This is a genomic window from Pseudomonas sp. KBN12P06040, from assembly GCF_037574965.1.
Classification (GTDB): Bacteria; Pseudomonadota; Gammaproteobacteria; order Pseudomonadales; family Pseudomonadaceae; genus Pseudomonas; species Pseudomonas aeruginosa.
Genome location: NZ_JBBELS010000001.1, coordinates 4321805 through 4433441 on the forward strand (window position 1 = coordinate 4321805; position 111637 = coordinate 4433441).

110 protein-coding genes and 2 pseudogenes (2 of these 112 cut by a window edge) are annotated in these 111637 nt (G+C 66.5%); 41 read left to right on the forward strand and 71 right to left on the reverse strand.

All coding sequences use genetic code 11. The annotated features are described in order from the left end of the window. Nucleotides 1-968 carry the start of a pyocin-S3 gene (pys3, locus tag VQ067_RS20245; RefSeq protein WP_033990326.1) on the reverse strand. Its footprint begins 1333 nt before the window's first position, so only the first 968 of its 2301 coding nucleotides appear in the window; it begins with the start codon at nucleotides 966-968; its stop codon lies off the left edge, out of view. Between the two features lie 494 nt (nucleotides 969-1462). Here pys3 and VQ067_RS20250 point away from each other — a divergent pair, with 494 nt between their 5' ends. The 5 genes from VQ067_RS20250 to VQ067_RS20270 all read left to right on the forward strand — a co-directional run bounded on the left by VQ067_RS20250 (nucleotide 1463) and on the right by VQ067_RS20270 (nucleotide 7890). After that, nucleotides 1463-1831 carry a DUF2195 family protein gene (locus tag VQ067_RS20250; protein ID WP_033990252.1) on the forward strand — a complete coding sequence of 123 codons (369 nt, stop codon included), beginning with the start codon at nucleotides 1463-1465 and terminating at the stop codon, nucleotides 1829-1831. Between the two features lie 27 nt (nucleotides 1832-1858). Further along, nucleotides 1859-2638, forward strand: a complete 780-nt coding sequence (locus VQ067_RS20255) for an ATP-grasp domain-containing protein (RefSeq protein WP_003082336.1) — start codon at nucleotides 1859-1861, stop codon at nucleotides 2636-2638. A gap of 311 nt (nucleotides 2639-2949) precedes the next feature. Beyond that, a complete protein-coding gene (toxA, locus tag VQ067_RS20260) occupies nucleotides 2950-4857 on the forward strand; it encodes an exotoxin A (protein ID WP_033990254.1) in 1908 nt (635 codons plus the stop codon). A 259-nt stretch (nucleotides 4858-5116) separates the two neighbouring features. After that, a complete protein-coding gene (locus VQ067_RS20265; protein ID WP_031756349.1) occupies nucleotides 5117-6607 on the forward strand; it encodes an APC family permease in 1491 nt (496 codons plus the stop codon). 101 nt (nucleotides 6608-6708) lie between these two features. Further along, nucleotides 6709-7890, forward strand: coding sequence for an iron-containing alcohol dehydrogenase (locus VQ067_RS20270; protein ID WP_003086539.1), 1182 nt, complete (start codon nucleotides 6709-6711; stop codon nucleotides 7888-7890). A gap of 4 nt (nucleotides 7891-7894) precedes the next feature. Here VQ067_RS20270 and VQ067_RS20275 read toward each other — a convergent pair whose 3' ends face one another. Next, nucleotides 7895-8797 (reverse strand): LysR family transcriptional regulator, encoded by a 903-nt coding sequence (locus tag VQ067_RS20275; RefSeq protein ID WP_003140555.1) that lies wholly within the window; start codon nucleotides 8795-8797, stop codon nucleotides 7895-7897. Between the two features lie 493 nt (nucleotides 8798-9290). Between VQ067_RS20275 and VQ067_RS20280 the strand changes: the two genes are divergently transcribed. From VQ067_RS20280 to VQ067_RS20300, 5 genes are all read left to right on the forward strand, one after another. Next, on the forward strand, nucleotides 9291-10625 hold the full coding sequence (locus tag VQ067_RS20280) for an MFS transporter (protein WP_003109088.1): 1335 nt from the start codon (nucleotides 9291-9293) through the stop codon (nucleotides 10623-10625). Nucleotides 10626-10692: 67 nt separating this feature from the next. Next, complete coding sequence (locus VQ067_RS20285; RefSeq protein WP_003101837.1) at nucleotides 10693-11346, forward strand: HAD family hydrolase; 654 nt, start codon at nucleotides 10693-10695, stop codon at nucleotides 11344-11346. 81 nt (nucleotides 11347-11427) lie between these two features. Then, nucleotides 11428-12144 (forward strand): UTRA domain-containing protein, encoded by a 717-nt coding sequence (locus tag VQ067_RS20290; RefSeq protein WP_003086532.1) that lies wholly within the window; start codon nucleotides 11428-11430, stop codon nucleotides 12142-12144. Between the two features lie 165 nt (nucleotides 12145-12309). Further along, on the forward strand, nucleotides 12310-13212 hold the full coding sequence (locus VQ067_RS20295) for a LysR family transcriptional regulator (RefSeq protein WP_003109090.1): 903 nt from the start codon (nucleotides 12310-12312) through the stop codon (nucleotides 13210-13212). A gap of 136 nt (nucleotides 13213-13348) precedes the next feature. Beyond that, the gene (locus VQ067_RS20300; RefSeq protein WP_003086528.1) at nucleotides 13349-14185 is read left to right on the forward strand and encodes a bifunctional allantoicase/(S)-ureidoglycine aminohydrolase; all 837 of its coding nucleotides are present in this window, start codon (nucleotides 13349-13351) and stop codon (nucleotides 14183-14185) included. Between the two features lie 97 nt (nucleotides 14186-14282). On the opposite strand, the gene VQ067_RS20305 is transcribed toward VQ067_RS20300, so the two are convergent. Together VQ067_RS20305 and VQ067_RS20310 are read right to left on the reverse strand one after the other, a co-directional pair. Continuing rightward, nucleotides 14283-15131, reverse strand: a complete 849-nt coding sequence (locus tag VQ067_RS20305) for a CAP domain-containing protein (RefSeq protein ID WP_003082304.1) — start codon at nucleotides 15129-15131, stop codon at nucleotides 14283-14285. A 90-nt stretch (nucleotides 15132-15221) separates the two neighbouring features. After that, nucleotides 15222-16097 carry a LysR family transcriptional regulator gene (locus VQ067_RS20310; RefSeq protein ID WP_015503332.1) on the reverse strand — a complete coding sequence of 292 codons (876 nt, stop codon included), beginning with the start codon at nucleotides 16095-16097 and terminating at the stop codon, nucleotides 15222-15224. A gap of 145 nt (nucleotides 16098-16242) precedes the next feature. On the opposite strand from VQ067_RS20310, the gene VQ067_RS20315 reads away from it, so the two are divergent. Beyond that, nucleotides 16243-17229 carry an NAD(P)H-quinone oxidoreductase gene (locus VQ067_RS20315; RefSeq protein WP_340080961.1) on the forward strand — a complete coding sequence of 329 codons (987 nt, stop codon included), beginning with the start codon at nucleotides 16243-16245 and terminating at the stop codon, nucleotides 17227-17229. Nucleotides 17230-17235: 6 nt separating this feature from the next. Here the strand turns inward: VQ067_RS20315 and VQ067_RS20320 are convergent, their stop codons facing one another. Beyond that, on the reverse strand, nucleotides 17236-17967 hold the full coding sequence (locus VQ067_RS20320) for a PA1136 family autoinducer-binding transcriptional regulator (RefSeq protein WP_031636432.1): 732 nt from the start codon (nucleotides 17965-17967) through the stop codon (nucleotides 17236-17238). A 171-nt stretch (nucleotides 17968-18138) separates the two neighbouring features. On the opposite strand from VQ067_RS20320, the gene hchA reads away from it, so the two are divergent. The 3 genes from hchA to VQ067_RS20335 all read left to right on the forward strand — a co-directional run bounded on the left by hchA (nucleotide 18139) and on the right by VQ067_RS20335 (nucleotide 20100). Next, the gene (gene hchA / locus VQ067_RS20325; RefSeq protein WP_031636434.1) at nucleotides 18139-19014 is read left to right on the forward strand and encodes a glyoxalase III HchA; all 876 of its coding nucleotides are present in this window, start codon (nucleotides 18139-18141) and stop codon (nucleotides 19012-19014) included. Nucleotides 19015-19269: 255 nt separating this feature from the next. Then, nucleotides 19270-19683, forward strand: coding sequence for a thiol-disulfide oxidoreductase DCC family protein (locus VQ067_RS20330; protein WP_003109099.1), 414 nt, complete (start codon nucleotides 19270-19272; stop codon nucleotides 19681-19683). 66 nt (nucleotides 19684-19749) lie between these two features. Further along, entirely contained in the window at nucleotides 19750-20100 is a 351-nt protein-coding gene (locus VQ067_RS20335; RefSeq protein WP_003109100.1) for a DUF7079 family protein, read from the forward strand. Between the two features lie 9 nt (nucleotides 20101-20109). Here the strand turns inward: VQ067_RS20335 and VQ067_RS20340 are convergent, their stop codons facing one another. Continuing rightward, nucleotides 20110-20799, reverse strand: a complete 690-nt coding sequence (locus VQ067_RS20340; RefSeq protein WP_003140562.1) for a hypothetical protein — start codon at nucleotides 20797-20799, stop codon at nucleotides 20110-20112. Nucleotides 20800-21111: 312 nt separating this feature from the next. Between VQ067_RS20340 and VQ067_RS20345 the strand changes: the two genes are divergently transcribed. Both VQ067_RS20345 and VQ067_RS20350 read left to right on the forward strand, forming a co-directional pair. Continuing rightward, nucleotides 21112-22380, forward strand: coding sequence for an MFS transporter (locus VQ067_RS20345; RefSeq protein WP_003133883.1), 1269 nt, complete (start codon nucleotides 21112-21114; stop codon nucleotides 22378-22380). Continuing rightward, entirely contained in the window at nucleotides 22368-23345 is a 978-nt protein-coding gene (locus VQ067_RS20350) for a rhamnosyltransferase (protein ID WP_003082283.1), read from the forward strand. Before VQ067_RS20345 ends, VQ067_RS20350 begins: the two co-directional genes overlap by 13 nt. On the opposite strand, the gene VQ067_RS20355 is transcribed toward VQ067_RS20350, so the two are convergent. Continuing rightward, nucleotides 23342-23749 (reverse strand): FosA family fosfomycin resistance glutathione transferase, encoded by a 408-nt coding sequence (locus tag VQ067_RS20355; protein ID WP_003082280.1) that lies wholly within the window; start codon nucleotides 23747-23749, stop codon nucleotides 23342-23344. The two genes, VQ067_RS20350 and VQ067_RS20355, sit on opposite strands and share 4 nt — an antisense overlap. A 34-nt stretch (nucleotides 23750-23783) precedes the next feature. Then, on the reverse strand, nucleotides 23784-24695 hold the full coding sequence (locus tag VQ067_RS20360) for a LysR family transcriptional regulator (protein ID WP_003086503.1): 912 nt from the start codon (nucleotides 24693-24695) through the stop codon (nucleotides 23784-23786). Nucleotides 24696-24829: 134 nt separating this feature from the next. Between VQ067_RS20360 and VQ067_RS20365 the strand changes: the two genes are divergently transcribed. Both VQ067_RS20365 and VQ067_RS20370 read left to right on the forward strand, forming a co-directional pair. Beyond that, nucleotides 24830-25819: an aldo/keto reductase gene (locus tag VQ067_RS20365; RefSeq protein WP_023107005.1), complete on the forward strand. Its 990-nt coding sequence runs from the start codon at nucleotides 24830-24832 to the stop codon at nucleotides 25817-25819. 94 nt (nucleotides 25820-25913) lie between these two features. After that, entirely contained in the window at nucleotides 25914-26501 is a 588-nt protein-coding gene (locus VQ067_RS20370; RefSeq protein WP_003082271.1) for a DUF4234 domain-containing protein, read from the forward strand. Between the two features lie 6 nt (nucleotides 26502-26507). Here the strand turns inward: VQ067_RS20370 and VQ067_RS20375 are convergent. Next, a pseudogene (locus VQ067_RS20375) lies at nucleotides 26508-27260 on the reverse strand (SIR2 family NAD-dependent protein deacylase). 13 nt (nucleotides 27261-27273) lie between these two features. Next, nucleotides 27274-28770: a dGTPase gene (dgt, locus tag VQ067_RS20380; protein WP_003109104.1), complete on the reverse strand. Its 1497-nt coding sequence runs from the start codon at nucleotides 28768-28770 to the stop codon at nucleotides 27274-27276. A 230-nt stretch (nucleotides 28771-29000) separates the two neighbouring features. Between dgt and VQ067_RS20385 the strand changes: the two genes are divergently transcribed. Continuing rightward, nucleotides 29001-29321: a DUF2025 family protein gene (locus VQ067_RS20385; RefSeq protein WP_033990257.1), complete on the forward strand. Its 321-nt coding sequence runs from the start codon at nucleotides 29001-29003 to the stop codon at nucleotides 29319-29321. 132 nt (nucleotides 29322-29453) lie between these two features. Further along, a complete protein-coding gene (locus tag VQ067_RS20390) occupies nucleotides 29454-29585 on the forward strand; it encodes a hypothetical protein (RefSeq protein WP_003086493.1) in 132 nt (43 codons plus the stop codon). A 33-nt stretch (nucleotides 29586-29618) separates the two neighbouring features. Here VQ067_RS20390 and def read toward each other — a convergent pair whose 3' ends face one another. Then, on the reverse strand, nucleotides 29619-30158 hold the full coding sequence (gene def / locus VQ067_RS20395) for a peptide deformylase (RefSeq protein ID WP_003086490.1): 540 nt from the start codon (nucleotides 30156-30158) through the stop codon (nucleotides 29619-29621). Nucleotides 30159-30367: 209 nt separating this feature from the next. On the opposite strand from def, the gene yfiR reads away from it, so the two are divergent. The 5 genes from yfiR (at nucleotide 30368) to VQ067_RS20420 (ending at nucleotide 34035) form a co-directional block, all read left to right on the forward strand. Then, nucleotides 30368-30940 carry a diguanylate cyclase inhibitor YfiR gene (gene yfiR, locus VQ067_RS20400; RefSeq protein ID WP_003082257.1) on the forward strand — a complete coding sequence of 191 codons (573 nt, stop codon included), beginning with the start codon at nucleotides 30368-30370 and terminating at the stop codon, nucleotides 30938-30940. Beyond that, nucleotides 30940-32247: a diguanylate cyclase TpbB gene (gene tpbB / locus VQ067_RS20405; protein WP_003116327.1), complete on the forward strand. Its 1308-nt coding sequence runs from the start codon at nucleotides 30940-30942 to the stop codon at nucleotides 32245-32247. Before yfiR ends, tpbB begins: the two co-directional genes overlap by 1 nt. Continuing rightward, on the forward strand, nucleotides 32219-32725 hold the full coding sequence (locus tag VQ067_RS20410) for an OmpA family protein (RefSeq protein ID WP_003133895.1): 507 nt from the start codon (nucleotides 32219-32221) through the stop codon (nucleotides 32723-32725). The genes tpbB and VQ067_RS20410 overlap by 29 nt, the downstream gene beginning before the upstream one ends. A gap of 274 nt (nucleotides 32726-32999) precedes the next feature. Then, nucleotides 33000-33554, forward strand: coding sequence for a magnesium transporter (locus VQ067_RS20415; RefSeq protein WP_003086483.1), 555 nt, complete (start codon nucleotides 33000-33002; stop codon nucleotides 33552-33554). A 106-nt stretch (nucleotides 33555-33660) separates the two neighbouring features. Continuing rightward, nucleotides 33661-34035: a hypothetical protein gene (locus VQ067_RS20420; protein ID WP_003082252.1), complete on the forward strand. Its 375-nt coding sequence runs from the start codon at nucleotides 33661-33663 to the stop codon at nucleotides 34033-34035. A gap of 9 nt (nucleotides 34036-34044) precedes the next feature. Here VQ067_RS20420 and VQ067_RS20425 read toward each other — a convergent pair whose 3' ends face one another. After that, entirely contained in the window at nucleotides 34045-34884 is an 840-nt protein-coding gene (locus VQ067_RS20425) for a CvfB family protein (protein WP_003082250.1), read from the reverse strand. A 254-nt stretch (nucleotides 34885-35138) separates the two neighbouring features. Between VQ067_RS20425 and VQ067_RS20430 the strand changes: the two genes are divergently transcribed. Further along, nucleotides 35139-37463: an LTA synthase family protein gene (locus VQ067_RS20430; protein WP_033990262.1), complete on the forward strand. Its 2325-nt coding sequence runs from the start codon at nucleotides 35139-35141 to the stop codon at nucleotides 37461-37463. Between the two features lie 103 nt (nucleotides 37464-37566). After that, nucleotides 37567-37902: a lysozyme inhibitor LprI family protein gene (locus tag VQ067_RS20435; protein ID WP_009315452.1), complete on the forward strand. Its 336-nt coding sequence runs from the start codon at nucleotides 37567-37569 to the stop codon at nucleotides 37900-37902. 2 nt (nucleotides 37903-37904) lie between these two features. Here VQ067_RS20435 and hcuC read toward each other — a convergent pair whose 3' ends face one another. Further along, nucleotides 37905-39671 carry a hydrophobic compound transporter HcuC gene (hcuC, locus tag VQ067_RS20440; RefSeq protein WP_003086478.1) on the reverse strand — a complete coding sequence of 589 codons (1767 nt, stop codon included), beginning with the start codon at nucleotides 39669-39671 and terminating at the stop codon, nucleotides 37905-37907. A gap of 470 nt (nucleotides 39672-40141) precedes the next feature. Here hcuC and VQ067_RS20445 point away from each other — a divergent pair, with 470 nt between their 5' ends. Next, the gene (locus tag VQ067_RS20445) at nucleotides 40142-40333 is read left to right on the forward strand and encodes a hypothetical protein (protein WP_003109112.1); all 192 of its coding nucleotides are present in this window, start codon (nucleotides 40142-40144) and stop codon (nucleotides 40331-40333) included. A gap of 100 nt (nucleotides 40334-40433) precedes the next feature. Beyond that, complete coding sequence (locus VQ067_RS20450) at nucleotides 40434-40655, forward strand: VF530 family protein (protein WP_003082243.1); 222 nt, start codon at nucleotides 40434-40436, stop codon at nucleotides 40653-40655. A 3-nt stretch (nucleotides 40656-40658) separates the two neighbouring features. Here the strand turns inward: VQ067_RS20450 and hcuB are convergent, their stop codons facing one another. Both hcuB and hcuA read right to left on the reverse strand, forming a co-directional pair. Then, entirely contained in the window at nucleotides 40659-41807 is a 1149-nt protein-coding gene (hcuB, locus tag VQ067_RS20455; protein WP_033990263.1) for a hydrophobic compound transporter HcuB, read from the reverse strand. A 92-nt stretch (nucleotides 41808-41899) separates the two neighbouring features. Further along, complete coding sequence (hcuA, locus tag VQ067_RS20460; protein WP_003082239.1) at nucleotides 41900-42523, reverse strand: hydrophobic compound transporter HcuA; 624 nt, start codon at nucleotides 42521-42523, stop codon at nucleotides 41900-41902. 112 nt (nucleotides 42524-42635) lie between these two features. Here hcuA and VQ067_RS20465 point away from each other — a divergent pair, with 112 nt between their 5' ends. Then, complete coding sequence (locus tag VQ067_RS20465) at nucleotides 42636-43346, forward strand: rRNA pseudouridine synthase (protein WP_003086466.1); 711 nt, start codon at nucleotides 42636-42638, stop codon at nucleotides 43344-43346. A 4-nt stretch (nucleotides 43347-43350) separates the two neighbouring features. Here the strand turns inward: VQ067_RS20465 and VQ067_RS20470 are convergent, their stop codons facing one another. Then, a complete protein-coding gene (locus VQ067_RS20470; protein WP_033990330.1) occupies nucleotides 43351-44130 on the reverse strand; it encodes an AraC family transcriptional regulator in 780 nt (259 codons plus the stop codon). 89 nt (nucleotides 44131-44219) lie between these two features. Here VQ067_RS20470 and VQ067_RS20475 point away from each other — a divergent pair, with 89 nt between their 5' ends. The 3 genes from VQ067_RS20475 to VQ067_RS20485 all read left to right on the forward strand — a co-directional run bounded on the left by VQ067_RS20475 (nucleotide 44220) and on the right by VQ067_RS20485 (nucleotide 47602). Next, nucleotides 44220-45377, forward strand: coding sequence for a multidrug effflux MFS transporter (locus VQ067_RS20475; RefSeq protein ID WP_003116322.1), 1158 nt, complete (start codon nucleotides 44220-44222; stop codon nucleotides 45375-45377). 116 nt (nucleotides 45378-45493) lie between these two features. Continuing rightward, complete coding sequence (gene roeA, locus VQ067_RS20480; protein ID WP_003116321.1) at nucleotides 45494-46690, forward strand: diguanylate cyclase RoeA; 1197 nt, start codon at nucleotides 45494-45496, stop codon at nucleotides 46688-46690. Nucleotides 46691-46888: 198 nt separating this feature from the next. After that, a complete protein-coding gene (locus VQ067_RS20485) occupies nucleotides 46889-47602 on the forward strand; it encodes a TorF family putative porin (protein WP_003086461.1) in 714 nt (237 codons plus the stop codon). 4 nt (nucleotides 47603-47606) lie between these two features. Here the strand turns inward: VQ067_RS20485 and fliJ are convergent, their stop codons facing one another. From fliJ to VQ067_RS20670, 37 genes and pseudogenes are all read right to left on the reverse strand, one after another. Then, a complete protein-coding gene (gene fliJ, locus VQ067_RS20490; RefSeq protein WP_003086459.1) occupies nucleotides 47607-48050 on the reverse strand; it encodes a flagellar export protein FliJ in 444 nt (147 codons plus the stop codon). Nucleotides 48051-48063: 13 nt separating this feature from the next. After that, the gene (gene fliI, locus VQ067_RS20495) at nucleotides 48064-49419 is read right to left on the reverse strand and encodes a flagellar protein export ATPase FliI (RefSeq protein ID WP_003086458.1); all 1356 of its coding nucleotides are present in this window, start codon (nucleotides 49417-49419) and stop codon (nucleotides 48064-48066) included. Further along, nucleotides 49409-50215 carry a flagellar assembly protein FliH gene (fliH, locus tag VQ067_RS20500; RefSeq protein ID WP_003449045.1) on the reverse strand — a complete coding sequence of 269 codons (807 nt, stop codon included), beginning with the start codon at nucleotides 50213-50215 and terminating at the stop codon, nucleotides 49409-49411. The genes fliI and fliH overlap by 11 nt, the downstream gene beginning before the upstream one ends. A 1-nt stretch (nucleotide 50216) precedes the next feature. Continuing rightward, the gene (fliG, locus tag VQ067_RS20505) at nucleotides 50217-51233 is read right to left on the reverse strand and encodes a flagellar motor switch protein FliG (RefSeq protein WP_003082212.1); all 1017 of its coding nucleotides are present in this window, start codon (nucleotides 51231-51233) and stop codon (nucleotides 50217-50219) included. Nucleotides 51234-51238: 5 nt separating this feature from the next. After that, complete coding sequence (gene fliF, locus VQ067_RS20510) at nucleotides 51239-53035, reverse strand: flagellar basal-body MS-ring/collar protein FliF (protein WP_003109118.1); 1797 nt, start codon at nucleotides 53033-53035, stop codon at nucleotides 51239-51241. Between the two features lie 22 nt (nucleotides 53036-53057). Further along, the gene (gene fliE / locus VQ067_RS20515; protein ID WP_003086454.1) at nucleotides 53058-53387 is read right to left on the reverse strand and encodes a flagellar hook-basal body complex protein FliE; all 330 of its coding nucleotides are present in this window, start codon (nucleotides 53385-53387) and stop codon (nucleotides 53058-53060) included. A gap of 246 nt (nucleotides 53388-53633) precedes the next feature. Next, entirely contained in the window at nucleotides 53634-55055 is a 1422-nt protein-coding gene (gene fleR, locus VQ067_RS20520; protein ID WP_003082202.1) for a sigma-54-dependent response regulator transcription factor FleR, read from the reverse strand. Between the two features lie 4 nt (nucleotides 55056-55059). After that, nucleotides 55060-56268, reverse strand: a complete 1209-nt coding sequence (gene fleS, locus VQ067_RS20525; RefSeq protein WP_015503342.1) for a sensor histidine kinase FleS — start codon at nucleotides 56266-56268, stop codon at nucleotides 55060-55062. Nucleotides 56269-56380: 112 nt separating this feature from the next. Continuing rightward, nucleotides 56381-57853, reverse strand: a complete 1473-nt coding sequence (gene fleQ / locus VQ067_RS20530) for a transcriptional regulator FleQ (RefSeq protein ID WP_003086448.1) — start codon at nucleotides 57851-57853, stop codon at nucleotides 56381-56383. A gap of 281 nt (nucleotides 57854-58134) precedes the next feature. Next, a complete protein-coding gene (locus VQ067_RS20535) occupies nucleotides 58135-58428 on the reverse strand; it encodes a flagellar protein FliT (protein ID WP_003086445.1) in 294 nt (97 codons plus the stop codon). A gap of 25 nt (nucleotides 58429-58453) precedes the next feature. After that, complete coding sequence (gene fliS, locus VQ067_RS20540; protein ID WP_003158217.1) at nucleotides 58454-58834, reverse strand: flagellar export chaperone FliS; 381 nt, start codon at nucleotides 58832-58834, stop codon at nucleotides 58454-58456. A 58-nt stretch (nucleotides 58835-58892) separates the two neighbouring features. Beyond that, nucleotides 58893-59291: a flagellar export chaperone FliS gene (gene fliS, locus VQ067_RS20545; RefSeq protein ID WP_003086441.1), complete on the reverse strand. Its 399-nt coding sequence runs from the start codon at nucleotides 59289-59291 to the stop codon at nucleotides 58893-58895. Beyond that, nucleotides 59291-60727, reverse strand: coding sequence for a flagellar filament capping protein FliD (fliD, locus tag VQ067_RS20550; RefSeq protein WP_003086438.1), 1437 nt, complete (start codon nucleotides 60725-60727; stop codon nucleotides 59291-59293). The genes fliS (VQ067_RS20545) and fliD overlap by 1 nt, the downstream gene beginning before the upstream one ends. A gap of 77 nt (nucleotides 60728-60804) precedes the next feature. Further along, the gene (locus tag VQ067_RS20555; protein ID WP_003086436.1) at nucleotides 60805-61191 is read right to left on the reverse strand and encodes a flagellar protein FlaG; all 387 of its coding nucleotides are present in this window, start codon (nucleotides 61189-61191) and stop codon (nucleotides 60805-60807) included. Nucleotides 61192-61270: 79 nt separating this feature from the next. Continuing rightward, the gene (locus VQ067_RS20560) at nucleotides 61271-62434 is read right to left on the reverse strand and encodes a flagellin (protein WP_003086434.1); all 1164 of its coding nucleotides are present in this window, start codon (nucleotides 62432-62434) and stop codon (nucleotides 61271-61273) included. A 226-nt stretch (nucleotides 62435-62660) separates the two neighbouring features. Continuing rightward, on the reverse strand, nucleotides 62661-66167 hold the full coding sequence (locus VQ067_RS20565) for a glycosyltransferase (protein ID WP_031686390.1): 3507 nt from the start codon (nucleotides 66165-66167) through the stop codon (nucleotides 62661-62663). Between the two features lie 120 nt (nucleotides 66168-66287). Next, nucleotides 66288-67454 carry an FkbM family methyltransferase gene (locus VQ067_RS20570; RefSeq protein ID WP_015503346.1) on the reverse strand — a complete coding sequence of 389 codons (1167 nt, stop codon included), beginning with the start codon at nucleotides 67452-67454 and terminating at the stop codon, nucleotides 66288-66290. Beyond that, nucleotides 67451-68065 (reverse strand): acetyltransferase, encoded by a 615-nt coding sequence (locus VQ067_RS20575; protein ID WP_003086429.1) that lies wholly within the window; start codon nucleotides 68063-68065, stop codon nucleotides 67451-67453. The genes VQ067_RS20570 and VQ067_RS20575 overlap by 4 nt, the downstream gene beginning before the upstream one ends. Continuing rightward, nucleotides 68062-69192, reverse strand: coding sequence for an aromatic ring-hydroxylating oxygenase subunit alpha (locus tag VQ067_RS20580; protein WP_003158206.1), 1131 nt, complete (start codon nucleotides 69190-69192; stop codon nucleotides 68062-68064). Before VQ067_RS20580 ends, VQ067_RS20575 begins: the two co-directional genes overlap by 4 nt. Before the next feature lie 17 nt (nucleotides 69193-69209). Beyond that, complete coding sequence (locus VQ067_RS20585; protein ID WP_033990266.1) at nucleotides 69210-69842, reverse strand: acetyltransferase; 633 nt, start codon at nucleotides 69840-69842, stop codon at nucleotides 69210-69212. 10 nt (nucleotides 69843-69852) lie between these two features. Continuing rightward, nucleotides 69853-70620 carry an SDR family NAD(P)-dependent oxidoreductase gene (locus tag VQ067_RS20590; protein ID WP_003086422.1) on the reverse strand — a complete coding sequence of 256 codons (768 nt, stop codon included), beginning with the start codon at nucleotides 70618-70620 and terminating at the stop codon, nucleotides 69853-69855. Between the two features lie 25 nt (nucleotides 70621-70645). Continuing rightward, nucleotides 70646-71686 carry a ketoacyl-ACP synthase III gene (locus tag VQ067_RS20595; RefSeq protein ID WP_003086420.1) on the reverse strand — a complete coding sequence of 347 codons (1041 nt, stop codon included), beginning with the start codon at nucleotides 71684-71686 and terminating at the stop codon, nucleotides 70646-70648. 2 nt (nucleotides 71687-71688) lie between these two features. Next, the gene (locus tag VQ067_RS20600; RefSeq protein WP_003086419.1) at nucleotides 71689-71913 is read right to left on the reverse strand and encodes an acyl carrier protein; all 225 of its coding nucleotides are present in this window, start codon (nucleotides 71911-71913) and stop codon (nucleotides 71689-71691) included. Nucleotides 71914-71967: 54 nt separating this feature from the next. Continuing rightward, nucleotides 71968-73103 (reverse strand): annotated as a pseudogene (locus VQ067_RS20605) (DegT/DnrJ/EryC1/StrS family aminotransferase). A gap of 288 nt (nucleotides 73104-73391) precedes the next feature. Beyond that, nucleotides 73392-74693 carry a flagellar hook-associated protein FlgL gene (flgL, locus tag VQ067_RS20610; protein WP_003086414.1) on the reverse strand — a complete coding sequence of 434 codons (1302 nt, stop codon included), beginning with the start codon at nucleotides 74691-74693 and terminating at the stop codon, nucleotides 73392-73394. A 38-nt stretch (nucleotides 74694-74731) separates the two neighbouring features. Continuing rightward, the gene (gene flgK, locus VQ067_RS20615; protein ID WP_003086411.1) at nucleotides 74732-76780 is read right to left on the reverse strand and encodes a flagellar hook-associated protein FlgK; all 2049 of its coding nucleotides are present in this window, start codon (nucleotides 76778-76780) and stop codon (nucleotides 74732-74734) included. 18 nt (nucleotides 76781-76798) lie between these two features. Next, nucleotides 76799-78001: a flagellar assembly peptidoglycan hydrolase FlgJ gene (gene flgJ / locus VQ067_RS20620; protein WP_340080888.1), complete on the reverse strand. Its 1203-nt coding sequence runs from the start codon at nucleotides 77999-78001 to the stop codon at nucleotides 76799-76801. A gap of 10 nt (nucleotides 78002-78011) precedes the next feature. Next, a complete protein-coding gene (locus VQ067_RS20625) occupies nucleotides 78012-79121 on the reverse strand; it encodes a flagellar basal body P-ring protein FlgI (RefSeq protein ID WP_003082169.1) in 1110 nt (369 codons plus the stop codon). Nucleotides 79122-79132: 11 nt separating this feature from the next. Continuing rightward, nucleotides 79133-79828: a flagellar basal body L-ring protein FlgH gene (flgH, locus tag VQ067_RS20630; protein WP_003082166.1), complete on the reverse strand. Its 696-nt coding sequence runs from the start codon at nucleotides 79826-79828 to the stop codon at nucleotides 79133-79135. 45 nt (nucleotides 79829-79873) lie between these two features. Next, nucleotides 79874-80659 carry a flagellar basal-body rod protein FlgG gene (gene flgG, locus VQ067_RS20635; RefSeq protein ID WP_003082164.1) on the reverse strand — a complete coding sequence of 262 codons (786 nt, stop codon included), beginning with the start codon at nucleotides 80657-80659 and terminating at the stop codon, nucleotides 79874-79876. 46 nt (nucleotides 80660-80705) lie between these two features. Further along, nucleotides 80706-81455 carry a flagellar basal-body rod protein FlgF gene (flgF, locus tag VQ067_RS20640; RefSeq protein WP_003082159.1) on the reverse strand — a complete coding sequence of 250 codons (750 nt, stop codon included), beginning with the start codon at nucleotides 81453-81455 and terminating at the stop codon, nucleotides 80706-80708. A 217-nt stretch (nucleotides 81456-81672) separates the two neighbouring features. Next, nucleotides 81673-83061, reverse strand: coding sequence for a flagellar hook protein FlgE (gene flgE, locus VQ067_RS20645; RefSeq protein WP_003086405.1), 1389 nt, complete (start codon nucleotides 83059-83061; stop codon nucleotides 81673-81675). A 27-nt stretch (nucleotides 83062-83088) separates the two neighbouring features. Next, on the reverse strand, nucleotides 83089-83802 hold the full coding sequence (gene flgD / locus VQ067_RS20650; protein ID WP_003082153.1) for a flagellar hook assembly protein FlgD: 714 nt from the start codon (nucleotides 83800-83802) through the stop codon (nucleotides 83089-83091). 12 nt (nucleotides 83803-83814) lie between these two features. Further along, entirely contained in the window at nucleotides 83815-84255 is a 441-nt protein-coding gene (gene flgC, locus VQ067_RS20655; protein WP_003082150.1) for a flagellar basal body rod protein FlgC, read from the reverse strand. 5 nt (nucleotides 84256-84260) lie between these two features. Then, nucleotides 84261-84668: a flagellar basal body rod protein FlgB gene (gene flgB / locus VQ067_RS20660; protein WP_003082144.1), complete on the reverse strand. Its 408-nt coding sequence runs from the start codon at nucleotides 84666-84668 to the stop codon at nucleotides 84261-84263. A 252-nt stretch (nucleotides 84669-84920) separates the two neighbouring features. Then, a complete protein-coding gene (locus tag VQ067_RS20665; protein WP_003082140.1) occupies nucleotides 84921-85283 on the reverse strand; it encodes a DUF5064 family protein in 363 nt (120 codons plus the stop codon). Between the two features lie 66 nt (nucleotides 85284-85349). Continuing rightward, on the reverse strand, nucleotides 85350-85667 hold the full coding sequence (locus VQ067_RS20670; protein ID WP_003086400.1) for a DUF2288 domain-containing protein: 318 nt from the start codon (nucleotides 85665-85667) through the stop codon (nucleotides 85350-85352). A 298-nt stretch (nucleotides 85668-85965) separates the two neighbouring features. Between VQ067_RS20670 and VQ067_RS20675 the strand changes: the two genes are divergently transcribed. The 5 genes from VQ067_RS20675 (at nucleotide 85966) to VQ067_RS20695 (ending at nucleotide 90988) form a co-directional block, all read left to right on the forward strand. Continuing rightward, nucleotides 85966-87087: a branched-chain amino acid ABC transporter substrate-binding protein gene (locus VQ067_RS20675; RefSeq protein WP_003086396.1), complete on the forward strand. Its 1122-nt coding sequence runs from the start codon at nucleotides 85966-85968 to the stop codon at nucleotides 87085-87087. A gap of 259 nt (nucleotides 87088-87346) precedes the next feature. Further along, nucleotides 87347-88270, forward strand: coding sequence for a high-affinity branched-chain amino acid ABC transporter permease LivH (gene livH, locus VQ067_RS20680; protein WP_003086391.1), 924 nt, complete (start codon nucleotides 87347-87349; stop codon nucleotides 88268-88270). Continuing rightward, nucleotides 88267-89520, forward strand: a complete 1254-nt coding sequence (locus tag VQ067_RS20685) for a high-affinity branched-chain amino acid ABC transporter permease LivM (protein WP_003082131.1) — start codon at nucleotides 88267-88269, stop codon at nucleotides 89518-89520. Before livH ends, VQ067_RS20685 begins: the two co-directional genes overlap by 4 nt. Beyond that, nucleotides 89517-90284 (forward strand): high-affinity branched-chain amino acid ABC transporter ATP-binding protein LivG, encoded by a 768-nt coding sequence (livG, locus tag VQ067_RS20690; RefSeq protein WP_003082125.1) that lies wholly within the window; start codon nucleotides 89517-89519, stop codon nucleotides 90282-90284. Before VQ067_RS20685 ends, livG begins: the two co-directional genes overlap by 4 nt. A gap of 2 nt (nucleotides 90285-90286) precedes the next feature. Next, complete coding sequence (locus VQ067_RS20695; protein WP_003086389.1) at nucleotides 90287-90988, forward strand: ABC transporter ATP-binding protein; 702 nt, start codon at nucleotides 90287-90289, stop codon at nucleotides 90986-90988. 76 nt (nucleotides 90989-91064) lie between these two features. Here the strand turns inward: VQ067_RS20695 and VQ067_RS20700 are convergent, their stop codons facing one another. The 3 genes from VQ067_RS20700 to VQ067_RS20710 form a co-directional block, all read right to left on the reverse strand. Beyond that, nucleotides 91065-93359 (reverse strand): hypothetical protein, encoded by a 2295-nt coding sequence (locus VQ067_RS20700; protein ID WP_003082116.1) that lies wholly within the window; start codon nucleotides 93357-93359, stop codon nucleotides 91065-91067. A gap of 36 nt (nucleotides 93360-93395) precedes the next feature. Beyond that, the gene (locus VQ067_RS20705; RefSeq protein ID WP_074241287.1) at nucleotides 93396-95306 is read right to left on the reverse strand and encodes an ATP-binding protein; all 1911 of its coding nucleotides are present in this window, start codon (nucleotides 95304-95306) and stop codon (nucleotides 93396-93398) included. 98 nt (nucleotides 95307-95404) lie between these two features. Further along, nucleotides 95405-96319 (reverse strand): LysR family transcriptional regulator, encoded by a 915-nt coding sequence (locus tag VQ067_RS20710; protein WP_003116312.1) that lies wholly within the window; start codon nucleotides 96317-96319, stop codon nucleotides 95405-95407. 105 nt (nucleotides 96320-96424) lie between these two features. On the opposite strand from VQ067_RS20710, the gene VQ067_RS20715 reads away from it, so the two are divergent. Then, a complete protein-coding gene (locus VQ067_RS20715; RefSeq protein WP_003108693.1) occupies nucleotides 96425-97024 on the forward strand; it encodes a short chain dehydrogenase in 600 nt (199 codons plus the stop codon). A gap of 10 nt (nucleotides 97025-97034) precedes the next feature. Here the strand turns inward: VQ067_RS20715 and VQ067_RS20720 are convergent, their stop codons facing one another. Continuing rightward, a complete protein-coding gene (locus VQ067_RS20720; RefSeq protein ID WP_003086382.1) occupies nucleotides 97035-97433 on the reverse strand; it encodes a DUF488 domain-containing protein in 399 nt (132 codons plus the stop codon). Between the two features lie 94 nt (nucleotides 97434-97527). Here VQ067_RS20720 and VQ067_RS20725 point away from each other — a divergent pair, with 94 nt between their 5' ends. Beyond that, nucleotides 97528-98193 carry a COG3650 family protein gene (locus tag VQ067_RS20725; RefSeq protein ID WP_003082099.1) on the forward strand — a complete coding sequence of 222 codons (666 nt, stop codon included), beginning with the start codon at nucleotides 97528-97530 and terminating at the stop codon, nucleotides 98191-98193. A gap of 28 nt (nucleotides 98194-98221) precedes the next feature. Here the strand turns inward: VQ067_RS20725 and VQ067_RS20730 are convergent, their stop codons facing one another. From VQ067_RS20730 to VQ067_RS20780, 11 genes are all read right to left on the reverse strand, one after another. Further along, nucleotides 98222-98473, reverse strand: coding sequence for a hypothetical protein (locus tag VQ067_RS20730; protein ID WP_003082096.1), 252 nt, complete (start codon nucleotides 98471-98473; stop codon nucleotides 98222-98224). After that, nucleotides 98470-98991 carry a GNAT family N-acetyltransferase gene (locus VQ067_RS20735; protein ID WP_003086379.1) on the reverse strand — a complete coding sequence of 174 codons (522 nt, stop codon included), beginning with the start codon at nucleotides 98989-98991 and terminating at the stop codon, nucleotides 98470-98472. The genes VQ067_RS20730 and VQ067_RS20735 overlap by 4 nt, the downstream gene beginning before the upstream one ends. A gap of 10 nt (nucleotides 98992-99001) precedes the next feature. Further along, nucleotides 99002-100099, reverse strand: coding sequence for a PLP-dependent cysteine synthase family protein (locus VQ067_RS20740; protein WP_003086377.1), 1098 nt, complete (start codon nucleotides 100097-100099; stop codon nucleotides 99002-99004). A gap of 10 nt (nucleotides 100100-100109) precedes the next feature. Next, nucleotides 100110-101015, reverse strand: coding sequence for a DMT family transporter (locus tag VQ067_RS20745; protein WP_033990279.1), 906 nt, complete (start codon nucleotides 101013-101015; stop codon nucleotides 100110-100112). Between the two features lie 113 nt (nucleotides 101016-101128). Further along, nucleotides 101129-101476, reverse strand: a complete 348-nt coding sequence (locus VQ067_RS20750) for a Na+/H+ antiporter subunit G (protein WP_003086373.1) — start codon at nucleotides 101474-101476, stop codon at nucleotides 101129-101131. After that, nucleotides 101473-101742 carry a K+/H+ antiporter subunit F gene (locus VQ067_RS20755; protein WP_003082079.1) on the reverse strand — a complete coding sequence of 90 codons (270 nt, stop codon included), beginning with the start codon at nucleotides 101740-101742 and terminating at the stop codon, nucleotides 101473-101475. Before VQ067_RS20755 ends, VQ067_RS20750 begins: the two co-directional genes overlap by 4 nt. Next, nucleotides 101727-102251, reverse strand: coding sequence for a Na+/H+ antiporter subunit E (locus tag VQ067_RS20760; RefSeq protein ID WP_003134007.1), 525 nt, complete (start codon nucleotides 102249-102251; stop codon nucleotides 101727-101729). Before VQ067_RS20760 ends, VQ067_RS20755 begins: the two co-directional genes overlap by 16 nt. Beyond that, on the reverse strand, nucleotides 102248-103747 hold the full coding sequence (locus VQ067_RS20765; RefSeq protein WP_033990281.1) for a monovalent cation/H+ antiporter subunit D: 1500 nt from the start codon (nucleotides 103745-103747) through the stop codon (nucleotides 102248-102250). Before VQ067_RS20765 ends, VQ067_RS20760 begins: the two co-directional genes overlap by 4 nt. After that, complete coding sequence (locus VQ067_RS20770) at nucleotides 103744-104082, reverse strand: Na+/H+ antiporter subunit C (RefSeq protein ID WP_003082068.1); 339 nt, start codon at nucleotides 104080-104082, stop codon at nucleotides 103744-103746. The genes VQ067_RS20765 and VQ067_RS20770 overlap by 4 nt, the downstream gene beginning before the upstream one ends. Next, the gene (locus VQ067_RS20775; protein WP_033990283.1) at nucleotides 104082-106883 is read right to left on the reverse strand and encodes a monovalent cation/H+ antiporter subunit A; all 2802 of its coding nucleotides are present in this window, start codon (nucleotides 106881-106883) and stop codon (nucleotides 104082-104084) included. Before VQ067_RS20775 ends, VQ067_RS20770 begins: the two co-directional genes overlap by 1 nt. Nucleotides 106884-107211: 328 nt before the next feature. Beyond that, a complete protein-coding gene (locus VQ067_RS20780) occupies nucleotides 107212-107676 on the reverse strand; it encodes an outer membrane lipoprotein (RefSeq protein ID WP_003082056.1) in 465 nt (154 codons plus the stop codon). A 187-nt stretch (nucleotides 107677-107863) separates the two neighbouring features. Between VQ067_RS20780 and VQ067_RS20785 the strand changes: the two genes are divergently transcribed. Next, on the forward strand, nucleotides 107864-108106 hold the full coding sequence (locus VQ067_RS20785; RefSeq protein WP_003082053.1) for a hypothetical protein: 243 nt from the start codon (nucleotides 107864-107866) through the stop codon (nucleotides 108104-108106). On the opposite strand, the gene VQ067_RS20790 is transcribed toward VQ067_RS20785, so the two are convergent. The 3 genes from VQ067_RS20790 to VQ067_RS20800 all read right to left on the reverse strand — a co-directional run. Then, a complete protein-coding gene (locus VQ067_RS20790) occupies nucleotides 108085-109230 on the reverse strand; it encodes a glycerate kinase (RefSeq protein WP_033990285.1) in 1146 nt (381 codons plus the stop codon). The genes VQ067_RS20785 and VQ067_RS20790 overlap by 22 nt on opposite strands. Before the next feature lie 41 nt (nucleotides 109231-109271). Then, on the reverse strand, nucleotides 109272-110630 hold the full coding sequence (locus tag VQ067_RS20795; RefSeq protein ID WP_003116305.1) for a GntP family permease: 1359 nt from the start codon (nucleotides 110628-110630) through the stop codon (nucleotides 109272-109274). Nucleotides 110631-110789: 159 nt separating this feature from the next. Continuing rightward, a protein-coding gene (locus VQ067_RS20800) for a CdaR family transcriptional regulator (protein WP_003108676.1) crosses the window boundary here: on the reverse strand, nucleotides 110790-111637 show its 3' portion. Its footprint extends 265 nt past the window's final position; only the last 848 of its 1113 coding nucleotides appear in the window; its start codon lies beyond the right edge, outside the window; it ends in the stop codon at nucleotides 110790-110792.

Sequence of the window (111637 nt, forward strand, 5' to 3'; positions counted from 1 at the left end):
GGGCTGGCCTTGACCTGGGCGGTTAGCCTGTTGACCTCGGTTTCGACCTCGGCGGCCGCATTGGCAGCAAACTGAGCCAGCGCTTGTTTTCGTGCTGTCGAAAACGCCGTGGCTTCGTTGACGATCTGCTTGACTTTGGTGTTGAAAGCCGTGACCTGGGCTTCTCCACTGGCCTGTGCTGCCAAGGCAATCTGATTCCGAAATGCCGCGCTGATCAGGTTCTGGCTGGACGAAATCTGGCTGTTGGCTTGTTGCTGGGCTTGCGCTGTCTTGACCTGCACCGCCTGGGTTGCCGAGGCGACTGCACCACTGACCTGGGTGGAAACCTGAGACAGACTAGCATCCACTGCTTTCACACGTTGCTGGACCTTGGTGGCGGTCGGAGTGGTGATCGCGTTGAAGTCGGCACCGAGCTGTTGAGTGACCTGCTGGGCTTCCAGGCGTGCCGCTTCTTCCGCTTTGCGTTTGGCGTCCGCTTCTGCCTGACGCTGGGCTTCTGCCTCCGCCCGGCGGCGGTCGGTTTCAGCATTGAGCTTGTTCAAGCGCTCTTGAAGACTATTGATCTGATCATTCAGGATGATTGTGTTGTAGCTTGCTTGCAGCTTATCCAGACTAGCCGAGTTCTGAACCACATCCAATTCGTTATCTAGTTCAGGGCGCTTTCGATTTAGCAGCCCGGTGACAACTACGGTTGATCTTTCCAGCCACTGCTCAGGTGTGAAGCTGGCAGGTAGTGCCGGATACTTGGCAGCTTCCGTATCCAACTCTGCCTGAACGTCGGCTTCCAGACTCTCTTTCCTCTTTTTGAAGTCAGCCTCCATGGCCAGAGTAAAACCACGGAAAGGGTTACCGAACGGATAGTTGCTTAGTATGTCCTGCCTGTCTCGTGATACGTCTATGCTAACTCCGCCAGGTTTCCCGGGGCGACTTGAGTATCTAACAATCAGTGGCGGTGGTGCATCAGCCATAGTTTTTACCTCGATTTGAGCTTGAGAAAATATACAGAGGTATTCTTGCTGGAATATGTGCCCACTGGAATCCAACTTCTAAAATCAACGCCAATGCACCTGGCACACACGCCAATCAACTACAATCCCTCCACACGACCATGAGCGTCATCGATTTCCTTCAATAGAGCTGACTCATTTGCGCATGTGTCCATCAAACGGTCATTTCCTGAACGCACACCTCATCTACCCCTGCCAGTCACGGAAGCCGCATACCTTCAGTTCATTAACGAAGTCCCACTTTCAAAATTCATCCATGCCGCCCCTTCGCGAGCTTCCGGACAAAGCCACGCTGATTGCGAGCCCAGCGTTTTTGATTGCAAGCCGCTGCACTTGGTCAGGCCGTTTCCGCAGCGCATGAAGTCCTGGCCGATCTACCGGCAGGGCCAGCCATCGTTCGACGAATAAAGCCACCTCAGCCATGATGCCCTTTCCATCCCCAGCGGAACCCCGACATGGACGCCAAAGCCCTGCTCCTCGGCAGCCTCTGCCTGGCCGCCCCATTCGCCGACGCGGCGACGCTCGACAATGCCCTCTCCGCCTGCCTCGCCGCCCGGCTCGGTGCACCGCACACGGCGGAGGGCCAGTTGCACCTGCCAATCATCCTTGAGGCCCGGCGCTCCACCGGCGAATGCGGCTGTACCTCAGCGCTGGTGCGATATCGGCTGCTGGCCATGCATGCCAATGCGAAGGCACAGGTCCTTCAGGAAGGTCTGCTCGACGGTCGCTACGAAGGCACCCGTACCCTAACGCTGGCAGCGGATGCGCAACTGGCGGCCGACAGCACGCTCGTGGTACGTCTTGGTTGCGCCGTCGCCGAATGACCATCCACCGACCCAGCGAGGTTCGCGATGCACCTGCTTTACCCCTCCGCCCCCGATCGCAGCAACGCGGTCGATGAACTCTTCGCCGAGGAATATGACGCGGCCCGTTCGGCAGGCTTGGCCTGTTCGCTGTTCTGCGACGAGGAACTGGAAAGTGGACGCTTCCGCGCCCGCCCGGAGTTTCCGGCAAACACCCAGGTGCTGTATCGCGGCTGGATGCTCACACCGGAAAACTACGCTCGCCTGCACGGCGCGATCCTCGTCGCTGGCGGACGGCCCCTGACCAGTCCACAGCAATATCGGCACTGCCATTACTTGCCAGAGTGGTATCCGCTCTGTGAGGACCTCACGCCGGCGACCCTGTTCCTGTCCAGGAACGCCGACTTCGAGGCAGTGTTGGCGCAAAGCCCGTGGCGCGCCTGGTTCGTCAAGGACCATGTGAAATCCCTGACCACCCAGCGCGGCTCGAAGGCCACCAATGCTGCGGAAGTGCGGGAAGTCCTCGATTCGATCGAGCGTTATCGAGGCACCATCGAAGGCGGTGTATGCCTTCGGGAGTTCGAGGCGCTGCGTGCGGAAACCGAGGAACGCTACTTCGTTCTTCACGGCCGCGCTCACGGGCGTCTCGATACCGTCCCGCCGCTAGTGGAACAGGTGGCACAACGTATCGATTGCCCGTTCTTTTCCGTCGACGTGGTCGAGTCGACCAGTGGCGAGTTGCGCCTGATGGAACTCGGCGATGGCCAGGTCTCCGACCGCAAGCAATGGCCCGCCGCACGCTTCGCGGCGATGCTGGCACAGGCATAGTCGGAACCGCTGCAATCCCAACCCGACCAAGCTCCCCTTGATCGATCCCGAGGGGGGCTCGTCACTCGCCCAGTGCCTCGACCACTTACTCTCATCCGAAGCCCAGGAACGGTTGTCCGTCCCCTCGCCCATGGATATTTCTTCCACTCTGCAATCCAGTTCATAAATCCCATAAAAGCCCTCTTCCGCTCCCCGCCAGCCTCCCCGCATCCCGCACCCTAGACGCCCCGCCGCTCTCCGCCGGCTCGCCCGACAAGAAAAACCAACCGCTCGATCAGCCTCATCCTTCACCCATCACAGGAGCCATCGCGATGCACCTGATACCCCATTGGATCCCCCTGGTCGCCAGCCTCGGCCTGCTCGCCGGCGGCTCGTTCGCGTCCGCCGCCGAGGAAGCCTTCGACCTCTGGAACGAATGCGCCAAGGCCTGCGTGCTCGACCTCAAGGACGGCGTGCGTTCCAGCCGCATGAGCGTCGACCCGGCCATCGCCGACACCAACGGCCAGGGCGTGCTGCACTACTCCATGGTCCTGGAGGGCGGCAACGACGCGCTCAAGCTGGCCATCGACAACGCCCTCAGCATCACCAGCGACGGCCTGACCATCCGCCTCGAAGGCGGCGTCGAGCCGAACAAGCCGGTGCGCTACAGCTACACGCGCCAGGCGCGCGGCAGTTGGTCGCTGAACTGGCTGGTACCGATCGGCCACGAGAAGCCCTCGAACATCAAGGTGTTCATCCACGAACTGAACGCCGGTAACCAGCTCAGCCACATGTCGCCGATCTACACCATCGAGATGGGCGACGAGTTGCTGGCGAAGCTGGCGCGCGATGCCACCTTCTTCGTCAGGGCGCACGAGAGCAACGAGATGCAGCCGACGCTCGCCATCAGCCATGCCGGGGTCAGCGTGGTCATGGCCCAGACCCAGCCGCGCCGGGAAAAGCGCTGGAGCGAATGGGCCAGCGGCAAGGTGTTGTGCCTGCTCGACCCGCTGGACGGGGTCTACAACTACCTCGCCCAGCAACGCTGCAACCTCGACGATACCTGGGAAGGCAAGATCTACCGGGTGCTCGCCGGCAACCCGGCGAAGCATGACCTGGACATCAAGCCCACGGTCATCAGTCATCGCCTGCACTTCCCCGAGGGCGGCAGCCTGGCCGCGCTGACCGCGCACCAGGCTTGCCACCTGCCGCTGGAGACTTTCACCCGTCATCGCCAGCCGCGCGGCTGGGAACAACTGGAGCAGTGCGGCTATCCGGTGCAGCGGCTGGTCGCCCTCTACCTGGCGGCGCGGCTGTCGTGGAACCAGGTCGACCAGGTGATCCGCAACGCCCTGGCCAGCCCCGGCAGCGGCGGCGACCTGGGCGAAGCGATCCGCGAGCAGCCGGAGCAGGCCCGTCTGGCCCTGACCCTGGCCGCCGCCGAGAGCGAGCGCTTCGTCCGGCAGGGCACCGGCAACGACGAGGCCAGCGCCGACGTGGTGAGCCTGACCTGCCCGGTCGCCGCCGGTGAATGCGCGGGCCCGGCGGACAGCGGCGACGCCCTGCTGGAGCGCAACTATCCCACTGGCGCGGAGTTCCTCGGCGACGGCGGCGACGTCAGCTTCAGCACCCGCGGCACGCAGAACTGGACGGTGGAGCGGCTGCTCCAGGCGCACCGCCAACTGGAGGAGCGCGGCTATGTGTTCGTCGGCTACCACGGCACCTTCCTCGAAGCGGCGCAAAGCATCGTCTTCGGCGGGGTGCGCGCGCGCAGCCAGGACCTCGACGCGATCTGGCGCGGTTTCTATATCGCCGGCGATCCGGCGCTGGCCTACGGCTACGCCCAGGACCAGGAACCCGACGCACGCGGCCGGATCCGCAACGGTGCCCTGCTGCGGGTCTATGTGCCGCGCTCGAGCCTGCCGGGCTTCTACCGCACCAGCCTGACCCTGGCCGCGCCGGAGGCGGCGGGCGAGGTCGAACGGCTGATCGGCCATCCGCTGCCGCTGCGCCTGGACGCCATCACCGGCCCCGAGGAGGAAGGCGGGCGCCTGGAGACCATTCTCGGCTGGCCGCTGGCCGAGCGCACCGTGGTGATTCCCTCGGCGATCCCCACCGACCCGCGCAACGTCGGCGGCGACCTCGACCCGTCCAGCATCCCCGACCAGGAACAGGCGATCAGCGCCCTGCCGGACTACGCCAGCCAGCCCGGCAAACCGCCGCGCGAGGACCTGAAGTAACTGCCGCGACCGGCCGGCTCCCTTCGCAGGAGCCGGCCTTCTCGGGGCCTGGCCATACATCAGGTTTTCCTGATGCCAGCCCAATCGAATATGAATTCATCCTGATAGGTAATCCGCCTAACCTGCGTCTGCCACGCTTTCGCTCGTCCCGGAAGCGGCCATAACAATTCCAATAGCCGACGAGGACTCTCCATGCTCACCCATCGCATCGGTGGCATCCGCCTTTCCCCTTCCCCGCAGCGCTCGCCCGGAGACCGCCATGACTGATCTCCGCGATGCCTCCCGCGACGAACGCCTGCTGGCGGCCCACGGCTATCGCCAGGAACTGGAGCGCGGGCTGAGCCTGTGGTCGTCCTTTTCCGTCGGCTTCGCCACCATCTCGCCGGTGGTGGGCATCTACTCGGTGATGTCCCTCGGCGCCATGAGCATGGGCCCCTCCTGGGTCTGGGTGGTGCCGCTGTGCCTGCTGCTGCAGTTCGGCGTGGCGCTGGTCTACGCCGAGCTGTCCTCGCAGTTTCCGCTGGCCGGCGGCTGCTACCAGTGGGTGCGGCGCCTGGTGGGCGACCGCCTGGCCTGGTTCACCGGCTTCCTCTACCTGGCTTCGGCGCTGGCCTCGCTGACTACCGTGGCCTACCTCGGTGGCTTCTGGCTCGGCCTGCTGGCGACCGGCGCGCCGCCGTCGGCCAACGGCCAGGTGCTCTGCGGCGCGCTGCTGCTGGCGCTGGGACTGGCGGTGAACCTGCTGGGGATCAACCCGTTGAAGTACTTCGTCAATGCCGGGATCGTCGCCGAGGCCATCGCCTCCATCGGTATCGGCGTGCTGTTGCTGCTGTTCTTCCGCAACCATCCGCTCGATCTGCTGTTCAGCGGCCCGGGCGGCACAGGCGATGCGGACGGTTCCTACCTGGACGGCGTGCTGACCGCGCTGGCGGTGGGCGGCTGGGCCTTCCTCGGCTTCGACGCCTGCTCGCAGATTTCCGAGGAAACCACCGATGCCCGCGTCTCCACTCCCCGGGCGATCCTGCGCTCGATGCTGGTGGTGGGACTCACCGTGATGCTCACCGCCTTCGCCGTGACCCTGTCCTACCAGGACATCGGCGCGGTGGTCAGCGGCCAGGTGGTCGACCCGGTCACCCCGGCGGTGGTGGACGCCTTCGGCGCCTGGGCCGAGCGGCCCTTCGTCGCAGTGGTGCTGATCGCCTTCGTCGCCTGCGTGGTGTCGGTGCAGACCTACATCGGCCGGGCGATCTTCGGCATGGCGCGCGACGCCATCCTGCCCGGCTCCGCCCTGCTGCGCCGGGTCGACCGGCGCAAGGTGCCGATGGCGGCGATGGTCTGCAGCACGCTGCTGGCCAGCCTAGGCCTGGCCCTGGGGCTGAACGCCACGGCGGTCGGCACGCTGATCGCGTTCGGCAGCGGCGGTTTCTTCGTGGTCTTTCTGATCGTCGCCGCCTGCGCCCTCTGGGCCCGCCTCGTCGGCCGCTGGGACCCGGACAAGGGCGCCTTGCGCCTGGGACGCGCGGGGCTGGCGGTGAACGTCCTGGCAGTCGCCTGGCTGTCGTTCGAGGCGCTCAACGTCGCCTGGCCGCGGGCCAGCCTCGCCCCGCCCGACGCGCCCTGGTTCCAGGTCTGGGCGGTGGTCGTGGTGTTCTCCGCGCTGGCCGCGTTCGGCCTGCTCTACATGGTCATCGCCAAGCCGCATCGGCGCATCGCCACCAGCCTCAGCTTCGCCGCTCCGCCGGCGGACTGACCCGCACGCGCCGGCCGTTCCGGCGCCTCCTCCGGTTGTTCCCGCACGCTGGCTTCGCGCCCGGCGGGGCCCGGCTCATCCTGCTTTCACGGAGCATCGCCATGAGCGACCTGCATTACTGGAACTACCCCACCGATATCCTCTGCGGCGTCGGCGCCCTGGAACAACTGCCGAGGCGTTGCGCGCTGGCGGGCGCACGCCGGCCCCTGCTGGTCACCGATCCCGGCATGCTCGCCCTGGAGCCCCTGCGCCTGGTGCGCGAGTGCCTGGAACGCGCCGGCATCGACCATGACCTGTTCCACGAACTGTCGAGCAACCCCAGCCTCGCTGAAGTCCAGGGCGGCGCCAGGCGCTTCGAGGCTGGCGGGCATGACGCGCTGATCGCCCTCGGCGGCGGCAGCGCCCTCGACGCGGCCAAGGGTATCGCCCTGCTCAGCCGCGATCCGCACGGCCTCGAACGCTTCGAATGGACACAGACGCTGCGCAGCTATCCGACCCTCGCCGACTACCCGCTGCTCGGCCTGCCGCCGCTGCTGGCGCTGCCCACGACCGCCGGCACCGGCTCGGAACTGGGACGCGAGGCGGTGCTGACCGACACGCAACTGGGCATCAAGCGGGTCGTCGGCCATCGCGAGCTGCTGGCCGCCTGCGTATTCCTCGACCCGCGCCTGACCCGCGGGTTGCCGCCGGCGCTGAGCGCCGCCACCGGCATGGACGCCCTCACCCATCACCTGGAGGCGCTGTTCTCGCCGCTCTACCATCCGATGTCGGCGGGCATCGCCCTGGAAGGCGTGCGCCTGGTCAGGCAGCACCTGGAAAACGCCGTGCGCGACGGCAACGACCTCGCCGCCCGGGAAGGCATGCTGGTAGCCTCGGCCAGCGCCGCGGTGGCATTCCAGAAGGGGCTTGGCGGGGTCCACGCCCTGGCCCACCCGCTGGGCGCTCGCCATCACCTGCACCACGGCCTGCTGAACGCCGTGCTGCTGCCCTACGTTCTGCTGGCCAACCGCCCGGCGATAGAAGCCGACGCCGCGCGCCTGGCGCGCTACCTGGAACTCGACGAAGCGAGCTTCGACGGCCTGCTGGCGTGGATCCTCGAACTGCGCGCGCGCATCGGCATCCCGGCGAACCTCGCCGCCCTCGGCCTGGACGGCGAGGACGCGCAATGGGTGGGCGAGCAGGCGCTGGCCGACCTGTCCTCCTCGGCGACCAACGCCCTGCCGCTCGATGCCCGGGATTATGCGCGCATCTACCGCCAGGCGGTGGCCGGGACTCTCGCCTGAGTGCTCAGGACGTCAGGCCGTGGACCTGCAGCAGGTCGTCGATGAAGGCGCGGGCGGCTTCGCTGAGGGGGCGCCCGGCATAGACGATCATGCGGTGCTCCACCGGATAGCTCAGCCGCTCCGGCAACAGCGCGCGCATCCGCCCGCGCTCGATCCAGGCTTCGGCGTAATGGGTCGGCAGGTAGCCCAGGTGGGTGCCGGCCAGCACGGCATGGGCGACCGCTTCCATGTGGTAGGCGGTGGCGCGGCTGCGCGACGGGCGTAGCGGCAGGACCAGGTTTTCCGGCAGGAAGCCGTGCATCACCCAGTCGCAGGCGGCGATCCGCTCCAGAGTCGGCTGCGCCTCGGCGAACAGCGGATGGTGATCGCCACAGAACACGCCGATCTCTTCACGATACAGCGGGCGGTATTCGAGGCTCGGCCGCGAACGGCTGAAATAGGAAATCGCCAGGTCCAGCTCGCCTTCGATCACCGCCAGTTCCAGCTCGGTGGGCGAATTGACGAAAAGGTTCAGTTGGACATCCTGGTCGCGCCGCTGGAAGCGCGCCAGCGCATCGCCGAAACGGGCCTGGGGCAAGGTCGCGAGATTGTCCGCCAGGCCCAGGTACAGTTCCCCGACCAAACGTCCGGACAACGCCTGCGCCTGGTCGCGAAACAGGCCGATGGCGTCGAACATCGTTCGCGAAGCCTCCAGCACCCGGCGGCCCTTGGCGGTCAGTCGGAAGCCGCCCTTGCCGCGCTCGCAGAGCCGGTAGCCGAGGCGCTTCTCCAGGCTGGCGATGTGCATGCTGATGTTCGACTGGCTCATGTTCAGCTCGGCCTGGGCCGCGGTGAAACCGCCGCACTTCACCACGCAGGCGAAGATGCGCAACAGACGCAGGTCTAGGTCGGTGACGTTTCTCAGCATGGCGGTCCGATCCGGCGCGAGGTCCCGCAGTCTAGCCGAGCGCCGCGACACACGGCCATCCAGCGGCGGCGCACGGCACGCCAGAGGCGCTGGCACATCATCGAAAATCTGGTCTATTCCAATTTATTGAAAATACGCGGAAAAGTCCCGCCCAAAGGTGCAACCAGGACAAGAAAACGCACCAATACCGGGCAATCCCTCGAAAAAATCGAATGGTTTCGCTCTATTTTTGGTCTAGACCATAAAAATACCCGGTGCTAGATTGACCTTCGCCAGCCGGCCCAGCCTGACCGGATCGGCCCCACGCACCGCCGCCACATCTTCACAATCCATCTCAGCCTCGGCAGGACCGAGCAGGAGCGCGTCGACAGCCAACCTTGCGCACGAAAAAAGCCATGGAAAAGGCATCTGGCCTAGACCATGCATCCGGACAGCTTTGCAGCAGCACAACAAGAACAACCTCCCCGCACTGTCTAGACCCATAGGGACCCACATGAACAACCACAACGGTACCCTGCACCGTGGCTGGCAATCGCTCCAGCGCTGGCGCATCCAGATCTTCGTCATCACCTGGCTGGCCTACGCCGCCTTCTACTTCACCCGCAAGGCCTTCTCGGTGGCCAAGCTCGGCATCGCCGAAGACCCCTCCTTCGAACTCGACAAGAGCGCCATGGCCGATCTCGATGCCCTCTACCTGGCCGCCTACGCCGTGGGCCAGTTCATGTGGGGGGTGTTCGCCGACCGCTTCGGCACCCGCGTGGTGGTGCTCGGCGGTTTGCTCACCTCGGCGCTGGCGGCGCTGGCGATGGGTACCTTCGCCACCCTGCCGATCTTCGCCGCCTGCATGGTGGTCCAGGGCCTGGCGCAGTCCACCGGCTGGTCGGGGCTGTGCAAGAACATCGGCGCCTTCTTCGCCACCTACGAGCGAGGCCGCGTGCTCGGCCTGTGGAGTACCTGCTACGCCTTCGGCGGGCTGGTGGCGACGCCGTTCGCCGGCTGGTGCGCCTACCGGTTGACACATGACTGGCGCATGGCCTTCCTGTCCTCGGCGGGAGTGGTGCTGGCGGTGGCCGTGCTGTTCTTCTTCCTCCAGCGCAACCGTCCGCAGGACGTCGGCCTGCCGCCCGTGGAGGCCGAGACCGCGCCCCCCGCCAACGCGCCCCGGCCGAGCCATTCCGGCGCCCTGCTGAAGGCGCTCAGGAATCCCCACGTGCTGGTCCTCGGCATCGCCTACTTCCTGCTCAAGCCGGCGCGCTACGCGATCCTGCTCTGGGGCCCGGTGATCATCTACGAACGCATGCCGGAGATCGGCAAGGTCGCCTCGGCCATCGTGCCTTCGGCCTTCGAGGTCGCCGGGCTGGCCGGGCCGATCCTCATCGGCCTGGCCTCGGACAAGCTGTTCGGCGCCCGCCGCATGCCGGCCTGCGTGCTCAGCCTGGCGGCGCTGACCCTGAGCCTGGCGCTGTTCGTCCCGGCGATGCAGAGCGGCAGCCTGTACCTGGTGGTCGGCCTGCTGTTCATGATGGGCGTCACCCTCTACGGGCCGGACTCGATGATCAGCGGCGCCGCCGCCATCGACTTCGGCACCAGCGAGGCGGCCGGCACCGCCACCGGCTTCGTCAACGGCTGCGGCTCGGTCGGGGCGATCCTCGGCGGCCTGCTGCCGGGCTACTTCGACACCCTCACGGTGTTCTTCGTGTTCACCGCCACCGCGCTGCTCGCCAGCCTGCTGCTGGTGCCGTTCTGGAACAGCCGGCCGGGCGCGCGCCGCGTCGAACCGAAGGCGCATGCCGGCGGGCCGCTGCTGGCGGCCGGCAAGCCGCGTTGAAACCTCGCCGAACCACCGCCCGGCGCCAGGCGCGCCGGGCCAATCCCTAGCGAACAAGGAACCGCCTATGCCACTTGCCCTCTTCGACCTCGACGACACCCTGATCGACGGCGACTGCGCGACCCTCTGGGGGCGCTACATGACCGAACTGGGCTGGGTCGAGAAAACCGCCTTCCTGCACCAGGAACGCCGCCTCATGGAACTCTATGCCGAGGGCCGGCTGGCCATGGAGGACTACATGGACTTCAGCCTGGCGCCCATCGCCGGCCGCACCCCGGCGGAAATCGCCGGCGCCGTCGAGGATTTCGTCGCGCGGATCGTTGCGCCGCGCATCCACGCCGACGCCGTGCGCTGCCTGGAACGCCACCGCCAGGCCGGCGACCGCCTGCTGATCATCTCCGCCTCGGCGCACTTCCTGGTCAGCGCCATCGGCCGCCGGCTGGGGGTGGACGAGGTGCTGGCGATCGACATCGAGGAGCGCGACGGCCTCTACACCGGGCGCACCCGCGGCACCCTCACCTACCGCGAGGGCAAGGTTCGTCGCCTCGACGCCTGGCTGGCCCAGGAGGGCGAGACGCTGGCCGGCGCGACCTTCTATTCCGACTCGCGCAACGACCTGCCGCTGCTTTCGCGGGTCGACCGGCCGCACACGGTGAACCCCGACCCGGCGCTGCTCGGGCACGCCCGCGAGGCCGGCTGGCCGGTGCTGGAATGGCGCTGAGAAGGCGCGCCGCGCTATACCGCCGGCGGCCCGGAAGCATTACCCTGTAGCCCCCCGGAGCCCCAGCGGAGAAGCGTCGATATGCGCGACGAGCCGTCCCGACCCCTGACGGTGATCTACCAGTCCCTGCGCGAGCAGATCGAGCGCGGCCTGCTCGCGCGCGGCAGCAAGCTGCCCAGCGAACGGCAGTTGAGCGAGCTGTTCTCGACCACCCGCATCACCCTGCGCGAGGCGCTCGGCCAGTTGGAGGACCAGGGCCTGATCTACCGCGAGGAACGCCGCGGCTGGTTCGTCTCGCCGCAGCGGCTGCTGTACAACCCGCTGGTGCGCAGCCACTTCCACGCGATGGTCGCCGACCAGGGCCGGGTGCCGGAGACCGAGGTGCTCGGCGCGGCGATGATCCCGGCCAGCGTCGACATCTGCCAGCGCCTGGAGCTGCCGGCGCTGTCGCGAGTGTTCCAGATCCGCCGGGCGCGGCGGGTCGACGGGCGGCTGGTGCTGTACGTCGAGCACTACCTGAATCCCGCCTACTTTCCCGGCATCGAGCGCTTCGACCTGACTCGCTCGCTGACCGATCTCTACGCCAACCACTACGGCATCCGCTACGGCCGGGTGCGCTTCGAGATGGTCCCGACCATCCTCCCGGCGGAGGCCGCCGGGCCGCTGCGGGTCTCGGTGGGCAGCCCGGCGCTACAGATCGTGCGGGTCAACCGCGACCAGGCGGGCCGCCTGATCGACTGCGACCTGGAGTACTGGCGCCACGACGCGCTACAGGTCAACGTCGAGGTGCCCGAGTAGCGCTCCGCAGTCCTGTTCCTGGCGCATGCATGACCGCCTGGCGGGTTTCCCGCCGCTTCCAGCGCATTGGTCGACCGCTGGGCACGCTGCGTCGACGCTGAGCGGTTGCCGCTGACGGCACGGCCTGCTAAAAGCGGCGAAAACATTCGAAAATGCGATACGACCATGAGCGACAGTGAAAAATCGAATAGCCGCCTGTTCGACCTCGACCTGCTCCGCGCCATCGTCACGGTGGCCGACTGCGGCAGCTTCACCACTGCCGCCGCGCGCCTGCACTCGACCCAGTCGACCGTCAGCCAGAAGGTTCGCCGCCTGGAGGAAATGGCCGGACACCGCCTGCTGGAGCGCGGCAACCGCGACGTGTTGCCGACCGACGCCGGCGATACGCTGCTCGGCTACGCCCGTCGCCTGCTGGCGCTGAACGACGAACTGGCCGAGGCGCTGTCCGGCGCCACGGTGGCGCTGACGGTGCGCATCGGCGTGCCGGACGACTTCGCCGCCGGCCGCACCACCGAGCGACTGGCGGCCTTCAACCGGCGTTATCCACAGGTCAAGCTGGAAGTCACCAGCGGCATGAGCCGCGACCTCAGCGCCAGCTACGACCGCGGCGAACTGGACCTGGTGCTGCTCAAGCAGCGCCGCGCCAGCCGCGAGGCACTGGCCTGCTGGCCGGAAAAGACATGCTGGGTGGACAGCGCCAGGAACCCCTGCATCGACCTCGACCCGCTGCCCATCGTCACCTTCCCGCCGCGCGGGGTCTACCGCGACGAGATGATCGCCGCCCTGGAAGCGGTCGGCCGGCGCTGGCACATCAGCTTCACCAGTTCCAGCCTCAGCGGCCTGCAATCGGCCATCGCCGACGGCATGGGCATCGGCCTGCTGCCGCTGCGCGCGGTGAGCGCAGGCCATGCGGTGCTGCCGAAGAACGCCGGGCTGCCGGCGGTGGACGTGTTCGAAGTGGCACTGCTGCACCGGCCGGCGGCGGATCCGATGGTGAAGGCGCTGGCGCGCGTGCTGTCGCGGGTGCTGGCGGAAGATACCCGGAGCCGGCCCGCATTCGAAAAATGAATATACTGGATTCCAACATTTAATTTGTGCATGCGCCAGGCGCTGGATATCGTTGCCGTCAGCAACGGCTCGCGCCCGCCCGTTTCGCTCCGGCGGCGCGTGCGCCGGCAGCAAGACAACAACGAGGAAACGCTCCATGTCCAAGTCCAGCTACTACGCGCCGCACGGCGGGCACCCGGCACAGACCGAGCTGCTCACCGACCGGGCGATGTTCACCGAAGCCTATGCCGTGATTCCCAAGGGGGTGATGCGCGATATCGTCACCAGCCACCTGCCGTTCTGGGACAACATGCGCATGTGGGTGATCGCCCGCCCGCTGTCCGGCTTCGCCGAGACCTTCTCGCAGTACATCGTCGAACTGGCGCCCAACGGTGGCAGCGACAAACCGGAGCAGGATCCCAACGCCGAGGCCGTGCTGTTCGTCGTCGAAGGCGAGCTGAGCCTGACCCTGCAGGGTCAGGTCCACGCCATGCAGCCGGGCGGCTACGCCTTCATTCCGCCGGGCGCCGACTACAAGGTGCGCAATACCACCGGCCAGCACACCCGCTTCCACTGGATCCGCAAGCACTACCAGAAGGTCGACGGCGTACCGCTGCCGGAAGCCTTCGTCACCAACGAGCAGGACATCCAGCCGCTGGTGATGCCGGACACCGAAGGCCGCTGGAGCACCACCCGCTTCGTCGACATGAGCGACATGCGCCACGACATGCACGTCAACATCGTCAACTTCGAGCCGGGCGGCGTGATCCCCTTCGCCGAGACCCACGTGATGGAGCACGGCCTGTACGTGCTGGAAGGCAAGGCGGTGTACCGCCTGAACCAGGACTGGGTCGAGGTGGAGGCCGGCGACTTCATGTGGCTGCGCGCCTTCTGCCCGCAGGCCTGCTATTCGGGCGGCCCGGGGCGCTTCCGCTACCTGCTGTACAAGGATGTCAACCGGCACATGCGCCTGACTCTCAATGCACCGCATTGAGGGCGAGACAGGCTGAAAGGGAACCCGGCGCCATGGCGCCGGGTTTTTCGTTTGCGGAAGGCGCCCAGCCCGTCGTCAGTTCCGGGCGCGGAGGACTTCAGGGCGAACCGAACATGGCCGTCCAGTAGATTCCCGCGTCACTCTTCGGATCGGTGGCGTAGGCCGCGCCCAGCTCGCGGTAGCCGGGGTTCATCAGGTTGGCGCAGTGGCCCGGGCTGGCCAGCCAGCCGTCGACCACCTTGTCCACCCCGTCCTGGCCGGCGGCGATGTTTTCGCCGATCAGCCCGCCGCTGTAGCCGGCCAGCTCGGCGCGGTCGCCGGGGGTGCGGCCGTCGCGGTCGAGGTGGTCGAAGAAGTTGCCGTTGGCCATCGCCCGCGAATGCGCTTCGGCGGCGCCGCCAAGGGTGGCGTTCCAGGCCAGCGGCTGGGCCGCTGCGTAGGGCTTGCCACCGCACTGGCGGGCTTGCCCGCGGGCGGCGTTGATCCGTTCCAGGAGCTTCTGCCCTTCCGCCTGCCAATCGCCCATGCCGCCGCGCAGCAATGGCCGGGCGAGGACGATGCGCCAGTCGCGGTCCTGGCGGCTGACGCCGACGTCGACGAATTGCGGGTCGAGCACCACGCGGCAGAAGCTTTCCTGCAGCGCCTTCATCGCCGCGCCGGCATCGCGCGGCCCGGAAAGGCTGATCGACTGCACGTTGACCATCGGGTAGGCGGCCTGTGCCATCGCCTGCTGCAGGTCGCCGGCGGCATTCACCGGCAAGGCCAGGCGCGGGTCGGCGGCCAGCGGCGGCAGTTCGCCGCTGGCCTGCCCGCCGCAGGACTGCACCTGGCCACGGTAGGCGTTGATCGCCTCGACCAGTTGCGCCTCGTCGGCGGCACTGGCGGCCGCCGCGAGCGCCAGTCCGAGCGTCAGTACGGCCAAACGCGGGATGCTTGGGATTGCCATGGAAATCTCCTCGATCTGATGGCGCCTATGATGCGCGATTCCGCGGCGCGCCGCCGCATTCGACCGGAACCCGGCGCCGGCGTTGCAGGCTCAGGCCGGCGCTTCGGCGAACGCCTCCACCAGCCGCTCGATCACCGCGCGGACCCGCGCGGTGTGGCGCAGGTCCTTGTGGGTAACCATCCACACCTCGTATGGCCGGCGTCGCTCGCGCTGCGGCCAGACCCGCACCAGTCCGTCGCGCTCGCCCATGTACAGCGGCAGCTCGCAGAGCCCCAGGCCACGCGCCAGGGCCTGGCGCACCATCATGTTGGAATTCACCGCGATGACCACCCGGCCGTCGCGGATCGGCTCGCCGCCCAGGGTCAGTTCGCGCTGGCTGTGCCAATAGGGTTCGTACATCACCAGGTCGTGGCCGCGGAAACGCTCGCCGGGCATCGGTACGCCGTTGCGCCGCAGGTAGTCCGCGGAAGCGAACAGGCCCATGGGCCAACTGGCGAGTTTTCTCAGGATCAAATCGGGATTTTCCGGCCGCAGGGTGCGAATCGCGATGTCGGTCTCGCGCTTGGGCAGGTCGACCACGGCCGAAGCGCTGTCGAGCAGCACGCGGATATCCGGGTGTTCAAGGTGCAGGCGGGCCAGGGCGGGTAGCACGAAGTCGACGGCCAGGGAGTCGGTGGTGGACAACCGCACCTCGCCGGACAGTCGGTGGTCCATCCCGCGGGTCCGCCGCAGCAACTCCAGGGCCGAGCGTTCCATCTTCTCGGCCAGTTCGAAGGCCGCCTCGCCGGCCGGGGTCAGCAGGTAGCCGGACGAGGTGCGCAGGAACAGGGTCGAGCCCAGCGCCGCCTCCAGCGACGCCAGCCGCCGGCCCACCGTGGCCTGGTCGACGTGAAGCGCGCGGGCGGCGCCGCGCAGGGTGTGCTCGCGGCAGAGCGCGAGGAAGACGCGGGTGTCGTCCCAATTCATGGCGGTTGTCCTGATGCATTTTCGCATCAGTCTAATGAAAAAGCGCTGCGCGACCACGGCATCCGCGCTGATTACCATGCGAACCAGGTCCGAACCACTTTCCCAGGAGCATGCGATGAGCAGCACGAACCGATTTCCCGAACGAATGACCGCCATCGAGATCGCCCGGCCCGGCGGCCCCGAGGTACTGGTGGCGACCAGCCGGCCGCTGCCGACGCCCGGCCCGCGCGAGGTTCTGGTCGAAGTCCGCGCCGCCGGCGTCAACGGTCCCGACATGCTTCAGCGCAAGGGCGTGTACGACCCGCCGCCCGGCGCCTCGGACATTCCCGGCCTGGAGATCGCCGGCACGGTGCGGGCGGTCGGCAGCGAGGTCAGCCGCTTCGCCGTCGGCGAGGCGGTGATGGCGTTGATTCCCGGCGGCGGCTACGCGCAGTTCGCGGTGGCCGACGAGCGCACCACCCTGCACCTGCCCGACGGCCTGGGCATGGAGGAAGCGGCGGCGCTGCCGGAAACCTTCATGACCGTCTGGGTCAACCTGTTCCAGCGCGGTGGCTTCAAGGCCGGCGAGACGCTGCTGGTCCACGGTGGCGCCTCCGGCATCGGCACCACCGCGACCATGCTGGGCAAGGCCTTCGGCGCGGCGAAGATCTTCACCACGATCTCCAGCGAGGCCCAGCGCGAGGCCAGCCTGCGCCTCGGCGCTGACCTGGCGATCGACTACACCGAGCAGGATTTCGTCGAGGAAGTGCTGCGCGGCACCGAAGGTCGCGGGGTCGATGTGATCGTCGATATCGTTGCCGGCGACTATGTGACGCGGAACTACCAGGCGGCGGCGATGAACGGACGGATCGTGCAGATCGGCGTGATCAAGGGCAAGGCCGCAGAAGTCGACCTGTTCCCGATGCTGAGCAAGCGCCTGGTCCATCTTGGCTCGACCCTGCGCTCGCGAAGCCACGACGAGAAAGGCGCGATCATCGCCGAACTGGAGCGCCAGGTCTGGCCGCACGTGCGCGCCGGCGCTGTCCGGCCGCAAGTGTTCCGCACCTTCCCCCTGGAGCAGGCGCGCCAGGCCCACGAACTGATGGACTCCGGCCAGCACATCGGCAAGATCGTCCTCACGTCCGCTCCCTGAAGCCGCTCAGACCTCGATATCGCCCAGGCGCAGCGCCCGCGCCACCGCCTGGGCGGTGGACGCCGCGCCGAGACGGCGGCGGGCGGCACGCAGGTGATTCTCCACGGTGCGCTCGGAAATCATCAGGATCGCCGCCACCTCCGCCTGCTGCTTGCCCAGGGCGATCCATTGCAGGACTTCCCGCTCGCGCTCGCTGAGCGCTTGCGCATCGCCAGACGACACAGGGCCGCGCAGGCGCTTCAGGGCGAAGAACAGGATCGGGCAGAAGGCCTGGGCGGCGAGCTTGCAACCGGCATTCAGGTCCAGCCGCTCGCCGGCAAAAGACACCGCGCCCTCCAGGCCGTTGCGGCCGAACACCGGCACCTGCATGCCATTGACCTGGCCGAGGTCGCGGACCCCACGGACGATGCGGTAGGTCATGCGCGCCGGATCCTCCGAGGGGTTCTTCGACCAGAAGAACGGCTCGTCCAGTTCGAGGATGTGCCGGGTGACCGGACAGTGCAGAAGATAGGCGTCGCGCTCCTGGGCGCTGTGCCCCTCGGCCCAGTCGCCATGGACGAAGAACAGCTCGTCGATCAGTTCGTCCTCGCTGGGGCGGGGGAACAGGCTGCAGACGATCACCCGGTCGAAGCCCAGGCGTGCGGCGAACTCCACCATCTCGCGGCAGACCGCCTCGGTGGTAGCGGCCTTGCGCAGCCGGGCGACGCTGTCGAAGAGAAGGCTGGCGTAGTCGGTCATGGCGCGGACGTTCCTGGCTTTTCCCGCATGATCCCCGGCTTGCCGGCAAAAGCCCATAGGGGAAAACCCTCAGGCGACCGATCGTGGGTTAGGGGATTTCCCCTATTTCGCCGGCCGGCGACCCCGCCTATCGTCTTGGTGCGACCTCCATCACGCAGAAAGGAACGAGCCATGAGCAACGAGCGCGACACCAGCAGAACCCCGACGCCCGACCACGCCGAGCACAACGCGTTCTTTCCCTCGCCCTATTCCCTGAGCCAGTACACCTCGGCGAAGACCGACTTCGACGGCGCCGACTACCCGACCCCGTACAAGGGCGGCAAGAAGGTGCTGATGATCGGTACCGACGAACGCTACATCCTGATGCAGAACGGCAGCATGTTCTCCACCGGCAACCACCCGGTGGAAATGCTCCTGCCGATGTACCACCTGGACAAGGCCGGCTTCGAGTTCGATGTCGCCACGCTCTCCGGCAACCCGGTGAAGCTTGAGATGTGGGCGATGCCCGGCGAGGACGAGGCGGTGAAGAGCATCTACGCAAAGTACTTGCCCAAGCTGAAAGCGCCGCAGAAGCTCGCCGACCTCCTGGAGCAGGCCGTCGCCGACGACTCGCCGTACGCCGCGGTGTTCGTTCCCGGCGGCCACGGCGTGCTGGCGGGCATTCCGCACAGCCGGGAGGTGAAACGGCTGCTCAATGCCTTCCTCGCCAAGGACTGCTACATCATTACCCTTTGCCACGGTCCGGCCTGCCTGCTGGCACCGGCGGTCGACGAGAAGCCGGAGGACTACCCGTTCAAGGGCTACGAGATCTGCGTGTTCCCCGACGCCCTGGACACCGGCGCCAACCTGGAGATCGGCTACATGCCCGGTCCCCTGCCCTGGCTGGTGGGCGAGAACCTGCAGAAGCTCGGGGTGAAGATCCTCAACAAGGGCATCACCGGCCAGGTCCACCGCGACCGCAAGCTGCTCACCGGCGACAGCCCGCTGGCCTCCAACAACCTTGGCAAGCTGGCCGCCAAGACCCTTCTCGAAGCGTTCGCCCGCTGATTCCCCGCGGCGCCCCGTCCGTGCTCCACGGACGGGGACATCTCCCGCTCGTCCCGGCGTCATCGAACTTAAACCGGGCAGGCGCAGCATCGTCCTTCAGGAAGAGGAATGGCGCGTTGCCCGGCGCCGTCCGGCGAAAGACGAATCGATGACCGCACAGAAAGAAAACTCTGACAGCACACCGACTAGTCGTCCTCCCTTCCCGCCGTTACGGTTCCGGGCTTGCGCACAAAGCCGAACCCAAGGGGGCCCCTCATGTCACTGCCGCCGTACCTCCAGCCCGGCGACAAGGTCGTGTTGTACGACCAGCACTGCCGCTTCTGCACGCTCTGGAGCGGTTTCCTGGCACGCCGCGCCGACCACCGGCTGAAGCTGCTTGCCGCGCAGTCCGCCGAAGGCCTGGCGATTCTCGATTGGTTCGGGCTGGCACCCGATCATTTCGACACCTGGCTGTTCGTCGACGGCGCCTACGCCTGCGACGACAACGATGCCCTGCTCGAGGTGCTGCGCCTGTTGCCGGGCCCCTGGCGTCACCTGCGCTGGCTGCGCCTGCTGCCAGCCTGGCTGCGCGACGAGTGCCACGAGGCGCTACGGCGCAACCGCTGGCGCTGGTTCGGCCGCCAGCGCCAGCCCCTCCGTCGTCGCTCCTGGCGTCCCCGTCGGGCCTGACGCCTCTCCGCACTGGCCGTGGCGGGTTATGCTGCCTGCGCACCAGCCTGCGGACCCATACCTGCCATGGCCCTTGACCCGAGCCAACGCCGACGACTGCGCCACGCGCTATCCGACGCCTTCGTCGACACTCTCCTGGAGCCCGAGGATATCGCCCGGCGGATAAAGGGCGTCGACCCGGCGTTGCTGGAACGGTTGTTCTTCGAGGAGGTGGCGCCGGTCTGCCACGGCAACCTGCTCAGCCCCGCTCCGGCGGTCTGGACCGCCTTCGACGAGGCCTGGCTGGAAGAGGCCATCGAGCGACGCCTGGCGCGGCAAAGGGGTAGCGCCCTGCGACGCTGGCACGAGCGCTGCCTGGTCGCCTGGCTGCGATGGCGATACGCCGACACCTGGCGCGCGATCGCCGGCGCTCTTTGAGCGAGCGCCTCAGCGAAATACCGAATGGATGAGCTTGCCGGCCTTCTTCGTGTCGACCGCCTGCTGGCGTACCGGCGGCAGCGGCTCGCGCTTGTCCTTGTCTGCCTCGTTCATCTGCGCCACCCAGGCGTCCACCCGATCGCGGCTGACGGCGCCGTAGTTGAGACGGCAGCTATCGACGAGGGTCTTGCCCTTCTTCTCCTTGTAGCTGCACTGCACGCGGAAGTCGCCGATGTAGTTGGTGGCGAAGCTCTCGGCACGGAACGGCGCGGAGAACGGCTTGGAGGTATAGGTCTCGTAGTAGTAGTCGGTCTTGGTCAGCGGCGTAGAACGACAGTTGGACTCCACGTTCACCGCCGTGTGGGTGACGCTGCGCTTCCTTTTCTGGACCGTCTTCTCCAGCGCCTCGCCGTTGGCCTCGCAGCGCTCCTCGTACGCACCGGTCTCGCGGGTGACGGTATAGGACAGGTACCTCACCTCGAACTCGTAAAGCTCGTAGTAGCGCGGCGTCAGTGCGAGGCTGAACAGCTCGGAGTACGACGAGGTGGTGACGTGGGCCGCATGGGTCTTGGAGACGGGATCGCGGAAACGCAGGGTCAGGCGGGTGGACGGGTCGTTGCTGCCGGTGTTCTCGAAGCCGACCACGCCGGTGACGAAGCTGGGCGGATCGCCGGCGCGCATGGAGAACCAGGACGACACCGAGCCCTGGTTCGCCGGGTTGATGTTGCAGCCCGCCAGCGCTGCCATGCAGGCGAGCACGGCAGGTAGCTTTCCTTTTCTGGGCGTCATTGAAATCCCTTTGCTCGCGAGAGGAGGAAAATATCGTTAGGAAACAACGTTGAGAGGCCGGCAAGGATACCCGACTGGCGCACGGGTCGCATCATTATGACATCACGCCGCCCGCCGGCGTTGCCGCGACCGTTCGTCGAACCTGTGAATTCCGGTAGTTTCCCTTGCCGTCGCTGGCGTCCCAGGATCGGGATTTCCTGTGTTCGCCGGGAGGGTCCTGGCGTGTCCACGACCAGCCTCTGCCCCTCCGCCACGCGGGAACACGGTCCCGGCGCGAAACGCGTCCTGCCTCTGCTGTTCCTCACCTGCCTGCTGGATGCCGCTGGCGTCGGCCTGATCGTGCCCCTGCTGCCGACGCTGATCGGCAGCGTGGCGCCGCTGGCTGTCCGCGACGCGGCCACCTGGGGCGCCGCCCTGGTGATGACCTTCGCGTTGCTGCAATTGTTCTTTTCGCCGGTCCTCGGCAGCCTCAGCGACCGCTTCGGACGCCGCCCCGTCCTGGTCCTGGCGATGCTCGGCTTCGCCCTCAGCTATCTGCTGCTGGCGCTGGCCGACAGCCTCTGGATGCTGTTCCTCGGTCGCGCGCTGGCCGGGCTCACCGGCGCCAGCGTGGCCACCGCGATGGCCTGCGCGGCGGACCTCGGCACGCACGGGCAGCGCACCCGGCACTTCGGCTGGCTGTACGCCGGCCTCGCCCTGGGCATGATCCTCGGCCCCGCTCTCGGTGGGCTGCTGGCGATGCACGGCACGACGCTGCCGCTGTTGCTGGCCGCCGGCCTGTGCCTGCTCAACGCCCTGCTCGCCGGCCTGTTCCTCGAGGAAACCCTGCCCCCGACGCGACGCCGCCGCCTGGATCCGAGGCGGATGAACGCCTTGCGCTCGATCAGCGGCCTGGCTCGGCAACCGGGGGTCGGACGCCTGCTGGCGGTGCTTGCCCTGGTATTCCTCGGCTTGCAGGCGGTGATGGTGGTCTGGCCCTTCTTCGTGATCGAGAAGTTTCACTGGAGCAGCGCCTGGATCGGCTACTCGCTGGCCCTCTACGGCGTGCTCGCGGTGCTCGCCCAGACCCTCGGCGTGAACCTCTGCAAGCGGCGCCTGGACGACGCCCGCCTGCTGCGCCTGGGCCTCGCCCTGCAAGGCTGCGGCCTGCTGCTGTTCGCCCTGGTCGACTCGTCATTCTGGCTGGTCTGCGCGCTGCTGCCCTTCGCGCTCGGCAGCCTCGCCACCCCGGCCATGCAGGGGCTGCTCTCGGCCCGCGTGCCGGTCGATCGCCAGGGCGAGTTGCAGGGCGTGCTGAGCAGCCTGATGAGCCTCGCAGCGATCGTCGGTCCGCCGCTGATGAGCGGCCTGTTCCACTGGGGCAGCGGTCCGCTCGCGCCAGTGCCCCTGGCCGGCGCGCCATTCCTCGCCGGCGCCCTTCTCGTTCTGGCCGGGCTGGTCCTGGCCTGGCAACTTCGACCTACGGGAGAAGAACGATCATGGACCGGATAGACATGGGCGTGCTGGTGGTGCTGTTCAATCCTGGCGACGACGACCTGGAACACCTTGGCGAACTGGCGGCGGCGTTTCCGCAACTGCGCTTCCTCGCCGTCGACAACTCACCGCACAGCGATCCGCAGCGCAATGCCCGGCTGCGCGGGCAAGGCATCGCCGTGCTGCACCACGGCAACCGGCAGGGCATCGCCGGCGCCTTCAACCAGGGGCTCGACGCGCTGTTCCGGCGTGGCGTGCAGGGTGTGCTGCTGCTCGACCAGGACTCCCGTCCCGGCGGCGCCTTCCTCGCCGCCCAGTGGCGCAACCTGCAGGCGCGCAACGGTCAGGCCTGCCTGCTCGGCCCACGGATCTTCGACCGGGGTGACCGGCGCTTCCTGCCGGCCATCCATCTCGACGGACTGACGCTCAGGCAATTGTCTCTGGACGGCCTGACGACCCCGCAGCGCACCTCGTTCCTGATCTCCTCCGGCTGCCTGCTGACCCGCGAGGCCTACCAGCGCCTCGGCCACTTCGACGAGGAACTGTTCATCGACCATGTGGACACCGAGTACAGCCTGCGCGCCCAGGCGCTGGACGTGCCCCTGTACGTCGACCCGCGGCTGGTCCTCGAGCACCGCATCGGCACGCGCAAGACCCGCCGCCTCGGCGGTCTCAGCCTCAGCGCGATGAACCACGCCCCGCTGCGCCGCTACTACCTGGCGCGCAACGGCCTGCTGGTCCTGCGCCGCTACGCCCGGTCCTCGCCGCTGGCCCTGCTGGCGAACCTGCCGACCCTGACCCAGGGCCTCGCGGTGCTCCTGCTCGAACGCGACAAGCTGCTCAAGCTGCGCTGCCTGGGCTGGGGCCTGTGGGACGGCCTGCGGGGGCGCGGCGGCGCACTGGAGCGCAACCGCCCGCGCCTGCTGAAGCGCCTCGCCGGTCCGGCCGTGGCGTCCGTAGCTTCCGGCAAGGCCAAGGCCTAGTCGGCGAAACGCATTCCCGCATAGGGCGCTTGCCGGCACGCCGCGAGCCGGCTGCGCAGGTCGCCGACGTGGGCCTCCAGGCGATGGCCGTCCGGGTCGAGGAAGTAGAACGAATCGCCCTCGCTGCGGTTTTGCTTCCATTCGCGCACGCCATGCGCGCGCAGCTGCGCGGCGAAGCGGGCGAAATCCGCGGCGGCGATGCCGAAGGCGTAGTGCGTGTAGTCCGCGGCCGGCCCGCCGTACTGCGGCTCCCGGGACAGGCACAGCCACAGCGAACCCAGTTCGAGATAGGCGCCCTGGTCCCAGCGCGCTTCCAGGCGAAAGCCGAGAAGATCGCGGTAGAAGGCGATGCTGGCCGGCAGATCGGCGACCGCCAGGGTCAGGTGATTGAGACCGGTGAGCATGGGGGCTCCTTGCAAGGTGTGGCGGGAGGTCGACTCAGGCACGTCCCAGCCAGTCGCCGCGGATCATTTCCATCAGTTGGCGCAAGCCGGGTTGCGGCTGGCGTCGGCTCGGATAGTAGAGGCAGAACGGCGCGCCCATCGAGGTCCAGTCCGGCAATACCAGTTGCAGCCGGCCGCTACGCAGCTCCTCGGCGATTCCCACCTCCAGGCAGTAGGCCAGGCCGACACCGTCCAGGGCCGCGGCAACCGCCGTATTGCTTTCGTTGACGCTGAAGGGGCCGGGCACGTCGACCTCGACCATCCGCTCGCCGTCGCCCAGTTCCCATTTGTAGAACGAGTTGTCGCCCAGGCGCATGCGGATGCAGGCGTGCCGCAACAGGTCGTCCGGCCGCTGGGGCACGCCGTGGCGCGCCAGGTAATCGGGCGACGCGGCCACCACCCAGCGCAGCTCCCCGGTCAATGGCACCGCGACCATGTCCTGGGGCACCGTGCCGCCGTAACGGATGCCGGCGTCGTAGCCGTCGGCGACGATGTCGACCATGCGGTCCTCCACCGAAAGTTCCAGTTGCAGGTCCGGATACGCCTCGGTGAAGCGCCTGAGGACCGGCCCCAGCAGCAGCCGCGAGGCATCGCGCGGCACGTTCAGGCGCAGCCGGCCCACCGGCGAGGTGCGATAGGCATCGAGCTCGCCGAGCGCCTCGCCGATCACCTGGAAACCATCCTCCAGCTTGGCCGCCAGCGCGCTGCCGGCATCGGTCGGCACCACCGAACGGCTGGTACGGTTGAGCAGCTTCACCCCGAGCCGCGCCTCGAGGTTGCGCATGCTGTGGCTCAGCGCCGAGGTACTGACACCCAGTTCCTGGGCCGAGTGACGGAAGCTGCGGCGCCGGACGATGGTCATGAAGACGTTCAGGTCGGCGAGTTCGGAACGGGTGAAAGCCGGCATTCCAGGGCTCCTGGCAGTTCTCGGAGGTCAATGCAGCATTGAGCCACATTCAATCTCGGGTGATCTAGAGTAATCGCTCCGTGCCGCCGAGCGCATTGCCGGCAAGCGTTTTCCCGATCTGCAGGAGTATTTCCATGAGCGTTGAAAGCATTCGCATCGAGGGTATCGACACGCCGGTCTCGCGCATCGGCCTCGGCACCTGGGCCATCGGTGGCTGGATGTGGGGCGGCGCTGACGACACGACGTCGGTGGAAACCATCCGGCGCGCGGTGGAATCCGGGATCAACCTGATCGACACCGCGCCGGTCTATGGCTTCGGCCATTCCGAAGAGGTCGTCGGCAAGGCCTTGCAGGGCCTGCGCGACAAGGCGGTGATCGCCACCAAGGCGGCGCTGGAGTGGAGCGACGCGGGCATCCACCGCAACGCCTCCGCCGCACGCATCCGCCGGGAGGTCGAGGACTCACTGCGACGGCTGAAGACCGATCGCATCGACCTGTACCAGATCCACTGGCCGGACCCGCTGGTGGCGCACGAGGAGACCGCCGGCGAACTGGAGCGCCTGCGCCGCGACGGCAAGATCCTCGCCATCGGCGTGAGCAACTATTCGCCGGAACAGATGGACGGGTTCCGCCAGTTCGCTCCGCTGGCCAGCGTGCAACCGCCCTACAACCTGTTCGAGCGCGCCATCGACGCCGACGTGTTGCCCTACGCCGAGCGTAACGGCATCGTCGTGCTGGCCTACGGAGCGCTGTGCCGCGGCCTGCTTTCCGGACGGATGAACGCCGAGACCCGCTTCGATGGCGACGACCTGCGCAAGTCCGACCCGAAGTTCCAGCAGCCCCGCTTCGCCCAGTACCTGGCAGCGGTCGCGCAACTGGAGGAACTGGCTCGCGAGCGCTATGGCAAGTCGGTGCTGGCCCTGGCCATCCGCTGGATTCTCGATCGCGGCCCTACGGTGGCACTGTGGGGGGCGCGCAAGCCGGAGCAGTTGAACGGCATCGCCGACGCCTTCGGCTGGCGCCTGGACGACGAGGCCATGGCCCGCATCGAGCGGATCCTCGCCGAGACCATCCAGGATCCGGTCGGTCCCGAGTTCATGGCGCCGCCCAGCCGCAACGCCTGATCGGACGGCCGGGGCGGCAACGCCCCTGGCCGCTGGCCTGACGGAGCGGCGGAAGGCAAAATGGCGGTTTTTCTCAAGGACTGCCGGATCAGTTATGGAAAACGTCTACAAGACCCCGGAAGCGCCCCTGGTGGAAACCCGCGGCGCGAAGCGGGCGCATTTCTTCGTCACCTCGCTGGGCAAGATGAGCGTGCTCTTCCTCGTCACCCTGGGGCTGTACGGCGTGTACTGGATGTACAAGCACTGGAAGGCCCAGCAACCGCAGATGGAGCGGCGGATCAGCCCGGTATGGCGGGCGATCTTCGGCATCTTCTTTTTCCACGCCCTCGCCCGGCGGATCCACCAGGCCCTGCCGGAAGAGCGCCAGGCACTATGGAGCCCGAGCAAGGATGCGACCTGGGCGGTGCTGCTGACGGTCGCGGCGAACCTGATCAGCCACCTCACCGACGTGGTCCCCGCGCTGGAGCCCTACTCGCTGCCCTCGCTCCTGCTGTTGCTCACGCCGCTGATCCCGATGCGCAACATCCAGCGCCAGGCCAACCTCGCCAGCGGCGACCCGCAGGGCACGGGCAACGCCGGCTATTCGGGCTACAACCTACTGTTCATCGTGCTCGGCGCGCTCTACTGGCTGCTGATCCTGATCGGTTCCGCGGTGATCCTCTTCGGCTCGTCCCAGGGCTGAGCCGCCTCAGCCGGGAAACGCCCGGCGCAACAGTTCGGGCAGCACCTCGCCGGCCGGACCGACGAGACAGTGTTCGCGCGGATGGCGGGTGCGCACCGGTTGCGGGTTCACATGCACGACGCTGGCACCGTGTTCCAGCGCCAGTCCGGGTATCCGCGCCGCCGGCTGCACCACGCCGGAAGTGCCGACGCTGAGCAACAGGTCGCACTCGCAGGCCGCGGCGAAAGCCTCGCGCAGCGCCGCCTCGGGCAGCGCCTCGCCGAACCAGACCACGCCCGGCCGGACCTGTCCGCCGCAGGCCGGACAACGCGGCGGCTCGATCCGTCGTCCCTCTTCCGGCTCGACCGAATCGGGCAAGGCGTCCCGGTAGGCTGCCGCGCAGGTCGCGCAACGCGGCGCGTGCAGGCTGCCATGCAGGTGAAGGACGTCGCGGCTGCCGGCGCGTTCATGCAGGTCGTCGACGTTCTGGGTGACCAACCGGGTGTCGGCGATCCGTCCGCTCAATGCGGCAATCGCCCGGTGCGCGGGATTCGGCTGGACACCCAGCACCTTCAGGCGGCGCCACTCGTACCAGCCCTAGACCAGCGCGGGATCGTCGGCGAAGGCCGCGGGCGTAGCCAGGGCCGCCGGATCGTAGCGCGCCCAGAGACCGCCAAGGGCATCGCGGAAGGTGGGAATCCCGCTTTCCGCCGACACCCCGGCGCCCGTGAAGATCACCAGGCGGCGGGCGCCGGCGAGCAGTTCGACGACAGCGCGCATCTCGCTCCTCCGCTTACAGCGCGGACAACGCGCGGTATTCGTCCTGGGCATGCTGGTCGGTCATGCCGCTGACGAAATCCTGGAGCATGCGGCAGCGGTGGTAGAACTCCCACTGCCGCTGCAACGGGTCCTCCGCCACACCTTTCATGGCCTCCAGGTAAGCCTTGATCTGCTGGCTCGGCAGGCGCCGAACCAGCAGTTGCGGATGCGGCGCGGCGGCCTGGCGACCTTCGGCGAGGGCCTGGAACTCCTCGGCCGGCAGGCGCAGCAGCGGCGCGTAGAAATCCAGCAGGCCCTGGATGATGCGGTAGCCCTGCAATTCCAGGGTTTCCACCTCCGGATGGCAGAACACCCATTCCATGGCCACGTCCTTGAACGTCTGGACGATGGCGTGCGGCAGGCTGCCGTCCTCCATCAGCGCGCGGCCGAGGGTGCCGGCATGAACCGCTTCGAGGTTGTCGATGAACTGCTGGGCGGCGTGCTGGACCAGCGGGTGGATCATTTTCACCCGCAGGCGGATGAAGAATTCGCTGACCTTGTTGATCGGCTCCCGCTCGGCCTTTTCCAGCGAGTAGTCGACCATCCGCTGGAAGCTCATGTTGTCCGCGTCGCCGGGAATCGGTGCGTCCGGCGAATGGTGGACGGCAAACTTCTTCACCAGCAGATCCGCCAATTGACGGATGTCGAGGATGCCTTTTTCCACCGAGTCTTCGATATCGGCCAGGCAATAGGAGATATCGTCGGCCGCTTCCATGATGTAGGCCACAGGGTGGCGAGTGCCCGGGCGCATGCCGAGGACTTGGCGCAGTTCGTCGACGAAGGCTTCCTCGGAAAGATAGAAGCCCGGCTTCTTGTTCAGGTAGTGGTTCGCCGCTGCCTTGTCCGGCTTCGGCTCGTAGGCCGGACGCACGTACTTGAGCAGGCCGGCGGTCTGCGTGTAGGTGAGGTTCAGGCGCAGCAGCTTCACCACCAGGCGGATGGCCTGGGCGTTGCCTTCGAAATGCTTGAGGTCGGTGAGCATGCGCTGCTGCAACAGGCCGTCGCCCTGGCCCGGCGGTACGCGGCGCTCGAACAGGGCGTCGAGATTGCGTTCGAACCAGTCGTTGATGGCGTACTCGCCGAAATGACCGAACGGCGGATTGCCGACGTCGTGCATCAGGCAGGCCATTTCCACCAGGCTTTCCAGCGCGCCTTCCAGCCCGTCCAGGCCGACCTCCGCGGCACGCGGGCCCAGTTGGCGGAACAGCGTGCGGACGATGAAACGCCCGGTCTGCTGCACTTCCAGGGAATGGGTCAGGCGGCTGCGCACCGCCGCGTTGCGCTCCAGCGGGAAGACCTGGGTCTTCTGCTGCAGGCGCCGCACGGCGGCGGAATTGACGATGCGCCCGCGGTCGCTTTCCAACTGGTAGACGATGTCTTGCAGATCGGTATTCCCGGCATGTCCGTAGGTTTCCCTGTCATGCGGACGCTGGCGGGATATCCGCTCCTTGAAATCCACGGCCCCTGGCATCTGGCGCTGTTCTCCACTCGGTCGGCTGCGAACCCCGAGCCTAGCGCGTGGCGGCGGTTTAACCAAGGTCGCGACAATCCGTCCCACTACCGTTCGCGATCCGCCCTCTTCCCCGGGCGGCGACAACTGGCAGAATACCCCGCTCGGCACCAGCGACCCCCGCCGCAGAACGGGGGCGCCGCCGATCATGCGTGCGCCCAGAGAAACAGGAACGTTCAGGGAGGTTCCGCATGAGCATCACATCCACCGACATCTGCCAGGCCGCCGATGCCCTCAAGGGGTTCGTCGGTTTCAACCGCAAGACCGGCCGCTACATCGTGCGTTTCAGCGAAGACTCCTTCGGCATGGACGTAGCCGACGACAGCATCACGCCCACCAGCGAGTTCGTCTGGAGTTCGATACGCGACGACGTCATGCGCCTGGGCCGCGAGCAGTTGCAGATCCTGCTGGAACAGAACATCAACGAACGACTGAACATCGGCGAGCCGCTACTGGTCTATCTGCGCCGCCAGAACCTGCCGGAAATCACCGCACAACGCCAGTTGCGCTGAGCGCCGTCGATCGCCGCCCGCGCCGGGCGCTGCGCCACGCATTATGCTGGAAGCGTCCGCCGCCGTCCGGCGTCGCGGACGCCATCGGCCATCCGGCGCGCCACGCAGGTGCTGCGTGGGGAGGTGAACGCCATGAGCAAGGGACTGAACGCGAAGAAGGAAACTCGTAGGAAACCGCTGAAAACCGCCCAGGAGAAACGCCTGGCGAAACGAGCGAAAAAACACGCTCCGGCGGCGCCGCTCGGCACCCCATCGCGGAGCTGAGCCAGGCCGGAGCGGAGCCGCAGGCGCAACCGCTCAATCGTCCGCGGCGGGGTCCAGGTCGGGGAACAGCACCTCGGTGAAGCCGAACTTGCTGAAGTCGGTGATTCGCGAGGGATATAGGCGGCCGATCAGGTGGTCGCACTCGTGCTGCACCACCCGCGCATGGAACCCTTCGACGCTGCGGTCGATCGGCTGTCCCTGCGGGTCCAGGCCCTGGTAGCGGATGCGCCGATGGCGCGATACCGCGCCGCGCAACCCCGGCACCGACAGGCAGCCCTCCCAGCCCTCTTCCATCTCGTCGTCCAGCGGGGTGATCCGCGGGTTCAGCAGGATGGTCGGCGGCACGGCCGGGGCGTCCGGATAGCGCTCGCTGCGCTCGAAACCGAAGATCACCAGTTGCAGGTCGACGCCGATCTGCGGCGCGGCCAGCCCTACCCCGCCGACGTGATGCATGGTTTCGAACATGTCGTCGATCAGCCGTTGCAGCTCCTCGCTGCCGAGCAGTTCGGACGGCACCGGCTGCGCAATGCGCAACAGGCGCTCGTCACCCATCTTGAGGATTTCCCGGATCATGCCGCCCCCTGATAAAGGTCAGTAACGTCCTACATGCTCAGCCAGAAAACCAGACAGGACAAGACGCAAAGAGCTTCCATCTCCGGCAATTGCGTCATTGGTTTGACACCGAACGGCTTTCTTTCCCGGCACATCCGGTAATATTCGCCGCACACCGACTACACTGGCCAGTCGTACCACCCCGCTACGTTTTCCTGGAGGAAACCTTTTTGCCTTCGTTGCCCACCTTGCAGCCCCTCGACCTCTACAGGCGCACCCTGGCCTGCCTGGTCCTGGCGGTTTCCTGCCTGGGCGGCGGAGGCCTGTGGGCGGACGACGCACGGACGTCGGTCGAGCAACGCAGCAACGCGGTCAGCCAGGTTCTGCTGGGCATATTCAGCTACGTGCGCTGGCCGAAGGAACCGGCGGTTCTGCAACTCTGCGTGGTCGGCCCGACCGAGTACGCCGACGGCCTGCTCCGCGGCATGGTGCAGGCCAATGGCAGGCGCGTGCATGCGGAACGCCGCGCGGTGGACAACCCGGACCTCGGCACGCTCTGCAACGTGATCTACCTCGGAGTGGTCGACGAGCGCGAGCGCCAGCAGGTGTTCCGCAGCCTGGCCGGGCATCCGGTCCTGTCCATCAGCGAGCGTGGCACCGAATGCAGCGTCGGCAGCATGTTCTGCCTCAACGTCGGCGGTCCGCGCATCACCTTCGAGGCCAATCTCGACTCCATCGCCCGCAGCGGCGTACGCGTGCACCCGAGCGTATTGAAACTGGCAAGGCGGCAGGCCACTCCGTGATGAACCGTCGTCGTCGCTATACGGGTTCCAATCCATCGCTGCGCCGGGTGCTCTATCGCGCGCACCTGGGCGTGGCGCTGGTCGCGGTATTCACCGCCGGGCTGGCAGTGACCCTGGTCGGCCTGCTGACCCTGCGCGCCTACGCGGACCCCAACCAGCAACTGATCGCCCGTTCCATCAGCTATACCGTCGAAGCCGCGGTGGTCTTCGGCGATGCCCAGGCCGCCGAGGAATCCCTGGCGCTGATCGCCTCCAGCGAAGAGGTCTCCAGCGCCATCGTCTACGACCGCCAGGGGCAGCCCCTGGCCAGCTGGCATCGGGAAAGCACCGGGCCGCTGCACCTGCTGGAACAGCAACTGGCGCACTGGCTGCTCAGCGCGCCGACCGAACAACCGATCCTGCACGACGGCCAGAAGATCGGTTCGGTGGAGGTGAAAGGCTCCGGCGGCAGCCTGCTGCGCTTCCTGCTCACCGGTTTCGCCGGCATGGTCCTGTGCCTGCTGCTTACCGCCCTGGGCGCCTTCTACCTGTCACGGCGGCTGGTACGCGGTATCGTCGGCCCGCTCGACCAACTGGCGAAGGTCGCGCATACCGTGCGCCGCGAACGGGATTTCGAGAAGCGCGTACCGGAAGCCGGCATCGCCGAGCTGAGCCAACTGGGCGAGGACTTCAACGCCCTGCTTGACGAACTCGAATCCTGGCAGGCGCGCTTGCAGGACGAGAACGCCTCGCTGGCGCACCAGGCCCACCACGACAGCCTGACCAGCCTGCCCAACCGCGCCTTCTTCGAAGGCCGCCTGAGCCGGGCGCTGCGCGATGCCAGCGAGCACCGCGAGCAATTGGCGGTACTGTTCATCGACAGCGACCGTTTCAAGGAGATCAACGACCGCCTCGGCCATGCCGCCGGCGACACCGTGCTGGTCAACATCGCCATGCGCATCCGTGGGCAGTTGCGCGAAAGCGACCTGGTGGCGCGCCTGGGTGGCGACGAATTCGCCGTGCTGCTCGCACCGCTGGCGTCCGGCGCCGACGCCCTGCGCATCGCCGACAACATCATCGCCAGCATGCAGGCGCCGATCCGGCTCAGCGACGGCAGCACGGTGAGTACCTCGCTGACCATCGGCATCGCCCTCTATCCCGAGCACGCGGATACCCCGGCGGCGCTGCTCCACGACGCCGACATGGCGATGTACATCGCCAAGCGCCAGGCCCGCGGCAGCCGGCGCCTGGCGGAACTCAACGACCCCCGCATCCTTCAGGAAGAAAAGGAGATAGACAGTGCTACCCCAGAGGCTCCACCCAAGTAGATTGCTCGCCCTCGCCCTGTTCAGCCTTGTGCTGGGCCTGGCCGGTTGCCAGACCAAACCGCCGCAGACCGGCCTGAGCGCCGAGCAGATCGCCGTGCTCCAGGAGCAGGGCTTCGAACTCCGCGACGAAGGCTGGGAGTTCGGCATGTCCAGCAAGGTGCTGTTCGGCAACAATCTCGACCGTCTCAATCCCGACAGCCGCAACACCCTGACGAAGATCGCCCACGCCTTGCTCGCGGTAGACATCGACAAGGTCCGCCTGGAAGGCCACACCGACAACTACGGCGACGAAGGCTACAACCAGAAGCTCTCCGAACGGCGCGCCGAATCGGTAGCCGCGGTGTTCCGCGAAGCCGGCATGCCGGCGGCCAACATCGAGGTCCGCGGCCTGGGCATGAGCAAGCCGGTGGCCGATAACAAGACCCGCGCCGGCCGCAGCGAGAACCGCCGCGTCGCCATCATCGTTCCCGCCGAGTAATCCTGCGCTCGCGGGCTGCGTACGGCCCACCCGTACCTGGCCCGTCCATCGCCCGGCCCCGCCGCCACCCCGCTTCCGGCCTATGTTGAAGGAAGAAGCCAGCAGACCGGCGTACCGGCCGCCGCTGCCGCGGATGCTAGACTGAATGCTGCGCAAGAAACCGACAATCCCGGCCGACCTGCCGTTTGCGGGTGCTCCGGGATTCACCGACAGGGGGTATCGACCTTTGCCTGTTCGCCCAAGGAACAGGCCGTCAGACGATGGGAGGCATGCCATGAACCGGCATTACTACATCAGCGACAACCTCGACGAGCTGGAACGGCTCGAAGCCGAACTGGAAGCCAGCGGCATCGCCACCGAGCAGATCCACGTCCTCAGCGAAAAGGACGCGGAGACCGGCCAGCGCCATCTGCACGAAGTCTCTCCGTTCATGAAGAAGGATGTGGTCCGCTCCGGCCGTGTCGGCCTGCTGGTCGGCCTCGCCCTGGCCATCGTCGCCGTGGCCTTCGCCTATGCCAGCGGCTGGACGGAAACCGCCGCCGGCTGGATTCCGGTGATCTTCCTCGGCGCCGTGCTCTGCGCGTTCTGCCTGTGGGAAGGCAGCTTCTTCGGCCTGCAGCGCACCAACCGCGCCTTCCGCCCCTTCGAAGAACGCCTGCACCAGGGGCAGCACCTGTTCTTCGTCGATGTGAAGAACGCCCAGGAGCCGATCCTGGTCAACGTGGTCAGCCACCACCCGCGCCTGCAGGACGCCGGCACCGGCCCCGCGGTCTCTCCGCTGCTGCTGGGCTGGCAGCAACGCTGGCGGCGGTTCCGGCGGATGGTCTGAGCGGCGGGGCCTGCGCACCGCGCAGGTCCTGCGCCGTCCCTCCGGCTGCTAGAATATCCGGCTACCCGTCCGCCATCCCGGCCGGCGCGGCCCGTCAGGAAACTCCATGAAACTCGATAAAGCGGCAGCCATCGCACAGCTCAACCAGGCCTTGGGCATGTCCGTGCTGGATGCCGGCAACACCCTGCTCGCCCGCTTCAACAAGAGCAAGAACGTCTGGTGGTTCGATATTCCGCTCAGCCAACTGAAGGCCGGCAAGTTCCTCAACCTGCTGCTGGCGAACCCGGCCGGCGATGCAGTGGAGCACCTGAAGGTGCCCACCGGTTTCCTTCGCCAGCAGCAGGACAGCCTGGAACTGCGCGACAAGAACGCCCGCCGGCCGACCCTCAGCCTGGAGCTGAGCGCGGACCCCGGCAAGCGCCTGCGCGACGTCCGCCCCGGCGGCGCTGGCCTGGACTTCGCCCCGTTCCTCCAGCCCTGAGCGGAAACCTCAGCGCGGCAGTTCGATGCGTTCCGGGTGGATCAGGATCAGGCCTTTCTTGTAGAGACCGCCGATGGCCTTCTTGAAGGTCCCCTTGCTGACCCCGAAGAGCCGGTGGATATCTTCCGGCGAACTCTTGTCGCTGAGCGGCAGGCTGCCGCCGGCCTCCAGCAGCCGGGCGAGAATCTGCTGGCTCAGCTCGACGGCGGCCTCGGCGCCGACCGGCTGCAGGCTCAGGGCGATCTTGCCGTCCGCGCGCAATTCCTTGATGTAGCCCTGTTCGCGCATGCCGCTGCGGAGGAACTTGAACGCCTCGTTCTTGTGGATCAGGCCCCAGTGCTTGCCCTCGATGATCGCCTTGAAGCCCATCTCGGTACGCTCCACCACCAGCAGGTCGACCGCCTGGCCGACGCTGTAGCGCGGCGGCAGGTTGTCCAACTGCCGGTCCAGGCGCGCGGTGGCGGTGATGCGGTTGGTGCGCTTGTCCAGGTAGACGTAGACCACGCAGTAGTCGCCGACCTGCAACGGACGCTTCTCTTCCGAATGCGGCAGCAGCAGGTCCTTGGGCAGGCCCCAGTCGAGGAACAGGCCGATCCGGTTGATCTCCACGACCTTCAGGCTGGCGAAACCGCCGACCTGGACCTTGGGCGTCTGGGTGGTGGCGATCAGGCGGTCGTCGCTGTCCAGGTAGATGAACACGTTGAGCCAGTCGCCCACTTCGCTGGGCTGGTCCTTCGGCACATAGCGCTTGGGCAGGAGGATCTCGCCGTGCTGGGTACCGTCGAGATAGAGCCCGAACTCCGTGTGCTTGACCACCTGCAGTGAATTGAAACGCCCGATGACCGCCATGTTGTCTCCCCCTGTCGAAGGGGCGGCATTCTACCGGGCGCCACGCAGGCGGGCGGAAGTTTTTGCCGGTACGCCGACGCCGCTCATCGCCTTGCCGGCCGTTCGCGCCGAAACATCCTGAACCACGCGGACATTTCCCAAATGCCGACTGTCTACTGGCAGTAAGCACAACGATGTTTCAAAATCGTGAACCCTAAAGACTTTTTTGGAACATCCTTATCAAGGATTCTCGCTGCCGCTCATCAGGAGTTCCTGTGCGTCCACTCAGCCGTTGGCTCTCATCTTGCGGCTCGCTTCTGGCGCTGGCCGCGCTGTTCCTGGTCGTTCCCCTCGCCGGCCGCTACTGGCTCGGCTGGTCGACGCCGTTCGGCTATCTCTCGGACCTGGCCCTCGGCAGCCTGCTGGTGCTGCTCCTGCATCGACGCTCCCTGTGGTTCGCGCTCCCGGTCATGCTGCTCTGGTGCCTGTTCCTGATCGGCAATGCCGAACTGGTCGGCGCGGTCGGGCGCATGCCGGAGCCTTCCGACCTCAAGTACCTGCTGGATCCGCAGTTCGTCAGCAGCTCCACCCAGGGCGGCGGCCTCGCCCACCTGCCACTGGCGCTCGGCCTCGGCGGCGCGACATTGCTTTGCGTGCTGCTCTGGCGTCGCCGCGGTCCGCGCCTGCCGCGCTATGCCTACGCGCTGCCGGCGGCGTTCCTGGCGGCGCATGTCGGCCTGCAGTACCTGCGTCCGAGCGATGCCGACCAGTGGCAGCAGTACAACCTGCCGCACAAACTGCTGGCCAGCGCGCTCAGCAGTGGCCAACTGGCGGTCGAAGACTGGCTCGCCGGCGACCGTCCGGACACCCCGCCGGACGTCGCCGGGCTCAACCAGCTCGACCTTTCCGGAACGCCGCTGCTGGCCGGCGGAGGGCGCGCGCGCAACGTCCTGATCGTGGCCATGGAGGGAATCCCCGGCGCGTATATCGCCGCCAACCGCGCCGCCATCAACAGCAGCTACCACGAAGCGCCGATGCCCAGGCTGAGTGGCTGGGCCGAACGGGCGATGACCACCCCGGACTACGTGCTGCACAGCCACCAGACCATCCGCGGCCTCTACGCCATGCTCTGCGGCGACTACAGCAAGCTCGACTCGGGCACGCCGAAGGGCGTCGAGCTGCTCAACAACCCGGTCCGGGCCAGGGAGTGCCTGCCCGCCCAGCTGCGCCAGCACGGTTTCAGCACGCACTTCCTGCAGGGTGCCGGCCTGCGCTTCATGGCCAAGGACAAGGTCATGCCGCAGATGGGCTTCGACAAGACCCTCGGGCGCGACTGGTTCCGCAACACGTCCTACCTGGAGTTTCCCTGGGGCATGGACGACAAGGCCTTCTTCGAGGGCGCCGCGACCTACGTGAAGCAGCTGCGCCAGCAGAAGAAACCCTGGATGCTGACCCTGCTCACCGTCGGCACCCACCAGCCCTACTCGGCGCCTGCCGACTACCTGGCCCGCTACCCGAACGCCAAGCAGGCCGCGGTGGCCTATCTCGACGACGCGATCGGCGCCTTCCTCGCCGACCTGGAGAAACAGGGCGTGTTGCGCGACACCCTGGTGGTGCTCACTTCCGACGAATCCCACGGTGTCGACCAGGTGCGCCTCGCCTCGGCCTGGGGCTTCAACCTGGTGCTGGCACCGGAACAGGCGGCACTGCCGCCGATCAAGAGCGGCGTCTACGGCCACGTCGACCTCGCCGCGTCCGTCCTCGACTATTTCGGCTACCGCGTGCCGGCGGGGATTTCCGGGCGCTCGCTGTTCCGCGACTACGCCAGCGGTCGCGAAATGATGTCCTACACCAACGGCATGCTGCGCCACCACGACGGCAAGGCCACCTTCGTCGAGTGCGATTTCCAGCAGGTCTGCCGGCGCTACCGCAGCGAGGGCTTCATCGCCGACGAAGCCGAGTTTCTCGGTCGCTTCAGCGGACGCCAGGCACGCCTGGTCAGCCAGCGCGCCGCCGTCCTCGACCACTCCGTGCAACAGGCCGGCCAGTTGGGCCAGGAGTTCCAGTTCGCCACCCAAGAACGCATCCGCCTGAAGCCGGAAACCCACAACGACTGGACCGACAACCTGATCGGCGCGCAATACCTGGAGATGCCGAAGAACAGCAGGACCACGGTCACCCTGAAGATCCGCGCCTTGCAGATGGACCGCAACGGCGCCCGGGTGACGCTGAAGACCAAGGAGTTCGAACGCGACGTTCCCATACCGGTACCGGACATCCCGCGCCTGCTCAAAGGCAAGCCGCTGGACATGAGCTTCACCTTCGACAACCCGGAAGCGCGCAAGGCCTTCTCCTTCCACTTGCTCGCCGAGGGCCGCGGGATCATCGAGATCAGCGACTTCCACGTGGTCACGGCGGCCAACCCGGAACCCGTGGAAAGCCGCAGCCAGGTCGCCGAAGCGGCGAAGGAACAGCCGCTGCTGAGCACCCTGAAAAGCCTGTTCGCCAACCGCCCCGAAACCGAGGAAGCGGAACGCGCGGACGCCCCTCGGGAGCGCACCGTCATCCCCGAGCAGAAGGCCCTGATCCTTTCGCACTGACCGCGCCGGAGCGGCCCGCCCGGCCGCCGCGCGCTCCCCGCTGAACCCAGCGCCGTCGCTGGCGTCGAAGATTCGCAAGCAACCAGGCGAAACGGAGAACGGCATGAAGCACCTGGCATTCCTCGCCCTCGGCGGACTCCTGCTGGCGCCCCTGGCCGAAGCGGCCAGCTTCGATTGCGAAAAGGCTGAGCGAGCGGACGAAAAGGCCATCTGCGCGAACCGGGCGCTGAACGACAAGGACGTCGAGATGAGCGTCAAGTACCACTTCCTCCGCGGCCTGTTCGCCATGGGCGGCCGCGGCGCCATGCAGGACCGGCAGCAGGACTGGCTGCGTGAGCGCCGGCGCTGCGGTGGCGACACCGACTGCCTCTCCCGTGCCTACACGCAGCGTATCGACGAGCTGGACAAGCAGTACGCGGGTATCGACAAGCCGCTCTGAAGCTAGCGTCCGCCGACGGCGAACTGCAGTTCCGCCAGGCGCGCATAGAGCGGGTTCTCGGCGATCAGCCGGGCGTGGCTACCAATCGCCACCAGCCGCCCCTGGTCGATCACCGCGATGCGGTCGGCGCTCTGCACCGTGGCCAGGCGATGGGCGATCACCAGGGTGGTACGTCCGCTCATCAGGCCTGGCAGGGCCTGCTGGATCAGGTGCTCGCTTTCCGCATCCAGGGCGCTGGTCGCCTCGTCGAGCAGCAGCACCGGCGCGTCTACCAGCAACGCCCGGGCGATCGCCAGGCGCTGGCGCTGGCCGCCGGACAGGCCGATGCCGCCCTCGCCCAGGTGGGTGGCGTAGCCCTGCGGCAGACCCAGGATGAACTCGTGGGCATGCGCGGCACGCGCTGCGGCCTCGACCTCGGCGGCGCTGGCATGCGGACGGCCGTAGCGGATGTTTTCCTCGACGCTGCCGAAGAACAGCGCGGGGTTCTGCGACACCAGGGCAAAGCTGCGGCGCAAGTCGGCCGGGTCCAGTTCGACGATCGGCTGTCCGTCCAGCAGCAGCCGTCCCTGCTGCGGATCGAAGAAACGCAGGAGCAGATCGAACAGGGTCGACTTGCCGGCACCGGAAGGTCCGACCAGGGCCAGGGTTTCCCCCGGTTCGACGGCCAGGCTGATGTCGTCGATGGCCCAGTGTTCGGGACGGGTCGGATAGGCGAAGCGCACCGCCTGCAATTCGATCCTCCCGCTCACCCGCGCCGCCAGCTTGCGTGGTTGCGCTGGCGGGCGGATCTCGCTGCGCGCCCTGAGCAGCTCGGCGATGCGCTCTGCGGCGCCGGCGGCGCGCTGCAATTCGCCGATCACCTCGCTGAGGGTGCCGAAGGCCATGCCGACGATCAGGCTGTAGAAGACGAACGCGGCCAGTTCGCCGGCCGAGATGCTGCCGGCGATCACGTCGCGGCCGCCGACCCAGAGCATGATGCCGACTGCGCCGAGCACCAGCACGATCACCACGGTGATCAGCCAGGCACGCTGGGCGATGCGCTTGCGCGCGGTGTCGAAGGCGCGCTCGACGGTGCCGGCGAAGCGCTGGCGATCCTGCGCCTGGTGGTTGTAGGCCTGCACGGTCTTGATCTGACCGAGGGTCTCACCGACGTAGCTGCCGACGTCGGCCACCCGGTCCTGGCTTTCCCGCGACAGGCTGCGCACGCGGCGGCCGAACAGCAGGATCGGGGCGATCACCAGCGGCAACGCCAGCACCACGATGCTGGTCAGCTTGGCGTTGGTGACGAACATCAGCAGCACCCCGCCGACCAGCATCAGGGCATTGCGCAGGGCCATCGACAGCGAGGAACCGATCACCGTCTGCAGCAGCGTAGTGTCGGCGGTCAGGCGCGACTGGATCTCGGAGCTACGGTTGGTTTCGTAGAAACCGGGATGCAACTCGATCAGGTGGTCGAACACGCGCTTGCGGATATCGGCGACGAAGCGCTCGCCGATCCAGGACACCAGGTAGAAGCGCACGAAGGTGCCCACGGCCAGGCCGAGCACCAGCACGAAGAACAGCAGGATGTAGCGATTGAGCAATTCGGGCGAGGCGGTGAGGAACCCCTGGTCCACCAGCAGGCGGATGCCCTGGCCCAGGGACAGGGTGATCGCCGCGGTGAACAGCAACGCCACCAGGGCCCCGAGCATGCGCCAGCGGTAAGGCGCCATGAAGCGCCAGGCCAGGCGCAGGGCGATACGTTGGCGGGAGGAGAGAATGGCTGGCATGCGGCGCTCGCTCGGCGGCTGGGGTTCCGCAGGTTAGCACCGGGAACGCAGCGAGGCGATGCATGCCCCGGCCGGCAGCGCGATGATATCGACGTATATATCCGGGCAACTTAGCCGATAACTAATCGTGAACTTTTCATTATTCTCGATATAGGCGAGTTAGAGCCCCGGAGAACTTTCTCGCTCAATTAGTGCAAACATTGGAATTCATGCCGGGATGCGCGAAGGAGTTATCCACCTGGCGGTATCCTGCGTCGCCCGGGGTCGGCGGGACATCCAGCCGCGGAGACCTCGAGCAGTTCGCCGCCGGCTCGCCAATGCCGCAGCGCCTCGCTCGGGTATTGCCTAACGGACTTTATAGAAAACAGCAGGTTACGTCCGAAATCTGATCGACAATATTCAAGATGAAATAAAACGCCGCTTCGGTTATAATGAACGGCCATATTTAATGCAGAGACAGGTCCCCGGATATGGCCATCATGAAGAAAACCGTCGCGCCGAAAGCCGCCAAGCCGGCTCCCGCGGTCGAAACCCGCGAATCCATCGAAGCGCAGGTCGCCGCCTTCCTCCAGGCCGGCGGCGAGATCCAGAAGATCGCCAAGGGCGTCAGCGGCCAGGTCTACGGCCCGTCGCGGCAGATCACCATCAGCAAGAAGCGCTGATCGCCCGCCCCTCGCCGGGGACTACGAAGGGGATGGCAGGCCGGCACGCAGATGTGCCACGCTCCATCCCCTTTTTCATTGCCTGAATCCCGAGCCCTTCATGCCTGGCCATCCCGATCCACTGCACGGCGTCACCCTGGAAAAACTGCTCACCGAACTGGTCGCCCACCACGGCTGGGCGGAGCTTGGCAAACGGGTCGACATTCGTTGTTTCAGGAACGACCCGAGCATCAAGTCCAGCCTCGCCTTCCTGCGCAAGACGCCCTGGGCCCGGGAAAAGGTCGAGGCGCTCTACGTCCAGCTCAAACGCAACCAAGGCTGAAGGCTAGCGCGCCAACCCCAGGCGCAGCAATTGCCCGTCCTTCTGGTCGATGAGCAGGTAGAGATAGCCGTCCGGGCCCTGCCGCACGTCGCGGATGCGCACCCCGAGATCGCCCAGCAGGCGCTCTTCGTGGACGACCCGGTCGCCATCCAGTTGCAGGCGGATCAGTTCCTGCGTCGCCAGCGCGCCGATGAACAGGTTGTGCTGCCAGGCCGGGAAGCGCTGCGCATCGTAGAACGCCATGCCGCTGATCGCCGGCGACTTCTCCCAGACATGGTGCGGCGCCTCGGTACCGTCGACGGCCTTGCCCCTGGCTTCGGGGATCGGCAGCAGGGTGTAGTTGATTCCATGGGTCGCCAGCGGCCAGCCGTAGTTCCCGCCGGCCTGGGGTATGTTGATCTCGTCGCCGCCGCGCGGGCCGTGCTCGTGGGTCCAGAGCTGGCCGGTCCAGGGATTCAGCGCGGCGCCCTGCTGGTTGCGGTGGCCATAGCTCCAGATCTCCGGCCGCGCGTCTGTACGGCCGACGAAGGGATTGTCCTTGGGAACGCCGCCGTCCGGATACAGGCGGACGATCTTGCCCTGCAACTTGTCCAGGTCCTGCGAGGTGCTGCGCTGGTTGTTCTCGCCGAGGGCGATGAACAGGTGGCCCTTGCCGTCGAAGACCAGGCGCGAGCCGAAGTGATGGCCGCTGGAAAGCTTCGGCAACTGCCGGAAGATCACGTGGAAGCCCTCCAGCCGTCGCTTGTCCGCCGATAACTGGCCGCGTCCCGCCGCCGTTCCGGCGCGGCCGTCCTCGCCGGCCTCGGCATAGGTCAGGTAGACCAGCCGGTCCTCGGCGAACCCCGGCGACAAGGCGACGTCGAGCAGGCCCCCCTGGCCGCTGGCGAAGACCCTGGGTACGCCTTCCAGCGGCGCCGACAACTGGCCCTCGGGACTGACGAAACGCAAGCTGCCGGGCCGCTCGGTGACCAACATGCCCTGGTTGTCCGGCAGGAAGGCGACGGCCCAGGGATAGGCCAGACCGCCAACCACCGGGGTGACCTCGACGGCGCCCAGCTCGCTGTCGTGGCGACCGGCGTCCACCGCCTCGGCCGACGGGGCGAGCAGCGCGACGGCGCTCAGCAGGATGGCATTCAAAGACAGGCCCGGCATGCGTTCTCTCCTTCCCCAAGCGAAAAACACCACTCTAGTCGCAGATCCGCCGCGCCTGGCGGTCCGCACACGGGCTGTAACAAACCCGCCCCTCAAAGCAAGGCGACCATTTCCTTGAGAGTCACCGCCCAGGTGCCCTTGGCATTGATATAGCGATAGCCGAACCGGGAACCGTGCGCCTCGCTGGTGATCACCGCGTTCCAGGCCTGCCCGCGCGGCAGGTCGTGGGCCGGGTCGAGGAGCAGGAAGGCGCGCTCGCTCATGCCGATGGCCAGGCCCCAATGGCGGATATCGCTGCCCTTGCGGCCGTGGAAACCGAGCACTACCGGAAAGCCGGCCTCCAGGTATTCGCGGGTGTGCCGGACCAACCTGCGCCCCTCGCCCTTGAGGGCGAAATGCTCGGTATCGTTGATCTCGGCCAGCAGCTCCAGCAGGTCGACGCCGGTGGTGCCGACGCGCAGCAGCGGGCCGTGCTGGTCCAGCGCCTTCATCAGGCGCCCGTAGCGACTGCGACTGTCGACCCGCTCCAGGCCCTTGGCCTGGCGCCGGCGCAGTTGGCCGCGGACCAGCATCGCCATGACCAGGCAGTAGGGCCCGCAGGCGCCGTCCATGTCGCCCTGGCGCAGATGGACCTTGTCGCCATGGACGTTGCACAGGCCGCCGCTGCCATCCTCGTCCAGGTCCCATTCCAGGCCATCGATCAGGCGTGACTGCATGAGGGTCTCCTCTCCGGTTCCTTAAGTTGGGACCGAGCGGGCGCCGAATCATTCCTCGGCGCCCATCGCCACAACGAGTAAACTGGCGGTCTTTCATTCCAGTAGCCTCGCCATGACCGACCCGATCCGCCTGTCCAAACGCCTCGCCGAACTCACCGCCTGCTCGCGCCGCGAAGCCGAGCTGTACATCGAGGGCGGCTGGGTCAGCGTCGACGGCGAAGTGATCGAGGAGCCACAGTTCAAGGTGCTCGACCAGCGCGTGGAGCTGCTGCCGGGCGCCCGCGCGGAAACGATCGAACCGGCCACCCTGCTGTTGCACAAGCCGGCCGGCTGGCGCCACGACGATTTCGAAGGTCTGCTCGCCGCGGGGCGACGCTGGAGCGATGACCCCAGTCCCTTGCGAGCGCTGAAAAAACACTTCGCCCGCCAGCGTCCCACCCTTGCGCTGGACAGCGAGGCTTCCGGGCTGGTGGTGTTCAGCCAGCAGCACGGCGTACTGCGCAAGCTGGTGGACGACGGTGCACGGCTGGAGCAGGAATACCTGGTCGAGGTCGCCGGCGACCTGGCCGCCGGCGGCCTCGAGCGCCTGCGCCACGGCCTCGCCTACCAGGGCCGCAGGCTATCGCCGTGCAAGGTCAGTTGGCAGAACGAAAGCCACCTGCGCTTCGCCCTCAAAGACGTGCTGCCCGGCCAGTTGCGCTTCATGTGCGAAAGCGAGGGGCTGGAAGTGCGGAGCATCCGCCGCCTGCGCATCGGCGCGCTGTCGCTGGCCAGGCTACCGCTCGGCGAATGGCGCTACCTCGGCCTCCACGAACGCTTCTGAGCGCTCATTCGAGGCCACGCAGGGCGCGCCCCGGCGACTGCCCGCAGACCCGCCGGTACATGGCGATGAACGCACTGTCGCTGGCGTAGCCCAGGGCGTGGGCGACCTCGGTCACCGAGCGGCCTTCGGCCAGGCGTCTCCGCGCTTCGAACAAGCGAGCCTGGGTTCGCCAGCGAGAGAAACCCAGGCCGGTCTGCTCGGTGAACAGACGCGCCAGGGTCCGCCCGCTGGCGCCGACCTCGCGTCCCCATGCCTCGATGCTCCAGCCCAGCGCGGGTTGCGCCAGCAGCGCCTCGGCCACCTTCAGCGCCCGCGCATCGCGCGGCATCGGCAGGCTCGCGGCGTGTGCCGGGGCGGTCGCCAGTTCATCGAACAGTGCGCGCAACAGCGTCAGGTGCGGCCCTTCCAATTGCAAGTCGGCTGCCCAGCCGGTCATGCGCAGGATCAGTTCGCGCATTAGCGGCCCGACCTCGAAGACCTGGACGCTGTCCGGCAGCTCGGCGAACGCCGAGGGTTCGAAGTACAGGCTACGGTAGGCGAAGCGCCCGTGAAGGACCGTGCGATGCGGCACGCCGGCCGGCAGCCAGGCGGCCTGGAGCGGCGTCAATTGGCAAATGCGCTCGGCGAAATACAGCGTGACGCTACCGGCCGCCATGTACAGCAACTGCGCGCGCCGGTGGCAATGCCAGTCGCTGCGGTGGCCGGTGCTGTCGACCTCGAGGCCGACCACCGGGCAGCGGGCGAGATCGGGATCCTCGACCCGTTCGTAGGGATAGCGCGGCACCTTGTCCTCTTCGCGATGTTTTCCGTCCTGACCGCAGCATTCTGCCAGGCGCAAGCGACCTAGGCTTGGCTCTTTTTTCCGGAGCCATCATGCCTGACCGTCCTCGCCCTCCCCTGCTGCTGGTGCTCGCCCTGCTAGCCCTGCCGCAAGTCGCCGAAACCATCCTTTCCCCCGCGCTGCCGGCCCTGGCCAGCCACTGGCGACTGGACGACGCTACCAGCCAGTGGACCATGGCGCTGTTCTTCGTCGGTTTCGCCCCCGGCATCTGGCTCTGGGGCTGGCTGGCCGACCGCCTCGGCCGGCGCCCGGCTCTGCTCGGCGGGCTCGGCCTGGCGGCCCTGGCGACCTTCGGTGCCTGGGCCAGTACCGATTATTCCTACCTGCTTGCCTGTCGCCTGGTCCAGGGCCTCGGCCTGGCGACCTGCTCGGTGACGGTGCAGGCCAGCCTGCGCGATGTGCTGCAAGGCCCGGCGTTGATGAGCTATTTCGTCACGCTCGGCGCGGTGCTGGCCTGGTCGCCGGCAGTCGGCCCCCTCGGCGGCCAGTGGCTGGCCGACCTCGGCGGGCACCCGGCGGTGTTCGCCACCCTGGCGGTGCTGCTCGCCTCGCTGGCGGCGCTGGTCGTCCCGGCCTGGCCGGAAACCCGTCCGCTGCTGGCGGGCACGCCCGAGCCCGCGACCCTGGCGATCTTCCGACGGGTCCTGGCCGACCGCCCGCTACAAACGCGCGCACTGCTGGTGGCGGTGCTCAATGTGCTGGTGTTCTCCTTCTACGCCGCCGGGCCGTTCATGGTCGGCGACCTGCCCGGCCTGGGCTTCGGCTGGATCGGCCTGGCCATCGCCATTGCCGGGAGCCTCGGCGCCTTGCTCAACCGACGCCTGCCGCGCACCTGGAACAGCGCTCGCCGGGTACGCCTGGGCCTGGCGCTGGCGGCCGTCGGCGCGACAGCGCAGACGCTCTTGGCCGCCGGCGGATACGCCGAAGGCCTGTCCTGGGCCCTGCCGGCCCTGCCGATCTTCGTCGGCTTCGGCGTGGCGATTCCCAACCTGCTGGGTCCGGCGCTGCACGCCTACGACGATTGCCGGGGACGCGCCGGAGCCCTGTTCGGGCTCGCCTACTACCTGCTGATCGGCCTCGGACTGGGCGCGTCCACCCTGCTACCGTTCGACCGTCCCTGGCCGCTGGCGGCGTACTGGAGCCTGCTGGGCCTGGTCGCACTGCTGCTGGCCAGGCGGCTGCCGGAATGAAAGCGGCGCCAGGTACGCCCGTGCAAACCGGACGACCGGCCCGGAAAGCCGGATAGGGCGGCCGTCGCGACGCTGCTATGCTGTGATGGCACAGCGCCCACGCGGACCCGCAGAACGTGGCCAGAACGACGCTCGAATCGATCCAGCACGCCATCGAGGTGAATTCGTCCCTGGCCCTTCCCATCGCCCTGGAGAATCTCTCGCGTCTGACCCACCTCGCGCTGCTGACCGTCCCCTTCAACCTGATCCACATCCTGGTGTTTTCCCTGAAGGACTTCCGCCCGGACCTCGGCCATCAGCTCTGGCGCCAGGAAATCATGTACGCCCATGGCGCCATGGCCCTGCTCTTCGGCGGCATCGGCCTGCTCGCGCTATGGCTGCGCCGCCAGCCACCCAAGCTGTGGCGCATGCGCCTGCTGATCCTGCTGGGCGGCGCAGGGATCATAGGCTTCGGCGTCGCCATCGCCTGCATCGACCAGCGCATCACCAGCAACATCACGCCGCTGCTGCTGGCCTGTTTCGCCTGCGCCATGTTCATCCTGATCCGCCCGGCCTACGCCGTGCCTTTCTACGGCCTGGCCATGCTGGTCTTCCAACTGGCGATGGGCTACGCCCAGGCCGACCCGCAACTGCGCCTGTCGAACCAGGCCAACGGCCTCACCGCGTTCGGCCTCGGCCTGCTGCTGTCGCTGATCCTCTGGCACGGGCACGTGCGCAACCTGCGCCAGCAACGCAAGCTGGAGTTGCAGCGGCAGGAGCTGGAGGAGAAGAATCGCCAGTTGGAGTACCTGGCCGGTCACGACCCGCTGACCGGCCTGTTCAATCGTCGCGAATTCGACCAGCTGGTGCTCATGGAACTCGCACGCATCGCTCGCCAACCGCAGCCGCTGAGCCTGCTGATGGTCGACCTGGATCACTTCAAGTACATCAACGACCGCTATGGGCACCCCTTCGGCGACGAGGTCATTCGCCATACCGCCAACCTGCTGCGCGGCAATACCCGTAGCAGCGACAGCGTGGCGCGCCTGGGCGGGGAAGAATTCCTCCTGCTCCTGCCCGACACCGCCGAGCAGCAGGCTCGCAGCCTTGCGGAAAAACTCCGCGAACGCCTCGAAGGTACCCCGCTGGCGACGCAGGACGGCGTGCTCTGCCTGACCGCCAGCTTCGGCGTGGCCAGCCTCGACGGAGGCGGCCAGGCCAGCTACGAGCAGCTCTACAGCGCCGCCGACCAGGCTCTCTACCGGGCCAAGAGCAGCGGTCGCAACCGGGTCGAAGTGATTCGCCTGGCCAGCCTCGCGGAAAGCCTGCGGTAACAATTGATCGGCCGGCCCTGACGAGCGGTCGGTCAGCCGCCCGAACCTTGGTTAAGATGGTCCGTGGCGCTCTAGCTCGCCGCTCTTCCTGCCCTTCCGACCTGCCCGACCTCGCCCGGCCCCATGCCGCGGCCTTGCCGTTGGCGTCGTGCGGGAAGACCGGCGCAGCGCCGTTGTCCGCATTACCAGGGGAGAACCATGCTCAAGCACCTGCTCGTGCTCACCTGTGCCCTGCTCGCCAGCTCCTCGGCCCTGGCCCAGGTGATGGCCCGCGACCTGGGCGATTTCGAACTCAAGCTGGCCACCAGTCCGACCCGCAGCATGGCCCAGGGCCTGGTCACCCCGGGCAGCTCCGGCAGTTTCCACGGCGGCCTCGACCTAAGCCACGAAAGTGGCTGGTACATCGGCAACTGGACCTCCAACCTCGACCCCGGCAAGCCCACCGAGATCGACTCCTACGCCGGCTTCAAGCGCCCGCTGAACAACCGCCTGGGCTACGAAATGGGCCTGATCCGCTACAGCCGCCCGGAGCAGCCGGCCAACGACGCAGCCGAACTCTACGGCGGCCTGTCGATCTTCGGCAGCCGGCTCGGCGCGGCCCTGAGCAGCGACCCGGGGCGCAACGACACCACCCTGTTCGCCGACCTCGGGGTCAACCCGCCGTTCGGTTTCGACGTCACCCTGAAGTACGGCAACCATCGCCTGGACAACCCGGCGAGCCTCAGCGGCGGGGGCTACGTGAGCGTCTTCAACGACTGGTCGGTGAACCTCTCGCGGCCCTGGCTGGGCATCGACCTGAACCTGTCCTACAGCGGCACCAGCCTGACCGGCAGCGATTGCAGCGCCTACTCGGGACACAACAGCTACTGCGACACCACGTTCATGCTGAAGGCGTCGCGTCCGTTCTTCTGAGTCGTCAGTCGTCCTGGCGGCGGGTACGCTGGGCGAGTTCGTCGAGCTGTTTCTGCTCGCGCTTGTCCTCGGCCTGGCGCGCCTCTTCCAGGTAGCGCTCGACCAGCTTGCGCAGCCCTTCCAGGCGGGCGTATCTCTCCTGCCAGTTGAGCCGCGCCTTGTCCACCGCCTCGCGGTGCCAGGTCACGCTGTTGGCCTGCTGGACAACGGCGGTCTCCAGTTGCGAGAGGAAGCGCTGGTAGTTCATCAGCCACTGGCCGCTGACGCCCTTCTGGCCCTGGCTGATCCATTGCTGCTGGTAGTCGTTGCGGTAGCGCTCCAGCTCCGCCAGCTTCTGCTGTGCCGCGAGCAATTGCTGCTGGCACCTGCCCAGCTGGGTCGCGGCATCCCGCTCGGCCTTGCTGGCCATGTCCACCACCGGCGCCAGCCGCGCCGCGCGCTTCTCCATGCCTCAGGGCGCCTCAGGCCTGCCCGCCGGCGAGCAGGCTCGCCAGCCGCGCACGGCTTTCCGCCAGGCTTTCGCTTTCGTCGAGGCCCTGGCGCAGGAACTGGCGCATGACCGGGAAGCGCGCGATGGCCAGGTCGGTCTCGGGATCGCCGCCGGCCACGTAGGCACCGACGCTGATCAGGTCGCGACTCTGCTGGTAGCGCGACCAGAGCTGCTTGAAGCGCTGGGCGTCGCGCAGGTGCTCGGCCTCGACCACCTGCGGCATCACCCGGCTGATCGAAGCTTCGATATCGATGGCCGGATAGTGGCCTTCCTCGGCCAGCCGCCGGGACAATACGAAGTGCCCGTCGAGCACGCCGCGAGCGGCGTCGGCGATCGGGTCCTGCTGGTCGTCGCCCTCGGAGAGCACGGTGTAGAACGCGGTGATCGAGCCGCCACCGGCTTCGGCATTGCCGGCGCGTTCCACCAGCTTCGGCAGCTTGGCGAACACCGATGGCGGATACCCCTTGGTCGCCGGCGGCTCGCCGATGGCCAGGGCGATCTCGCGCTGGGCCTGGGCGTAGCGGGTCAGCGAGTCCATCAGCAGCAATACGTTCTTGCCCTTGTCGCGGAAGTACTCGGCGATCCGCGTGCAGTATTGCGCGGCGCGCAGGCGCATCAGCGGCGCGTCATCGGCCGGCGAGGCGACCACCACGGAGCGCTTGAGGCCTTCCTCGCCGAGGATCTCGTCGATGAACTCCTTCACCTCGCGACCCCGCTCGCCGATCAGACCGACGACGATGATGTCGGCCCTGGTGAAACGGGTCATCATCCCCAGCAGCACCGACTTGCCCACCCCGGTACCAGCGAACAGGCCGAGGCGCTGGCCGCGGCCGACCGTGAGCAGGCCATTGATCGAGCGGATGCCGACGTCGAGAGGTTCGCTGATCGGGTGGCGCTTGAGCGGGTTGATCGTCGGGCCGTCCATCGGCACCCAGTCTTCGGCGCGCATCCCGCCCTTGCCGTCGAGGGCGCGGCCGGCGCCGTCGAGCACCCGGCCGAGCATCGACATGCCCATCGGCAGGCGCCCGGTGTCCGGCAGCGGCACGACCCGCGCGCCAGGCGCGATGCCGGCGAGGCTGCCGACCGGCATCAGGTACACCTTGCTACCGGAAAAGCCCATCACTTCGGCCTCCACCTGCACCGGGTGGTAGCCGCTTTCGTTGATCACGTTGCAGCGGCTGCCGACCGCAGCCTGCAAGCCTTCGGCTTCGAGGGTCAGGCCGACCATGCGCAGCAGGCGGCCCTCGACCACCGGCTGCGCCGGCAGCGAGACAGCCTCGGTGTAGCCCTCCAGGCGCCTGGCGAAACTGGTTCGCTCAAGGCGCATCGACGTCTCCGGGGGCGTCGAAGTCGATCCGGATGTCGCTGGCCAGCGGATGGGTCGCCTGTTCGCGCTGTTGCTCGAACAGTTGCTTCACTGCCTGCGCCAGGCGCGTCTCGATGGTCGCGTCGATGCGACTGTGTTCGGTCTCGATGCGGCAGCCGCCGGGCAGCAACGAATCGTCCTCGAGAATCCGCCAGCTCTCTTCGTGGCGCTCGCGCAGCGCCTTGACCCGCTCGAAGTCCTGCGGGTTGACATGGATACGGATGTTCGCCGCGCCCATCGGCAGCAGCTTCAGAGCCTCGCGCAGGACCTGGCGGACATGGCTGGAGTCCATGTGCAGTTCGCGCTGGATCACCTGGCGGGCAACGTGGTTGACCAGGTTGACCATGCCCTGCTCGATCAGGGCGTCCTGCTCGGCGATGGGTTCCAGGAGCTGCGTCATCAGGCGCTCGAGACTTTGCAGGCGCTCCTTCAGCGCCTCCTCGGCTTCCTGCCGCGCCTTCAACTGGCCGGCGTGGAAACCGTCGCGCTCGCCGGTGGCGAAGCCTTCGTTGTAGGCGTCCTGGCGGATCGCCTCGATTTCCTCCAGCGTCGGCGGCTTGACGGTCTCCAGCTCGACCTCTTCCACCGCCGGCGGCGCCGGCGCGGGTTCGGCGACCGCGGGCACCTGCGGCGCGGCAACGGCCGGCTCGTCGCGCGGCTCGTCGAAGCTCGGCAACGACCAGAGGCCGAAGGCCGCCACGTCCTTGCCGCGGATCAGTTCGCTGGGACTGTCTTTGTCCTTGTCGTGGGGGACCACCTCAGATCATCTCCTCGCCACCCTTGCCGCCCAGCACGATATCGCCGGACTCGGCCATGCGCCGGGCAATGGTGAGGATTTCCTTCTGCGCACCTTCCACTTCGCTGACCCGTACCGGCCCCTTGGCCTCCAGGTCGTCGCGCAGCAGCTCGGCGGCACGCTTGGACATGTTCTTGAAGACCTTCTCGCGGATCGCCTCGTCGGAGCCTTTGAGCGCCAGCACCAGTACGTCCGAGGAGACTTCCCGGAGCAGCGCCTGGATGCCGCGGTCGTCGACGTCGGCGAGGTTGTCGAAGACGAACATCAGGTCCTCGATCTGTCCGGACAGGTCTTCGTCGACCTCACGGATCGAATCCATCAGTTGGCCTTCGATGGAGCTGTCGAGGTAGTTCATGATGTCCGCCGCGCGCTTGACCCCGCCCATGGTAGTGCGGGTGGCGTTGGAATTGCCGGCGAACTGCTTCTCCAGGATCAGGTTGAGTTCCTTCAGCGCCGAGGGCTGCACGGTGTTCAGCGAGGAGACGCGCAGGACGATATCCAGGCGCACCTTGTGGTCGAAATGGCTGAGCACCTCGGCGGCCTGGTCGGGATCGAGGTAGGCGACCACGATGGCCTGGATCTGCGGGTGTTCGTAACGGATCACGTCGGCCACGGCACGCGGCTCCATCCACTTCAGGCTGTCCAGGCCGCTGGTGCTGCCGCCGAGGAGGATGCGGTCGATCAGGTTGTTGGCCTTGTCCTCGCCGAGGGCCTGGGTGAGCATCTTGCGGATGTAGCCGTCGGCACCGACGCCGAGGCTGGTCTGGTCGCCGACCACTTCGACGAACTCGCCCATCACCTGCTCGACCTGTTCGCGATGCACGTTGCGCATCGACGCCATGGCCACGCCGACCCGCTGCACCTCTTTCGGCCCCATGTGCCGCAGCACCTGCGCCGCGTCGGTCTCGCCGAGCGACAGGAGCAGGATGGCGGCCTTGTCGACCTTGGTCAGTTTGGCGGCGAGACGATTCTCACTCATGGCACTTACTCATCGGCGTTGATCCACTCTTTCACGACCTGGGCGACGCGGCCCGGGTCCTGTGCGACCAGGTTCTTGATCGCGTTCAATTGCGCATCATACCCCTCCGTGGGGCTCGGCAGGAGGATGCTCGACGGCCCGCCGATGCTCACCCGGTCGTCGGCCAGCGAGCCTTCCAGGCCACTCTCGCCCAGCGCCAGGTCGCCGTCGCGACCGCCGCCGCCGGCCAGCGACTTGCCCTTGCCGCCGCCGGTGATGTTGCTCAACACCGGACGCAGCACGCCGAACACCAGGACCAGGATGAACAGCACGCCGAGCACCTGCTTGACGATGTCCCAGAACCACGGCTGCGAGTAGAACGGAATGCTGTCGATCTCTTCGGCCTGGGCCGGGGCGAACGGCGCGTTGATCACGCTGACGCTGTCGCCGCGGCTGGCGTCGTAGCCCACCGAATCCTGTACCAGGCGGGTGAAGCGCGCCAGTTCGTCGGCGCTCCAGGGCTGGTGGCTGACCTCGCCGGTCTTCGCGTCGACCTTCATCTGGTCGTCCAGCACCACCGCCACCGACAGTCGGCGCAAGCGCCCCTGCTGCTGCTTGGTGTAGCTGATCGAGCGGTCCAGTTCGTAGTTGCGGGTGGTCTGGTCGCGCTTGTCGGTCGGGTACGGCGCCAGCTCCGGCTTGCCGGTCTTCGGATCGATGATGGTCTGGCCGTTGGCGTCCTTCAGCGGCTGGCCCGGCGCGACGTAGTCGGCCGGCGCGCTGGCGGTGGCCTGCTGCGGAGCGCTGGCCGGGCCCGGCGGCTGGTTCGACAGCGCCCCCGGCACGCCCTGCGGCCCGGACGAATTCTGCCGTTCCTCGTTGTTGCGTTGCTCGCTGCGCAGGGCCGGCTGGTCCGGGTTGTACATCTCCGAGGTCGACTCGACCGCGCTGAAGTCGACGTCGGCGGACACCTCGGCCTTGTAGCGACCGTTGCCCAGCACAGGTTGCAGGATATTGTGCACGCGCTGGGTGAGCAGGCCTTCCATGCGCCGGGTGAAGTCGAACTGCTTGCCGGCCATGGTCAGCTCGGAGAGTTCCTGCTGGTCGGAGAGCAGGTTGCCCTTCTGGTCGACCACGGTGACCTGCGACTTGTCCAGCTCCGGCACACTGGTGGCGACCAGGTTGACGATCGCCATCACCTGGCTCGGCTCCAGGCTGCGACCCGGATACAGCTCGACCAGCACCGAGGCGCTGGGCTTGCGGTCGTCGCGGACGAACACCGAACTCTTCGGGATCGCCAGGTGCACGCGGGCGGCCTTGACGTTGTTCAGGCTCGACACAGTGCGCGCCAGCTCGCCTTCCAGGCCGCGGCGGTAGTTGGTGGCTTCCATGAACTGGCTGGTGCCCAGCGCCTGTTCCTTGTCGAGGATCTCGAAACCGACGTTGTTGTCGGTCGGCGCCACGCCGGCGGAGGCCACCTTCATGCGTGCCCGGCCGAGGTCGTCGGCCTTGACCAGCAACGCACCGGAGTTGGGTTCGACCTTGTAGGGAATGTCCGCCGCGGTCAGCGCTTCCACCACACGGTTCGCGTCGACCCCGTTGAGGCTGCCATAGAGCGGCTTGTAGTCCGGCTGCTGGGACCAGAGCACGACGGCGAAGCCGATCGCCACGCTGGCGGCGAGACCGACCAGCAGGCCGATCTGGCGCAGCATGGTCATCTCGGAAAGGTTGTCGAGGAACGACAGTCCCGGGAAGGATTTTTTCAGCATCCCGGCACCGCCGCTCTTGGCGGGAACCTGGCTGTCGATCAGTGCATCGGCCATGAACTAGTTATCCTCGCGCCGCTCAGACCGGCATCTGCATGATGTCTTGGTAGGCCTGGACCAGTTTGTTGCGCACCTGGGTCATGGCCTGGAACGACACGCTGGCCTTCTGGCTGGCGATCATCACGTCGGTCAGGTCGACGCCGCTCTGGCCGACCTCGAAGGCGTTGGCCATCGCGGTGGAGGCCTGCTGGGTCTCGTTCACCTTGTCCACGGCCTGGGAGAGCATTTCCGAAAAGCTCGGCGCCCCCACTTCGGCCGGCGCCTGAACCGGTTTGGCCTTGGCCATGGCTTCCATTTGCATGGAACGCATTTCCAGCATCAGACGATTGAACTCGACACCCTGACTCATGACTCTTCCTCCAACAGCCGCGGCTTTTTTGACGCCGCCCGGCACTTTGCAGAGGAGTTAGCAACAAGGGTGCCAAGTCGACCCCAAGGCCCGGCATCGGCGTTCGCCGCCAATGCCCGCGACCGCTGCAGGGTCCGTCCCTGCTCCGGTTATCGGCAGGCGCGTACGCTCGAACAGCCCCGGGCGACGACCGGCGGCGGACGCAAAAGGCCCGCACGAGGCGGGCCTGGGGAACATGGCGAGCCCTCAGATGGCGTAGAGATAGGCCTCCACGTCCATCCCCGCGTCGCGCATCTGGGCGAGCTTGTAGCGCAGGGTCCGTGGGCTGATGCCAAGGCGCTCGGCAGCCTCCTTGCGGCGGCCGCGCTCGGTGCGCAGGGTATCGATGATCACCTGGAATTCGCGGCGGCGCAGGTCGTCGCCCAGCGCGCCGCTAGCGTCCTGGCCTGCGGCCGGCGACGGAATCTCGACGCTCGGCGGGGTGGCCGGTGGCATTGCCGGCATGGGCACCGGCACCGGGGCCGCGAGCGGCATGCCGATCGGCGCGGTGAGGCACAGGTCGGCGGGCTGGATCAGGCCACCCTGTTGCAGGATCAACGCACGCTGGATGGCGTTGTCGAGTTCCCGTACGTTGCCCGGCCAGGCATGCCGGACCAGGCACTGGGCGGCCTCGGGGCCGAGCGCCACCGCGCCGAGGTTCATCTTGCGGCTGTGCTTGCGCAGCAGACGCTCGGCCAGCGGCAGGATGTCCGCAGGGCGTTCGCGCAGCGGCCGCCAGGCCAGCGGGAAGACCGACAGGCGATAGTAGAGGTCCTCGCGGAAACGCCCCGCCGCGACTTCCGCCGCGAGGTCGCGGTTGGTCGTGGCAAGCACGCGGATATCCAGGTTGATCGGCTTGCGCGCACCGACCCGCTCCACCTCGCGCTCCTGCAATACGCGCAGCAACTTGGCCTGCAGGCCGAGGGGCATTTCCGATATCTCGTCGAGAAGAATGGTGCCGCCGTCGGCCAGCTCGAACTTGCCGGGCTGGGCGGCAATGGCGCCGGTGAAGGAACCTTTCTCGTGGCCGAACAGGGTGGCCTCGAGCATGTTGTCCGGGATCGCCGCGCAGTTGATCGCGATGAACGGCTTGCCGGCACGCGGCGATTGCTGGTGGATATAGTTGGCCAGGACTTCCTTGCCGGTCCCGGACTCGCCGGAGATCAGCACGGTGGAATCGCTGCGCGCGACCCGCGCGGCCAGTTCCAGTAACTGCCGGCTGGCCGGCTCCAGGGCCACCGGACCATCCTCCTCGCTGCCCGGCAACTGGCCCAGCGCATGGCGTGCCACCAGGTCGAGCAGCGCCCGCGCCTCGAACGGCTTGACCAGGTAGTCGGCGGCGCCCTGGCGCATCGCCTCGACGGCGCGATCGACCGCGCCGTAGGCGGTCATCAGCAACACCGGCAGGTGCGGGTAGCGTGTACGGATCAGGCCGAGCAACTGGTGTCCGTCCATGCCCGGCATGTTCACGTCGCTGATCACCAGGCTGAAGGCTTCGCGGGCCAGGACCGGCAGCGCCGCCTCCGCCGAGTCCACGGCGACGAACTCGTGACCGCCCAGCAGCAGGGTGTCGCTGAGGGCTTCGCGTAGTGCGCGGTCGTCTTCGACCAGCAGGACTTTGGCTGCCATGGGGTTACTCCTGAATCGCAGAAAGAGGCGCCGCCGGAATCAGCGGCAGGATCAAGGTGGCGCAGGTGCCGCGCCCGGGCCGAGAGCGCAACTGCAATTGCCCCTGGTGGGCGCGTGCCACGGCCTTGACCACCGCCAGGCCGAGCCCGGTACCGGTAGTCTTGGTGGTGAAGAAGGGTTCGCCCAGGCGCGCCAGGGTCGCCGGGTCCATGCCCGGTCCGTTGTCGCTGACGCTGAGGCGCAGGCTGTCGGCGCGGGCATAGAGATGCACCTTCAGGCGCAGTTCGGGCCCGCAGGCCTGGATCGCGTTCTCCACCAGGTTGAGCACGGTGCCCACCAGGGTGTCGCGATTGCACAGCAGCTCGCCGCCGCGCGCCTCGCACTGCCAACGCACCTGGAGCCCCTGGACATGGACTTCGGCCGCCGCGCGCAGGCTGTCGAACAGCGCCTTCGGCGCCACCCGGTCGGTCAGTGGCAGCTCGCCGCGGGCGAACACCAGCATGTCGCGTACCTGATGCTCCAGTTCGTGCAGGCGCTCCTTCAGGCGCCCGGCGAAGCGTTGCTGCTGGTCGGTCGGCAGCGCCTGCTCGCTGAGGTGCCCGGCATAGAGCAACGCCGCCGACAACGGCGTGCGGATCTGGTGGGCCAGCGAGGCGACCATCCGCCCCAGCGCCGACAGGCGCTCGTGGCGCGCCAGTTGCTCCTGGAGACGGCGGGTATCGGTAAGGTCGTTGAGCAGGATCAGTTGACCCGGTTCGCCGTTCAGCGAGCGGGTGGCGATGGACAGGCGACGTCCGTCGCGCAGGGAAATCTCGTGGCCGTCATCCTCGCGCGGAGCGAAGCAGCGGGCGATCACCTCGCGCCAGAGCATGCCCACCAACGGTTCGCCAAGCAGGCCCAGGGCCGCCGGGTTGGCCTCGCGGACCACACCATGGGCATCGATGACGATGACGCCGCCGGGAAGCAGGTCGAGCAGGCTCTGCAAGCGGTTGGCCAGGCGCTCCTTTTCCGCCAGCTCCTCCATGCGCTGCGCGCTGACCAGGGCCAGTTGCCCTTTCAGCTCGGTAACGCGCTCCTCCAGCAGGCTGTAGGACTCGCTGAGCTGGCTGGACATCTGGTTGAACAGCGCGAAGGCCTGCTCAAGGCCGGCGCGGCTGGTGGCCTCGGCCGTATCGGCTAGCTGCTCGGTGAAGGCGTTGAGGGCTGGTTGCATTGCGTTTCTCTCGGTCGGCGCGACGTCATGGTTCTGTCGGTCGACGGAGATATAGCAATACCCGTGCCTAAATTTTTTTCATTTGAAAATCAAAGCGTTGCGAAACGACCTGTCAATCATCCGACAGGTCGTCGTCACGCCGGCTCATGCCGTACTTGCGCATCTTCTCCACCAGCGTGGTGCGGCGGATGCGCAGGCGTTCGGCGGCCCGCGCGACCACTCCGCCGGCGTCGTCGAGGGCCTGCTGGATCAGGCCCTGCTCGAGGTTGGCCAGGTAGTCCTTGAGGTCCAGGCCTTCGGCCGGCAGCATCGCCGGCGCGTCCATTCCCGGCAGCCCGGCGTTGATCGCCGCGCGCTCTTCCAGCTCTTCGCGCAGGCTGCTGGCGAGTTGCTCGTCCTCGTCGTCGACATGGCGGAATTTCTTCGGCAGTTCGCCGACCCCGATCACCCCGTAGGGATGCATGATCGCCAGGCGCTCCACCAGGTTCGCCAGTTCGCGGACGTTGCCCGGCCAGTCGTGGCGGCAGAGCGACATGATCGCCGCCGAGTTGAAGCGGATCGACCCGCGCTTCTCATGCTCCATCCGCGAGATCAGTTCGTTGAGCAGCAGGGCGATGTCTTCCACCCGCTCGCGCAGCGGCGCCATCTCGATGGGGAATACGTTGAGGCGGTAGTAGAGGTCTTCGCGGAAAGTGCCGTCCTCGATCATCTTCTCGAGGTTCTTGTGGGTCGCGGCGATGATCCGCACGTCGACGTTCTGCGTCTTGTTGCTGCCGACCCTTTCGAAGGTGCGCTCCTGCAGCACGCGCAGCAGCTTGACCTGCATCGGCAGCGGCATGTCGCCGATCTCGTCGAGGAACAGGGTGCCGCCGTTGGCCAGCTCGAAGCGTCCGGCACGACTGGTGATGGCACCGGTGAAGGCGCCCTTCTCGTGGCCGAACAGTTCGCTTTCCAGCAGTTCCGCCGGGATCGCCCCGCAGTTCACCGGGACGAAGGGCCCCTCGCGGCGCTTGGAATGGTAATGCAGGTTGCGCGCCACCACTTCCTTGCCGGTGCCGGACTCGCCGAGGATCAGCACGCTGGCATCGGTATCGGCGACCTGCTGCATCATCTGCCGCACCTGCTGGATCGCCCGGCTGGTGCCGACCAGGCTGCGGAACAGGTTCGGCTCGCGGGAGCGGCCGCGCTCGCGGGCCTGGTCGTACATCTCGCGGTAGACCTGGGCGCGATGCAGGGAGTCGAGCAGCTTGTTGTAGCTGGGCGGCATCTCCAGGCTGGCGAGCACCCGGCGGCGCAGCTCTTCCGGCCAGTCGGCCGGGGCCGGCTCGCCGATCAGCAGGATCGGCAGGTACTCGTCCCAACTGGCCAGTTGCTTCAGCAACTCTACCGCCCCGCCCTTCGACTCGACGCTGCCGAGCAGCACGCACAGGGCTTCGCGACTGTTGCTCAGGCCCGCCGCTACCTCTCGCCAATCCTCGCTGTTGCAGGTCAGCTGATCTTCGCCGAGGAAGTTGAGAATGACTGCCAGGTCGCGACTGCGATCGAGATTGTCGTCAATCAGCAAGAGTTTGGTTTCGCGCCACATTTTGATCAGCTGCCTTGCATCGAATGGGTCTCGCTCGACCCGAAAGAGGGCTGGGACTAATGCCTATTTCTAATAAGCAGCCAGCATTTGGCCACTAGTTAAGTCAAATGTGAACGATTAGTCAATTTTATGGCGTGTTTTTTTTGCTGTTTCCGACAGGGAGAGGCAATAAAAAACCCCTACAGACCGCATGGAAAGCAGTACTGGCAGGGGTTTTTGGGGATATGTAAATTTTTCCGAAAAGCCTTGCGCCAAAGTAACGGCACAAAGCCATGAAAAACTTATCCGAACATCTGGTAGACCTTGGCGCCTTGCTTCGACTGGTTCAGCTGGATCAGATCGGTGGCCAGCTTGCGCTGCTCGCCCTGGCAGACATCGATCAGCTCGCGATACAGCGCCAGCAGCTCTTCCATCCGCGCCCGCAAGGTGGCTTCGTCCTGTACATCGAGCATCGCCTCGTCGACGGCCTGGCGGCAACGCTGGTCGAGTTCACCGATGGCCTCCCAGTTCTGGCTGGCCAGGGCAACGCGCAGGGCGCTACCGGTTTCTTCAAGGATCTGTACAGCTGCACTCATTGCTTGGTCCCTCTGGGGATGCCTCTCAGGGGGCAATCGCATCCCAACCGGATTTGATGTTGCGCAACAGCTCGGAAACTTCCTCGAGCTTGCCCGCGTCGTTCTTCAAGTTGGCTTCCGTCAGGCGCATCGACATGTAGGCGTAAAGGCGGTCGAGGTTGGCTGCCAGCTCGCCGCCCGCCTCGAAGTCGAGCCCTTCGCGCAGGCCACCGACGATGGCGATGGCCTTGCCGATCAGCTCGCCCTTCAGCGCCACTTCGCCGCGCTCCAGGGCTCCGCGGGCCTGCGCCATCCGGGTCAGGCCGCCTTCCATCAGCATCTGGATCAGGCGATGCGGGCTGGCATCGATAGCCTGAGCCTGGGTACTGACATTCTGGTATTGCCGCATGGCTGCCATTGCGTTCATCGACGGTTGCCTTGTTCGGTGACTGATACGCTCTATATCGGTCGGCTACCGCGATTCTTTAGCGCCGTTCGCTGTCTTCGCCCTGCGCTTCGGCGCTGCCAATGGCATCCCAGGCCTGCTTGATCTGGCCCAGCAGCGCCTCGACCTCGTCCAGCGGACGCGGTGTGTCGTCCAGCGCGACACCAGCCAGGCGACGGGTCATGTAGTCGTACAACGCGTCCAGATTGCCGGCTATCTCGCCGCCCTGCTGGTGATCGAGGCCAGCCTGCAAGGCGCCGATGATCGACAACGTGGTGCCTACCGCTTCGCCGCGCAGCGCCGGGTTGCGCTCCAGCACCGCGCGCCGGGCCAGGGCGATGCGTTCGAGCGCGCCGTCCAGCAGCAGCTTGACCACCTGGTAGGGCGGGACGTCCTGTGCGCTGCCTACCTGCCGGTAGGTATCGATAGGACGCGACATCAGCTTTTCTTCACAAGGCCAGGCAGGCTGCTAAGAGCCTGGGCCATGCGTCCGCTGGTCTGGTTGAGCTGGCCGATCAACTGGTCCATGGCGGTGAACTGCTTGAGCAAACGATCCTGTAACTGCTCGACCCGGCGATCGAGCGCTTGGCGCTGGGTATCCACCGACTTGATGGTGTCCTGCAATCCATCCAGGCGCTGCTGGAGCACACCGCCGGTCTGGGTGTAAGGCGTGAGCTTGTCGTCGAGACGCTTCATCAGGCCGGTATCGCCGGTGAACAGAGCGGAAACCGACTCGAACTTGTCCTTCAGAACCTTGTCGAGTTTCTTGTCGTCGATCTCCAGGGTGCCGTCTTTCTTGGTGGTGATACCCATGTCGGCGAGCATGCGGACATCGGTACCTTGCCCCGGCTGGACCATCTCGTTGCGCATGGTGGTGAGCAGGTTGCGCACGCTGCTGTCACCGACCAAGGCACCGACCACGGGAGCCTTGTCGTCGCCCACCTTGGTCACGCCGGTCAGTTCCGAAGTCACGCCGACCAGCTTGTTGTAGGCCTCGACGAACTTCTTGATGTTGTCCTTGACGCCGCCACGGTCCTGCTCGACCGAGATGGTGATCGGCTTGTTGGTGTCGGTGACCGTCTTCAGCTCGAAGGTGACGCCGTTGATGACCTTGTCGACCGTATTGGTCGGGCTTTCCAGGGTCAGGCCGTCGATGCTGAACTTGGCGTTCCTGGCCTGGGTGATGTAGCCGCTGCTGCTGGAGGAAGTACCGTCCAACTGGGACAGGGTCAGCTTGCCATCGGCGCCGACGCTGCCGATGTTGAAGTTCTCCAGGCCGGAACTGCCCTGGACGAACACGTCCTTGCCGGCGCCGGAATCCTTGCCGGTGAAGACCAGTCGCGAGGTTCCGTCTCCAGGGTTGTTGACGATGTTGGCGCTGATGCCCTTGTCCTTCAGCTGCGCGTTGAGCGAGTCGCGCACTTCGGCGAGGGTCGCGCCCGCCGCGACGTTTACCGTGACACCGGCATCGTCGGCACCCTGCTTGATGGTCAGGGTTCCGCCGGAAGTGGTCTTGTAGCCATCGGCAAACGACGCGGTGGCCACCTTGCTGACGCTGGCCAGCTGGGTCACTTCGAGCTTGTAGATACCCGGCAGGGCGTCCTTGGTGGCGGTGGCGGTGGCGAACTTCTCGTCGCTGGTGCTCGCCGAGCGCTTCTGGAACAGCTCGGGCTTGTTCAGCTCCTTGAGGATGGTCTGCAGGTCGGAGATCGCGCTCTTGAGCTGGCCGATGCCGGTGAACTTGGCGGTGGTGTCGCTTTCCAGGCGCTTGAGCTGCGCCTCCTTCGGCGCCTTCTCGGCCGCCACCAGGGTGGAAACGATGTTCTTGATATCAAGGCCCGAGTTGTAGCCGTTGATCGTCGTACTGTTCGCCATCTTGCTTCACCTCGTCAGCTCATTGACGCTTTGTCCTTCCAATTCCAACAGACAGTCAAAAGACGTGCCAATTCCGCTCAGGCTTCCGCCTTGAACAGCAGGCTGCGCGCTTCGTCCAGTCGCTCTGCCAGGCGCAGGGCCTCTTCGGAAGGGATTTGCCGGATGACTTCTCCGGAAGTCGAATCGGTCACCTTGACCACTACCCGCCCCGTGGAGTCGTCCAGGCTGAAACTCAGATCACGGCGGATGCTCTGGGTGAACTTCTCGATGGAGGAAACCGCCTCCTCGACCGCAGCGCGTTGCTCCTTGTCGCCCATCCTGACGTCGCCCGTCCGTTGCGCGCTTGCGCTGGCGGCCGCCTCGCCGGCCTGGCCGGCCGGGCGTGCGCCATCGGAAGAAGACGCCGAGCCGAACAGCCGGATTACCGGAGCAGCCGTCGAATTGTTGACATTGCTGACGTCCATCGTCGCTACCTCTCAATGAGATACGAGGGGAAGCGCGCCAGCGCTCCCCCTCGTGACTTCACCTTGACCTCGCCGAAGCTTAGCGCAGCAGGCTCAGAACCGACTGCGGCAGCTGGTTGGCCTGGGCCAGGATCGCGGTGCCGGCTTGTTGCAGCACTTGGTTCTTGGTCAGGTTGGCGGTTTCGGCTGCGAAGTCGGTGTCTTCGATCCGGCCGCGAGCAGCCGATACGTTCTCACCGATGTTCTTCAGGTTGTTGATGGTGTTGTCGAAGCGGTTCTGCACCGCACCGAGGTCGGCACGCTGGGCGTCGATCTGCTTGATCGCCTCGTCGATCACCAGCACGGCGGACTGAGCGCCCTTCGCGGTGGAGATGTCGATCTTGGCGACGGTGTCGTTAGCCTCGGTGAACGTCGTGGTGCCTGCCGCGGTGCCTGCGCCGGTGCTGCCGGTGTCGGTGATGGCTACGCCGGAAACCGCACTGGTAGTACCATCCGCACTAGCCTTGGACACGTAGCTGATCTGCGCGCCGTCGGTGAAGGCACCGATGCCGACGTTGGCGTCGTTGACCGCAGCGGCGATCTTGGCAGCCGCCTGCTCGGCAGTTTCGTTGCCCTTCATGTCGACCTTGACGTTCACGGCGCTGCCGCCAGTGATGCCGATCGCGATGTCGACGGTGCCCGAAGCGGTTGCAGCAGTGACCGCACCGCCGCCAGTAGCCGTGAAGTAGGTGCCGTTCAGCGACTCTGCGCTCATCTCGTCGATGCCGACGCTGATGATTTCGTTGGCGGCCGAACCCACCTGGAAGCTGGCGACGCCGAAGGAACCGTCGAGCAGCTTGCGGCCACCGAAGGTGGTGGTGTTGCTGATACGATCCAGTTCTTTCTGCAGTTGCTTCACTTCGCCATTCAGAGCGGTACGCTCGGAGTCGCTGTTGGAGCCGTTGGCCGACTGCAGGGACAGGTCACGCATACGCTGCAGGATGTTGGTCGACTGCTGCAGGGCGCCTTCAGCGGTCTGCGCCAGGGAGATACCATCGTTGGCGTTCTTGGTAGCCACGTTCAGGCCGTTGACCTGGCTGGTCAGACGGTTGGCGATCTGCAGGCCGGCGGCGTCGTCCTTGGCGCTGTTGATGCGCGAACCGGTGGACAGACGCTGCAGCGAAGTGTTCAGCGACGCGGAAGAGTTGTTCAGGTTCCGCTGAGTGTTCAGCGAAGCGATGTTGGTGTTGACGGTCAAGGCCATCTTGATGCCCTCCAAGGACGATATGTTTGCCTGAGCTTGCGACCTCGGGTGGGCATCGCCCAGGCACCCCTAAAGTTCGCATTCGTGATCTTTATCGGCGCTTCCCTGGGGAGCTTTAGGTTTTTTTTTGACCATCCTCGTTTTTCATGCATCGTCCCCGTCGGAGGGGTTCGCGCAAGGCCTCCCAAGCGCTGCGGACAGCGCGACGGAAAGCCCCGCCGGCCGCTCAGTCCGGCATCCAGGCACGATACCAGGCGCGCAAACGCTCGCCGTCGAGCATCCAATCCGCCAGCACCCGTTCGCGCAGGTGATCCCCTGCCCTGGCCGCGGCATCCAGGTCGCGGGTATGCATGCGGATCGCGTCCACCCAGTCGCGGAAACGGTTCTTCACCCGCGTCACCGGCAGATCGTCCTGGTAGCAGCGCACGTCGCTGCAGACCACCGGGAAACCGCAGGCGCCGTATTCCAGCAGGCGCAGATTGCTCTTGCACTCGTTGAACAGGTTCTGCTCCACCGGCGCCAGCGCCAGGTCGAGATCGAGAGCCGCCAATGCCCGCGGATAGCGTTCGATAGGCACCCCCGCATGCACTTCCCTGACGAAGGGACGGATGGACGGCGGGCACATGCCGAAGAACACCCAGTCGACTTCGTCGGCCAGTTCCCGGACCACATCGGCGATCAGTTCCAGATCGCCGGTATGGCTCGAGCCGCCCGCCCAACCGACACGTGGCCGCTCGCCGCGCCGCCGCTGCGCCCGCAGCCCCTGCCACCACCCCACCGGCAGGCGGTTCTCGATCACCCGGATATCCGGGTGGAGACCGGCGAAGGCCTCTGCCAGGGCCGGCGTCGACACCACGAAGCGGTCGACGTAACCCAGCCCGCGACGCAACGTGCGCAGGATGTCCTTCGGCAGGTGCTGGCGATGGGCGCTCTTGAGGGGCACGTTGGGCAGATAGTCGTCCAGCTCGTAGACCTTGAAGGCTCGCGAGAACGCCTGCATCCGCCGCATGGCCTCGAGACGCTCCTCGCCGACCTGGCGCTGCAGCACCAGTACGTCCGGGTCGTAGCGCTCCAGATCGGCCACGTGCATCAGGCCGATCGACAGCGCGCCATCGATGGATGCCGACTCGCGCAACGCGCTGAACGGCTGGATCACCCGGTAATGGCCGCAGCCGAACAGGTCGGCGGGGTGCGCCAGGACAGTGGGCAAGGGCCGCCACCCCTGCAACGGGCGCCAGGCCAGCTGCGGGTCGGCCAGCTTGAAACCGCCTTCGGCCTGCAACGAAAAGCCCGGGTTATAGGCGGGATCGCGTGCCAACAACGGTAGCCAGCGCGCGTACAGCGCATCTTCTTCCTCGACGCTCGCCGCCGTCGTGGCAGGCGCATCGAGCAACAGCCGCGCACGCGGCGTCCATACGTTCAGGTAGCCCGCCTGGACCGCCCGCAGGCAGATGTCGACATCGTCCCAGCGCGTCAGCGCCTCGTCGAAACCGCCCAATTCGAGGAACAACTCGCGGCGCATCAACAGGCATTCGCCAGCCACCGCCGAGTAGTTCTGGTCCACCTGCAGGCGCTGCAGGTAACCGGCGTCCTCGTGCGAACGCCCTTCGAAGGCCCGCCCGGCCGGTCCGCACAAACCGAGCAGCCAGCCGGCGTGGCAGACCCGTCCGTCCGCCGCCAGGAGCTTGGCGCCTACCGCGCCGACTTCCGGACGCTGGCCATGGTTGAGTAACTGCTGCAGCCAGTCCTTGTCGAGGATGCCGCTGCCGGCATCGAGCCAGAGCAGGAATTCGCCGCGCGCCCGGGACGCCGCCAGGTTGCGCAGAGCCCCACGGGACAACTGCCCATCGCCTCGCAGCACCCGCACCTGCTCGACACCCATGCCTTCGACGGCGAGCAGCCATTCGCGAACGTCGGCCGCTTCGCCACCCTGTTCCAGCAGAAGGATCTCGTAGTTGGGATAGGCGGTATTCTCCAGCACGGTTTCTACGCAACGCTGGAGCTGCGCCAGGCGCTCCCCGGCCAGCACCAGGATGCTGACCGGCGGTTGCCCGGCGTGGCCGTAGTCCAGCTCGTAGCGCCCCGGCAGCCGGCTTCCGACTGTCGCCTGCGCGTAGCCACGGGCACGCAGGTGGCCTTCGATCGCCGCACGCTCGGCGGTGCTGTCCTGCAGGCGCAGCGCTGGGCCAGACAGCAGTGGCTCGCTGATGTGTCCGATACAGCCCAGGCCCCGCTGCTCGACGAGACGCAACTGGTAGGCCAGCTCGAAAGCCTCGCCGGCGGTCTCGTCGAATCCGCCCGTGGCAAGCAGCGGCTCGCGGCGGAACAACCAGTGCCGGGACAGGCCGGCGGGGAAACTGAGCAGAAGGTCGAGATTCAGGTCCGGGCGCAACGCCGCGCCCAGCTCGCCGTCATCCAGGCGCATGAGTTCGTCGGCATACACCGCCTGGCAGCTCTCCGGTGCCGCCAGCAGGTCCAGCGCCGCCACCAGCAGGCCGCTGACAGTGAATTCGACGCCCGCTTCGACCAGGAGCAACCAGTCGGTATCAAGCCGGGCAAGCGCCTGGTTGATCGTCGGCACCGGCCCCACCTCTGGATCGAAGAGCATCGCTCCGTTCCGCGGACTCGTGCCCAGCGGCGCGAACAGGTGGCTCTCGACACGTGGATACGAATTGACGTGCTCCAGGCTCTGCAGGGTACGCTCCACGGCCTCGGTATCGCCGTGGGCATCGAGCACCAGCACCGCGAAGCGCGGCCCACCACCCTGCTCCTGCAGGAATCGATCGATCAGCACCTTCTGCACCGCATCCGGCCGCCGCGCCTCCAGCCAGGTCGACAGCGTGACGCTACCGAAGCCCGCCGCCCGCCTCAGCGCGGCGAGCAGGTTGACCGGCTTGAAGACACGGGCGTCCAGGCGGGTGATCGGTGCCACCCGGACGAAGCGGTTGTCGCCGGCCTGGCGATACCAACCCAGTTCGCGGATAGCCAGGCGGAAGTCGGCATGGCCCTGCTCGCCGATACCGGGCTGGTCACGCCCGATCTGGCTGAACTGCTGGCGGGAGACGCGGAAACGGGTCAGCGGCCGCGACAGGAACGCCAGGTCGCCACGCTGTAGCAACTGCGCACACATGGCCAGGTCGCCGATCCAGTCGATGGCCCGGCCGTTGAGCATCATCAGGCGCTCGCAGATCTGCAGCAGCGCATCGCGCCGGGCCATCAGGCAACTGGGTTCGCCGATGAAGTTGATGGTGTGGTCGGCGAGGAACGAGACCAGCTCGCGACCGTCGATCAGGACGTCGCCGGCGAACGGGAAGCAGGTCGCCAGGATGTCCGGCAGCGGCTGCCCTTCCTCGTCGATACGCAACCGCCGCGACGAGGCCAGGACCACGTTCGGCTCGCGCTCCATCGCTCCCACCAACGCCTCGACGCATTCGGGAAGCAACACGTCGTCGTCGTGGAGAAACTTGACGTACTCGCCCTCCGCCAGGCGGATGCCTTTCGCCGTGCTGCCCAGCTCGCCGAGGCGCGTCTCGTTACGGAAGTAGCGGATCGGGAACGCCGCGGAGGCGCGCTTCTGCTCGACCAGCGTGGCGATCCGCTCGTCGCTGCTGTCGTCGCAGATGATCAGCTCCAGGGCCGGATAGGTCTGCCCGAGCACGCTGTCGAGGGCGTCCTCGAAGTACTCCAGCTTGTAGGTCGGCATGACGATGCTGACACGAACGTTCGCGCTCATTGAGCCATTCCTGAGTAATTGGTGCAGCGCATGGTGATCGGAAGGGCCGGGCCATGGCCCTTCGTGTCGCCGCTCCCGGTCTCGACTCCCCGCGGCGGAGCATCTGCTCCGACGAGCGCGTCAGCGCCCTTCACGAAGAGCATCGGGCCAGTCGACATAGAGGATCGTGTCGTAGAAATACAGCGAGTAATGGCGCAGGCGCAGCCGGGCTCCCGCAGCGATCCCGTCGATCGCGGCGACGATGTCCAGCAGGTCCTGCACATGGTGGTAACAGGTGATGGCCATGCGCGGCCGGCACTCGTCGATCAGCCGCGCGGCCCCCCGCAGAACCCGTGCCTCATGGCCTTCCACATCCATTTTCAGCAAGGTCATGACATCGAGGACATCGTCGAGCCGCACGCACGGCACCTGCACGGTGCCGTCTATCTCGACCCTGCTTCCCATGGTGCCGTGGGCTGCGAATGCGAGATGGCCGCCGGTATCGGACACCGCCTGGTTATGCAGATGGAGACCGACACTTCCAGCAAGCGACGCATGCATGAGCCGGTAATTCGCCGGATCAGGCTCGAAGGCATGGATCGAAGCATATTCATGACGAGCCGCCAGCATGAACTTCTTCACCGTATCGCCATCGTAGGCACCGATATCCACGTAATGCTCGTCGCTTCGCAAGACGATCGGATGCTCGGGGCCCCGGTACAGGGAAAAGTATTCCTGCTCTCCCGGACACAACACGTCCAGCAACGCAGCGCGGTTGCCGTCCAAACGCAGGCGCATGATGGCTTCCAGGGTCTTCCGGCTTCGCTCGTCGGCCAGGCGCTCGCGCAGCGAGACGAACTCGGCGTGATGCTGCATCGCCAATTCGCGAGTCAGCGCGCCGGTCTGGTAGACCAAAGGAATATCCAGCAGGTAGAGAAGCTCGGGCAGATCGAGGGTGATGCATTGCGCAGTCTTCGCCAGGTGATCCAGCGTCAGCCAGGTAGGCAGCGAATAGGCACAATTCACCGCGGGTTTCCCTGCGTGGCATGGTTCCTTCAACTGGGCGGTAGGAATCACCTGGTCGAAACCATCGGGAACGCTATTGCTGGCGAAAAGCACATCGTCCACAGCAATCAGGCGAACCCCAGGCAGACGCTGTGACAAACCGGCAACCACCTGTGAGCGGAACACCCCTCCAAGATAGGAAGTAGGCACCAGCACCAATAGATATCCGCTCCGTTCGCATCGCGAAAGGAAGTCCGCCTGCGTCATATCGTTTCCCGCCATCATCGACAGCTCCCCGCTCATAGGATGCGTGCCCCATCGGGCATGAGTTCATCGTAAAAGGAGTAATTGGGTAGTTCCCGGGGAAGCCTGCCCGGCAACAACCATTCGCAGTGTCGCCCCACCCGGGTGTCGGCGAGCGCGACGCTGCCCGCACCCAGCGTGCTGCCCTGGCCGATCTCCACTCGCCGTCCCAACTGCACGCCAGCGAGCAGCGTGCTACAGGTTCCGACCCGGCAGTCCTCCTCCACCAGGACCTGCAGCTCCAGCCAACTGCCAGTGCCGATGCGGGCAGGACCGGCGAGCACGCAACCGGCGCCGACGAACACGTTGCCCAGCAGTCGCACGCCTTCGCCGACGATGGCCTGAGGCGAGACGATATCGAATAGCCGGTAGCCCGCCAGGCGGATATCCGCGATGAGCTTGTGGCGGGCGTAGTTCACCGCCCGCTCGTCCAGCGCCACGAATACTTCGCTTTCCGCAGCGGGGTAGCGTTCGAGCAGAGGCGCAATATCGAAGTTGTGTCGATCCGCAGCATTCAGCTCCAGGACCCGGTGTTCCAGTCCCCGTTCCCGCGCAGTACTGTCCGCCCGTTCGAGCGCGCGCCCTTCCCCGACGATGATCGCCTGCTTCATGCCCTCTCCCCCAGTACCTGCGCGCGATACCACAGGTGCTGGCGCACCAGCTGCACCTCGTAGTCGCCGTGCATGAACGGCGGCGAATGTGCGCCCAGCCCCTCCTGGAGGCGTTCCAGGACCAGGGTGTCCTCGCCGATCACGTTACGCTCGCCGCGAATCAGGGTGCTCAGCAAAGCGCTGAAATCGGTCTTCGGATCCTTGCGCCGGGCAGTCATCATCCACAGGTGGTAGTCGGTCTCGCCGGGTGCCACCGGATCGTACTGCTGGAGCAGGAAGTGCTCGCCACGGACGCTGCAGAAGTTCACGTTCGGGTAGATGAACCAGTTGTAGTAGGCGTGCTCGTCGCCGTAGCCCTCGCAGAGGTCGGAGAACCAGCTCTTGTAGGGCTGGATCGGCGCCTTGGTGGGGAAGCTCAGCGAACGCAGCTCCGGCGTTTCGCCTTCCTGCAGCAGGCGCAGCACCTCGGATGGCACCGCAGCCTCGCGTGCCAGACCGCGCACCGGGGCGGTCATCACCGGGAGGAAGGTCTTCGGATGGACGAAAGGAACATGGTTGTAGTCCTTCACGTTCTCCATGTTCAGCTTCCAGTTGTAGCGCACCTTGTGGCAGCTGTAGATCAGCCGCGTATCCAGGTGCGAGGAGACCTCCCGCAAGGTTTCCAGGAATCCATCGTCGAACTGCTCGCGCAGCGGCAGCGGGTCGTCCGCCAGGTTGACGAACAGCAGTTGCCCCACCTCTTCCAGGTGCAGCTTGCGCAAGCCGATCCGCGCCCGCTCCTCGGCGCTGAACTGGTACAGACTGGAGTTCGGAATGCCCTGTAGCTGCCCCTCGGCGCCGAACGACCAGGCATGGTACGGGCAGACCAGCGGTCGCTGGCCGGTGCATTCGGTCTGGATGGCCGACAGACGATGCGGACACTGGTTGAGAAAGGCCCGGATGCCGGACTCGGTACGCTGCACCACGACCGGCACGCCGGCGATCTTGCGGGTGAAGAACTGGTTGCGCTCGCGCACCATCGAACTGAAGCCGACGAAGATCCAGAGCCTGCCGAACAGCCTTTCGCGCTCCAGCGCGAGCGTCTGCGGCTCGGTGTAGTGCGCTGCGTCCAGCGCATGGCGAGTCATGTCCACATCCACAACCTTCACTTGCTGAAAATAACCCGGGCCGGATTGCCGACCACGGTCTGTCCGGCCGCCACGTCCTTGAACACCACCGCGCCCATGCCCACCACGGCGTCTTCGCCGATACTGACGTCGCGGGCGATCATCGCCCCGGAGTTGATCACCGCACGATCGCCCACCTTCACGTAGCCGGCCAGCAGACAGCGCGGGCCGATATGTACATAGTCACCGATGACCACGTCGTGGCCGAGCATGGTTTGCTGGTCGATGAAACCGTAGGCGCCGATACGGCAGTCCACGCCGCTGCTCACGTCGTAGCCGAAGAAGGTCGGGCCGTAGCTGGTCCGCACGCCAAGGGTGCAGCGGGTGCGGATAGCGACGAACTCGGCGCCCTTCGCCAGCAGGCATGCGACCTGCTTCTGGCGACTGAGCGGATCGCCGACCGCGGCGACGAACAGTTGGTCAGGCTCCGCGACGAAGCTCTCCGGATACCCGAGCCACGGGTAGTAGAGCGACTCCGCGACCGCTTCGGGGCCGCGCTCGTCGAGAAACCCGCCGATCACCCATTCGATGCCGTGACCGTAGTCGACCTGCAGCTGGGCCAGCACCTGACGCCCCAACCCACCGGCGCCGAGGATGATGATCCTCTTCATTGCATCGTCCTCAACTGATGGTCAGGCCGCCATCCATCACCAGGGTCGTGCCGGTCACCCAGCGGCTGGCATCGGAAAGCATGAAGATAGCGGCGTTGGCGATATCCTCGGGCTTGCCGAAGCCCATCGGGTGGTTGCTGCGTTGACCGTCCATCGAACCGACCGTCTGGGTGGCTGCATCCAGAAGCGGTGTTTCCACCAGTGATGGAGACAGGCAGTTAACCCGGATGTTGCGCTTCACCACTTCCATGGCCAGGCAGCGGGACATGGCGATCAGAGCGGCCTTGGTTCCCGAGTATGCCCCCACTCCGGCAACCCCGATGTGGGCGGCGATGGAAGCGATGAACAGGATCGAACCGCCGGGCGCTACCAGGTTGCGTTTGAGCAACGCCTGGGTAAGCAGCATCGGCGAGTCGACATTGATCGACTGGACTTCATGCAAGTGCGCTTCGGTCATCATCCGCACTGGACACAGACGGGAAATACCGGCGCTATGCACCAGTCCATGGATTTCGCTGTCGACAGCCGCTACCACCGCAGCGCGCTCCTCGGCTACCCGAAGATCGGCCTGGACAGCACGGTGCGGCAGCTCCGAGATCGACTGCAAGGTTGTCAGGCATCCATCCAGGCGGGTCTGGTCACGTCCGGTAACGATCAGCTCGGCGCCCATCCGCGCGCAGCTCTGCGCGATGGCCAGGCCCAGTCCGGAGCTGGCGCCGGTGACCAGGATGCGCCTGCCCGACAGGCTGAAGGGATTGAAGGAAGTCTCGTCGTTCACTTGGCTGATTCCGCGTTCAAGGCTCTCAGGATTCGATCAGGTCGGGGAACTTCGCCCCTTCGATATCCACCAGGCAGGTACCCCAGGACAGGCCGATACCGAAGCCGCAGAGCAACACGCGATTGCGGCCGGCCTCGAGTTCCCGGTTGATCCGCGCGGTCATGGTCACCGGCAGGGAGGCGCCGCTGGTGTTGCCGAAGTCGCGCAGGGTCGAAGGCACCTTCTCTACCGGCAGGCCGAGCTTCTTGCGGATGGTCTCGTTGATCATCCGGTTGGCCTGGTGGAAAACGAAGTAGTCCACTTCGTCCTTGCTCGCACCGGCATAGTCGAGCAGCTTTTCCACCGCCGGCGGTACGCGCTGGGTGGAGAAGCTGAGCACGGCGGTGCCGTCGAGCTGCAGGTCGATGGCACGGTGCCAATGGTCGTTCTCGTCCTCACGGAACGGCATCAGGTGCTGCACGCCGACCGGTTCGCGATGGCCGCCTACCGGCAGGATGATGGCCTTGTAGCCGCTGCCGTCGCTGTTCAGGTCGAAATGCATCGGCGGCGCGCCTTCGCAGAACTCCAGCGCCGTCGCGGTGCCCGCGTCGGAGAAGATCGGATCGTTGACACTGGCGCCGCGGTCGCCGACCAGCACAAGGCCCTTCTTCACCCCGCCGGCGGCAATCAGCGAACCCAGCAGGTTGAGGGCGAACGGATAGGCCGAGCAACCCAGGTTGACGTCGAAGGCCACGGTGGAATGCGGCAGCCCCAGGCGGTCCTGGAGGATGATCGCGGTAGCCGGCGCCAGGTAGTCGGGAGACTGGGTCACGACGATCAGCGCATCGACCTCCTCGCGCTTCCACTCCAGGCTTTCCAGCAGGCGCTCGGCGGCGTCGAAGGCCAGGTCGGAGAAGCACTGCCACTCCTGCGCCATGCGCCGCGTCTCGATGCCAATGTTGCGCACCAGGCGTTCGCGCTCGGCGCGCAACTGCGGCTTGCAGTCGGTCAGGTTGGAGATAACGCGCTTGGGGACGCAGGTCGCCATCCCGGCGAAACGGACGTTCTTCAGCGTGGATGTGGCCATGGTCAGAGTCCGAGCATCTGGTAGAGGTCGCCCACCGTGCGGGCCTTGATCAGGTCTTCGCCGGTGATGGTCTTGCCGTATTCCATGTCGAACATGACGATGACCCCGAGCGCGGCCAGCGAGTCCCATTCCGGCAGGTCTTCGAGCTGGGTGTCCATGCTGACCTCGACGGGATTCTGGAAATCGGTGGCGGAAAGGAAGTCTTCGATGAATTTTGCTTGGCTCATTTCTTGTCTACCTGAGTGAGGCGGTTGTTCATTCTGTTATCGGTCGCGACGGGCTCAACTTGATGCCCGCCGCCGCGGCATGGCGGCGGAAGCGATCAGGCCGGCGACGAACTCGACGTCTGCGGCGGCCAGCCCGGGATAGATCGGCAGGCACAGCACCCGCGAGGAAATCGACCGCGCCACCGGAAGATTGGCGGGCGCCGCCGAGGGCAGCGAATGGTACATGGGGAAGTCGCTGATGAGTGGGTAGAAGTAGCGCCGCACCAGCACATCCCTGTCGCGCAGGCGCTGGTACAGCTCGTCGCGCGAAAGCGGAAAATCGTCTTCCACCAGGATCGGGAAATAGGCGTTGTTGGCGAAGGTCTGGGTACCAGGCCGGAGGCACTGGATGCCAGGGACGCCGGCCAGCAGGCGCCGATAGCGCTCGGCGATCTCCCTGCGCTGCTCCAGGGCCTGGTCGACGTGCTTGAGTTGCAGCAGCCCGAAGGCAGCGCCGACCTCGTTGAGCTTGCCGTTGATGCCGGGCATGACCACCGTGACCTCGTCGACGAAGCCGAAATTCTTAAGGTGGTTGAGGCGTTGCCGGGTGTTTTCGTCCGAGCAGATGATCGCACCGCCCTCGAAGGTGTTGAACACCTTGGTGGCATGGAAGCTGAGGATGCTCAGGTCGCCGTGGCGCAGTACGCTGCCGCCGGCGTCGCGCACGGCGAAGGCATGCGCGGCATCGTAGATGACCTTCAGGTGGTGGATATCGGCGATCCGCTGGATCGCCTCGACATCGCAGGGGTTGCCGTAGCAATGCACCGGCAGGATCGCGGTGGTCTGCGGGGTGATCGCCGCCTCGATCCGCGACGGGTCGAGATTCATGGAGTCCTGGTCGATGTCCACGAAGATCGGCTTGAGCCCGTTCCACAGCAGCGCGTGGCTGGTGGCGACGAAGGAGTACGGCGTGGTGATCACCTCGCCGGTCACCCGCAATGCCTGCAGCGCGGTGATGAGCGCCAGGGTGGCGTTGGCGAAGAGCACGATGTGCTTCACCCCCAGGTACTCGCACAGGGCCTCTTCCAACGCATGGTGCATGTCGCCCCGTTGGTCAGGAAACGGCTCTCCCAGATCTTTTCCAAGTAGGGGATGAACTCTTCCAGGGGCGGCAGCAGCGGGCTGGTGACCGGGATCGTCTTGTTGTTCATGTAGGGCCCTGATGAATGGATACTCAGGCGAGTAAAGGGCGAAAAACCCGAGCACGCCACTCTATGCAAGGCCCGTACCCAAAGAGCTTGATGCAGGTCAAAGCCCCTGGTCGCGCGGCCCCTGGCTGTTCCACAGGCGCTGCGGCGCGAATCGGCAGTCAAACTTCTGACAAATTCTCCCGTGTTTCCGTAGACCTTGCGGAACATACCCTCCAGCGACACAGGTACAGTCCCTGCGAACGAAAAGGCCCATGACGGAGTCATGGGCCCTGTTCCACAGAGGGACTGTCACTTCAGGTAGTTGAACAGGCTCAACCCCTGGATCTTCACGTAGCTCTGCTGCGCGGCATCCATGATGGTGGACTGCAACGACAGCCGCGACAACGCCTCGGCGTAGTCCAGGTCCTGGATCTGCGACATCACCGACGCATTCACCAGCTTCACATCGTCGATGAAGGTCTCGGTGCTTTCCACGGTATTCAGGCGCGCGCCGATCTTGCCCTGGCCACCATCCACGGCGGCAGCCACGGCGGAGAGGTTGGTCAGGGCCACCGCCGTCGCATCGCGGATGGCGTCGTTGCCGGCCTGGTTGTCGGTGGAGCTTTCCAGGGCCTTGCGCAGGTCCGACACCACGTTCAGCAGGCTGCGCTTCTCGCTGCCCGGCTTGTAGTTGACGTTGAACTCGTCGCCCGCCTTCGGCGTGCCGTCGATCGTCACGCTGACACCGGCGTAGAGCACCTTGTCGATGGTCTTCGGGTCGTCGTCGATGGCGCCCTTGGACAATTGCCAGGCCGGCGGCGAATTCGGATCGTAGGTGGTCCAGTCATAGCCCGGAGGCAGGCTCTTCGGATCGTAGACCACATACTCCTTGTCGCTGACGAAGTGGATGTTGAAGCCGTCGGTTGCCGCAGGCGGGTTGCTCGCCGGGAACTGGCTGTCGAAGGCCAGCTCGTCCTCGACCAGGCCGACCGAGATGCGACCGTCGCCGGTATTGCCAGCCGCCGCCTTGGTATCGAGACGAGCGGCATTGACGATGTCCTCGAACAGCACCTTGCCGCTGTCGCTGACCGGAATCCGCGTGCTGCTGGCGATCTGCACCTCGCGCTGGCTCTCGTCGCCCATGTAGCTGTAGGTGCCGTCCTCGTTGCGCACGAACGGCTGCACCGAGCCCTGGGACCCGGAAAACAGGTATTTGCCACTCGCGTCGCGGCTGTTGAGCAGGTTCAGCAACTCGTCCTCGCGCTGGCGCAACTCGCTGGCCAGCGACTTCTTGTCATTGGAGTCCAGTGCGCCGTCGCCGGCCTGGCCGGCGATCTCGCGGATGCGCTGGAGGACGTTGCCGACCGAACGGAGGATGGTTTCCTCCTGGCTCAGGCTGTTCTTCGCCTCGGTCATGCCGGTCTTGTACTGCTCGTTCAACCCCTGTTCCTGGTCCAGGCGCAACAGGCGTACCGAACCGACCGGGTCGTCCGCCGGGGTCAGGATGCGCTTGCCGGTGCTGATCTGCTCGAAGGTACGGTTCAGGTCCGCGTAGTTGCGGGAAATCCCGTTGACCGAGTTGTTGAAGGCCTGGATGGTGGAAATGCGCATGGTGGCGGTCTCGCTGGCTTAGGCCCCGTCGAGAGAACTCAACGGAACGCTCCAATCAGGGTATCGAACAAAGTGCGGGCAACTTGAATCACCTGGGCCGAGGCACCGTAGTACTGCTGGAACTGGATCAGGTTGGCCGCCTCTTCGTCGAGGCTCACCCCGGACAACGAATCGCGGCTGTCCTGGGCCTGCTTCAGCACCGTGGCGCTGGCCTCGCTGCTGGCACGCACCTGGGCGGTCAGGGTGCCGACCCGCTCGACCAGGCCACCATAGGCCTCGTTGTAGGTGGAACCGGTGTTGTCGGTGCCGCCGACGGTCGGCTTGGTCTGCAGGGCCAGCAGGTTGAGAGCGTTGCGGTTGTCGGAAATGCCCTTGTCGTTGAAGCCCAGCTTGAAGCTGTCGGAGTTCTGCGGTACGCCGCTGAGCTCGAATTCGTAGCTGTATTTCTGCCCGCTCGGGTCGGTGAACGCCATGCGCACGGTATTGGTATTGCCGCTGGTCAGCGTCGGGCTGCCGGTCAGGGCGTTACCGTCCTTGTCGACGTAGCTCCAGCCGGCCGGCAACGGCGAGGACAGGGTATAGGTCTTGCCGTCGGCGCTGAGCGTCGCGCCCAGGCTGATCCCGTTGGGCCCGAACGCGCCCTGTAGCACCGCCGGGTCCACCGGCGACGGACCGCTGGTGAGGGTCGGCGCGCCGATCTTGCCGGTGCCGCGGTTTTCGGTGGTCGATTCGGTACGCGCGGTACCGGCGAACGCCAGTTGCGAGGCATTCTTCAGCGTCGCCTCGATATCCGCCGCGCCACGCCGGGTCGGCTGCAGGGTGAAGCGGTCGCCGGCAGCCGGGAGCTGGTCGAGGGTCAGGTTGAAGCCCTGGTCGATGCCGTTGGCATCCTTGAACGAGAGGGTGTAGGGACCGGTACCGCTGACCGTGACCTGCATGCTTGCGTCGTCGCCCAGGCGCCGCGCGGTGAAATTGGTGCCGTCGAAGTCCAGGCGGAAATCGCTGGAATTCAGCTTGCTGGTATCGGTGATGTTCAGGTTGGCGTGGACATTGCCGGTGTTGCCGTTCTTCGCCAGGACCCGCAGCGCGGTGATGTCCGGATCGTTGATGTCGCCGAACAGGTTGGCGCCGGCCTTGCCGGCCAGGTCGAGGCCCTGCCCCAACTGCTTGTTGATGGTATCGGCGAGGGTGATCGCCAACTGCCCGAGCTTGTTGTAGCTGCTGTCCAGGGCGCTGTTGCGGTAGGCCAGCAAGCCACCCATCTCGCCGCCGGACACCAGGCCGGTGACGTTCTGTATGGAGTTGCCGTTGCTCAGTTGCACCTGGTAGCGGGTCGGGTCATCCAGCCCGGGCACCACGCTCAGGGTCGACACGGTATTGCCCACCACCAGCGGCTGGCCGCTACCGATGAACAGGCTGACGCTGTTGTCGTCCTGGGTGACCGCGGTCACCCCGATCATCTCGGACAGCTTGCGCACGGCTTCGTCGCGCGCATCCATCAGGTCGTTGGGCACCGCGCCCGCCGACTTGGCCTTGGCGATGGCATCGTTGTAGCTGGCCACGCTCTGTGACAGATGGTTGACCTGCGAAGCCAGCGCGCCCAGTTGCTGGTTGATCAGGCTGTTCTGCTTGTCCAACTGGTCATAGAGGGTATTGAAGGTCTTGCCCAGCCCCTCGGCCTGGGCAAGCACTGCCTCGCGCGCTTCGGTCGAGGAGGGATTGTTGGCGGCGGCCTGCAGTGCGGCGAAGAAGCGCTGCATGGCCGGGCTGACGCCGGTGGTGGTGTTGGACAACAGGCCGTCGAGCTGCTCGATCTGGCTACGGAATGCGCTCAACTCGCTGTTCTGGCTGGTGGCGTTGCGCAACTGGCCGGTGAGGAAGTCACTGGCCAGGCGGCGCACGTCGACGATCTGGCTGCCCGAGCCCATGTAGCCGGCACCGCTGAACTGCGGGACCTGGGTCTGCTGGATGGCATCCTGGCGGCTGTAGCCCGGCGTCTTGACGTTGGTGATGTTGTGCCCGGTGATGGTCAGCCAGGTCTGGCTGGTGCCGAGGCCGGACAGGCCTATCGAGAGTAGGTCGGACATGGGTCAGTTCCTCCTTGCTCAACCCAGAGGCGGCGTGCCGGCGGCGGCGACGGCCTGGTAGGTCTGCATCTGTCTGGCGATCTGCGCCACCTTGCGGGCGTACTGCGGATCGGTGGCGTAGCCGGCGCGCTGCAGTTCCTGCATGAAGCGCTCGGGGTTGGCGGCGCTGTCCAGGGCGTTCTGGTAGCGGTCGTTGCCCTGGAGGAAGCTGACGTAGTCGTGGAAGCTCTGCTCGAACGACGAGTAGGAGCGGAACGCCGCGACCTCCTTGACCGCCTTGCCGCCTTCGTATTCGGTGGTGAGGGCGCGCGCCGAGGCACCATCCCAGCGGCTGCCGGTCTTGATGCCGAACAGGTTGTGGCTGCTGCCGCCATCCTGCTGGCGGATGATCGATTTACCCCAGCCGGTCTCCAGCGCGGCCTGGGCCACCAGGTAGCGGGCATCGACGCCGATCCGCTCGGCGGCCTTCTGGGCCATCGGCAGCATGGTGGCGATGAATTCGTCGGCGGAGGCGAACATCGACTTGCCCCTGGCCAGCGGCGGCTGGGCGATGCGCCGGCTGCCCTGGCTGTCGACGCCATCGGTGGAGAAACCGCGGCGGCTCGCCGCCGGGTAGCTCTGCGCCGGCAGGTAGCTGTCCTGGCCCAGGCTCTGCATCTGGCTGGCGGCCGGCGAGGCGGAGGGAACGATGCCGGCGAGCATGCGCTCGGCCAGCTTGCCCGGCAGCGCCAGGCGCCGCTGGTTGAGCAGCTTCGAGTCGTCGCGGCCGGCTTCCGGCATCGGCAGGGCCTTGCCGGCCTGCGCGCTGGGGTTGCTCGGCCAGCGACCGGCGCCGTTCTCGGCGACCCGGGCGAACGGGTTCTCGCCGTTGCCCCTGGAGCCTTGCTTCATCTTCGACAACTGGCGCACCAGCACGTCGGCCAGGCCGATGCCGCCGGCATTCTTCGACAGGCTCACCGACAGTTGCTGGTCGTACATGTCCTGGTACTGCTTGGTGGTCTGGCTGTTCATGAAATTGCCGTCGCCCAGCGCTTCGTTGGCCGAACGCATGGACTTGAGCATCTCGTTGAGGAACAGCGATTCGAATTCCTGGGCGACCTTGCGGATGTTCGCCTCGCCGTCGCGGTCCTTGCCGACCTTGAGCTGGTTGAGGCGGTTGAGATCGGTATAGGAGCCGCTGTCGTGGCCTACGCCGATACCGCTGAGCAAACGGGAATCCATGGCGTCGTCCTCAGATCACGATCAGGTCGGCCTGCAACGCGCCGGCCTGCTTCAGGGCTTCGAGGATCGCCATCAGGTCGCTCGGCGCGGCGCCGACCTGGTTCACCGCGCGGACGATATCGTCCAGGGTGGTGCCGGGACCGAACTTGAACATCGGCTTGGTCTCCTCCTCGGCGTTCACCCGCGAGCGCGGCACCACCGCGGTCTGGCCGTTGGAGAAGGCACCGGGCTGGCTGACGATCGGGTCTTCGGTGATGCTCACGGTCAGGCTGCCGTGGGTGACGGCGGCCGGCGATACCTTGACGTTCTGGCCGATGACGATGGTGCCGGTGCGCGAATTGATGATGACCTTGGCCACCGCCTCGCCCGGCTGCACGTCGAGGTTCTCCAGGATCGACAGGTAGTCGACTCGCTGGTTCGGGTCGAGCGGCGCGCTGACCCGCACCGAGCCGCCGTCCACCGCATGGGCGACGCCCGGACCGAGCAGTTCGTTGATGCGGTCGACGATGCGCTTGGCAGTGGTGAAGTCCGGGCGGTTGAGGTTCAGCGTCAGGCTGTTGCCCTGGTCGAAGCCGCTCGGCACCGCGCGCTCGACGGTGGCGCCGGCCGGGATACGTCCGGCGGACGGTACGTTGACGGTGATCTTCGAGCCGTCGCGGCCTTCGGCGTCGAAGCCGCCGACCACCAGGTTGCCCTGGGCGACCGCGTAGACCTGGCCGTCGATACCTTTCAGCGGAGTCATCAGCAGGCTGCCGCCGCGCAGGCTCTTGGCGTTGCCGATGGACGACACGGTGACGTCGATCGGCTGGCCCGGCTTGGCGAACGGCGGCAGGTCGGCATGCACCGATACCGCGGCGACGTTCTTCAACTGCACGTTGCCGACGTTGGCCGGCACCTTGATGCCGAACTGCGCCAGCATGTTGTTGAAGGTCTGCAGGGTGAACGGCGTCTGCGTGGTCTGGTCGCCACTGCCGCTCAGGCCGACCACCAGGCCATAGCCGATCAACTGGTTGGTCCGCACGCCCTGGATGCTGGCGATATCCTTCAACCGCTCGGCCTGGGCCGCGCCGGCGGCCAGGAGCAGCGCGGCGAGGGCCAGCAGGTGCTTGAACTTGGTCATCGCGAGCGTCCTCAGAACGGCCACAGCGGGCTGAGGAAGAAGCGGTCCAGCCAGCCCGGCTGACTGGCATCGGCGAAAGCGCCGGTGCCGGAATAGGTGATCCGGGCGTCGGCCACGCGGGTCGAGGACACGGTGTTGTCGGTGGCGATATCGTCGGCACGGACCAGGCCGGCGATGCGCACCAGCTCGTTGCCGGTGTTCAGGGTCATCCACTTCTCGCCGCGCACGGAGAGGATGCCGTTGGGCAGCACCTCGGCCACGGTCACGGTGATCGAGCCGGTCAGGCTGTTGCTCTGCCCCGCCTGGCTGTCGCCCTTGGCGTCGCGCGAGCCGCCGTATTCGGCGCTGAGGCTGAGGTCGCCGCCGCCGATCGGGTTGTTGGTGGTCATGCCGCTGCCGAACAGCGAGGTCAGCCCCATCTTGGTCTTGCTGTCCTTCTGGATATCGGAGTTGGCTTTCTTGCTCGCCTGGGTCTTCTCGTTGAGGGTGATGGTAATGATGTCGCCCACGCGGAAGGCCTTGCGGTCGTCGTAGAGGTTCTGCTCGAAACCGGCCTGGTAGATCGCGCCGTTGTTCTGCGCGGCGGGCAGCGGGGTGCGCGGCAGCACCGGCGCGTAGTACGGATCGTTCGGCTTCGGCGGTGGATTGACGCAACCGCCCAGGGCGGTGGCGATGCCAAGCAGGGAGACGATCATCAGCCGGTTCATATCAAGCTACCTCGCGGCGTACAGCCAGGGCCCGGTCAGGGCCCGTCAAAGATTCTGGGTGACGAAGGACAACATCTGGTCGGCGGTGGAGATGACCTTGGAGTTCATCTCGTAGGCGCGCTGGGTGGTGATCATGTTCACCAGTTCCTCGACCACGTTGACGTTGGAGTTTTCCAGGGTGTTCTGGGCAACCGTGCCGAGGCCGTTGAGACCCGGCGTACCGACCTGCGGCGCGCCGCTGGAGCCGGTTTCCAGGAACAGGTTGTTGCCGATGGCCTGCAGGCCGGCCGGGTTGATGAAGTCGGCGGTCTGGATGTTGCCGATCACCTGCGGCTGGGCGTTGCCGGTGGTGGTCACCGAGACGGTGCCGTCCTGGCCGACGGTGAAGGTCTGGGTCTCGTTGGGCACCACGATCGCCGGCTCCAGGGCGAAGCCGTTGGAGGTGACGATCTGCCCGTCGGAGTTCAGGTGGAAGCTGCCGTCGCGGGTGTAGGACACGGTCCCGTCCGGCAGCAGGACCTGGAAGAAGCCGCGCCCGTTGACCGCCATGTCCAGCGGCTGCTCGGTGGTCTGCAGGCTGCCCGGGGTGAAGATCTTCTGGGTGCCGACGACGCGCACACCGGTACCCAGTTGCAGGCCCGAAGGCAGCTCGCTGTCCTGGGTCGACTGGCCGCCCGGCTGGCGCCGGATCTGGTACAGCAGGTCCTGGAACTCCGCGCGGTCGCGCTTGAAGCCGGTGGTGGATACGTTGGCCAGGTTGTTGGAAATGGTGGTCAGGTTCATGTCCTGGGCGGACAGACCGGTCTTGCTGACCCACAGTGCCGATAACATCGTCGTGCTCCTCGGGTGCCGGTTTTATGGCACCACGCTCAAGTGATTAGCTGATTTGCAAAACCCGCGCCATGGCCGCCGAATCGTCCTCGGCGGTGCGCATCATCTTCACGTGCAGCTCGAATTGACGGGACAGCGAGAGGATCGCGGTCATCTCTTCCACCGCGTTCACGTTGCTGCTTTCCAGGAAACCGGAGACCACCTTCACGTTGGCGTCGGCCAGCGGCGCCTGCTCGCCCGGCTGCGGCTTGTAGTGCAGCAGGCCGTCGGTACCCTTCTCCATCTGCTTCAGGTTCGGGTTGACCAGCTTGATCCGGTCCACCACGGCGACCACGTTGGGGTTCTCGCCAAGGGCGCGGATGCTGATGGTGCCGTCCTGGCCGATCTCCACCTTTTCCTCCGGCGGCACGGCGATCGGCCCACCGTTGCCGAGCACCGGCAAGCCGTCGCCGGTGCGCAGCATGCCGAGGGCGTCGATATGCATGCCGGCGGTACGCACGTAGGCCTCGCTGCCATCCGGCGCCTGGACCGCGACGAAGCCGTCGCCGTCGATGGCGATGTCCAGCTCGTTGCCGGTTTCCTGGAGGCTGCCATGGCTGAAATCGGTACCGGGCCGCTCGCTCATGGCGAATACCCGCGCCGGGAAGCTGTCGCCGAACACCTGCATCGAACGCGCCTGCTCGAAGTCGCGACGAAAGCCGCTGGTCGAGATGTTCGCCAGGTTGTTGGCATGAGCGCGCATCGCCAGGGTGTTCTGGCTGGCCCCGCTCATGGAGACGTACAGCATCTTGTCCATCGAATCCTCCAGGCACCGGCACAATCCGCCGGGCTTTCTTGCAGGTTATCCAGCAAGCGCCGTGCCAGAATTCGAAAAACAAATTAAGTTATTGATTTATATGGATTTTACAAAAAAGAAAGCCTCCTTTCGGAGGCTTCGGGGGCAACCCCTGGCCAGGGGTTGCCGCTGGCGGCAAGGGCCTTGCCGGCGCCCGGACGGCACCGGCTCGCCGTCATCAGCGCAGGTTGATGATGGTCTGGGTCACCGCATCCTCGGTCTGGATGGTCTTGGCATTGGCCTGGTAGTTGCGCTGGTGGACGATGAGGTTCACCAGTTCGTTGGAGATGTCCACGTTGGACGCTTCCAGCGCGCCGGATTGCAGCGCCCCCAGGGTGCCCGAGCGCGGCGCGCCGACCGCCGGCTCGCCGGACTCCGCGGACTGCACCCAGGAGGTCTTGCCGATCGGCGTCAGGCCCTGGATGTTGGCGAAGTTGGCCAGCACCACCTGGCCCTGCACCTTGGACTGGCCGTTGGTGTAGCGGGCGAAGATCACCCCGGTGTCGTCGATTTCCAGGCCTGCCAGCTGACCGGTGGTGTAGCCGTCCTGGATCGGGTTGCTCTGGGCGAACGCGGTGGAGTACTGGGTGGTCTTGCGCATGTCGAAGGAGATGCCGCTGGCGGCACCGGTCGCGCCATTCCAGGCGTAGGTCGGCGGGGTCTTGCCGTCCGAGGCCGCCGGAATCCAGCCGGTGCCGGGAGTCGGCGGATTGCCGGTGGCCGGGCTGAACTGGATCACGTTGGTGGTCGCGTCGATGCTGAAGCCCGGCCCGCTGGTGCTGCCGTCCGGAGCCCGTACCGAGGTCATCTGGCCGCTGGCGTCGAAGGTGACGTTGAAGCTCATCGGCGTCTTGTTCGACGGGTCGAGCGGATTGACCCCGTCGATCAGCACTTTCATGGTCCAGCTGTTCTCCGGAATCGGCGGGGTCGCATTCGGATCCGGCTCGTTCTTGATGAAGAACTGGCTCATGGTGTGGGAGTTGCCCTGGCTGTCATAGATGCCCAGCGAAGAGGACGAGTTGTAGGTAGCGGCGTCGGACGGATCGAACGGCGTCACGGTCGGCGGCTTCAGCGTCGAGTTGAGGTTGTACGACTGCTGGATGCTCGAGGTGGCCTGCGGCGCCTGATTGGCGCGCTCGACCTTGAGGTCGGTGACCACGCCGTTCTGCAACTGGCCGTTCGGCCCGACGGCATAGCCCTGCAGGCGGTAGCCGTTGTTGTCGACGATGAAATCCTGCTTGTCGGTATTGAAGTAGCCGGCGCGGGTGTAGCTGATCGCCCCGTTGTTGCTGGTGACGAAGAACCCGTTGCCGTTGATGGCCAGGTCCAGCACGCTGTTGGTCGAGTCGATGTTGCCCTGCTTGAACATCTGCGAGACGTCCGAGAGCAGCACGCCGCTGCCCTGCGGGTTGCTGCCCGAACCCAGCACCGAGGCGGCGTAGACGTCGGCGAACTCCGCGCGGGATTGCTTGAAGCCTACGGTGCCGGCGTTGGCGATGTTGTTGCCGGTGACGTTCAGGCCGCTGGAGGCCGCCTGGATGCCGCTCAGGCCGATGTTGAAACTCATGGATAGCTCCTTGCCGGAAACGCCGGCTTACTGGCCGATGATCTGTACTTTGGACAGCGCGATGCTGCCCAGGCCTGCGAGGTTGAGCATCAGCTCGCCGCCGTTCTGCCCCAGGGTGACGCTGTCGACGTTGGCCGGCAGGTAGGTCTGGAGCCCGTAGGTCTTGCCGTCGATCGAGGTCTGCGCCTCGAACTTGTAGGTGCCCGGCGGCATGATGTTGCCGCTGCTGTCCTTGCCGTCCCACATGAAGCTGACGCTGCCGGCAGCCTGCTGGCCGAGGTTGATGCGATTGACCACGGTGCCCTTGTCGTCGTAGACGTTGACCCATACGTTGCTGCTGGAGACCGGCAGGTTGAGGGACGCCTTGAAGGTGTCCTTGGTGTCCACCACCGACTTGTCGGTCGCCACGATGACCTTCCGCCCCACCAGCGACGAGGCTTGCAGGGCCTGCGACGACTGGTAGTTGGAGAGAATGCTCTCCATGCTCTTGTTCAGCGACTGCACGCCTTCCACGGTGCTGAACTGGGCCAGTTGGGCGATGAACTCGCCGTTCTGCTGCGGCGACATCGGGTCCTGGTTCTTCAACTGGGCCACCAGCAGCTTGAGGAATTCGTCCTTGCCAAGGTTGCTGCTGCCCTTGACGCTCTGCCCGGTCTCGGTGGCGCCGCTGCCGGCGGCGCGCTTGCTGCCGTTGACGTTGCCGGTGTTGCTGCTGGTGCCGCTGACGTTATCGATGCTCATGCTCTACTCCGCTCACTGACCCAGGGTCAGGACCTTCTGCATCATCTGTTTGGCGGTATTCATCATTTCCGCGTTGGTCTGGAAGGCACGGCTGGCGGAAATCATGTCGGCCATTTCCTCGACCACGTTCACATTGGGGTAATACACGTAGCCGTTGGCATCCGCGGCCGGATGGTTCGGCTCGTAGCGCGGCATCAGCGAACTCTGGTCCTCGACGATGCCCAGCACCTGCACGCCGGCGCCGGAGCTGTCCTGGTCGGCGAACAGCGAGCCGCTGTCGCCCTGGGCCTGCTGGAACATGGTGGAGAACACCGGATGGCGGGCGCGGTAGGTCTTGTCGACGCTGGAGGAAACCGTCTCGGCGTTGGCGATGTTGCTGGCCACGGTGTTCAGGCGGGTGCTCTGGGCGCTCATGCCGCTACCGGCAATGTTGAAGACACTGGCGAGGGACATGGCGGTTACTCTCCACGCAGGGCGCTGACCAGCCCTTTGAATTTGCTGTTGAGGAAGGTGAAGGACGCCTGGAAGTGCATGGCGTTCTCGGCGTAGTTGGCCTGCTCGATCTGGGCGTCGACAGTGTTCTGGTCGATCGACGGCTGGACCGGGATGCGGTACTGCAGGCTGCCCTCGCCCATGCCGAAACCTTCGGCGGCGATATGCCGCTCGTTGGTGGTGCGGGTGGCGAAGGTACCCTTGGCGGCCTTGTCCTTCTGCTCGGCGAGAACCGCGGCGAAGTCCAGGTCGCGAGCCTTGTAGTTCGGGGTATCGGCGTTGGCCAGGTTGTTGGCCAGCACTTCGGCGCGCTGGGCGCGGAAGCTGAGGGCCTGCTGGTGGATACCGAGTGCTCTGTCGAAACTGATGCTCATGGCTGCGAACCTGTTTGCCGGTGTGGCTTTCGTCGCCAACACTTCAGCAAGGCCCGTGCCAAATTATTAAAAACCTTTATATTCAATAACTTGAATTTATTTAAGGGCAACCCGGAAGCGGCAAGCGGCAAGCCGTTTCCGCTTGCCGGCAAGGGTGGCAAGCCCCTAGAACGGCTTCTCCGGCAAACGAAAAAAGGCCCGATATCGTCGATATCGGGCCTTTCCCATGCTTCCGGCCGCCGGGGACACGGCTCACTCGTGGCGAATGATCCGCTCGAGATCCACCGGTTCGCCGGGATGGGCATGCAGCTTGGCGCGAATATCCTCGAACATCGCATCGTATTCCTTGTGCACCCGGGTGATCGCGCCGAACTTCGGGTGCAGGCCGTGCTTCTGGGCGACCCGCGTGGCATCGCTGGCGAAGTTGAAGGCGGTATCGCGCGGCAGCTCGAAGGAGTCGCTGAACGGCTTGCCGTCGATCTCGCCGTCCATGTCGAAGTGCACATAGGCGCCGGATTCGGCGTTCTGCCGCACCTCGTAGCGGATATGGATATTGATGTCCTGCTGGTCGAGGCCGGGCAGGCTGACCAGATGGAGGTGGCCTGGTTCGAACATGACGAATCTCCTGGTGGGAATCGGAATCAGTCTAGCCAGGGTCGAGCGAAAGAAAACCGCCCTGGATCAGTGCAACGTCGCTTTTTCCGCGCGTTCCTGAATGACCACCCAGGGCGCCACCACCACCGCCCAGAGGGTCGGGTCGCGTTCGAGGAAGTCCTTGGCCGCATCCTCCCCGACCTTGCTCAGGCCGCCGCCGGAAAGCCAGGCGGCGACCTTCTCGCGGTCATCCCCGGCCAGGGCCTCGGCGACTTCCACCAGGTCCAGCGCGGCATCGACCTGGAGCAAGGCGCCACGGGCGAAGAACGGTTGCAGCTCGGCCCAGGAAATGACCGCGGTCTCGCCGAGCAGCTTGGCATAGAGGGTGCTAGTTTGTTCTGTCATGGGATCTACCTGGATTGCATGGGCGCCATGATAACGCCCGCCGGTAGCCCACGACAGCCGAAGGGAAACCGGGCCCAGGGAGGTGATGCAGGTCCGCGCCGTTTTTCTATACGTTTATGTCAACCAGGCGACACGACTCACGGGAGCTCGCCGTGCCGTGCTTTTCAAGCGACGAAGCGCCGCTCTACACTGTACCGGTACAGTTCCCGGGGTCCGTCCATGACGATCACCCGGTCTCCTCCGGCCCCCGCGGCCGCGAGACTACAACAATGACAACACACAAGAAGAGTGGAGCACTATGAAGAAGGGTACTCAGCGTCTATCCCGCCTGTTCGCCGCGATGGCCATTGCCGGGTTCGCCAGCTACTCCATGGCCGCCGACACCATCAAGATCGCCCTGGCTGGCCCGGTCACCGGTCCGGTAGCCCAGTACGGCGACATGCAGCGCGCCGGTGCGCTGATGGCAATCGAACAGATCAACAAGGCAGGTGGCGTGAACGGCGCGCAACTCGAAGGCGTGATCTACGACGACGCCTGCGATCCCAAGCAGGCCGTGGCGGTCGCCAACAAGGTGGTCAACGACGGCGTCAAGTTCGTGGTCGGCCATGTCTGCTCCAGCTCCACCCAACCCGCCACCGACATCTACGAAGACGAAGGCGTGCTGATGATCACCCCGTCGGCCACCGCCCCGGAAATCACCTCGCGCGGCTACAAGCTGATCTTCCGCACCATCGGCCTGGACAACATGCAGGGCCCGGTGGCCGGCAAGTTCATCGCCGAACGCTACAAGGACAAGACCATCGCGGTACTGCACGACAAGCAGCAGTACGGCGAAGGCATCGCCACCGAGGTGAAGAAGACCGTGGAAGACGCCGGCATCAAGGTTGCCGTCTTCGAAGGCCTGAACGCCGGCGACAAGGACTTCAACGCGCTGATCAGCAAGCTGAAGAAAGCCGGCGTGCAGTTCGTCTACTTCGGCGGCTACCACCCGGAAATGGGCCTGCTGCTGCGCCAGGCCAAGCAGGCCGGGCTGGACGCGCGCTTCATGGGCCCGGAAGGGGTCGGCAACAGCGAAATCACCGCGATCGCCGGCGACGCCTCGGAAGGCATGCTGGCGACCCTGCCGCGCGCCTTCGAGCAGGATCCGAAGAACAAGGCCCTGATCGACGCCTTCAAGGCGAAGAACCAGGATCCGAGCGGTATCTTCGTCCTGCCCGCCTACTCCGCGGTCACCGTGATCGCCAAGGGCATCGAGAAAGCCGGCGAGGCCGATCCGGAGAAGGTCGCCGCGGCCCTGCGCGCCAACACCTTCGAGACTCCCACCGGGAACCTCGGGTTCGATGAGAAGGGCGACCTGAAGAACTTCGACTTCACCGTCTACGAGTGGCACAAGGACGCCACCCGGACCGAGGTCAAGTAAGCATCGTTGCAGTACGGAGCCCACGTCACCCACCGTGGGCTTTGTTTTAGTACCCGCATGATTCCGCGAGCGGCGGCCCGGCAAGGGCAGGCGAAGACCGGCAGCGTTCACTCCTGGTGGACGGGAGCGCGGCTTTCCCTGCCTCCCGCCGGCCCGCCGCGCGCCGGATCGTGACGGGTCTCAGCAGCGTTCCGGCCCCACACCCGCGAGCCGAACGTCTACCTGCCGTACAACGGCGGGCGTTTAGCGAGAGAGTCCCATGCCCGAGATTTATCATTACCTACAACAATTGGTTAACGGCCTGACCGTCGGCAGCACCTATGCGCTGATCGCGATCGGCTACACCATGGTCTACGGCATCATCGGCATGATCAACTTCGCCCACGGCGAGGTGTACATGATCGGCTCGTACATCGCCTTCATCGCCATCACCCTGCTGGCGATGATGGGGCTGGACAGCGTTCCGCTGATGATGCTCGCCGCGTTCGCCGCCAGCATCATCGTCACCAGTGCCTTCGGCTACAGCATCGAGCGGGTCGCCTACCGCCCGTTGCGCGGCGGCAACCGCCTGATCCCGCTGATCTCCGCGATCGGCATGTCGATCTTCCTGCAGAACGCCGTGATGCTCTCGCAGGACTCCAAGGAAAAGGCCATCCCGACCCTGCTGCCCGGCAACTTCGTGTTCGGCGAAAGCAGCATGAACGGCGTGGTGATCTCCTATATGCAGATCCTGATCTTCGTCGTCACCTTCCTGGTGATGTTCGGCCTCACCCTGTTCATCTCCCGCTCCCGCCTGGGCCGCGCCTGCCGCGCCTGCGCCGAGGACCTGAAGATGACCAACCTGCTGGGTATCAACAGCAACAACATCATCGCCCTCACCTTCGTCATCGGCGCCGCCCTGGCCGCCGTCGCCGCGGTGCTGCTGGGCATGCAGTACGGCGTGATCAACCCCGGAATCGGCTTCCTCGCCGGGATCAAGGCGTTCACCGCCGCGGTGCTCGGCGGCATCGGCAGCATCCCCGGCGCCATGCTCGGCGGCCTGCTGCTGGGCGTCGCCGAAGCCTTCGGCGCCGACGTGTTCGGCGACCAGTACAAGGACGTGGTGGCCTTCGGCCTGCTGATCCTGGTGCTGCTGTTCCGACCTACCGGCATCCTCGGTCGTCCGGAGGTGGAAAAAGTATGAGCCAGTCCCTCAAGCGCGCGCTGTTCAGCGCCCTCCTCGTGATCCTGGTGTCCTATCCGATCCTCGGCCTGAAGCTGCGCACCGTCGGCATCAAGCTCGAGGTCCTCGGCGCCGATGCGCAGACCCTCTGGACCATCGCCGCGGCCGCCCTGGCCATGTTCGTCTGGCAGCTGTTCCGCGACCGCATCCCGCTCAAGCTGGGTCGCGGCGTCGGCTACAAGGTCAACGGCAGCGGCCTGAAGAACTTCCTCAGCCTGCCGTCGACCCAGCGCTGGGCGGTACTCGCCCTGGTCGTGGTGGCTTTCGTCTGGCCGTTCTTCGCCTCGCGCGGGGCGGTGGACATCGCCACCCTGATCCTGATCTACGTGATGCTCGGCATCGGCCTGAACATCGTGGTCGGCCTGGCCGGCCTGCTCGACCTCGGCTACGTCGGCTTCTACGCGGTGGGTGCCTACACCTACGCGCTGCTCGCCGAGTACGCCGGGTTCGGCTTCTGGACCGCCCTGCCGATCGCCGGGATGATGGCCGCGCTGTTCGGTTTCCTCCTCGGTTTCCCGGTGCTGCGCCTGCGCGGCGACTACCTGGCGATCGTGACCCTCGGCTTCGGCGAGATCATCCGCATCCTGCTGCGCAACATGACCGAGATCACCGGCGGCCCCAACGGCATCGGCTCGATCCCCAAGCCGACCCTGTTCGGCCTGACCTTCGAACGCCGCGCGCCGGAAGGCATGCAGACCTTCCACGAGTTCTTCGGCATCGCCTACAACACCAACTACAAGGTCATCCTGCTCTACGTGGTGGCCCTGCTGCTGGTGCTGCTGGCCCTGTTCGTGATCAACCGGCTGATGCGCATGCCGATCGGTCGCGCCTGGGAAGCGCTGCGCGAGGACGAAGTGGCCTGCCGCGCTCTCGGTCTCAACCCGACCATCGTCAAGCTCTCCGCCTTCACCATCGGCGCCAGCTTCGCCGGTTTCGCCGGCAGCTTCTTCGCCGCCCGCCAGGGCCTGGTGACGCCTGAGTCCTTCACCTTCATCGAGTCGGCGATGATCCTTGCGATCGTCGTGCTCGGCGGCATGGGTTCGCAGCTCGGCGTGATCCTCGCCGCGGTGGTGATGGTGCTGCTCCAGGAAATGCGCGGGTTCAACGAATACCGCATGCTGATCTTCGGCCTGACCATGATCGTGATGATGATCTGGCGTCCCCAGGGACTGCTGCCGATGCAACGCCCGCACCTGGAGCTGAAGCCATGAGCCGACCGATTCTCGAAGTGAGCGGCCTGACCATGCGCTTCGGCGGCCTGCTGGCCGTCAACGGCGTCAACCTGAAGGTCGAGGAAAAGCAGGTGGTCTCGATGATCGGCCCGAACGGCGCCGGCAAGACCACCGTGTTCAACTGCCTGACCGGCTTCTACCAGCCCACCGGCGGCCTGATCCGCCTCGACGGCGAGGAGATCCAGGGCCTGCCCGGCCACAAGATCGCTCGCAAGGGCGTGGTGCGGACCTTCCAGAACGTCCGCCTGTTCAAGGAAATGACCGCGGTGGAGAACCTGCTGGTCGCCCAGCACCGCCACCTCAACACCAACTTCCTCGCCGGCCTGTTCAAGACCCCGGCATTCCGCCGCAGCGAGCGCGAGGCCATGGAGTACGCCGCGCACTGGCTGGAGGAAGTCAACCTTACCGAGTTCGCCAACCGCAGCGCCGGCACCCTCGCCTACGGCCAGCAGCGACGCCTGGAGATCGCCCGCTGCATGATGACCCGCCCGCGGATCCTCATGCTCGACGAGCCGGCCGCCGGCCTCAACCCGAAGGAGACCGACGACCTCAAGGCGCTGATCGCCAAGCTGCGCAGCGAGCACAACGTGACGGTATTGCTGATCGAGCACGACATGAAGCTGGTGATGAGCATTTCCGACCATATCGTGGTGATCAACCAGGGCGCCCCCCTGGCCGACGGGACGCCGGAGCAGATCCGCGACAACCCGGACGTGATCAAGGCTTATCTGGGGGAAGCGTGAGCATGCTGAGTTTCGACAAGGTTTCCACCTACTACGGCAAGATCCAGGCGCTGCACGACGTCAGCGTGGAAGTGAAGAAGGGCGAGATCGTCACCCTGATCGGCGCCAACGGCGCCGGCAAGTCGACCCTGCTGATGACGCTCTGCGGCTCGCCGCAGGCGGCCAGCGGCAGCATCCGCTACGAAGGCGAGGAACTGGTCGGCCTGCCCTCCTCCACCATCATGCGCAAGAGCATCGCGGTGGTCCCGGAAGGCCGCCGGGTCTTCTCCCGCCTGACGGTGGAAGAAAACCTGGCGATGGGCGGCTTCTTCACCGACAAGGACGACTACCAGGTGCAGATGGACAAGGTGCTGGAACTCTTCCCGCGCCTGAAGGAACGCTACGAACAGCGCGCCGGGACCATGTCCGGCGGCGAACAGCAGATGCTCGCCATCGGCCGCGCGCTGATGAGCAAGCCAAAGCTGTTGCTGCTGGACGAACCTTCGCTCGGCCTGGCGCCGATCATCATCCAGCAGATCTTCGAGATCATCGAGCAGCTGCGTCGCGAAGGCGTCACCGTGTTCCTCGTCGAGCAGAACGCCAACCAGGCGTTGAAGCTCGCCGATCGCGCCTACGTGCTGGAGAACGGCCGGATCGTCATGCACGACACCGGCGCCGCCCTGCTGACCAACCCGAAGGTGCGCGACGCCTACCTCGGCGGCTGAGCACCGTCCCGCCGGAGACTTCAGCGCCTACGAAAACGGCCCTCACGGGCCGTTTTTTTATGCCGAGGCGTACCGGCTACAGGCCGTAGCGCTCGATAGCGTCCAGGTGCGGCTGGGTGTCGACCTCCGCCGCTTCCGCCAGGCGCAGCCAGCACATGCGGTGCGGCCATTGCCCGGTGGCCTCCTGCAACGCCTGGTGCAGGTCGCGCGGCGCCTGCTGCGCGGGTGTCGCGACGGTGAAGTAGATCGCCCGCAGTTCCTCGCCGCTGCTGGCATCGGTGACCTGGTAGTCGCGGTTGCTGTGCACCCAGACCTTCCAGCCGCGCGCGTCGAGCGTTTCGCGGAAGGCGTCGAAGGCCTCGTCGCCCGGATAGACGCCGTCCACCAGCCAGCTCGGCGAGTAACCACCGCTCTCGAGGACGTGCACCACCGCATAGGTGGGAACGAAACGCTTGCGCTCCTCCTCGTCTTCCGGAGCCGGATAGATCAGGCCGGCGTCGAACACCACCCAGTCACCGACCCGCTGGCTGCGATTGCCCGGCGCGTTCTCGAGGACCCGCGCGGTCACCGGGCCGGTGCGCCGGGCGTAGTAGTCGAGCGCCTCGCCATCCTCGATGTAACGGACGATCACCCAGCCCCAGTCTTCCTCGATCGGTCCGTCGCCGGCGGCGAACTCCATGCCCATGCCGGCAGCGACCTCGCGCAGCATCGTCCAGTCGCGCGCGGCGCTGGCGGCGGTCATCTGGTCCCACTGCACCGACTGCGGCTCCTCCAGCTTGCCGGCCAGACGCTGGTAGGCCAGCGCCGCCTCGGCGAAGCGATCCTGCTCCATCAGCGCCTTGCCCAGCAGGCTGTGGGCTCCCAGCGAGCCGGGAGAAATTTCCAGCACCGATTGGCAGGCGCGCTCCAGCTCCGGCCAGTCGTTGAGTTTCTCGGCCAGCTTGACTTCGCTCCACAGCGCGATCAGCGGCACGCTGTCGGCGTAGAGCCGGCCGAGGCGCTTGACCTGGTCGTACTCGCCGCGCGCCAGCAAGGCATTGAGCAGGTAGTAGGCCAGTTGCTGCTCCTCGTCGGTGTGGCGCTCGACGTACTCCCAGAGCAGGTCGATGGCCTCGTCGTCGGCGGAGCAGGCCTGTAGCGCCGAGGCGGCCACTTCGCGCAAGGCGGTGTCGTCGGGCCGCTCGGCCAGCGCCTGGAGCAGCCACTGCACTTCTTTCTCCGGGTTGCGCGGCGCGTCTTCGCTGCCCTGCGCAGCCAGCCAGTCGAGCAACTCCGCAGCCGGCACCGGCAGCTCCTGCTGCTGCGGCGCGGCATCGATCTCCTCCCTCAACCCGGCGAGCAACTGGCTGGCGCCCCGATCGCGCTGCAACTGTTGAGCATGCTGTTCGGCCAGCGCCAGGTGGCGCCTGGCGCTCCATACCGAACCGCGTTGCAACGCGAGGCGGATGGCCTGGCTGGCAACATCGATGACCACCCGGTGCGCGCCCTTCTGCGAGTAGTGTTCGAGCATCTGCTGCAGGCGCCCGCCGAAGTCCCAGGTGTTGCGCTCAGGGGTCCGTTGCAGCAGCAGGTAGACCGCGCGCAGCCAGATCGTACGGTAGCGCGGGGCAATCTCGGAGAACGGCAGCAGCGCCTCCAGGGCCTCCTCGTCGCGCCCCAGCAACGCCAGGCCGTGGGCCTTGTACAGGCGCCGCGGCTGGCTGATGTTGTTCCACTCCGCGCCCTCGACCTTCTCCTCCATCTCGCCGATCAGGGCCAGCGCCTGTTCCGCGCGCCCCAGGTTCAGCAGGATCGCCACGCGCATCTCCAGGAGGCTGTCGAATACCTCCTCGCCGGCGGCGAGGATCTTCTTCTCCTGTTCGGCCAGGAAGGCCAGGGCATCTTCGCCGCGCCCGTCGTCGAGCAGCGCCTCGGCCTTCTCGTTGCTCAGGCAGTGGAAGCAGGCCCAGGTCGGGTCGATCCGCGCCAGGGTCTCGTCGCACACCTCGATGCGTTCCTCCACCCAGCCCGGGCCGTCGACGTTGGCGTAGCACGACGCCAGGTCCTGGGTCACGCAGACCGACTGCGGGCAGGCCTGGGTGTCGTCGCGGTTGGCCAGTTCGAACAGGGAAACGGCGTCGGCCAGGGCGGTCTCACCCTCCAACTGGTTGCCGACCCGGTTACGCATCTCCCAGTGGCGGACGAAGATTTCCAGCCACGGGTTGTTCAACGTCCGGCTCAGCGCCTTGACCTCCGGCAACAGCGCCTCGGCGCGCTCCACCTCGAGGTCGCAGACGTACGCGGTGAGTTCGTCGATCAGCCGCGCACTCTGCTCCTGGCCGGCCTCACGCAGGTCGGCGCGGAGCTTCTCCACCCAGTTCCAGATATCCATATGCTTCAGTCTCCATCAGGCGTGTTGCGAATTTTCTTATTGCTCCAGCAGGCGCTTCACCGAATCGGCGAGTCCGGCCAGGGCCTGGTTCAGCGAGGTCGCGGGCTGGCCGCGTCCCTGTCCGGCGATGATCACCTTGAACGAGCGCAACAGCAGCGCCGCATGGGCCGCTTCGCCGCGTTCCTCGCCGACGGCCGCGAGCAGCGCCTGCACCGCCGGATTGTCAAGGTTGACGTAGAGCCGGCTCGGCTGGCGATTGTCGAGCTTGCGGGTGAACTGCCGGGCCAGGCGCAACGCCGCGGTGGAAATACGCTTGTCGGCCTCGTCGTCCTCCAGTCGCCGCTTGAGTTCGGCGTCGCGGTCGGGCACCACCACAAGCGGCAATTCCTCGGGGCTGAAGCGGGCGATCACCAGTTGCTCCTCGGCGCCGCCCAGGTGTTCGGCCAGCCAGCCGGTCTCGCGCTCGGGCAGTCGGTCGAGGCGGAACAACTGGCGGTTGCCCTGCTCGGTGCCCAGCTCCACCAGGCGCATCCCCTTGGCCTGCGCCCAGCGACGGAGGAAGGGTACCACCGCATAGCGATTGCCATGGGCCACCGGTACGCCCATGGCACGGAACAGCATTTCCTCGAAGCCGCTGTCGTTTTCCAGCAGCACATGCACCGCTCCGCGCGAAAGGAGTTCGGAAGCCGGGAGGTCGCCCTGGGAGGTGGGTACGCGCAGGCTGTCCATCATCAGCGCGAACAGACGCTCGTCGCACAACGCCGCTCCCAGCAGGGCCTCGTTGTGCCGCAGCAGGACCCGCCGCCAGGCCTCCGGCTGCTGCCGCGCCACCTCGCCGAGCCCGGCGATCAGCGCCTCGGCCAGCGCATGCTGGATCGCCGCGTAATGGTCGTCACGCTGCAGGTCCTCGCGGCTGGCGGTGGGCGTCAGGCGGTTCGACTCGATCACCCCGCCGACGAACCCGGCCCAGGACGGCAGCAGGTCGCGGGCGTCATCGTCGAGCAGCATGCCGCGAAGGAATACCGAGAGATTGCGGTTGTCGCTGGTGCCATAGGTGCCGCCGTCCTGGATCCACAGCAGACCCTGCACGTCGACCCGCTCGTCCGGGCGCACCGGCAGGCAGCAGATCGGTTCGAAGTCATGTTCGAAACGCGCGGCGAACTCCAGGTCGCGGCGCTGCCGTTGCAGCGGGTGCAGCGCGGCGTCGGCGGCCAGCCGCCACGGCGGCGGCTCCGGGTTGATCGGCTGGGCGTCGCCGCCGACGTGGATCGGCTCGCGCAACAGCACGCAGTAGCGTTCAAGGATCTCGCGCAGGCGCGCGGCCTGGGTCAGCGCACTGTATTCGTCCTGCAGTTCGAGGGTGATCTCGGTGCCTACCGGGCGCGCCGGCATCGGCGTCACGCTGTATTGCTCGGCGTTGCTGGAGACGTAGCAGAAGCCCAGCTCCGGCTGCTGGTAAGACGTGGTCCGCACGCTGACCCGGCGGGCCAGGACGAAAGCGGAGAGGAAGCCCAGGCCGAACATGCCGATCAGCCCGCTGTCCTCGTGGCCGGACTGGCGCAGTCCGCGGGTGTAGCCGACGCCGACGGTGGCCAGGTAGGCGTGGATTTCGTGTTCGGTGAGGCCGGCGCCGGTGTCGACGATGCGCACGGTGTTGCTGGCGCTGTCGCCGATCACCTCGATTCGCGACGGCCCTTGCCAGTCGGGCTGCTCCAGGCGGCGACGGAGGATCGAGTCGTGGGCGTTCTGCACCAGCTCGCGCAACGCCACGGTGGGCGTGGAATAGAGGTGCTTGCTGAGCACCGACATCACGCCGTTGAGGTCGACTCCAGCGCGACGGATCTGGGGAGTGTTCGATTGCGGAAAGCTGCTTTGCATGTCCCTATCCAAGCGTTCGATGAATGGCGTCCGCTCGCGCGCGAGCGGTCCGGTGCGGGATTCTGCCACGTTCCGTCACGTTCCTTGTGCAACGGCGTGCCCGCGATGAGCTTCAGGCCGCACGGAAGCGGCCCGGAGTGCAATAGAGCCGCGTCGCGGCGAAATGTTCAACCCTCCAGGCCGATCAATTGTCGCCGGCTGCGCTCGAACCAGTCGAGCAGGTAATCGGCGAGCACCTGGGTGCGCCGCGGCAGGCCGCCCTGGAACGGATGGACGAGGAACATCGGCGTGCTGCGCGTCTGGTAGTCGCGCAGCAACCAGGCCAGGCGGCCGTCGCCCAGTTCGTCGTGGACCATGTATGACGGCAGCCGGGCGATGCCGGTGCCGGCCAGCGCGGCCTTCTTCAACAGGCTGTAGTGGTTGCTGGCGAGAAAGCCGGAAACCCGTACCCGCTCCAGCCGATGGCGGCGGTGATAGAGCCACTCCTCATGGCCGCTGTAGTGCGAGTTCAGCAGGCACTCGCGCTCGGCCAGCTCGGCCGGGCGTTGCGGCTCGCCATGTCGCGCCAGGTAAGCGGGACTGGCGCAGGTGATTTCCTGCAGGACGAACAGCGGCCGCGCCACCAGCCGGGCGTCCTGCTCGACCCCAGAGCGGATCGCCAGGTCGAAGCCCTCGCCAACCAGGTCGCGCAGGCCGTTGTACAGGTCCAGCTCGACACGCAGCAGCGGATGGCGCTCCTGGAAGTCCTCCAGCAGTGCATCGAACAGGGTCTCACCCAGCGAGACCGGGAGGGTCACCCGCACCCGTCCTTCCGCTCGCTCCTGCAAGCGCGCCACCGCCTGCCGCGCGCGCTCGGCCTGCACCAGCAACGCCTGCGCCTCGGGCAGCAGCGCGGCGCCGGCGGCGGTCAGCGAAAGACGGCGGGTGGTGCGGTGCAAGAGGGTTACGCCGAGCTTCTGCTCGAGGACGCCAATGCGCTTCGACAGTTGGCCCTTGCTGCAACCGAGGCGCTCGGCGGCGCGGGTGAAACTGCCCAGGTCGTGGAGTACGGCGAAGGCGGCGAGATCGTCCAGGTCCTTCACGATTGTTTCCCTATGAAAACGGCAGGTTGTCGATTGACAGGATTATCCACAGCAAAGGCGACTCTACACTGGAAACCACTCACCTTCACGCAACGAGAGGCCTGTATGAAAATCATCCTGATCGGCGCCAGCGGCACCCTTGGCAAGGGCATCGACAAAGAACTCGGCGAGCGCCACGAGATCGTCCGGGTAGGCCACAGCAGCGGCGATTTCCAGGTCGACATCAGCGACGCGGACTCCATTCGCGCCCTGTTCGAGAAGACCGGTCGCTTCGACGCGCTGGTCGCCGCGGTCGGCAAGGTGCACTTCGGCGCCCTGGAGGAAATGGGCGAGGCGCAATACCAGCTCGGCCTGCGCGACAAGCTGATGGGCCAGGTCAACCTGGTACTGCTCGGCCGCGAGTACGCCAACGACGGGGGCTCCTTCACCCTCACCAGCGGCGTGCTCGCCGAGCAGCCGATCCGCTTCGGCAGTTCGGCGAGCATGGTCAACTGCGCCGTCGAGGGCTTCGTCCGCGGCGCAGCCCTGGAGTTGCCGCGCGGCCTGCGCATCAACGCCGTCAGCCCGACCGTGGTCAGCGAGGCGCTGCCCGGCTACGCGCCCTACTTCCGTGGCTTCAAGCCGGTTCCGGCGGCGGACGCCGCGCTGGGCTACGCACGCAGCGTGGAAGGCGCGCAGACCGGCCAGGTGTACCGCATCTGGTAAGCGATATTTCTCAGGAGAGGCGGTCGGCGTAGCAGGTCGGCGAACTGCCCGGCTGCTGGCGGTCCAGCTCTTCCTCGAGGAACTCGGCCAGCACCACGGCATTGTTGTGCTGCTGGTCGTGGGCGCCGTAGAGCAGCGTCAGGGTGCCCTCGCGAGCGCAGTCGAGCAGGCCCCACCAATGTTCCGGGTGCGCCTGCAACTCGGCGCGGTAGTGTTCACGGAAGCTGTCGAAGAGTGCCGGATCGTGGCAGAACTGCTTGCGCACCTCGTTGGAGGGCGCGACCTCCTTCAGCCAGTCGTCCATGGCCAGGGCTTCCTTGCGGATGCCGCGCGGCCACAGCCGGTCCACCAGTACGCGCCGGCCATCGGCGGGCGACGCCGGTTCGTATACACGCTTGCATTGGATCATCGATCGACTCCCTGGTTGCGATGAAGTCCGATCCGGACTTGAGCTAGGCCCGGACGCTCGGTAACGTGGGCGCATTTTCGATGGAGTCTTCCCTATGCGCCCTGCCCGTCTGCTGGTCTACAGCCTGCTCCCCTTGTTCGCCGCCTGCCAGGTGTGGAAGCCCGAATCGCCGAGCACCAGTGTAGACACCCGCTTCCAGGGCGAACTGGTGAAGATCAACGGCGCGCTGCAATTCCGCCCCTGTACCGAGAAGCGCCTGTTCAGCATCGAGGACGTGGCCAATACCGGCCTGCGCCGCGAAGCCGATAGCCTGTTCGACGACGGCGCCCAGGGCCTGTTCGTCGACCTGCGCGGCACCATGGGACCGGCCAAGGTCCGCGGTACCGACGGCAAGCTGGAGGTCAGCCGACTGTACCGCGTGCAGAACGAGGGCCCCGGCTGCGACGACCCGAACTTCAAGCTGCTGACCTTCGCCGCCAATGGCAACGAACCCTTCTGGAGCGCCAGGGTGAACAACCAGGGCCTGCGCCTGGACCGCCCCGAACACGAGACCCTGGCCTTGCCTTACGTCGCCGAGGAACTGCCGAACGGCAGCACCAGCTATTCCAGCGAGGCGAACGGCAAGAAGGTCGAACTGTGGATCGCCCCGTCGTCCTGCACCGACAGCATGAGCGGTGCCTTCAGCAGCTACTCCGCCGAACTGCGCATCGATGGCGAGACGCTGCGCGGCTGCGCCTATCCGGGCGCACTGGGCAAGTGAAGCGAGGGGCCGCGCGACGGCCCTTTCCCTACAAGAGCAATCCGGCCTGCTCCAGGCGCCGCCGCAGCGCCGTCAGGCCGCCCTCGTACTCCCAGTAGGCGACGCGCCCGTGGGAGGCGCTGACCAGCAGGTATTTCTCGCTGATCGACTGGATCCGTTCGATGCGCAGCAGTTTCTCGACGAAGCGTTCCTCGCCGATCTGCTCGACGATTTCCCGGTTGTCCGCGTCGTAGCCGTGGACCATGAAGGCGGCGCGCACCTTGAGGCGGATGAAACTCATCGCACGGCTCTGCGCTGGAGGGAAAGATTGCGATGGCACACCGTCGAGCGCCCCGAGCCGTTCGGCCGCCGCGCCGGATCGGCGTAGGTCTCCAGCTCGACGAAGCCGGCCTTGCGCATCATTCCCGCCGACGCCAGGTTCTCTTCGTGACGATCGATATAGACATCCTCGATGCCTTCGTCGGCCAGTTGGGCCAGCACCGCCTCCAGCAACGCGCTGCCGAGCCCCTGGCCGGCCGCCGCCGGATGCACTACCGCCTCGCAGATGTAGGCCCGCGGCGCATCGGCACGCTGCGGCTGGTAATGGGCGAAATCCTCGGTGCGGCGGAAGCTGGCGAACCCCAGCAGCCGATCGTCGCGCTCTGCCAGGACGGCCCGTACCTCGCCGTCGGCGATGGCTCGCAGATGCGCACGCACCCCCTCCTCCGGCAGATGGTTCCAGGGATTCGGCCCGTGGCTCAGCAGCAGGTCGGTCATGGCCTCGATATCGCCGGTTTCGGCAGCTCGCAAACGGTGCATATCCACTCCTTCAAAGTCCAACCACCAGCAGCCCGTCGGGCAACGCCACGCCGCGCTCGACGCAGGCAGCCAGCGCCTCGACCAGGGGTTCCAGCGCATAGCCCTGCCTGGCCAGCCAGACCGGATCATAATAGGTGGTCGCATAGCGTTCGCCGCCATCGCAGAGAATCGCCACCAGCGACCCCTTCTCGCCGGCCGCGACCATTTGCCGTGCGGCCACCAGGGCGCCGATCAGGTTGGTTCCGCTGGAGCCGCCGACCCGCCGCCCCAGGCGCCGGGCCAGGTAATGCATGGCCGCCAGCGACCAGGCGTCCGGCACCTTGACCATCGCGTCGATCACTTCCGGCAGGAAGGACGCCTCGACCCGCGGCCGGCCGATGCCCTCGATCCGCGAACCGCAATCCAGGGTCAGGCCACGGTCGCCGCTGACATAGGCGTCGAAGAACACCGAACGCTCGGCGTCGGCGCAGAGTACCCGGGTGCAGTGCTGGCGATAGCGCACGTAGCGGCCGAGGGTCGCCAGGGTGCCGCCGGTACCGGGGCTGGAGATCAGCCAGGTCGGGGTCGGGTACGGCTCGTGGCGCATCTGCTGGAAGATCGATTCGGCGATGTTGTTGTTCGCCCGCCAGTCGGTGGCGCGCTCGGCATAGGTGAACTGGTCCATGAAATGGCCACCGCTCTCCCGCGCCAGGCGTTCGGACTCGGCGTAGATCTGGGTGGGGTCCTCCACCAGGTGGCTCTGGCCGCCGTAGAAGGCGATCTGGGCGATCTTTTCCTTCGAGGTGCTGGCCGGCATCACGGCGATGAAGGGCAGGCCCAGCAGGCGTGCGAAATAGGCTTCGGAAATCGCCGTGGAGCCGCTTGATGCCTCGATCACCGGCGCGGCCGGCCTGAGCCAGCCGTTGCACAGCGCATAGAGGAACAGCGAGCGCGCCAGGCGATGCTTGAGGCTGCCGGTGGGGTGGCTGGACTCGTCCTTGAAGTACAGTTCGACGCCAGGCAGGCCGGGAGTCTCCAGAGGGATCAAATGGGTATCGGCGCTGCGCTGGAAATCCGCTTCGATGATGCGGATCGCCTCACGGGCCCATTGGCGTTGGTCGACGGTCATGGAAACTCCTTCAGTTCAGGACGCCGGCCGGAGGCGGCGGCGGAGCGCTGCGCCACTGGCTGATGGCGACGCCGATGAAGACCAGGCCGGCAGCGAGCATCTGCGGGCCGTTGAGGGTTTCGCCGAGGAACAGCGAGGCGAATACCAGGGTGAAGACCGGGATCAGGTTGATGAAGCCCGAGGCCTGGCTGGCCGGCAGTCGACCGACGCCGAAGTTGTACAGGCCGTAGGCGCCCACCGTGACCACCACGCCGAGATACACCACCGCCTGGATCCCCAGCGCGCTGGGCTGGCTCGGCAGGGCGGCGCTGGCCAGCGCCAGCGGCAGGAAGAACAACGTGCCGACGAAGGCCTGCATGGCGGTCAGGGCGAATGCCGAGTAGCGCGCCGACAGGTGCTTCAGCAACAGGGTATAGCCGGTGGCGCAGAGCATCGCGAGAAGTTCGAAGAAGTTGCCCAGCAGCGGCTGCGGCGCGTGCAGGTCGGGCTCGCCGGCGAGGCTCAGCCAGATCGAACCGAGCACCGCCAGGCCGAAGCCGATCCAGGTCATCCGGCCGATCCGTTCGTGCAGCAGCAACCAGGCCCCCACCGCCACCAGCAACGGCAGCAGCGCGGTGATCATCCCGGCCTGGGCCGCGCTGGTGTATTGCAGGGCGAAGGATTCGCAGAGGAAGTACAGGCAGGGTTCGCAGACGGCCAGGCCGAGCAGGTACTTCCAGTCGCCCGAGCGGTAGTCGATGCGTCCCCGCCAGCGCCAGGCGACGAGGAACACCAGGCTGCCGAGGGCCATGCGACCGAAGATCACCCAGAGCGGCGGCAGTTCGCGGAAAGCGACCTTCAGCACCACGTACGAACTGCCCCACAGCGCCATCGCCAGGATCAGGCAGGCCAGGGCGAACCAGCGCGTCCGAGTCAAGGGAATCTCCACCACGGGCGCCGTCGCGGCGCCGGAAAAAGGACTCCCAGTATAGGCAGCCGACTAGCCGCGCCGACAGGCACAGAAAGCGGGCAAAACTGTTGCGCCGTGCCTCACTGCTCCCAGGGCTTGCCGCGAGTCTTCTTCTCCAGCGGCAACTGCTGCAGCACCGCGGCCTTGGCCAGCATGTAGGCGCTGACCGGAGCGCTGATGAAGAGGAACAGGCTGATCAGCAGCTCATGCAGGCTGATGCCCGCCTGGCGGTTGGAGAAATAGATCAGCGAGGCGACGATCACCCCGCCGACCCCGAGGGTGGTGGCCTTGGTCGGCCCGTGCAGGCGCATGAAGAAGTCCGGCAGGCGGTACAGGCCGATCGCGCCGATCAGGACGAAGGCGCTGCCCAGCAGGAGGAACGCCGAGACGAGGATTTCCACCCACAGGCTCAGGGGTTCGCCAGTCATTCGATGATGTCTCCGCGCAGCATGTATTTGGCCACCGCCACCGTACCGACGAAACCGAGCACCGCGATCAGCAGCGCCGCCTCGAAGAACAGGTCGCTGTCGCGCCAGATGCCGTACAGCACCAGCAGGGCGATGGCGTTCACGTAGAGGGTGTCCAGCGCCAGCGCCCGGTCCGGCAGGCACGGCCCCTTGACCAGGCGCGCCAGGGTCAGCAACAGGGCCAGGCCGAGCAGCGCCAGGCACAGCGGGATCACGTAAGCGAGCATGGGAAGATCTCCTTCAGCGGCGCTTCGTAGCGTTGCTTGATCTCGGCGATCAGCGCCGCCTTGTCCGGCACGTCGAGGCCGTGCACCAGCAGGGTCTTGCGGTCGTCGCTGAGGTCCGACGACACCGACCCCGGGGTCAGCGAGACGATGCTCACCAGCACGCTGATGGCGAGGTCGTTCTCCAGCTCGATCGGCACCTCGACGAAGGCCGGACGCAAGCGCTCGATCGGTCCGAGGGTCAGACGGGCAACCTGGACATTGGCGACGAGGATGTCCCACATCACCAGCACCAGCAGCTTCAACAGCAGCAACGGATGCCACTCCTGGCTGCGCCCGACCAGCAGGCGGTTGGTCAGCAGCGGAATGCACACGCCGAGGAAGGCGCCGAGCAGCCAGTGGCCGATGGCGAAGGAATCCACCAGCAGCAACCAGACCAGCAACAGCAGGACACTAAGCACGGGATGAGGCAATACGCGAAGAAGCGGACGCGGCAACGAACGGCTGATCATGCGGCACCTCCGCGGGTGATGATCTGGCGATACAGGTCGAGGTCGTGCAACTGCGCCGCGGTGGCCTGGACGTAGGCCAGCAGCGGCTTCGCAGCGAACACCAGCAACGGGCCGGCGGAGAGCAACAGGATGCAGGCGAACAAGCGGCCGTGGTCCAGTTCGGCGCTACCGAGCACGGTATGCCCGGTACGCCAGAACACTGTGCTGCCGGCCCGGCTCAACGCCACCAGCGCCACCAGGCCACTGCCCAGTACCACGCTCCACAGGGCCAGCGCCTGGCTGCCGGGAGCGACCGACTGCAAAAGCATGATCTTGCCGAAGAACCCCGACAATGGCGGCAGACCGGCGACGGCGATGGCACCGATGAAGAAGGCCCCGCCGAGCAACCGAGGGTTCTGCAACGCCGGGCCCTGGACCAGGTCGCCGGCCTTGTCGCCGCGCTGGCGGGCGACCAGGTCGGCGAGCAGGAACAGGCCACCGGCGATCCAGGTACTGTGCAGCAGGTAGTACAGCGACGCCGCCAGCGCCCGCTCGCTGCCCAACGCCACGCCAGCCAGGAGGGTTCCGGCGGAGACCACCACCAGGTAGGCCAGCAGGCCTTGCAGGGTCCGCGCCGCCAAGGCACCGATCGCGCCCAGGCCGAGGGTCGCCAGGGCCAGCGGCCAGAGCCAGGCCTGCGCCAGGTTGGCCAGCTCGCCGGCGGCCTCACAGAAGACCAGCGTGTAGACCCGCAGGATCGAGTAGATGCCGACCTTGGTCATGATCGCGAACAGCGCCGCCACCGGCGCGCTGGCCGCGGCATAGGCGCGCGGCAGCCAGAAGTACAGCGGCAACAGCGCCGCCTTCAGGGCGAACACCACCAGCAGCAGGAGCCCGGCTGCCGCCAGCAGCGGCGCGCGCTCGGCATCGGCCATGGCGATCTTCTGCGCCATGTCGGCCATGTTCAGGGTGCCGGTGAGGCCATACAGGGTACCCACGGCGATCAGGAAGAACGCCGAGCCGACCAGGTTGAGGATCACGTAGTGCAGGCCCGAGCGCACCCGCTCCGCGCCGCCGCCATGCAGGAGCAGCGCGTAGGAGGCGATCAGGAGTATCTCGAAGAACACGAACAGGTTGAACAGGTCGCCGGTCAGGAAGGCGCCGTTGATACCGAGCAGCTGGAACTGGAACAACGCGTGGAAATGCTTGCCCAGGCGGTCGTCGCCACGCAGCGCGTAGATCAGCGCGGCGCTGCCGAGCACCGCGGTGGCCAGCAGCATCAGGGCGGCGAGACGATCGAGCATGAGCACGATGCCGAACGGCGCCGCCCAGTTGCCCAGGGCATAGACGCTCAGGTCGCCGCTGGCAGCCGTGCGCATCAGCAACAGACTCAATGGGATCAGCGCCAGCGCCGCGAGCAACGACAAGCCGCGCCGCCAGCGCTCGGCCAGCGGCAACAGCAACAGGCTGCCGGCAAACAGGGGGAGCAGGATCGGCAGGATCAGCCAATGGCTCATGGGCGCGGCTCCTCCTCGTCCGGGCGTCCATCTACGTGGTCGCTGCCGAGATCGCCGAGGCCACGCAGGGCCAGGACCACGACGAAGGCGGTCATGGCGAAGCCGATGACGATGGCGGTCAGCACCAGCGCCTGCGGCAGCGGGTCGCCATACTCCCCGGGAGTGCCGATCACCGCGACGCTGCCGCCGAGCCGGCCCATGGCGAACAGGAACAGGTTGACCGCGTAGGAGATCAGCGTGAGACCGAGCACCACCGGGAAAGTCCTCGCCCGCAGCAGCAGGTAGACGCCGCTGGCGGTGAGCAGGCCGAGGGTGATGGCGAACAGGGCTTCCATCAGAGCGCCTCCTCTTGTGCGACGGGTTCAGGCATCAGGCTGAGCTTGCCGAGGTAGGACAGGATCAGCAGCGCGGCACCGACCACGGTGAGGTACACGCCGAGGTCGAACAGCATCGCCGTGGCCAGCTCGATCTCGCCGATCAGCGGCAACTCGAAGTGGCCGAACGCGGAAGTCAGGAACGGATAGCCGAACAGCCAGCTGCCAAGCCCGGTGAGCCCGGCGATCAGCACTCCGGCGCCAGCCATGGCCGCATAGTTCAGCGGCAGGCGCTGCTCGACCCACTGCGAGCCGCTGGCGATGTACTGCAGCACCAGGGCGATGGCAGTCACCAGGCCGGCGATGAAACCTCCGCCCGGCAGGTTGTGGCCGCGCAGGAAGATGAACACCGAGATCAGCAACGCCAGCGGCAGCAGCACCCGCGACAGGGTTTCCAGGATCAGCGGGTGCTTGGCGTGGGCCCAGTTGCGCCCCTGCGGGTCGCAGGTCGGCTTGTGCAGGGCGAAACCGGAGAGCATCGCGTAGATACCGACACCGGCGATCGCCAGCACGCTGATCTCGCCGAGGGTATCGAAACCACGGAAGTCCACCAGGATGACGTTGACCACGTTGTAGCCGCCGCCCCCGGAGACGCTGTTCTCGACGAAGAATCCGGCGATGCTCTCGTAGGGCCGGGTCAGCACCGCGTAGGCCAGCAGCGCCACCAGCATGCCGACCCCGCCGGCCAGCGCCACGTCGCGCAAGCCGCGCAGGCTGGAGGACTCCGCCGGAGTGCGCGAGGGCAGGAAATACAGCGCCAGGATCAGCAGGACCATGGTCACCACTTCCACCGACAGTTGGGTCAGCGCCAGGTCCGGGGCCGAGAAGCGAGCGAAGGCCAGGGCCACCAGCAGGCCGGCGACGCTGAGGATCAATAGCGCGACCAGGCGCATGCGATGGAACAGCGCCGTGGCCAGGCCGCTGAAGGCCAGCACCAGCATGCCCAGGGCGGTGATACCGTCCAGCGGGGTCAGCCCGCGCGAGCCGGTCAGCCTCGCCAGCGGCGCCAGCTCGACCGCCACCACGACCAGCGCCGCGCCCAGCAGCCAGGCCAGGTAGCGCTGCAGCGACCCGTTCTCCAGCCAGGCGGTCAGGCGCGCGGCCAGGGCCACCACACGTTGCACCTGCTGCTCGAAGACCAGCTTGGCGTCCACCTCCGGCAATCCGGCATACCAGTTGAACAGCGGCTTGCGCAGGACATAGACCAGCACACCGCCAACCAGCGCCACCACGCTCATCAGCAATGGCAGGTTGAAACCGTGCCAAATCGCCAGGCTGTATTCCGGCAGTTGCCCGCCAAGGCTGGCACTGGCGGCGGCGGCCAGCAGCGGCGCCACGGTGTAGGCCGGCAGCATGCCGACCAACAGGCAGAGGAACACCAGGATCTCCACCGGTACCTTCATGTAGCGCGGCGGCTCGTGGGGCGGGAACTTCGGCAACCGGGCCGGCTCGCCGTTGAAGAACACGTCGTGGATGAAACGCAGCGAATAGGCCACCGAGAACACCCCGGCCAGGGTCGCCACCGCCGGCACCAGCCAGTTGAAGCTGCCCAGCAGGTTCTGGCTGAGGGTTTCGCCGAAGAACATCTCCTTGCTGAGGAAGCCGTTCAGCAGCGGCACCCCGGCCATCGCCAGGGAGGCGACGATGGCCAGCACCGCGGTATGCGGCAGGTACTTCCACATCCCGTTGATCAGGCGCATGTCGCGACTGCCGGTCTCGTGGTCGATGATCCCGGCGGCCATGAACAGCGAGGCCTTGAAGGTCGCGTGGTTGATGATGTGGAACACCGCGGCGACGTTCGACAGCGGGGAGTCGAGGCCGAACAGCAGGGTGATCAGGCCCAGGTGGCTGATCGTCGAGTAGGCCAGCAGCCCCTTCAGGTCATGCTGGAACAGTGCCATGCCGGCGCCCAGCAACAGCGTTACCAGGCCGCTCAGGCTGACCAGGTAGAAGAACCACTCGGTGCCGGCCAGCGCCGGATACAGCCGGGCCAGCAGGAACACGCCGGCCTTGACCATGGTCGCCGAGTGCAGGTACGCGGAAACCGGGGTCGGCGCCGCCATCGCGTGGGGCAGCCAGAAATGGAAGGGGAACTGCGCCGACTTGGTGAACACGCCGAGCAGGATCAGGATCAGTACCAGCGGATACAGGGCGTGGGCGCGGATCAGCTCGCCAGCCGCGAGGACCTCGGTGAGTTCGAAGCTGCCGGCGATGTGGCCGAGCAGCAGCACCCCGGCCAGCAGCGCCAGGCCGCCCCCCCCGGTAACGGTCAGGGCCATCCTCGCACCCTTGCGGGCGTCGGAACGGCTGCCCCAGAAGCCGATGAGCAGGAACGAGGACAGGCTGGTCAGCTCCCAGAAGAGCATCATCAGCAAGAGATTTTCCGCGAGCACCACGCCGAGCATGGAGCCCATGAACAGCAGCAGGAAAGCGAAGAAACGCCCCATCGGCTCCTGTTCGGAGAGGTAGTAGCGGGCGTAGAGGATCACCAGTAGGCCGATGCCGAGGATCAGCAGGGCGAAGAGGAAACCGAGGCCGTCCAGGCGCAGGCTGAGGTTGATGCCGATTTCCGGCAGCCAGGAATAGCTGGCGGTCAGGGTCTGCCCGGCGAACACCGTGCCGCGCTGCCCGAGCAACAGGACCAGGCCGATCAGCGGCGCCACGCCGGCGGACGCCGCGCACAAGGTGCGGCCGCCACGCTCGGCGAGCAGGGGCAACAACGCCCCCATGAACGGCAGCGCGATGATCAGCGCCAGAATCATGGGCTACTCCTCTTCGGTGGCGGAGCCCCCGGCATGCCTGGCCGGCGGTGCTTCCCCGCGGTTGTCGGTGCGCGGCCGGATCGCCAGCAGCTCGAAGCCCCGCCCGCCACCGGCAGGCGCGGCGCAACGGAGCTGCGATTATCGCAATCTATCGAATGAACGTCATGGATTGAATTATTACAAAATTCAGGCGTTCCGACTGCCGGAAAGCCGAAAAAAACTCTGCAACGGCAACGACTTGAAGCTTAGCAAGACAACCCCGGCAATGGCTCGGCGACACAACGAAAACGGCCGGCGAAGTGCCGGCCGTGGGACAACGAGGGAAGAATCAGTGAGCGACGCGGCTGGTGCCGTTGACGGTCAGGATGCGCACGCGCTCGCCGACGCGGAAGATCTGGCCCTGGTCGACCTGCTGGACGTAGGCGCGGGTGCTGCCGTCGTCTTCGCGCACGGTGATCTCGACGCCCTGGGTGCGCGTCAGGCCTTCTTCGGTAGCCGCGCCCAGCAGACCGCCAGCGACCGCGCCGATGATGGCCGCGACGTAGCTGCCCTTGCCGCCGCCCACCGCGCTGCCGGCGACACCGCCGACGCCGGCACCGGCGATGGAACCGATCGGGGTCTTGGTGCCTTCGATCTTGACCGGGCGCAAGGCCTGGATGGTGCCCATGCGTACAGTCTGCACGGTACGGGCTTCCTCACGGCTGTAGGTATCGCCGGTGAGGCTGGATTGGCAGCCGCCAAGAGCCAGGGCCATGGCGGTGAAGGAAGCAACGATCAAGGCAGACTTGCGCATAACGGCATCTCCGAAAGGGATAACTGACGAATATTAGACTCTCCCGCAGCCGCTCCTGTCACCTGGCCGGCGCGAGATAATCGAATCGATTCAGCAATGGTACAGGTTCGTTCAGTTTCGACCGAACCCTCCCGCTTTCATCGGCGGGACCGATCGGCTAGGGTGAGCGCCCGCAGAAGGAACAGCCATGGACTATTTCATCATCGTCGTCACCACCGCCGCCGGCCTGTATTTCCACTGGTGGATCTACTGGCGCATCCGCCGCTGGATGGACCGCGACCTGGCGCTGTCATTCGCCGGCGACGACCCGCAAAAGCGTGACTATCTGTTACAGCGACTGGCCGAGGCCAAGGCCAGCAAGGTGAAGCGGCGCGACCTGCCAGCCTGGCTGGAGCGCGCCGCCGCCGACTACCCTTCCCGCGAAGCCTGAGCCAGGCGCCAGAGCCGGGCGATCTGCTCGGCGCGCGCCTCCAGTTCCGCCGCCGCTCCGGCACAGGCCTGCTCCAGGCTGATCGGTCCCGGCGCCAGGCTGAACGCCGCATCGATGCCGGCATCGTGCAGGCGCTGGTAGCCGTCGCCCAGGCTGCCGGCCAGGGCTACCACGGGAACGCCGGCCTGGCGCGCGATCCGCGCCACGCCCACCGGGGTCTTGCCGTGCAGGCTCTGCGCATCCAGGCGGCCCTCGCCGGTCAGCACCAGGTCGGCACCGACCAGCGCATCGGCCAGCCCGGCCAGCTCCGCCACCAGTTCGATGCCTGGGCGGAAACGCGCGCGGAGGAATGCCCTCGCGGCGAAACCCAGGCCGCCGGCGGCGCCGACGCCCGGCACCCGGCTGAAGTCCTCGCCCAGGGTCGCCGCGACCACCTTGGCGAAGTGCGCCAGGGCGGCATCCAGTTGCGCCACCTGTTCGACGCTGGCGCCCTTCTGCGGACCGAACACCGCCGACGCGCCGCGCGGCCCGCATAGCGGGTTGTCGACGTCTGCGGCGACTTCCACCGCGACATCCACCAGGCGCGGATCCAGCCCGCCCAGGTCGAGACTGTGCAGGCCCGCCAGCGCGGCGCCGCCGGGCGCCAGTTCCTCGCCGTCGGCAGCCAGGAAACGCACGCCGAGCGCGCTCAGCAGGCCGGCGCCGGCATCGTTGGTAGCGCTGCCGCCGAGGCCGAGGATGATCTTCCGCGCCCCGGCGTCCAGCGCCGCACGGATCAGCTCGCCAGTGCCACGGCTGCTGCTGCGCGTGGCGTCGCGGCGGTCGCGCGGGACCAGGTGCAAGCCGCTGGCGGAAGCCATTTCGATCACTGCGGTGGCGTCGTCCAGCCAGCCCCAGTGCGCCGGGGTCGGCTCACCGAGCGGGCCTTCGACCCGGCATTCGCGACGTTCGCCGGCGGTGGCGGCGAGTACCGCATCGACCGTGCCTTCGCCGCCGTCCGCCAGTGGCCGCAGCAACACCTCGGCCTGCGGGAAGACTCGCCGCCAACCGCGGGCGATAGCCTCGGCGACGTCGGGCGCGGACAGGCTTTCCTTGAACGAATCAGGAGCAATCACGATTTTCATCAGTCACCTCACAGGGCCGGGAGTCCCCGGCCCCGCTTCAATCAGAGCAGCACAAGGCTGAGCAGCCATACCGCGAGCATACCGGCGAGACCCTGGACCAGGGTCGCCAGGGTCTGGGCGCGATAGGCAGTGGATACGGTCATGCGGCTGAACTGGGTGACCACCCAGAAGAAGCTGTCATTGGCGTGGGACACCGTCATCGCCCCGGCACCGATCGCCATGACCGTCAGCACCCGGCCCATCTCGCTGTCCAGGCCGAGCTGCGGCAGCAGCGGAGCGACCAGCGCCGAGGTGGTGACCAGCGCCACGGTGGTCGAGCCCTGCGCGGTCTTCAGCGCGGCCGCCACCACGAACGGCATGAACAGGCCGATGCCCAACGCGGACAGGGTGCTGCCCAGGTAGTCGCCGAGCGGAGTGATCTTCAGCATCGCACCGAAGGCGCCGCCGGCGCCGGTGATCAGCAGGATCGGCGCGGCCGACTGGATGCCTTCCACCACGCGCTCATGGAATTCCTCGCGCTTGCTCTGGCCCTTGAGCAGGGTGCAGGCCAGGGCCAGGCCGACCAGCAGGGCGATCACCGGTTGACCGAGGAAGTTCAGGCAGGCGAACAGTACGCCCTCGCCCAGCGGCTTGCTCGGGAATACCGCGACCGAGCCAAGGCAGATCAACAGGATCGGTACGAAGATCGGCGCGAACGCCTGGGTCGCGCTGGGCAGCTTGCCGTAGCGGGCACGCAGCTCGCTGAAATCCTCTTCGGTCTGGACGACCTGGCCGTCGTCGACCAGGGGAATGTCCTTGCCGACGAAGCGATTGGCCCACCACATGCCGGCCATCGCAGTGACGAAGGCGACCACCAGGCCGACCGCGATCACCAGGCCAAGGCTGGCGTCCAGGCCGAGGTTGCCGGCCGCGGCGATCGGTCCCGGGGTCGGCGGCACGAAGGTGTGGGTGGCGTAGAGACCGGTGGCCAGGGCCACGCTCATGGCGATGGTGGATATCTTCATCCGCGCCGCCAGGGCGTTCTTCAGCGAGTTGAGGATGACGAAGCCGGAATCGCAGAACACCGGGATCGACACCAGGTAGCCGATGATCGACATGGTCAGGGTCGGGAAGCGTTCGCCGAGCAGGCGGATCACGCTTTCCGCCATGGTGATCGCCGCACCGCTGCGCTCGAGGATCACCCCGATGATGGTGCCGAGCACGATGACGATGCCGATGTAGCCGAGGATGCTGCCGAAGCCGCCGGTAACGGTCTTGACGATTTCCGCCGTGGGTACCTGGTAGGCGAAGCCGGCGATCAGCGCGGCCGCCAGCAGGGCGAGGAACGGGTGCAGCTTGAGTCGCGTGGTGGACAGGACGATAAAGGCGATCAACGCCAGCAGGATCAGGACCAGGGTCATGAGCCGCCTCCTTGTTGTTATGGGTGTGGGATGGGCGCCCAGGGGCGGGTCATTTTCGCTCCGTCGGGACCGGCCACGCCTTGTGCAACGGCCAGAGGAAGACGGCGCTGGAAGGGGAACATTTTGTGCGACTGCACAGTGAATCGATTGATCCGCCCGTTACCCGCGGCGCGGAACGAGCAATTGCAGCCCCAGCAACAATTGCTGGCGGTGCTCCAGGCGAGCGAGATCGAGCCCGCTGATCGAAGCGATGCGCTCCAGTCGGTAGCGCAGGCTGTTGCGATGGATTCCCAGCGCCTGGGCACAGGCCTGGGCATGTCCGTCATGGGCGCACCAGGACTCCAGGGTAGCGGCCAGCGAACCTTGCGGATCGTGGTCGAGCAACCGCTGCAAGGGCGCCAGCAGCTGCCGCACCTGCCAACTGTCGCGCTGGCTGAACAGCAGGCTGGCGAGGCGGTGTCCGTCCAGGGTCACGACCCGCCGACCGGGCAACCGGCTGCGCGCATAGTCCAGCAGGTCGCGTGCGGCGCAGGCCGAGGCGCGCAGCTCGGCCAGGTCGTGCGCCGGGTCGCCGGCACACAGGCGCGCCACGCCCCAGCCGCGCGCGTCGGCGCGCTCCAGCCAGTGCTCGAGCGCATCTGCATGGGCTACCGGCCGGCACCAGAACACCAGGCGCTCGCCCAGCGCCGCGCTCCAGTGCTCCGCCCGGCCGCCGAGTGCCGCCAGCAGGCGAGCCTGGCAAGGCAGCGGATCGGCATGCTCGGGCAGCTCCAGGAAGACCGCCTGGCGCGGCCAGTGCATGGCCAGCCCCAGGTGTTCCGCATCGGCCGCCAGCGCCCCGAGGCCGTGGCCGGAATCGAGCAACTGGCGCAGCCAGGCTTCGTGACGCTGGCGTTGCCAGTGTCGCTCGTCCTGCATCTGGCGCTGTTCCATGAGCATTTCCGCTGCCATCCGCACCAGCTCGGCATAGGGCCGGACCACCTCCGGCGCGCCGGTGATGCCGAGCA

Coding starts and splice junctions, on each gene's coding strand:
- VQ067_RS20250 (WP_033990252.1), top strand. CDS start 1,463: ATGGACGCCAAAGCCCTGCTCCTCGGCAGCCTCTGCCTGGCCGCCCCA.
- VQ067_RS20255 (WP_003082336.1), top strand. CDS start 1,859: ATGCACCTGCTTTACCCCTCCGCCCCCGATCGCAGCAACGCGGTCGAT.
- toxA (WP_033990254.1), top strand. CDS start 2,950: ATGCACCTGATACCCCATTGGATCCCCCTGGTCGCCAGCCTCGGCCTG.
- VQ067_RS20265 (WP_031756349.1), top strand. CDS start 5,117: ATGACTGATCTCCGCGATGCCTCCCGCGACGAACGCCTGCTGGCGGCC.
- VQ067_RS20270 (WP_003086539.1), top strand. CDS start 6,709: ATGAGCGACCTGCATTACTGGAACTACCCCACCGATATCCTCTGCGGC.
- VQ067_RS20275 (WP_003140555.1), bottom strand. CDS start 8,797: ATGCTGAGAAACGTCACCGACCTAGACCTGCGTCTGTTGCGCATCTTC.
- VQ067_RS20280 (WP_003109088.1), top strand. CDS start 9,291: ATGAACAACCACAACGGTACCCTGCACCGTGGCTGGCAATCGCTCCAG.
- VQ067_RS20285 (WP_003101837.1), top strand. CDS start 10,693: ATGCCACTTGCCCTCTTCGACCTCGACGACACCCTGATCGACGGCGAC.
- VQ067_RS20290 (WP_003086532.1), top strand. CDS start 11,428: ATGCGCGACGAGCCGTCCCGACCCCTGACGGTGATCTACCAGTCCCTG.
- VQ067_RS20295 (WP_003109090.1), top strand. CDS start 12,310: ATGAGCGACAGTGAAAAATCGAATAGCCGCCTGTTCGACCTCGACCTG.
- VQ067_RS20300 (WP_003086528.1), top strand. CDS start 13,349: ATGTCCAAGTCCAGCTACTACGCGCCGCACGGCGGGCACCCGGCACAG.
- VQ067_RS20305 (WP_003082304.1), bottom strand. CDS start 15,131: ATGGCAATCCCAAGCATCCCGCGTTTGGCCGTACTGACGCTCGGACTG.
- VQ067_RS20310 (WP_015503332.1), bottom strand. CDS start 16,097: ATGAATTGGGACGACACCCGCGTCTTCCTCGCGCTCTGCCGCGAGCAC.
- VQ067_RS20315 (WP_340080961.1), top strand. CDS start 16,243: ATGACCGCCATCGAGATCGCCCGGCCCGGCGGCCCCGAGGTACTGGTG.
- VQ067_RS20320 (WP_031636432.1), bottom strand. CDS start 17,967: ATGACCGACTACGCCAGCCTTCTCTTCGACAGCGTCGCCCGGCTGCGC.
- hchA (WP_031636434.1), top strand. CDS start 18,139: ATGAGCAACGAGCGCGACACCAGCAGAACCCCGACGCCCGACCACGCC.
- VQ067_RS20330 (WP_003109099.1), top strand. CDS start 19,270: ATGTCACTGCCGCCGTACCTCCAGCCCGGCGACAAGGTCGTGTTGTAC.
- VQ067_RS20335 (WP_003109100.1), top strand. CDS start 19,750: ATGGCCCTTGACCCGAGCCAACGCCGACGACTGCGCCACGCGCTATCC.
- VQ067_RS20350 (WP_003082283.1), top strand. CDS start 22,368: ATGGACCGGATAGACATGGGCGTGCTGGTGGTGCTGTTCAATCCTGGC.
- VQ067_RS20355 (WP_003082280.1), bottom strand. CDS start 23,749: ATGCTCACCGGTCTCAATCACCTGACCCTGGCGGTCGCCGATCTGCCG.
- VQ067_RS20360 (WP_003086503.1), bottom strand. CDS start 24,695: ATGCCGGCTTTCACCCGTTCCGAACTCGCCGACCTGAACGTCTTCATG.
- VQ067_RS20365 (WP_023107005.1), top strand. CDS start 24,830: ATGAGCGTTGAAAGCATTCGCATCGAGGGTATCGACACGCCGGTCTCG.
- VQ067_RS20370 (WP_003082271.1), top strand. CDS start 25,914: ATGGAAAACGTCTACAAGACCCCGGAAGCGCCCCTGGTGGAAACCCGC.
- dgt (WP_003109104.1), bottom strand. CDS start 28,770: ATGCCAGGGGCCGTGGATTTCAAGGAGCGGATATCCCGCCAGCGTCCG.
- VQ067_RS20385 (WP_033990257.1), top strand. CDS start 29,001: ATGAGCATCACATCCACCGACATCTGCCAGGCCGCCGATGCCCTCAAG.
- VQ067_RS20390 (WP_003086493.1), top strand. CDS start 29,454: ATGAGCAAGGGACTGAACGCGAAGAAGGAAACTCGTAGGAAACCGCTG.
- def (WP_003086490.1), bottom strand. CDS start 30,158: ATGATCCGGGAAATCCTCAAGATGGGTGACGAGCGCCTGTTGCGCATT.
- tpbB (WP_003116327.1), top strand. CDS start 30,940: ATGAACCGTCGTCGTCGCTATACGGGTTCCAATCCATCGCTGCGCCGG.
- VQ067_RS20415 (WP_003086483.1), top strand. CDS start 33,000: ATGAACCGGCATTACTACATCAGCGACAACCTCGACGAGCTGGAACGG.
- VQ067_RS20420 (WP_003082252.1), top strand. CDS start 33,661: ATGAAACTCGATAAAGCGGCAGCCATCGCACAGCTCAACCAGGCCTTG.
- VQ067_RS20425 (WP_003082250.1), bottom strand. CDS start 34,884: ATGGCGGTCATCGGGCGTTTCAATTCACTGCAGGTGGTCAAGCACACG.
- VQ067_RS20435 (WP_009315452.1), top strand. CDS start 37,567: ATGAAGCACCTGGCATTCCTCGCCCTCGGCGGACTCCTGCTGGCGCCC.
- hcuC (WP_003086478.1), bottom strand. CDS start 39,671: ATGCCAGCCATTCTCTCCTCCCGCCAACGTATCGCCCTGCGCCTGGCC.
- VQ067_RS20445 (WP_003109112.1), top strand. CDS start 40,142: ATGGCCATCATGAAGAAAACCGTCGCGCCGAAAGCCGCCAAGCCGGCT.
- VQ067_RS20450 (WP_003082243.1), top strand. CDS start 40,434: ATGCCTGGCCATCCCGATCCACTGCACGGCGTCACCCTGGAAAAACTG.
- hcuB (WP_033990263.1), bottom strand. CDS start 41,807: ATGCCGGGCCTGTCTTTGAATGCCATCCTGCTGAGCGCCGTCGCGCTG.
- hcuA (WP_003082239.1), bottom strand. CDS start 42,523: ATGCAGTCACGCCTGATCGATGGCCTGGAATGGGACCTGGACGAGGAT.
- VQ067_RS20465 (WP_003086466.1), top strand. CDS start 42,636: ATGACCGACCCGATCCGCCTGTCCAAACGCCTCGCCGAACTCACCGCC.
- VQ067_RS20475 (WP_003116322.1), top strand. CDS start 44,220: ATGCCTGACCGTCCTCGCCCTCCCCTGCTGCTGGTGCTCGCCCTGCTA.
- VQ067_RS20485 (WP_003086461.1), top strand. CDS start 46,889: ATGCTCAAGCACCTGCTCGTGCTCACCTGTGCCCTGCTCGCCAGCTCC.
- fliJ (WP_003086459.1), bottom strand. CDS start 48,050: ATGGAGAAGCGCGCGGCGCGGCTGGCGCCGGTGGTGGACATGGCCAGC.
- fliI (WP_003086458.1), bottom strand. CDS start 49,419: ATGCGCCTTGAGCGAACCAGTTTCGCCAGGCGCCTGGAGGGCTACACC.
- fliG (WP_003082212.1), bottom strand. CDS start 51,233: ATGAGTGAGAATCGTCTCGCCGCCAAACTGACCAAGGTCGACAAGGCC.
- fliF (WP_003109118.1), bottom strand. CDS start 53,035: ATGGCCGATGCACTGATCGACAGCCAGGTTCCCGCCAAGAGCGGCGGT.
- fliE (WP_003086454.1), bottom strand. CDS start 53,387: ATGAGTCAGGGTGTCGAGTTCAATCGTCTGATGCTGGAAATGCGTTCC.
- fleR (WP_003082202.1), bottom strand. CDS start 55,055: ATGGCAGCCAAAGTCCTGCTGGTCGAAGACGACCGCGCACTACGCGAA.
- fleS (WP_015503342.1), bottom strand. CDS start 56,268: ATGCAACCAGCCCTCAACGCCTTCACCGAGCAGCTAGCCGATACGGCC.
- fleQ (WP_003086448.1), bottom strand. CDS start 57,853: ATGTGGCGCGAAACCAAACTCTTGCTGATTGACGACAATCTCGATCGC.
- VQ067_RS20535 (WP_003086445.1), bottom strand. CDS start 58,428: ATGAGTGCAGCTGTACAGATCCTTGAAGAAACCGGTAGCGCCCTGCGC.
- fliS (WP_003158217.1), bottom strand. CDS start 58,834: ATGAACGCAATGGCAGCCATGCGGCAATACCAGAATGTCAGTACCCAG.
- fliS (WP_003086441.1), bottom strand. CDS start 59,291: ATGTCGCGTCCTATCGATACCTACCGGCAGGTAGGCAGCGCACAGGAC.
- fliD (WP_003086438.1), bottom strand. CDS start 60,727: ATGGCGAACAGTACGACGATCAACGGCTACAACTCGGGCCTTGATATC.
- VQ067_RS20555 (WP_003086436.1), bottom strand. CDS start 61,191: ATGGACGTCAGCAATGTCAACAATTCGACGGCTGCTCCGGTAATCCGG.
- VQ067_RS20560 (WP_003086434.1), bottom strand. CDS start 62,434: ATGGCCTTGACCGTCAACACCAACATCGCTTCGCTGAACACTCAGCGG.
- VQ067_RS20565 (WP_031686390.1), bottom strand. CDS start 66,167: ATGAGCGCGAACGTTCGTGTCAGCATCGTCATGCCGACCTACAAGCTG.
- VQ067_RS20570 (WP_015503346.1), bottom strand. CDS start 67,454: ATGAGCGGGGAGCTGTCGATGATGGCGGGAAACGATATGACGCAGGCG.
- VQ067_RS20575 (WP_003086429.1), bottom strand. CDS start 68,065: ATGAAGCAGGCGATCATCGTCGGGGAAGGGCGCGCGCTCGAACGGGCG.
- VQ067_RS20580 (WP_003158206.1), bottom strand. CDS start 69,192: ATGACTCGCCATGCGCTGGACGCAGCGCACTACACCGAGCCGCAGACG.
- VQ067_RS20585 (WP_033990266.1), bottom strand. CDS start 69,842: ATGAAGAGGATCATCATCCTCGGCGCCGGTGGGTTGGGGCGTCAGGTG.
- VQ067_RS20595 (WP_003086420.1), bottom strand. CDS start 71,686: ATGGCCACATCCACGCTGAAGAACGTCCGTTTCGCCGGGATGGCGACC.
- VQ067_RS20600 (WP_003086419.1), bottom strand. CDS start 71,913: ATGAGCCAAGCAAAATTCATCGAAGACTTCCTTTCCGCCACCGATTTC.
- flgL (WP_003086414.1), bottom strand. CDS start 74,693: ATGCGCATTTCCACCATCCAGGCCTTCAACAACTCGGTCAACGGGATT.
- flgK (WP_003086411.1), bottom strand. CDS start 76,780: ATGTCCGACCTACTCTCGATAGGCCTGTCCGGCCTCGGCACCAGCCAG.
- flgJ (WP_340080888.1), bottom strand. CDS start 78,001: ATGGATTCCCGTTTGCTCAGCGGTATCGGCGTAGGCCACGACAGCGGC.
- VQ067_RS20625 (WP_003082169.1), bottom strand. CDS start 79,121: ATGACCAAGTTCAAGCACCTGCTGGCCCTCGCCGCGCTGCTCCTGGCC.
- flgH (WP_003082166.1), bottom strand. CDS start 79,828: ATGAACCGGCTGATGATCGTCTCCCTGCTTGGCATCGCCACCGCCCTG.
- flgG (WP_003082164.1), bottom strand. CDS start 80,659: ATGTTATCGGCACTGTGGGTCAGCAAGACCGGTCTGTCCGCCCAGGAC.
- flgF (WP_003082159.1), bottom strand. CDS start 81,455: ATGGACAAGATGCTGTACGTCTCCATGAGCGGGGCCAGCCAGAACACC.
- flgE (WP_003086405.1), bottom strand. CDS start 83,061: ATGAGTTTCAACATCGGCCTGAGCGGCATCCAGGCGGCCTCCAGCGGC.
- flgD (WP_003082153.1), bottom strand. CDS start 83,802: ATGAGCATCGATAACGTCAGCGGCACCAGCAGCAACACCGGCAACGTC.
- flgC (WP_003082150.1), bottom strand. CDS start 84,255: ATGTCCCTCGCCAGTGTCTTCAACATTGCCGGTAGCGGCATGAGCGCC.
- flgB (WP_003082144.1), bottom strand. CDS start 84,668: ATGAGCATCAGTTTCGACAGAGCACTCGGTATCCACCAGCAGGCCCTC.
- VQ067_RS20665 (WP_003082140.1), bottom strand. CDS start 85,283: ATGTTCGAACCAGGCCACCTCCATCTGGTCAGCCTGCCCGGCCTCGAC.
- VQ067_RS20670 (WP_003086400.1), bottom strand. CDS start 85,667: ATGACAGAACAAACTAGCACCCTCTATGCCAAGCTGCTCGGCGAGACC.
- VQ067_RS20675 (WP_003086396.1), top strand. CDS start 85,966: ATGAAGAAGGGTACTCAGCGTCTATCCCGCCTGTTCGCCGCGATGGCC.
- livH (WP_003086391.1), top strand. CDS start 87,347: ATGCCCGAGATTTATCATTACCTACAACAATTGGTTAACGGCCTGACC.
- VQ067_RS20685 (WP_003082131.1), top strand. CDS start 88,267: ATGAGCCAGTCCCTCAAGCGCGCGCTGTTCAGCGCCCTCCTCGTGATC.
- livG (WP_003082125.1), top strand. CDS start 89,517: ATGAGCCGACCGATTCTCGAAGTGAGCGGCCTGACCATGCGCTTCGGC.
- VQ067_RS20695 (WP_003086389.1), top strand. CDS start 90,287: ATGCTGAGTTTCGACAAGGTTTCCACCTACTACGGCAAGATCCAGGCG.
- VQ067_RS20700 (WP_003082116.1), bottom strand. CDS start 93,359: ATGGATATCTGGAACTGGGTGGAGAAGCTCCGCGCCGACCTGCGTGAG.
- VQ067_RS20715 (WP_003108693.1), top strand. CDS start 96,425: ATGAAAATCATCCTGATCGGCGCCAGCGGCACCCTTGGCAAGGGCATC.
- VQ067_RS20720 (WP_003086382.1), bottom strand. CDS start 97,433: ATGATCCAATGCAAGCGTGTATACGAACCGGCGTCGCCCGCCGATGGC.
- VQ067_RS20725 (WP_003082099.1), top strand. CDS start 97,528: ATGCGCCCTGCCCGTCTGCTGGTCTACAGCCTGCTCCCCTTGTTCGCC.
- VQ067_RS20730 (WP_003082096.1), bottom strand. CDS start 98,473: ATGAGTTTCATCCGCCTCAAGGTGCGCGCCGCCTTCATGGTCCACGGC.
- VQ067_RS20735 (WP_003086379.1), bottom strand. CDS start 98,991: ATGCACCGTTTGCGAGCTGCCGAAACCGGCGATATCGAGGCCATGACC.
- VQ067_RS20740 (WP_003086377.1), bottom strand. CDS start 100,099: ATGACCGTCGACCAACGCCAATGGGCCCGTGAGGCGATCCGCATCATC.
- VQ067_RS20750 (WP_003086373.1), bottom strand. CDS start 101,476: ATGACTGGCGAACCCCTGAGCCTGTGGGTGGAAATCCTCGTCTCGGCG.
- VQ067_RS20755 (WP_003082079.1), bottom strand. CDS start 101,742: ATGCTCGCTTACGTGATCCCGCTGTGCCTGGCGCTGCTCGGCCTGGCC.
- VQ067_RS20760 (WP_003134007.1), bottom strand. CDS start 102,251: ATGATCAGCCGTTCGTTGCCGCGTCCGCTTCTTCGCGTATTGCCTCAT.
- VQ067_RS20765 (WP_033990281.1), bottom strand. CDS start 103,747: ATGAGCCATTGGCTGATCCTGCCGATCCTGCTCCCCCTGTTTGCCGGC.
- VQ067_RS20770 (WP_003082068.1), bottom strand. CDS start 104,082: ATGGAAGCCCTGTTCGCCATCACCCTCGGCCTGCTCACCGCCAGCGGC.
- VQ067_RS20775 (WP_033990283.1), bottom strand. CDS start 106,883: ATGATTCTGGCGCTGATCATCGCGCTGCCGTTCATGGGGGCGTTGTTG.
- VQ067_RS20780 (WP_003082056.1), bottom strand. CDS start 107,676: ATGCGCAAGTCTGCCTTGATCGTTGCTTCCTTCACCGCCATGGCCCTG.
- VQ067_RS20785 (WP_003082053.1), top strand. CDS start 107,864: ATGGACTATTTCATCATCGTCGTCACCACCGCCGCCGGCCTGTATTTC.
- VQ067_RS20790 (WP_033990285.1), bottom strand. CDS start 109,230: ATGAAAATCGTGATTGCTCCTGATTCGTTCAAGGAAAGCCTGTCCGCG.
- VQ067_RS20795 (WP_003116305.1), bottom strand. CDS start 110,630: ATGACCCTGGTCCTGATCCTGCTGGCGTTGATCGCCTTTATCGTCCTG.